Below are 115343 nucleotides of genomic sequence, written 5' to 3'. Positions count from 1 at the left end.
GCGGTGCAGATCGAGACCAGCGCGCGGCCACCGCCGCGTTCGGCCAGCTGCTTGGCCGCCGTGGCGATCACGCGGGCGCCGGTGGCGGCGAACGGATGGCCAGTGGCCAGCGAGGAACCCAGCGGATTGATCTTGGCCGGGTCGATCCTGCCCAGCGGCGCATCCAGGCCGAGGCGGTTGCGGCAGTAGTCTTCGCTTTCCCACGCGCGCAGCGTGCACAGCACCTGGGCGGCGAACGCTTCGTGGATCTCGTAGATGTCGAAATCCTGCAGGGTCAGGCCGTTGCGCTTGAGCATCTCCGGCACGGCGATGGTCGGTGCCATCAGCAGGCCTTCGCCGTGCACGAAATCGACCGCCGCTACCTGCGAATCACGCAGGTAGGCCAGCGGCTCATGGCCATGCGCGCGCGCCCATTCTTCGCTGGCCAGCAGCACCGCCGAGGCACCATCGGTGAGCGGGGTGGAGTTGGCGGCGGTCAGCGTGCCGCGGCCGGAGACCTTGTCGAAGGCCGGCTTCAGCGTGGCCAGTTTTTCCAGCGAAGTGTCGGCGCGCAGGATGTTGTCGCGCTCCACGCCACGGAACGGCGCGATCAGATCGGTGAAGAAGCCGCGCTCATAGGCGGCGGCCAGCTTCTTGTGCGAGGACACTGCCCACTCGTCCTGCGAGTCGCGGGAGATGTTCCACTCCTTGGCCATGTCTTCGCAGTGGTCGCCCATGCTCTTGCCGGTACGCGGCTCGGCCACGCCCGGGAACTCCGGCTTGAGTTCGCTCAGCTTGAAGCCGCGGGTCAGTGCCTTGAGCTTGTCGCCGGTGCTCTTGGCCCGGTTGGCCGCGAGCAGGCGTGCACGCAGCTTCTTGCCGTACACGATCGGCACATCGGAGGTGGTATCCGAGCCGCCGCCGATGCCCGAGTCGATCTGGCCCAGCGCGATCTTGTTGGCCACCGCGATGATCGTGTCCAGCGAGGTGCCGCAGGCGCGCTGCATGGTGATGCCCGGGGTCAGCGGGGACAGGCCCGAGGACAGCGTGGCTTCGCGGCCGAGGTTCCAGTCGCTGGAGTGCTTGATCACTGCGCCCATCGCCACTTCGCCCAACTGCTGGCCGTGCAGGCCGAAGCGTTCGACCAGCGCACCGAGTGTGCGCACCGACATACCGAGGTTGCCGACGTCCGAATAAGCCGTGTTCTGGCGACAGAACGGAATGCGGACGCCGCCGAGGATGGCGACGGGACGGGCGTTGGGCATGGAGATACCTGGCATGGGAGGGGTGTCTGCAACATGGCCTGCACGAAGGAGCAGGCATAATGGGGCCAAGTGTAGCTGCCGCCCTGTGATGGGCCAACCGTGAAACCATGAGCAAACCCGACCACGGCATGAATGCCATTGGCGTACTGGCATTGGAACTGGCCGGCGGCGACGCCCCGCGCCATGCCGCGCTGTCCTCCGAACAGGCTGGTGAACTGGCCGAGCGCGTCGGCCGCGATCTGGCCAAGCTGGTGCCCGGCGTCAGCGGGCTGGACTTCGTGTTCGCCGGCGCCCATTTCGATCCGGCTGAAATCCTGCGCCCAGGCTGGCCGGTGCACCGGCGCCTGGAAGAACTGCAGATGCGCGCCCCGGGCCGTAACCAGGGCCCGCGCGTGCTGGCCTTCGGTGCCGGCGCCGACGGCGATGTCCCGCTGCCGTTCCAGGCCGATGCCAGCCTGACCGGCGGCGGCCTGCGAGTCGTCCCGTTCCTGCTGACCGGCACGGAAGTCGTCCAGACCCAGGCCGTGGCCGAAGCACTGGAAGAGGTGCTGCTGGCCCAGGGCATGGCGCAGGCCGATACCGCGCTGCAGGCGCAGAACGCCTTCGGCGCGCAGATCGAGCACGCCCGCTATTTCACGGTGAATGACCTCGCCGCGATGATGTCGATGCAGTACGACAACCAGGGCCTGGCGATTCTGTGGCCGCTGATCGAAACCGCGCTGATGGCACCGCACGTGGAAGAGTGGCTGGATGCCGCGCCGGAGCCGCTGCTTCGATACGCTGATGGCGAAGTGCGTATGGCGCTGTTCGACCCCGCCGGCTGGTGTGCGTACTACAACCACGGCACCGGCGACTGCGATCGCCTGCAGGGCATCTACGATCAGTACCTGATCCGCCAGCGGCAGATGGCCGCCGTGCTGGAAGCGCACGGCCTGCCGGTGCTGTTCGTGCATTGCGAGGCCGGACAGGACGCGCGCGCGCTGCTGGCGCGTTAAGGCATTAACGGGGACGGAGGTAGTTAAGTCTGCGGCTTAACTACCTCCGTCCCCGTTATCTATATTTCATGGAAGACACATGCAGACGAACGCTTACACACTCAACGCTGCATCCCGCATCGCTCTAGCGTGCATCCTGTTGCTCTTCGCCGCCGCGACCGCCCGCAGCCGCGAGATACAGCACAACGAAGCCGACAGCGAGCCGATGGAATACACCACGGTCGCTGCCTTCGTTGAAGGCCTGCCCATGCGCAAAGACGTGGAGGCCATGCGCGGGCTGCCACTGGAGCCAGGCATGCTCGCCTACCAGACAACCGCGGCGGCCGTGATCGAAGATCCCGCCTTTTCCGCCAGAACCTGGCTGATCTTCACCCCACCGCATCCGATGGCACCGTCCGTTGCCCGGTTGCGCACGTATCTGCCGGAGCATGAACTCCACCGTCGCCGCCAGGCATGGGCCACCTTGTGCGAAAGCACCACCGAAGGCTGCGCCCGGATGAATGCCTATCTGAGACGCGTTCTGGGAGGCGTTAAGAGGGACGGAGGTAGTTAAAAAAACGCCGGCTTTCGCCGGCGTTTTTTCGTCAAACACGGCCCGGATTACGGGGCCGCTTTGATCACCGCGCACGCCAGGCGTGCACCGGCATTGCCGGTCGGCTGGGTCTTGTAGTCATCCGCGTCGGCATGGACGATCAGGCCGCGGCCGATGATGTCGAAGCCATCGCCCTTGCCGATGTTGACGTTGGTCGAGACCGGGGCGTCGACCACGGCGTTGCCCTGGGCATCAGCCTTGATGTTGGGCATGTCGCCGCCGTGATGCGGTTCGCTGGCCACGTTGCCGTGGTCCTGCTGGCCCGGATTGAAGTGGCCGCCAGCGCTGGCGCCGTCCGGCGCACTGCAGTCGCCCTTCTCATGAATGTGGAAGCCGTGCTCGCTGTTCGGCTTGAGGCCGCTGACCTGGCCTTTTACGTGGACCTTGCCGTCAACGACGCTGAAGGTCACGTTGCCCTTGACGTCGTTGCCCTGGGTGGCAGCGAGATCGGCAATGGCAGTGTGGTTGGCATGGGCTTCGCTGGTCATTGCCGGCGGAGCCTCAGGGGTCGTTTCAGCCGTCGGCTGGGACGCCGTGGCTTCGGCAGCCGGAGTGGCTTCCGGGGTGGTGTCGGCCGGCTTGTTGCAGGCGGTCAGGCCGAGCGCGGCGATGGCAGCGAACAGCGTGGTGTGGATCAGGCGCATGTGGATCTCCTTGCGGGTAGCGTTGGAAGAAACGACGTCGAAGGAGGGCGCGATCAGCGCACGACCCGGATGACGCCGCAGGCAATTCGGGCGCCGGCGTTGCCGGCCGGCTGGCTGCGGTAATCGTCGGCGTTGGCGTGCACGATCAGGGCACGTCCGGCGATATCGATGGCTGCGCCGCCGCCAAGGGTAACCGCTGGCAGGCGGATGTCGACGTTGACGCGGCCCTGCGCATCGGCGCGCAGGTTGTCCATGTCACCGGCGTGATGCGTACCGACACTGTTGCGGCCATGCGGCTGGCCGGCAGGATTGAAATGCGCACCGGCGCTGCTGGCATCGACCGCACTGCAGTCGCCGCGCTCATGCACATGGAACCCGGCCACCTGCAGCGGCTGCAGGCCACCGATGACACCGGTGATGTGCACGCCACGGGCGTCCGGCACCAGCGCCAGGCGTCCACTGACCAGACTGGCCGAGGCCGGCGACAGATTGGATTCGGCCATCTGCGCGGTGCTGACCACCGGTACGACGGGGGCGACGGTGCGCGGCGGCGGTGTGGTGCCGCAGGCGGCCAGACCGACCGCGATCACCGCAGCGAGGACGACTTGGGAACTGCGCATGGGAAGACTCCTTGGTTGCAAACTAACCGTGTGCTCGTCCACGGGCCATGAAAGCGGCCCGGACATCGCGCACACGCGGTGTGGACATGCGGTTCATCCGCCGCGACGGCGGCCGGCGCCGAGCTTGCGGGTGAGGGTGTTGCGGCCCATGCCCAGCCGCGCGGCGGCCTCGGCACGGCGGCCATGGGTGATCTGCAGGGCCGCTTCGAGCAGCGCCTGGTCGACCCGGTCGCGCACCTGCGCGTGCAGACCTTCAGCCCCTTCGGCCAGACGCTGGCGCGCCCATGCCGAAAGCAACGTTTCCCACTGCCCCGGATCGCCGGCACTGCGCGAGCGCGGTGCGCCGGCACCGCGGTGCAGTGCGCTGTCCACGTCGGCCACGCCGATGCTGTCAGCCGCGGCCAGCGCCGCCATTCGCCAGCACACGTTCTCCAGCTCACGTACGTTGCCGGGCCAATCGTGTTCGCGCAGCGCCTGCAGTGCTGCTGCGGTCAGGCGCTTGGGCGGTGTATCGAGTTTGTGCGCGGCCGCAACAAGGAAGGTTTCGGCCAGCTGCGCGACATCGTCACGACGCTCACGCAGCGGTGGCAGGCGCAGCCGCACGACATCCAACCGATGCAGCAGATCGGCGCGGAAACGCCCCTGCGCGACCAGCGTTTCCAGATCCTGGTGGGTCGCGGCGATCACGCGCACATCGACGCGGATCAGCTCGCGCCCGCCCACCCGGAAGAACTCGCCCTCGGCCAGCACGCGCAGCAGGCGCGTCTGCAGCGGTAACGGCATGTCGCCGATTTCATCGAGGAACAAGGTGCCGCCGTTGGCCTGCTCGAAGCGGCCGATGTGGCGACGCTGCGCGCCGGTGAACGCGCCCGCCTCGTGGCCGAACAACTCGCTCTCCAGCAGTTCGGACGGAATCGCCGCGGTATTGAGGGCGACGAACGGCCCCTGCACGCGCGGCGATTCATGGTGCAGCGCATGCGCGACCAGCTCCTTGCCGGTGCCGGTCTCGCCATTGATCAGCACCGACAGCGGCGCCTGCGCCAAGCGGCCGATCGCGCGGAACAACGCGCGCATCGCCGGGGTATCGCCGACCAGCTGCGGACGCTGATCGGGCGGGGTCGTGCTGGCGGTCTCGCTCGGCTCGGCCAGGGTGACATCCGGCGCCGGCAGCACGCGCTGCGCCAGCGCGACCGCATCATCCAGATCGAACGGCTTGGACAGGAACTCCTGTGCACCGCCGCGGAAGGCACCGGCCGTGCTCGCCACATCGGTATAGGCCGACATCACGATCACCGGCAGCTGCGGATGCGCCGCCTTCAGCTTGTCCAGCAGGACCAGCCCATCATCACCAGGCATGCGGACATCGGTGAACAGCAGATCCGGCGGCGGCTGCTCGGCCAGCATCGCCAGCGCGGCAGCCGCACCGTCGAAGCCTTCGACGCGGTAGCCGGCCTCGCGCAGCGCGGTGCACAGCACGAAGCGCACCGCGCGGTCATCGTCGACCACCCAGACGCGCTGAGCGGTGGTGTCGACCTGGTCAGCCATGGGCGGCAGTGTCCTCGGCGGGGGTGCCCTGCCCGATTGGCAGCAGCACGGTGAATACGGTATGGCCGGGGCGCGAGCGGTAGGTCAGCGTGCCGCGGTGCTCGCGCGCGACCTGCTGGGCCAGCGCCAGACCCAGCCCGGTGCCCTCGGCACGCCCACTGACCAGCGGCAGGAACAGATGCTCGGCCAGGTCTTCGGGCACGCCACGGCCGTCATCGGCGATTTCCAGCCGCAGCGCCAGCGGGTGCAGCTGATCGGAGATGCGCACGCCATGCTCCACGCGCGTGCGCAGGGTGACGGTGCCCGCACCGGCCTGGATCGCATTGCGGACCAGGTTCCACACGGCTTGAGTGAGGCGGTCCGCATCGCCATCGAACTCGGGAATGCTGGGGTCGTAATCGCGCTGGATCCGGACCGCCCAACCACCCTCGCTCTCGGCCAGGCGCAGCACGCGCTCCAGTGACGCATGAATGTTGAGCGGCGCATGCGGCGCGGCCGGTGCGGGCGACAGCAGTTGCTCGAGCAGGCCGTTGAGGCGCTCGATTTCCGAGCCGATCAGCTCGATCAGCTCACGCTCGTCCGGATCGCGCTGTGCGTTGCGGCGTGCCAGCAGCTGGGCCGCGCCCTTCAATCCCGCCAGCGGGTTGCGCAGCTCATGCGCCAGGCCCTTGAGCGCGGCACTGAGCGCGCTGGGCAGCGCCTGGGTGGGGTCCAACCCCGGGAATTCATCGACCGGATGCGCCTCCAGCAGCCAGCCGCCCTCGTCCCAGCGGCTCAGCCAGCCCTCGGCAAAACGCGGTGCATCGCCTGGCAGCGCCAGGGCCAGCCTGTGCAGGCGCAGGGTGTCGCGCTCATCGCGGGCCAAGAAGTGGGCCAAGGCATCGCCCTGGGCCTCCAGCGAGGCCAGCGGCTGGCCCAGCAGGCGGCGTACGCTCACGCCCAGCCAGCGGGCGAAGGCCGGATTGCAGCCCACCACACGGCCGCTGGCGTCGGCCCAGGCGACCGGAGTGCCGAGGGCGTCGAGGGCGGGGGGCAGGAGCGTGGTGGTCATTGCACCAATGTAGTGCAAAACGGGGTGGGTTGAGCGTGGGGAGATGGTGAACGGATGGACGGATGACAGAGAGAGCCACGGCTCGCCATTGAACTGTGAGCTCCGCCACATAATGGGCTCGATGCATTGACACGGATGTAACCCATCGCTAGAAAACAGATATCTATTCCGGAACCTTTCGTTGCAGCAACATCTGCGGATCAAGGAGCGAGATCGGCACGTGAGAATGATGACGGATTCATCTGCATTCCTCTGTAACGAGGCAGCGCCGGAGCAAGCTCCGGAAGATTGGCCCAGCGTGGATGATTGCTTGATATCAGATAGCGCACCGCGCACGGCAGATCTTTGTGCGGAGCATTTCAGTTGAACAGCTGCCCAGCCACGCGTGCGGAGGGACCAATGCGCTGCACGCTGCTGGCTGCGCTCACCATCTGCTTGATCCTCTCAAGCGCATGTTCCAGATTTGATCGCAACGAAAGCGGCACGGCCTGTGAGAGTGTGCCGTCAGGCAGGTCCGATCTCCCGCGAATCCTGGTTTTTGGCGAGATACATGGCACGGCCGAGGCTCCCCGCTTTGTCGCGGACTGGATCTGCAACCTGGCGCGTAGCAGTCCCGTCATCGTCGGCATTGAACACCCATCCAGCGAGCAGGCCGCTCTAGATAGCTTCATGAGCACGAAGGCATTGGAGCCGGCACGCGGGATATTGGTGGAATCCAGTTTCTGGACGCGGGATTCGCAGGACGGGAGAACCAGCATTGCGATGTACGCGATGTTGGATCGTCTTCGAGAGCTACGCCAGAGTGGTGCAGACGTCACGGTGGTTGCCGTCGGATCTTCTGGCTTTGGTGGCGGAGATGAGATCACCGACAACCTGCAGGCGCTTTCGCGTTACTCGAACGCCAAGATCGTCACCTTGCTGGGCAACGCTCATGCTCGAAAGGCAGGCGCGGAAGGAAGGGATGGGGTATCCCGCCAGATGTTTGACGAGCCCTATCGAGCGCTTGCTTTTACTCACTCAGGGGGGACGGCATGGGCCTGCGCTCCTGTCTGCGAAGTGCAGGATCTTGGGCTTGCCAGGCAGGGCCCGCATAGGATCGGGGAGATCGTCATCGATGACACATCGATCATGTATGACGGATTCGTGCACCTTGGCGTCGTCCACGCATCGACTCCCGCCCGTGATCGTTGGGCGTCTTGCAGCATGTCCACCGATAATCGCGAGTGCTAAGCCTCGGCCCAGCTGAGAAATATGCCCAGCAGCTCAGTCAAGTTGCCAGCGCCGCCGCTAGCAACGAACTGTGATTTCTCAATCTTGCAGATGATCCAGCTCGCATCATCTTCCGAATCCCCGCGGCTGATTGATGCAAAGGGCTTTTGCTCAAGCTCCGTCTCGATGAGATCAATGCAGACGTGCCAGCCGGGGTTATCAAGGGTGTCGATAGTGACCCCGAACGTATGCTCCCAGTCCTCGTTGCACTGCCTTCGATACCAGTGCTGGAGTCGCTGCAGTTCATCCATCGGTGTCACTCGCTCTTGTCAGGCGCCTTCGGCAACGCCACACCCTTCGGCCACAGCATCCAGATCGTACCCTTCTGCTTCATGTGCCCGGCCAGCTCGCCAGCCGCATCGCCAGTGCCCCAGAACAGGTCCGCGCGCACTTCGCCGGTGATGGCACCGCCGGTGTCCTGCGCGGCGACCGGGCGCACCAGCGCGGTGCCGTCCGGGCGCGTGGTGGACAGCCACAGCAGGCTGCCCAGTGGCACGACGTTGCGGTCCACCGCGACGCTGTAGCCGGCGGTCAGCGGCACGTTCAACGAGCCGCGCGGGCCTTCGTCGCTGTCCGGGCCGCGGGTGAAGAACACATAGCTCGGGTTGCTGGCCAGCAGTTCGGGCACGCGGGTCGGGTGGGCATCGGCCCAGGCGCGGATGGCGGCCATGCTCACATCGGCCTGCTTCAACTCACCCTGCTCCACCAGCCAGCGACCGATGGGGCGATAGGGATGGCCATTCTGGTCGGCGTAGGCGATGCGCAGCTGGCGTCCGTCGCCCAGCTGCACGCGACCGGAGCCCTGGATCTGCAGGAACTGCAGGTCCATCGGGCTGGTGAGCCAGGCCAGCACCGGTGCTTTGACGCCGTTCGCGGCGATCCGCGCGGCATCGTCATACGGCTTGAGCACGCGCCCCTCGACGCGGCCGCGCAGCCGCTTGCCCTTGAGTTCGGGGTAGAGGCTGTCGAGCTGGACGCTGACCATGTCGTCCGGCACGCCGTACACCGGCACCGATGCCTTGACGGTACGGGTGACGCTGCCGGCATAGATCGGCTCGTAGTAGCCGGTGATCAGGCCGTCGGCCCGGCTGCCACCGGCGCGCAGGGCATAGACGTCGAGATTCGCCTGCAGGAACTGGCGGATGGCGGCCGGCGTGGTGGCGACATTGGCCGCTGCGGCGCAGGTGGTTGCCCAGTTGGCCTCCGTCTTCAGGCGTGGGCAGGCACTGCGCCAGGCCGCAAAGCCAGCCTGCAGATCGGCGTCCGCGACGGCAGGCAATGCGTTCCAATTTGCCTTCGCGTAAGTGCTGGTTTGCACAGGCGCTGGTGATGCCGAGCGCTGCGGCGCGACCGCGCAGGCACTCAACAGCGCCAACCCCACCCCCATCAGCGCGGCGTGCTTGAGTGCGGGGAGGACGGGCGTGAACTTCATGGGCGGCGTTCCTGTTGCAGCAGCAGCGAGTGCAGGATGCGGGCGTCTTCGGCATCGAGATCTGCGGGGAGATCGTCGCGACCGCGGAAGCGGCGGTGGAAGGCGCCGACGGCGGCCGCCCGGTCGTCCATCGGGTAACCGAAGGCCTGAAGGGCCATCCAGGGATCGAAGCCCATCGGCGCCGGGCCATCGGTCGCGCGCGGCCACACGCCGAAACCGGCTTCGGCCAGCTGCTGCCACGGGAAGAAACGGCTGGGATCCTGCTTCCGCGACGGCGCCAGATCGGCGTGCGCGATGATCTGGCTGGGCGGGATGCGCAGGCGCGTGCACAGGTCATCCAGCAGGCGGATCAAGGCCGCGATCTGTGCCGGTGCGAACGGCGTGTCGCCATCGTTGTCGATCTCGACGCCGATCGAGGCCGAGTTGAGATCGGTGATGGTGCCCCAGCGCCCGGGACCGGCATGCCATGCGCGGCGGTCATCGCCCACCAGTTGGTAGATGTGGCCATCGGCCCCGACCAGATAGTGCGAGCTGACCTTGCCGCCACTGTTGGCGCTGCGCAGCGTATCCAGGCTCTCTTGCACGGAGTGCTGATCGGTATGGTGCAGCACGATCACCACTGGCGCGCGCGCGTTGTGGTTCGGCGACGGCACCCAGGTGGCGAGCGGGCTGCGCTGCTCGAGCGGGGTGGTGCTGCAGGCAGCCAGGGACAGCGCCAGCAGGGCGGGTAGCAACAGGCGATAGCGGGTCATGGGGGCATTCTACCCGGCGAGAGGAAAGGCTTTGATGAGTACCTTTACGTCGCTCTGGAACGGATGAGATGCATTAGGGACGTCGGCTACCCCCACCCGGCACTTCGCCAACGTTCGATCCCTTCGGATCGGTCCACTGCCCTCTCCCATCAGCCTTGTAGCGATACGATGGCGTGCTACCTGAACGCATGATCTGGAGACCGCTGGCGCGCAGACACCGTTGATTGGCTGCTCACCTATGAAGATGGAAAGAATGTTGCACTTGCCGCGAACAGGAGCAGCGATCCCGTAGCAAGAAGCGTCTCCCACCGACGGAACCGACGGGACATAGCGACACGCACAATCAGGGCGAGAGTCAGTGCAGGCAGCGATACAAACGCAATGACAAGAAAAGCACCCATGCAAGGTCGCAAAAACTGACATAGCGAGAGCGAAAACGAACCTCTGCCGTCGCAGCCCAGGAAGCTGTAGCTCATTACGTAGTTGGTCAGCACTGCCGCCCAGCTGGTCAAGCACACTACCCAGGAAAAAATGTAAGAACGTTGCATCATGTACGACATCCTCATTGAACTGACCACGGGCCGCAAGCCCGGTATCTACCTGGTCCAGTCGCTCGGAACATTCGGCTTCGACCAACCAATCTGAGATGCCAGCGGGGAAGGGCATACTCGCCCAATCCGGCAACGCGATGCTCTAGGTCCGCGGGCAGTTCCGACTCATTGCAAAACTCGAAGGTGCAATTTGTCATCGATCCTCGCCCATGCGACTTTTTTGCGCCTTACTCAGCGCTCTTCGAGAGCGCTAGTTTCCATTTTTAGAATCCTGGAAAGCCAGCTCTTTCCCTGCGCGGCATCATCAGCTTCGACCGCCTGTTCAAATGCGTTGGTGCTGGCAATCGCCCCGCCGACCAAGTTCACGTAGCCGGCATCAACTTGGTACCCGCCGTCCCCGGCGCACAGGCCGTACTTCCGGCCAACGCGGCTATCGCGGTGGCACCGCGCAGGGTGGTGTCACCCTCGGCCTTGAGCGAGATGTTCTGGCCGGTGAGCGTGGTGTTCTGCCAGGTGGTGCTGTCCGCGTTGGACTTGCTGCTGCCCACGCTGGCTTCGGCGTACACGTACACGCCGGTCTGCGCGCCTACCGCGACACCGACGCCCACTTCCGCACCCGCATTGCTGCTCTTGCTGCTATGAAATGACAAATACAACGAATATTCCAATCTGGAACGGCAAGAGCAGGCTCAGCACTGCCATCATCAGCCCCACCTCGGAACGGGACGGGCGGAGCCCACAACCAACTTGGCCAATGAACGCCACGACCATGAGAGGAATGAGGACAAGGTTGAACAGCGAGAAGGAAGCCGGGTAGTGCTGGACACCCCACTGCAGTGCTTCGCCAAATCGTGCCCGAGACCCGCTCCCATCGGCCAACCAGGATTCAGGCAGCAAAATAGCAGGCACAAGGAGCAACTGAATCACGCAAAACAGTAAGCACTCCACCCAGAGAGCTAGATATATCTTCTTCAACACGTCGCCCATCTTCTCACTACTCATCATATTCATAGCAGACCCTCTACCATCTCAACCGATCCTGCCGTGATCACAAGACGTATCGTTTCATTACCGACTGCGTAAGGGATCGGCTCCCAGTCCCACCCCATCAGATGACGATCTCACGAAGTCGGCATCCTCAGTACCAATAGAACCGCACTCAACAGCAGTGAGATCCAAGCAATCGCCGCAACGCTCACTTCGATACGACTAGGGATCGCATTTCTCCGCGCCCTGACCGCTAACGACCACGTGGCGAAGTACGCAACGATCATCGCAGCGGCGAGCCACTGAAACATCAACTTATGATCGAAAAGTACGCGTACGGGAACGGCGATTGCCAGAACGATCACAGCCAACCATAGAAATACGAATTTACGGTTACTCATGGTCTCGATAGTCTCTCGCGCTTCTTAGTAGAAATTGTGCGGCTATTGCTTGCCTTTGGGCGCGTCACCATTTGGGGCGGCGGGCTTCTTAACCTGATAAATCTCAGAGATTATAGGATTCAAAAGGTGGGTGGCATTGGCACTAGCGATCGCACTGCCCACCAAGTTCACGTGGCCGGCACCGACGGGGGGCCCACCGTCACCGGCAAACAGGCCGGACTGCTGGCCAACGCCCTGATAGCTGCCGTTGGATTTGCCTGCGCTGGCGTAGCCGTCGGCGCTCCACGCGGTGCCGAACGATACATGCGCCGGTCGCCTACTTGGTAGTAGGTCGCTGTGCTGGTATCGCTTGGCGACATAAATCCTTCACCGCAAGCCCGGCATCGCCCTACTTGAGGATCGTGATGATCTGCGTTTCGACGAATCCGTTGTGCGCATGAAACTTCCCGGCTGGTTAAAGATCCCGGAACGATGTATCTATCGGGTGTCTGGCTGCCGGGGGGAGCTTACGACTGCTTCCGGTTCCCCACCCTTTGGGTGGATACGGAGAAGCCACCATATCCATCAGGCACCACTTGGCGGATTACAAATCCGGGATCAAGGGCGTGTGCACCTGGAACCGTGATGTTGATTAGGCCATTTGCACTCGGATCGCTCAGATACTCTCCACTAGCTCGTAGCAACCGGCACTTCAGTACCATTGGTTCGCCGGAGCGGCTTGTTCGCTATGTTTTGGGGCGACCGAAATCTGCAAACGTCACGGTCTAGTCAATGATCAAGAGACCGGAAGCGCGGCCAGCTCCTCGCCTATCCCCTGAGGAACGAGAGATTGTAAAGGAGCATGCACCAAGCCGCAGCCGTTACAAGTGTCTCCGCGTAGAAGATCTTTGAGGTACGAGCTATGTGGACGGCGACTACCGCAGTAAGGACTGGCACTCCAAACAGCGTCATCCAGAACGCCATGTAGAAGTGGCCGGAGTACGGGCCCAGGAAAAGCGGACGAAGATCCGGTCCATCTACCGATAAGCGCCCATAGGTCGACAAGGACAGGTAACTAAGGAAGAAGGCCCATACGAGCAGGTGTGCCAGATCAGCAGCCTTGCGTAGTACCTGCCCTGCCGAAAAACCTGACGTGCCCATAGATCGCCTCACCAGCCGATGTTATTCATTTTTGCCCAGTCAACCACTGGGGGAAAGGTCGGAACGGGCAACTCAGAAAGATATACCCTTTCAATCTCGGGATTGATCCTTCCACCAACGCTTATGAACTTACAAAACAGGAACATGCACTCCTTCACTGGCGATTCGACAAGTCCAGAAGTCCGTCCGGACATGAAAAACGCCGCTGATGCATCCAGAATCTGCATTTGCGTTTCCTCTTTTTTTGCACCAGACACCGTCTTCGCGAGCAGCGCTATATAGTCTGCGCTTTGAAGGGCTCCTTCTTTGGACGCAGTAGTTGCCGCACTGTAGATGGCGAGACTGTAATCCAAATACGCACCTTGGTGCGTGTAGGGGCTATCGGGATCTTCGATTCCGCTGTTGGCGACCGACTCGCGTCCATGGCCAATTTGCGGGTCGAAATGAGTACCATCTGCCTTAACGTGCGCGAAAGAGTCACCAAAAGCGTGCAATGCCCTCTGCGTCTTCGGGTCACGCAGGATTTTCTTCTTCATCTCGGGGTCGTCTTCATACTTCTTGATGTCAGACAGTACAGCAGTCACTTGGTCTTTCCAGTATTCCTGAGCTTCCCTGACTTTTGCTGGGTCCTGCTCACCGGTGAGCAGGTGATCGGCGATCTGCGGGGCGTTTGGATCCTTGCCATTAAGAATGTTGGGCTCGCTCAAGGCATTTCTGGAATCCGTATCTGGTGACCACGCAGCCAGGGCAATTGCTTTTGCATCGGTCTCTTTGAAGCCGGCCAAATAGAGGATGGTCGCCATCGTGGAGTAGTGCCCCACCTCGCCCCAATTGTTGTCGACGGCATTCTTTGCTGCATTGCTACCTAGTGCTGCGCTGAGCAGTCCGTCCCGGAACGACCCCAGCAGCGCGCCTCCCATGCCGGCGATGGAGCTTACCGTTTCCTGCTCGCTGGCCGTCAGGTTTTTGCCCTCTTTGCCAAAGAGGAACTTGGCGATGGAGGGTGCAGCTGCCTCGGCACCGCCGGCAGCCAACGCGCCAAGCAGGGCGTCGTCAGCGCCTGCCGAGGCCACCGCTGCGCCCAGCAGGGCATGCGCGAGCAGATGCGTGGCGCTTCCCTCTTCGCCACGCTTGCCGTTGTCCATCTCGTTCCTGGCCGCATTCTCCTTGAAATACTGGCCAATCTGGTACGAGATCACCGGTGCAAGAGTACCCGCCACGATCTGCCCCGTGCTGCCGGAGGACGCCGCGATGCCGCCCGTGATCGCACCTACCAGAACGCCAACCTTCTGCAGGCGTTCGATTTCACGGTCGGCCTCGACGGCCGTCGCTATGAGTTGAGCTTTCTGCTCTTGACTCATTGAATCGCGAAGCGCGGGGTCGGCGAGCTGTTTCTTGGCATCTTCCTTGCGCGCATTTTCCTCATCAATCGATGCATTGATGCCCGCACGAATACGCATACCCGCATCTACAACGGTGCCCGTAGCCTGCGCCATGGCGCGCTGCTCCTGCAGCATTTTTTGCAGGTCTGGCAACCCTTCAAGCGCTTGGTGCGCAGCACTGGCGTCTGTGTTCACCCCAAGGTCGGCGGCGTCGACCTTCCTGCCGCCGATGGTGATGTTGCCACCGGTCAAGGTTGCGTAGGTGGTGGAGCTGTCGTGCCCGCTGTCGGACATCGGAATGCCCGGGCTGAAGGACGTACTATTCGCCGCGCCGTACTCTCCGTTACGGATCGTGCTACCGATGTCCTTGAACTGTCCGGCCGCGCCCGGTGCAGGCACGGGGTCGCCATTGGCGTCGGTGGCTGCATTGCCAGTCGACCCAAAGCCACCGCTGATGCCCGCCGAGCTGGCCCGGTAGTCCATCTCGTTCTTGAGGTCGGTAAAGGTAAACGTCTCAGCGCTCAGTTCGCTATTGGCCGCGTTGGTACTGGCAATCGCACCGCCCACCAGGTTCACGTGGCCGGCGTCCACGTGATAACCACCATCGCCTGCGAACAAGCCTGATTGCTCACCCACACCCTTGTAGCTTCCATTGGCCTTGCCCACGCTGGCATACCCACTGGCGTCCCACGCGGTGCCGAACGAGACCTGCACCCGGCCGCCCACTTGGTTCTCCTTCGACATGCTTTCGGCGATGTCCTGCATGGATTGGATGGTCAGCGTGCCACCGGTCTTGACGTCGATCCGGTCAGCAGTGGCCGTGGCGCCACGCAGGGTGGTGTCACCGTCCGCCTTCAGCGAGATGTTGCTGCCGATCAGGGTGGTGTTCTGCCAGGTGCTGCTTTCGGCGCTGGACTTGCTGCTGCCTACGCTGGCCTCTGCATACACGTACACGCCGGTCTGCGCGCCCACCGACACGCCTACGCCGACTTCAGCGCCAGCATTGTTGCTTTTGCTCTTGTTCTGCAGGTTGGCCTGGCCGGCTTCCAGCAGAATGTCGCGCGCCGAGTCCAGCGACAGTGTGTTGCCAGCGCTGAGGTTGCCCTGCACCACATGGATATCGCCACTGGTGCTCGTCAGGTTGACGTTGCCGCCGCCCTGGATGGTGGAGCCGCGCGAGACGGTGCTGCTGCCGTCCGCGCTGCTGCTCGCGGACTTGAAACCGATGCCGGCTTCAGCACTGAGCAGCGACGCGCCGCCTCCCTTGGCCGCACTGGCGATCGCACTGCCCGCTTGATACGCATTGGCACCGGCCGCCATGCCCTGCATCGCCTGCAGGCGCCCGTCCGACTGCCGCGCCGAATCCACGTTGTTGATCAGGTCGATGAACGGCGACTTGATCCGCGCAAACACGCCGATCTTGAGGTCCTTGTCGCTCTGCGAGTTATAGCCGGTCTCGTTGGCAGTGAGCAACTCGATCTCCGCCGCTGTGATGTTGACATCCTGCGCGGCTACCACGTTGCTGGCGATCTGGGTGTACTTGCCGCCCGCGCCAAGGTTGACGTTGCCGCCCAGGCTGCCGATGGTGCTGGCCACCTGCGAGACCATGCCGCTGTCGTCGTCGTGCTGCTGGCGGTGCCAGCCGGCGAACTTCTCGGTGTCGGAGATCTGCACCGTGCCGATGGCCTTGCTGTCGGCGGTGTTGGCGTTGCTCACTGTGTCCTGGCCGCTCTGCACGGTGAGGTTGCCGGCGGCGCGGATGGTCACGTCCTTTTCGGCGGCGATGTTCGCGGCGGTGAGGGTGATGTCGCCTTCGGTGGTGGCCATGCGCACGCCACCGCCCACGGACAGCTGGGTGCCGGTGATGGTGTCGCTCTGGCCGCTGCCGTCACTGCGGGAGTTGTTGGTGCCGAACGGCAAGCCGCTGGTGTTGTTGGCGAAGCCCCAGCCCTTGCCGCTGCTCTGGCTGGTGCTGGATTCGGTGTTGTGGGCGACATCGAACACGATGTCCTTGGTGGCCAGCAGCAGGGCATCGCCCTCGGCCGCCATCTGCGCGCCCTGGCTGTAGATCGAGCCGCCGTTGGCGATCACGGTGAGGTCGCCGCCCGCGCTCAGCTGGGCGACGCGGGCGTCGCTGGTGGAGTGGGCCTGGTTGCCGCTGGAGCGTTGGCTGCCGCCGGTGACCACCACCGACGTGGTGGCCGCACGCACGCCGGAGGCGGTGCCTTCGGCGTTGCGGGTGATGTCGCCCATGATCGAGCCACTGTCGGCCATCCCGTCGGTGGTGGAATCGCGGGCGCTGCGGTAAGCCTTGGTGGGATCGTAGGTGACGCCCATAGAGAAGCCGCTGGACTTGCTGGACTGGCTGATCTGGCTGTCCACCGTGTCCTGGCGCGCCAGCAGGTTGATGTCCTTGCCGATCAGGGTCAGGTCCTGCCCAGCCGCCACGTCGGAGGCCGCGATCGTGAGCTGGTTACCGGCGTTGAGCTGCACATTGCCGTTCATCGAGCCCACCGCCGATCCCACCTGGGTGGTGGACTGGCTGGCGCTCTGGTTGTCCGACTTGGCGCTGCTGTACCCCACCGACGCCACGCCATTGCCGAAGCCGCCGGTGATGCCGGATTTCTTCTGACTGAAGCTGCTGGCCTCGCTGTAGGTGTCCTGCGCCGATTCGATGGTGATGTTGTTGGCCGCGGCGATGCGCAGGTCGTTGTCGGCCAGCACGGTGGAGCCGGTGATGGTCACATCGTTGCCGGCGATCATGTCCACCGTCTTGCCACCGATGGTGCTGCCCACCGCATAGCTGGCCGAGCTCTGGTCATGGGTAGTGGTGGTGGTGCTGGACAGCGTCTTCTTCTTGCGGGTGGTTTCGTCCACCACCAGATCGTGGGTTTCCTGCGCGGTGGTCAGCGCCAGGTTGCGCCCGGCCGAGAGCAGCACGCCGCCGTCGCTGCTGTCCACCGTGGTGGCCTGCAGGGTGAGGTCGCGGCCGGCCTGCAGGGCAACGCCTTCGCCACCGGTGAGCTGGTTGCCCAGCACCCAGCCATCGGCGGCACTGACCTCGCGCGAGCCGTTCTTGCTCTTGGCACCGCTGTCGAACGTGCGCGTGTCCACCACGGCAACGCTGTTGATGTCGCGCCCTGCCTGGGCCACGAGTGCGTTGGCGGCCGAGACGTTGGCGGCGGTCAGGTTCAGGTCGTTGCCGGCCTTGAGCACCACATCGCCGGCACCGCTGATGGTGGTGCCGATGTTGATCGACTGGCTCTGGCTGTTGAAGTTGCGGGCGTCATGGGTGAGCGAAACGCTGCTCTGCTCGGCCACCGAGGTGAGGCTGAGGTCGCCACCGGCCACGATGGCGGTCAGGCCGTCGGTCCCGGCGTTGGCCAGCTGCGCGGCCCGCAGCTCCACGTTACCGCCCGCATTGACGCTGAGCACGCCGGCGCCGTCCTTGTTGGTCACGTACAGCCCGGCCACGCGATCCAGCGTGGTGGTCTGCTGCACCAGCAGGTCGCCGTTGTCGCGCCACTCGCGCGTGGTCGAGGCGACGGTGATGTTGCCACCGGCCTTGAGCCCGAGTGCATCGGTGGCGGTGACCGTGCTGCCGATGATGTCGATGTCGTGGGTGGCCTGCAGGCCGACCTGCTGGCCGCTGATCTGCCCGCCGCTGACGTTGCGGATGTTGCCGGCATCGATGCTCACCAGCTGGCGCCCTGCGATGGCGCCGTTGTTGACCAGGTCGCCGCGCAGCTTGATGTCGATGTCGGCACCGGCCAGCAGCGCACCGTTGGTATCCAGATCGCCCGGCATCACCCGCAGGTACACCTGCGGCACCAGCGCGCGCACGGTGGTGCCGTCGGCCAGGGTGACGTCCTGCTCCACCAGCCAGACGATGTCGCTGGTGAGACGGGCCATCTGCTCGGCGGTCAGCGCCACACCCGGGCGCAGGCCCCACGCACTGGCGACGGTGGCACCGGCCTCCAGCAGTGCGCGGTACTGGTCTTCATCGCTGGCATGGCCATCGAGGAAGCGGCGGCCGGTGAGCTCGCCGATCTGTTCGCGCACCAGCTTCTGTTCGTAGAAACCGTCACCCAGGCGCTTCTGCGTCTGCGACGGCTCATAGCCGGCGCGCTGCAGCAGGTAGTCCGAGCTGAGCCAGCTGCGGTAGCTGGCAAAGCGCGGGTCGGTTTCCACCAGGTAGCTGCCGCGGTTGGCATCGACGTTGAACAGGCTGGCGCTGGGTGCACTGGCGTTGGGCGTGGTGGTGACCACCACGTGCGGGTCATTGCCGGCGGCGGCGACGGCCTGCTTGTTGGCCAGTGCGGCACTGCCACCGCTGCCGGCGTGGCCACCGGCCTGCACGGCCCCCGGGCCGGTGGCCGTGGCCTGTGCTGCCTGCCCGGCCACGATGTCCTGCACGGTGCCCGTGCCCGGGCCCGCCGAGCCGACCTGGCTTGGCCCCTGGGCGTTGGCGGCATCGGCCAGCTGGCCGCTGGTGCGGTCGGCACCCTGCAGGCCCTGGCCTGCCGCGCCCTGTGCGGCACCGGCCGCAGACGGTCCCTGGCCGTGCGCGCCATCAGCGATGTGGCCACCGGCGTGCCCCGGCCCCTGTACCGCACTGCCGGTTTGACCGTGTGCTGCGCCGGCCGCCGTCGGCCCCTGTGCGTTCACCGGGCCGGCGCCCTGGCCGCTGCTCTGCCCCGGTCCCTGCACCGCGCCTGCGCCCGCGCCGACCGAGCCTGCGCCCGGCCCACCGGTGTTGAGGTTGGCCATGCTGTCGCCATCGCGCACGTTCGGCGCGTCGCGGCCGGTGTTCTCGTTGCGCAGGTTGCCGACATCGATGCTCAACTTGCCGCCGGCGGTGATGCCCGCACCCAGCACGCCGATCTGCTCGGAGATCGGCGCGGCGCTCCACTGGCTGCGCGAGCCGCCATAGGTGATGGAGACATTGCTGAAGCTATGTGTGCGGAACAGCGTCTTGGCGGTGTTGATGATCGAGGATTCACCCACGTTCAACCCGACCACGGCCAGGTTGCCACCGGCGGCGATGCTGGCGTACTCGTTGCGCAATGCATCCGTGGCGATGCGCATGTGGCCACCGGCATTGATCACGGCATCGGCACCGGCCGACACCAGCACGTCTTCGGTGGTGGTACGGGTGGCGACGCGGGTTTTCTCATTGCCACTGGTGTTGCTGGTGTGGCGCTGCATGTTGATCAGCATCGCCTCCGGATTGTCGTAGTCCGGGTAGGTGATCAACCGCACGCAGGTGGTGGTGCAGGTGCCGTAGGCGTTGTTGTAGGCCAGGGTGTCCGAGTCGTAGCGGAACTGCCGGTTTCCCGGCGGCATCATCGAGAGATCGCGGAACGGATCTTCGGCCCCGGCGCCCAGCTGGTCCGGATTGTTGCGGCTGTCTGCACGGCCCACGTAGTAGATGACCACCGTGCCGTCCTGCGCGGGCAGTCGCGAGCGCTCGCCGCGCTCGCCGTCCAGGCCACCGCGTGCGAAGTAGTAGGCGCTGGTGTTGGCGGTCAGCCGGACCACCGCCCGGCGGATCTGCTGGCCGTCGGGCGTGATGTACGCGGTGTCTTCCAGGATGTCATCCGGATTGAGGTAATAGACCTCGTAGGGCTGGAAGTTGGAGGTGTCGCGCAGATTCCGGGCGGTGTTGTTGCCGTTCTTGAACCAGCCCGGCTGGTTGAGCGTGACCGGCCCATGCTGGATGGTCTGCTGCTGCACCACTACGTTTTCGCGGATGTTGTTCACCGCCAGCGCGGACATGTCCAGGTTGCCGGCGATCTCGATGGTGGAGCTGAGGTTGTCGATGCGCTGTGCGCTGCCCACGGCCGTCAGCCCGTTGAGCGCCCCGCCGATGGCCGCATCGCCATCGCTGAAGATGAGGCTTTGGCCGCGGTTGTTCAGGACGCCCACGCCGAGGTCCAGACGCTGGCGTGCGGCGATGGTGGCCGAGCGCTGGGCGCCGCCCACGTTTTCGGCCAGGTTGTTGAGGGTGCCGGCCTGGATGGCGATGTGGTCGCCGTAGATGCGGCCGGTGCCGATGTTGTTCAGCGTGCCGGCGTCGATATGGGTAATGCGGCCGTCCAACAGGCCGCGGTTGAGCAGCTCACCGCTGGCCACCAGCCGGGTCAGGCCGACGCTGCTGATCTCGCCGGAAGCGGCGTTGTGGATGTTGCCGGCGCTGATGTTCACCCCGGCGCCCTGCAGCTTGCCCAGGTTGTCCAGGTTGCCCTGGATGGCCAGGGTGAGCGTGCCGTTGGCGGCGAGCTCGCCGGTGTTGGTGTGGCTCTGGCCCAGCTCCAGGGTCATGTCGCCCTGCGAGAGCAGCTTGCCGTCACCGGTGATCTCACGCGTGCGCACGATCTGGTTGCTGCCGGCCACCAGTGAACCGCCGGCGTTGGCGATGCTGTCGGCGCGGATATCGGACGTCTCGGCGGCGGATATCTGGCCGCCGCTGTTGTTCAGCAGCCCGCCCACCTGCACCACCATGGTGTCGGCCAGGATCTGGCCCTGCTGGTTGTCCAGGCTGCCGGTGCCCAGCTGCAGGTGCTTGCCCTGCAGGCCCAGTGCCGGGCCAGTGGGCGCGCTCAGGGTGTATCGGTTATCGATGTTGCCCGCCTGCAGGGCGAGCGTGCCACCGGCGGCCACCAGGCCCCCGCGGTTGTCCAGCGCGCCGGGCAGGACGATGTCCGCATTGCGGCCCACCGTGATCTTGCCGCCGGCGTTGGCCACCGATTGCGCACGCAGGGTCAGGTCGCCTGCGCCCACCAGCGCGCCGCCGGCGGTGTTGTCGACGCTGCTGGCAGTGACGGTGATCGCGCCCTGGCCAAAGACCGAACCGGCACGGTTGTCGAACGCACCGCTGTGGATCTCCAGCGTACCGCTGCTGTTGATGCCGTTGCCGTTGGCATTCGTGTTGATCAGGGCCTGGCCGGCCGTGTCGATACGCAGGTTGCCGGCGGACTGCAGCAGCCCACCGCTGTTGTCCAGCTGGCCGGTGCGCAGCGCGGCGCCCCCGGTCAGGCTGGCCACGGTGCCTGCGCGGTTGTCCAGGGTGTAGCCGCGGGTATCCAGATCCACCGTGCCGGCGATGATCCGGCCGCTGTGGTTGTCGATGCCGCTGCTGGTCACGCGCAGATCGGTACCGGCCTGGATCAAGCCGTTGGTATTGCGTACCTGCGTGGCCGTGTCGAGCTGCAATGCGGCCCCGGCGGCCAGGGTGCCCGCTTCATTGTTCAGGGATTGCGTGGTGATGTGCGCGTTGCCACCCGACGACACCGTGCCCTGCGCGCTGTTGTCGAGCAGGCCATCGACGGTCACCGTCAAGCGGGAGCTGCCGTCGCTGTGCAGGGTGCCACCGCGGTTGTCCACGCCGGTGGCGGTGACCGTGGCATTGCCGGTGGTCAGGATGCGACCGCCGCGGTTCTCCAGTGCACCGCCGATGGCCAGCTGATTGCTCCCCGCCCCGGCCGCCTGCACGGTGCCCTGGTTGTTGAGCAGCTGCGCGGCGCGCAGATCCAGCGTGCCATTGCTGGCCAGGGTGCCGGCGGTGTTGTCCAGTCGGCCGCGCACGTTCAGCGCCAGCACGTCGGTGCCGGTGGCGGTGAGTGTGCCGCCTGCAGTGACCAGTTCCCCGGTCTCGATACGGATGCGCTGCGCGGCGGTAGTGCCATCGCGCAGGTCGGTGTTCTCGCCGATCAGCGCCAGGCTGCCATTGCTGAGCAGCTTGCCGCCCTGGCCGTTGAGGGTGTGAGCGTTGATCGCCAGCGTACCGGTGCCCGCCTGCTGCACGGTTCCACCGGCATTGCCGAGGGTGGCCGCGGTGATCTGCAGGTCGCCATTGCTGGCCAGCGTGCCGCCGTTGCCATTGTCCAGCACGCCACTGACGGTCAGGCTGCTGGCCTGCGCGCCCGTAGCCAGCACGGTGCCGCCCTGGTTGTTGAAGGACTCGGCCTGGACGGTCAGCTGGGTTGCGTTGAGGGTGGCACCGCGGTGGTCCACCGCACCGGCCTGCAGCGCCAGTGCGCCTGCACTGACGATGGTGCCCTTCGCACCATCGAGCTGGCCGACCGTCAGGCTCAGCGACTGGGTGCCGCCATGGCTGAGGGTACCTTCCTCATTGATCAGGCGAGCCGCATCGATCTGCAGCTGGCGGCCATTGCTGGCCACATCGCCGCGGGTGTTGTCGAACGTGCCGAGCACGTTGATGCGGGTATCACCGGTGCCGGCTGCGCTCAGCGTGCCGTCGATGTTGGAGAGCGCGCCGGCCGTGATCTGCTGGGCGCCATTGGCGGCGATGGTGCCGCCGTTGTTGGTCAGCGCCCTGTCCACCTGCAGGGTCATGGCCTGCGTGCCGGTGGAGGTGAGCGTGCCCTTGCTGGTGTCCAGGCTGCCGGCAGTCACCGTGACCTGGCGTGCGCCGGTGGTGGCGCCACTGAGATCGAGCGTATCGCCCTTCAGTTGCAGCGCACCGTTGCCGACGATGCGGCCACCCGCACCGTGCAGGTCGGTCACCTCGATGGCGAGCGTGCCTTCACCGGCGTGCTCGATGCTGCCGGTCTGGTTGTCCAGGGTGGCGGCGGTGAGGTGCGCGTCGCCGCCGCTGGCGATGACACCCTGGCCGCTGTTGTCCAGCCTCCCATCCACGCCGAGGGTCAACGCCCCGCCGGTCTGCAGGGTGCCGCCGTGGTTGTCCACGCTGGCCGCACCGATGACGGTCGCGCCGGTGGCGAGAATGCGCCCGCCGCGGTTCTCCAGCGCCTGGCCCACCTGCAGCTGGTTGCTGCCCGCGCCAGCCGCCTGCAGCGTGCCCTGGTTGTTGATGAGGGTGGCCGCGTGCAGCTCCACCGTGCCATTGCTGGCCAGGGTGCCGCCGGTGTTGTCCAGGCGGTTGCGCACGTTCAGCGCCAGCGGCCCCGTGCCGGTGGCGACAAGGTTGCCGCCGGCGGTGGTCAGGTCACCGGTGTCGATGCGGATCTGCTGCGCCGAGGTGGTGCCGTTGCGCAGGTCGGTGGTGTCGCCGCTGAGCGCCAGCGCACCATTGCTGACCAGCGTACCGCCCTGACCATTGAGGGTCGCGGCGGTGATGCTCAGCGTGCCGGTGCCGGCCTGCTGCACGGTGCCGCCGGCGTTGCCGAGGGTGGCCGCGGTGATCTGCAGGTCGCCGTTGCTGGCCAGGGTACCGTCGTCGCCGTTGTCCAGGGTGCCATCCACCCGCACCGTGTTGGCCTGGGTGCCGGTGGAGAGCACGGTGCCACCACGGTTGTCGAGTGCGGTCGCGACGATGTTCAGCTGGCCGGCGCTGAGGGTGGCGTCGCGGTGATCGATCGCGTCCGCACGCAGGGTCAGCGTGCCGGCGGTGGCGATGCTGCCTTTCTGGCCCTGCAGGCTGCCGGTCTGCAGGGTGAGGCCGTTCTGGCCGGCGTGGTGGATCCGGCCGGTGTCATTGACCAGGCTGCCGGTCTGCACCGTCAGGGCGCCGCCGTTGCTGGCCAGGGTGCCGAGGGTGTTGTCGAACTGGCCAGCGACTTCAATGCGGGTGTCTGCAGTTCCTGCCGAACTCAGCGTACCGGCAACGTTGGACAGCGTACCGGCGCTGATCTGCTGCGCGCCATTGGCAGCAATGGTGCCGCCATCGTTGCCCAGCGCATCGCGCACCTGCAGCACCATGGTCTGCTCACCGGTGCTGCTGAGCGTGCCACCGGCGTTGTCCAGGCTGCCGGCGGTCACCGTGACCTCGCGCGCGGCGGTGGTGCCCCCGCGGATATCCAGTGCGTCGCCCTGCAGGGTCAACGCGCCGTTGCTGATGATGCGGCCGCCAGCGCCCTGCAGTGTGCCGGTATCGATCTGCAGCTGGCCCTCGCCGGCCTGTTCGATGCTGCCGCTGCGGTTGTCCAGCGTGGCCGCGCGCAACTGTGCATCGCCGCCACTGGCGATCAGGCCGGTGTTGCTGTTGTCCAACAGGCCATCCACGCCCACGCTCAGGTCGGTGGCGCTGTGGACCGTGCCGCCCTGGTTGTCCAGGCTGGCCGCGGTGACGTTGAGATCACCGCTGGTGAGGATCTTGCCGCTGCGGTTCTGCAGCGCCTGGTCGATGCTCAGCTGGCTCGCGGCGGTCCCTGCGGCCTGCAGGTTGCCATCGTTGTTGAGCAGCGTGGCGGCGCGCAGATCCAGCGCACCATTGGTCGCCACGGTGCCGCCGGTGTTGTCCAGGCGGCCGCGGACCTGCAGCGCCAGTGCGTCGGTGCTGGTGGCCGTGAGCGTGCCGCCGGCGGTGGTGAGATCGCCGGTCTCGATGCGGATGCGCTGGGCCGAGGTGGTGCCAGCGCGCAGATCGGTGGTATCGCCCTGCACGTGCAGCGTGCCGTTGCTGAGCAGGGTGCCGCCGGCACCGTTGAGGATGGCGGCGTTGATCGCCAACAGACCACTACCGGCCTGCTGCACGGTACCGCCGGCATTGCCGAGCAGCGCTGCGTTGAGGGTCAGGTCGCCATTGCTGGCGATGAGGCCATCGTTACCATTGTCCAGGGCGCCGGCCACGTCGATGTGGTTGGCTTGGGTACCCGTGGCCACGAGTTGCCCGCCGCGATTGTCGAACGCCTGTGCCGCCAGCGCGATCTGCGTGGCCTGCAGGGTCGCGCCGCGGTGGTCCACCTCGCCCGCGGTGAGCGTGAGGGCGCCGGCGGTGACGATGTGGCCATCCTGGCCCAGCAACTGCCCGGTGCTCAGGGTCAGGCCCTGGGTGCCGGCATGGCTGAGGGTGCCGTCGATGTTGTGCAGGCTGCCCGTTGCCACTTCCAGTGCAGCGGCATTGCTGGCGATCACGCCCTTGCTGTTGTCCAGCTGACCCGCTACGTGGATCTGGCTGTTGCCGGTGCCGGCCGAACTCAGCGTGCCACCCCGGTTGGACAGCGCGCCGGCCTCGATGTGCTGGGCACCGTTGGCAGCGATCGTGCCGGTATCGTTGGTCAGCTGCTCGCGCACCTGCAGGCGCATGTCCGCTGTGCCGGTGGCGCTGAGCGTGCCACCGCTGTTGTCCAGGCTGCCGGCCTGCACGGTGATCTGCGTGGCACCCACCGCACCATCACGCAAGTCCAGCGTCTCGCCCTGCAGGTGCAGCGCATCGGCCGCGACCAGGGTGCCATCGGCATTGCGCAGCACCTCGGCCTCGATCCGCAGATCGCCATTGCCGGAGATCGCGCCGCCGGTGTTGTCCAGCAGCTGCGTCACGCGCACCTGCGAGGCGGCCTCGCCAGCGGCGATGAGCTTGCCGTGGTCATTGACGAAGCGGCCGGCGTTGATGTCCACGGCACCGTTGCTGCCGAGGGTGCCGCCACTGTTGTCCAGCAGGGCGCGTGCCTGCACCTGCAGTGCCTGGGTGCCCAGCGCGCTGAGCTGACCACCGGCGGTGATCAGGCGCTCGCTGTCGATGCGGATCTGCTGTGCCGAGGTGGTGCCATTGCGCAGATCCAGCGTGTCGCCCTGCAGGTCGAGCGCGCCGTTGCTGAGCAGCGTGCCGGCGTGGCCGTTGAGCGTGTCCACCTTGATGGCCAGCGTGCCGGTGCCGGCCTGCTGGATGGTGCCGCCGGCGTTGCCGAGGGTGCTGGCGCTGATGGATAGATCGCCATTGCTGGCCAGGGTGCCGCCATCGCCGTTGTCCAGCGTGTCGGTGACCTGCAGCGTGTTGGCGGCAGTGCCTGTGGCGATGATGCTGCCACCGCGGTTGTCCAGCGACTGCGCGGTGATGTCCAGCTGCTCGGCGGCCACGGACGCGCCGCGATGGTCGACAGCTCCGGCGCTGAGCTCGAGCGCGCCAGCCGTGCCGATGCGACCACGCTGACCGTCCAGCCGGCCGGTGGTGATGGACAGTCCGTTCTGACCGGCATGGCTGATCGTGCCATCGGCATTGACCATTGCACCTGCCTGCAGCTGCAATGCGCCTGCATTGCTGGCCACGGTGCCACCGGTGTTGTCCAGCATGCCGGCCACGATCAGGCGGGTATCGGCGGTGCCGGCCGAGTTCAACGCGCCGCCCCGGTTGGTCAGCGCGCCTGCCTCGATCTGCTGCGCGCCGTTGGCGGTGAGCGTGCCCCCGTCATTGACCAGGCTGCCGCTGATGCGCAGCTGCATGGCCTGCTCGCCGAGCGAGAGCAGGGTGCCGCCGGTGTTGTCCAGCGACCCGGCACGAATGTCGACCTCGCGGCCGCGGGTCGTGGCCTTGTGCAGGTCCACTGTCTGCGCCTGCAACTGCAGCAGGCCGTTGCTGGCGATGTTGCCTTCGCCGCCGCTCAGGCTGGCGGTGGTGATCTGCAGCGTGCCGTTGCCGGCATGATCGATGCTGCCGCCGCCATTGAGCAGACGCTCGGCATCGATGCGCAGGTCGCCATTGCTGGAAAGCGTGCCGCCCTGGTTGTGTAGGGCTTCGCTGGCGTGCAGCGTGGTCTGCCCGGTGCCGGCGGCGATCAGCTTGCCGCCGTTGTTGATCAAGGTGGTGCTGTCGATGGCCAGCGCGCCGTTGCTGCCCAGCGTGCCCCCGGTGTTGTCCAGGGTGCGGGCCACCTGCAGGTCCAGTACCTCGGTGCCGGCCGAGGTGAGCGTGCCACCGGCAGTGATCAGATCGCCGGTGGTGATCGCGATGCGCTGCGCGGAGGTGGTGCCATCGCGCAGGTTGGTGGTATCGCCCTGTACCACCAGGCTGCCATTACTGAGCACGGTGCCGCCCTGGCCCTGCAGGTTGACCGCATCGATATGCAGACTGCCGGTGCCGGCCTGCTGCACGGTGCCACCGGCATTGCCCAGCTGCGCTGCGGTGATCTGCAGGTCGCCGTTGCTGGCCAGGGTGCCGCCGTCGCCGTTGTCCAGCGTGCCCTGCACACTGAGCGCGCTGACCTGCTGCCCGGTGGACAGCACCCGCCCGCCGCGGTTGTCGAAGTCGCCGGCGGCAAGGCTCACCTGGTTGGCGATCAACTGCGCCTTGCGGTGGTCGGCACTGCCCAGCTGCAGGGCGATGTCGCCGGCGGTGGCGATGGTGCCCTGCACACCGTCCAGGCGATCAGCGCGCAGCTGCAGCCCGTTGCTGCCCGCATGGCTGAGGCTGCCGCGGGTGTTGATCAGATGGCCCAGGTCCAGGCCGAAGGTCGTGGCGTTGCTGGCCAGGCTGCCGTCGCTGTTGTCCAGCGTGCCGATGGACCAGGCGGTGGCCGCGCTGCCACCGTGCGCGAGGGTACCGCCGCGGTTGAACAGCGACTGTGCCTGCAGCTGGACGGTCTGCGCCAGCGCCATGTGGCCGCCGCTGTTGTCCAGCGTCTGCACCTGGGCCGAGGCCGCTCCCTGCACCTCCAGCCGGCCGCCGACATTGCGCAGCGCTTCGCCCTGCACCTGCAGGGTCTGTACCCCCAGCGTGCCGCGGCTGTTGTCCAGGCTGTTGCGGGCGCTCAGCTGCAGGATGCCGGTGGCATCGATGGCACCGCCGTCGTTGTCCAGCGAGGTGGCGATGTTGAGCGTGCCGGCCGCCAGCGGGGCGGTGGGCGTGGGCGGTGTGGTACCGCCGGTGCCGCCCTGGCCCGGCGTGGGCGTGCCGGTGCCGGGAGTGCCGCCGCTGCCCGGCTGTCCGGTAGTGCCGCCGGTGGTGCCGCCGCCGGTTTCCTGCCCCGGCGAGGTGCTGGCCACCGTGCCGATCCGGCCCTGCTCGTTGCTGATGTCCGCGCCGCTCAGTTGCAGCGTCTGGGCACCCACCTGTTCGATACTGCCACCGCGGTTGCGCAGCGCATCGGCGTTCACCTCGATGCGGCGGGCATTGAGCGTGCCGCCGCTGTTGTCCAGATCGGCGGGCGTGTCCACGCGCAGCTCGCGCTCGGCGCTGAGCGTGCCCGCATTGGCCACGCCGCCGGCGGCGGTGATCCGGGTGTCCTGCTGCGCGTGCAGCGCGCCGGTGTTCTCCAGCCGGCCATCGGCGGTGACCACCAGTTCGCCGGCCTGCGCACCGATCTTGCCGGCGTTGCTCATGCCGACGCCATGCTCGTTGCCGACCAGCCAGATGCGGTTGGCATACATGCCACCGAGCGCGCCGACGTCCAGCGCGAAGGCCGGTGTGCCACCGGCCGGAGCCTGTGCGGTCACGCTGCTGTGGTCGGCACTGACCACGTTGGTGCCCAGGCTGGCCTGCAGCTGGTTGGCCCAGATACCGGCGTTGACCTGCAGCGAGCGGGTGATGATGTCGGTGTAGTCGGTCAGGCTGGCATCCAGGCCCGCACCGGACACGCGGATCGCGCCGCCCTGGACACGGTAGCCATCCAGCGCGCCGTTGTTGAGGATGGGCGTGCCGGTGGTCAGGGTGACCCGGCTCGCGTTGAGGAAGCCGGCACCGTCGATCTGGATGCCGGCCGGGTTGGCGATGACCACCTGGGCACGGGCGCCGGCCACTTCGACATAGCCGTTGAGGTGGCTGGGGTTGCTGCCGTTGACCTCATTGAGGATGACCCGCGCGGTGCCGGTGGCCAGCCAGGGATTGCCCTGCACCCAGCCACCGATCTGCGTCTGCACGTCCGTGCGCGAATTGTTGAGGATGACGCCTTGGCGGCCGACATCGAGCTGTTGGTACTGGTTGCGCGAGACACCGGCCGCGCTGGGCGTGGTGATGTTGACCTGCGGTGTGCCGTTGGCCGAGGTGATCACGGTGGGCCGCTGCTGGGCCGGTGCGCCGGGGTCGGCGATGATGCGGCCGGCATCGGGCACCTGCTGCGCGGACAGCGGCTGTACCAGCCCTACCCAACCGAGCACCAGCCACAGCGCAAAGCTCATCGGCCGCAGCGTGGCCATCGTGTTGCCGCCGCGCGCATCGCAGCCCCCGCGGGGTGCGGTCACCAGTTCGGAGGCGACCTGCATGACACCCAGGGTACGGTTGAAAACCAGGCGATAGACTCGATTCACGGCGTTGCTTCCTTTCAATGCGGTGTGGGGTCGCGCGCCGCAGCGGCGCGCAGGGCCGTACAGCTGGCGTCAGAACGAGACGCCGAGGTTCATGCCAAAGGTGGTGTAGGCGGTCTGGAAGCCATCGGGCTTGTGCAGCGGGCTGCCGACGAAGCCTTCCCATTGCACGTGACGCGAGCCGCCACGCAGGCCCAGCGCCATGCCGGTGAGGCGGTCGCCGAGCAGCCACTCGGTCGAGGGTCCGCCCACCTGGCCATGGTCCACGGCCACGAAGCTCTCGACACCGCCGCCCATGGCAAAGGCCAGTTCATTGCGCAGCAGCCAGCCGCGCTCGCCGGTGAGCGAGAGTTCCCCGTCGAAGCCGCGTACGGTGTAGCGGCCGCCGATGGAGAAGCGGTCCTGCGGCACCAGCCGCGAACGGTTCCACTGCGCGCGCCAGCTGCCGGTATAGCGCAGTGCCTGCCGGCCCCATTGCATCGGCACGGTGAGCTGCGCATCGGCGGTCACCACCTTGCCGCGCGCGGTGCCTTCGCCAAAGCCCTCTTCCGGTGCCTGCAGCGCGTTGAACGCGCCGGTACCGCGGCGGTAGGCCAGGTTCGCATCCAGCGTGGCCTTGCCGATGAAGTGGCGGTGCGCGATCCCCAGCTCCCACCCGGCCATGCGCCGGCGCTGCACGAGGATCTCGGTGTCGTCGATGAAGTTGTCCGATTCACGGTACCAGCCGCGCGCGTGCATGCTGGTCTTGGCATGCGCATTGCGGAACAGCATGCGGGTCAGGCGCAGCTCGGCATTGCGGCTGGAGCCGCTGTACTCATAGCTCTCGTAGGCGCCGGCCACGGTCTGCCGGTAGTCGTATTCGCTGGCGTTGGCCCCCAGCAGCCACCAGCCCAGCGGCACGCTGTAGTGGGTGGACCAGCTGTCGGTGCCGCGGTCGCTGCCGTTGAACACGGACTTGCCCGCATTGACGTAGAACAGGTCGCTCAGCCCGGCCAGGTTGTCCAGCGACAGCGTGGCGCCGGCCTGCAGCTTGCCGGTGGACTGGCTGCCGGCGTCATCCAGGGTCAGGCTCACGCGCACCGGTGCGCGCTGCGCCCAGCTGATGACCAGATCGCTTTCACCGGGTTTGTCCTGTGCGCCCTCCTTCGGCGGGGCGATCTGGATGTCGACCGTGGCAGTGGGGACGCGCTGCAGGTTTTCCAGCGCCTGTTCGATATCGCGCAGGTTGAGCAGATCGCCGGGGCCCACCGCCAGCGCATTCCACAACGCGGGCATACGCCCTTCCTCGCTGGAGAAGCGGACCGCATTGATGCGGCCGGGCACTACGGTGAGTGTCAACGTGCCGGTCTTCAGGTCCTGCGGGGCGGCCAGGATGCGGGTGGTCACGTAGCCGCGCGCGATGATCGCGTTCTGCATGCGCTTGATCACGATGTCCACGCCGCCGGTGCCCAGGCAACGGCCGGTGGCCGGATCGTCGCTCGGATCGGCCGCGCGCAGTGACCAGCGGAAATGATCGGCCAGTTCGCCCTCCAGCGCGATGCGCTGGATCGGGAAACAGGGCGATTCGTCAGCCGGTAGGCGACCCACCGCTTCTTCCGGCGTGGCTTGCAGGCGCACGTCGGGCGTGGCTTCCTGTTGCTCGCGCAAGGCGCGCTCGCGCTCCTGCTGGCGCAGCAGTTCCTGATCCGGGGGGGCGACCTGCGCGCACACGGTGGCCTGCATGCAGGCCACGACCAATGCGACACCCACAGCCAACCGCCACCGCAGCGCGCGGCTGCGTTCCATACGTCCTTGTTGCACGTTCACGCTCTTCCTTGGCAAGAATCCGTGCCGGCCGGCAGGTTAGCGGCGGGCGGGCCCGGAACTTTAAAGGAATCGGGGCACCGGAAACAGGGCCTTGAACGACCGCCTGTCGGCTGAAGTGTGAAGACGGCACTGTGAAAAGGTGATGCTGGTCCGGGCGATGGCCGGGCGCGGATGCGCCCTGCGCGCAGCAGGGTCGCGCGTAAAACAGGCAGTCCCGTGGACCGACGGCTCCGGGCGCGGCGTGCCGGAAACTGTGACCCTTGTCCGACGCCGGGCACCGGAACACCCTGACCAGGCGCCCACAAAAAACCGGCGACCCGAAGGCCGCCGGCAAAGGTAAAACATCTCTCTCTCGTTTCTAATGCGGTATTGCGCGCGGATCAGGCCTCGTAGGCCGACTCGCCGTGCGAGGTGACGTCCAGGCCGGTGCGCTCGGCTTCTTCGGTGACGCGCAGGCCAAACACCATGCGCACCACCAGCAGGATCAGCACGGTGGCCACGGCACACCAGACGATGGTGAAGCCGACGCTGACCAGCTGCACCCAGACCTGATGACCGATGTCCAGGTCGGCCTTGGTGCCGCCCAGCGATTGCGCGCTGAACACACCGGTAAGCAGCGCACCGACGATGCCGCCGATGCCGTGCACGCCGAACACATCGGCGGTGTCATCGACCTTGAGCAGGCGCTTGAGACCGGTGACGCCCCAGACGCAGACCACGCCGGCGACCAGGCCGATCACGATCGCGCCCAGCGGGCCGACGGTGCCGCAGGCCGGGGTGATGCCGACCAGGCCGGCGACGGCGCCGGAGGCAGCGCCCAGCGCGGACGGCTTGCCCTTGCTGACTGCTTCGACCAGCGTCCAACCCAGCACCGCGGCGGCGGTGGCCAGGATGGTATTGATGAAGGCCAGCGAGGCGACGGTATCGGCTGCGGCAGCCGAGCCGGCGTTGAAGCCGAACCAGCCCACCCACAGCAGCATCGCGCCGATATAGGTGAACGGCACGTTGTGCGGCTTCAGTGCCGTCTGGCCGTAGCCGATGCGCTTGCCGACGAAGTACGCGCCCACCAGGCCGGCCACGCCGGCATTGATGTGGACCACGGTGCCACCGGCGAAGTCGATCGCGCCCATCTCACCCAGATAGCCGCCGCCCCACACGATGTGCGCCATCGGGATGTAGCTCAGGGTGAACCACAGGGCCGAGAACAGCAGCACGGCCTTGAACTTGATGCGCTCGGCGAACGCACCGACGATCAGGGCGGTGGTGATGCCGGCGAAGGTCGACTGGAAGGCGACGAACAGGTAATCCGGCAGGCCGGCGATCGGCGTGTTGCCGACGGTATCCGGGCCGAAGCCCTTGAGGAAGGCGAACTCGGTGAACGAGCCGAAGAAGGCGTTGCCTTCGCTGAACACCGCGCTGTAGCCGTAGGCCACCCACAGCATCAGTACCAGCGAGAACACCACCAGGATCTGGCTGAGAATGGACAGCACGTTCTTGGAGCGGACCAGGCCGCCGTAGAACAGGGCCAGGCCCGGCACCACCATCAGCAGCACCAGCAAGGTGGAGGTGAGCATCCAGGCCACATCGCCGTGATCGAACGTGGCCGCAGCGGCGGCTTCGGCGACCGGGGCAGCAGTGGCCTCCGGCGCAGTCGGCAACGGCTCGACCGCGACCGTCTCCGACGGTGCCGGGGTGACCTGCGCCTGGGCGTGCGCACTGCTGGAGAACGCACCAACGGCCAGCGCGCTGATCAGCATCATCAGGCACACCGCATGGAACCGGGCTTGCCACCCGGTGAACAAAGAGGTCTTCATTGTGGGCTCCGAGTGGGGTTAGAGCGCGTCAGCGCCGATTTCGCCGGTGCGGATGCGGACGACCTGTTCGACCGCGGTGACAAAGATCTTGCCGTCGCCGATCTTGCCGGTGCCGGCCGCGGTCTGGATGGCCTCGACCACGGCCTCCAGGCGATCGTCGGTCACGACGGTCTCGATCTTGATCTTCGGCAGAAAATCCACGACGTACTCCGCGCCGCGATACAACTCGGTGTGGCCCTTCTGGCGCCCGAAGCCTTTGACTTCGGTCACGGTGATGCCCGACACGCCAGCGTCGGAGAGGGCCTCGCGGACCTCGTCGAGCTTGAACGGCCGGATGATGGCGGAGATCAGTTTCATGCGCATATCCCGATGGTGGATGGAACCGGCCCGCGTGGGGCCGATGTCAGGTCAACCGGCGGCCACTTGCACATGGCCGCCGGTCGTTGCGCCGAACGTTGCATGGGCCACGCCGATGCCGACGCCCGAAGGGCGACGCCAGCGGTGACGCGGGAGGGAGGAAGGGCCCATGACGCGTCCGGTCTCTCTTGCCCCTGGTGGTACGTGTTGCCTGCGCTGCGGCTCCCCAGCTGCAGCACATGTCCTGCGGACCCGTTGCTGCCCGGATGCGAGGGCTGCAAAAGGCGGCGACGATGACGAAGGGTGGGAGGGATATCCTTCGTCATCGTCACCTGTTGCTCAGTTCGCGTAGTACATCTGGTATTCGAGCGGGTGGGTCGCCGCGCGGAAGCGGGTGACTTCCTGCATCTTCAGCGCGATGTAGCCGTCGATGAAGTCGTCGCTCATCACGCCACCGGCCTTGAGGAACTCGCGGTCCTTGTCCAGCGCTTCCAGGGCCTGGTCCAGCGAGGAGCAGACCTGCGGGATCAGCTTCTCTTCTTCCGGCGGCAGGTCGTACAGATCCTTGTCGCTCGGTGCGCCCGGGTCGATCTGGTTCTTGATGCCGTCCAGGCCGGCCATCATCAGCACGGTGAAGGTCAGGTAGCCGGACTGGATCGGATCGGGGAAGCGCATTTCGATGCGGCGCGCCTTCGGGTTGGACACCCACGGAATGCGGCACGAGGCGGAACGGTTGCGGGCCGAGTAGGCCAGCATCACCGGGGCTTCAAAGCCCGGGACCAGGCGCTTGTAGCTGTTGGTGCCCGAGTTGGCGAAGGCGTTGATGGCCTTGGCGTGCTTGAAGATGCCGCCGATGTACCACAGCGCCAGCTGGCTCAGGCCGCCGTAGCCGTCACCGGAGAACAGGTTGGTGCCGCCCTTGGACAGCGACTGGTGCACGTGCATGCCGCTGCCGTTGTCACCGACGATCGGCTTGGGCATGAAGGTGGCGGTCTTGCCGTTGCGGTGGGCGACGTTCTTGATGACGTGCTTCATGCGCAGCAGTTCATCGGCCTTCTGCACCAGGGTGCTGAACTTGGTGCCGATCTCGCACTGGCCGGCGGTGGCCACTTCGTGGTGCTGTACTTCCACTTCGATGCCGACCTGTTCCAGCGTCTTGCACATTTCCGCACGTAGGTCGTGCAGCGAATCGGTCGGCGGGACGGGGAAGTAGCCGCCCTTCACGGCGGGACGGTAGCCGCTGTTGGCGCCGTCGTACTTGTCACCGGTGCTCCAGGCCGCTTCTTCGGAATCGATCTTGAAGAAGGTGTGGCCCATGTCATTGGCGAAGCGGACCGAATCGAAGATGAAGAACTCCGGCTCCGGGCCGAAGAAGGCCTGCTCGGCGATGCCGGAGGACTTCAGATAGGCCTCGGCGCGCTTGGCGATGCCGCGCGGGCAACGGCCGTACGGCTGCATGGTGGCCGGATCGAGGATGTCGCAGCTGATGACCAGGGTCGGGTCGGCGTAGAACGGGTCGATGTAGGCGCTGGACGGATCCGGCAGCAGGACCATGTCCGATTCGTTGATGCCCTTCCAGCCGGCGATCGAGCTGCCATCGAACATCTTGCCTTCTTCAAACAGCGACGGCTCCACGATGCTGACCGGGAAGGTGACGTGCTGCTCGATACCACGCATATCGACGAAACGCAGGTCGATGAACTCGATCTGGTTGTCCTTGATCAGCTTCTCAACATTTTCCACGGACATCGGTGAAACCTCAGATGGGTGATTGCCTGTGTGGATAGAGCAATCCCCGTGCCAACTCTTCAGACTTCACAAACCCTTGATTTCACTGGGCTGTCAACCAACGCGACACGTGCCAGTGCGCACCAAAGTAGTGCACACCGTGCACCACGCACACATTTGGTGCGCGGCCTGGATGTTTTATGCTGCCTCCCGATGTCACCCCTTCCGAGCCCCAGCACTCCCGATGTCCGATCTGCTCTCCGCCCTCCTTCTGGGCATTCTTGAAGGCCTCACCGAATTCCTGCCGATCTCCAGCACCGGCCACCTGCTGATCGCCCAGCACTGGCTGGGCGCACGCTCGGACTTCTTCAACATCATCATCCAGGCCGGCGCGATCCTGGCGATCACACTGGTGTTCCGGCAGCGGCTGTGGTCCTTGGCGACCGGCCTGCATGAGCGCGCCAACCGCGATTACGTGCTCAAGCTCGGCACCGCGTTCCTGGTCACCGCCGTGGTCGGCCTGCCGGTCCGACTGGCCGGCTGGGAGCTGCCCGAGACGGTCACCCCGGTGGCCTGGGCGCTGATCATCGGCGGCCTCTGGATGCTCCTGGTGGAGGCCTACACCGCGCGCCTGCCCGAGCGCGATGAGGTGACCTGGAAGGTCGCCATCCTGGTCGGTGTGGCGCAGGTGGTGGCCGGTGTGTTCCCGGGCACCTCGCGTTCGGCGGCGGCGATCTTCATCGCGATGCTGTTCGGCCTGAGCCGCCGCGCGAAGGCCACCGAGTTCGTGTTCCTGGTGGGGATCCCGACCATGTTCGCCGCCAGCGGCTATGCCTTCCTGGAACTGGCCAAGGACGGCAAGCTGGCCAGCGAGAACTGGACCGATGTGGGCGTGGCCTTCCTTGCCGCGGTCGTCACCGGCTTCATCGTAGTGAAGTGGTTGCTGGGCTACATCAAGTCGCACCGATTCACTGCGTTTGCGTTCTACCGCATCGCGCTGGGCGCGGCCTTGCTGCTCTGGTTGCCGGCTGGCAACTGAACGGCCCGGCGCCGGCACAACCCCGTTGTGGATGCGCCGGCGTTTTTCCCCAGGTTCCCAAGGAGATGTACATGAAACGCACCCTGATGCTGATCCTGCCGCTGGCCCTGATGGCCGCCTGCAGCAACCCCTCCACCGCTCCGGCCGGCCGCGATGACCTCGCCCCAGCACCGACCGCCGCCGCCGACCAGGCCGCCGTGGCCCGTCTGGACGTGCAGCGCCTGCAGGGCAGCCATTGGCGCCTGGATTCGGCCACCGATGCCAGCGGCAAGCGCATCGATGCGCTGTTCGCCCGTGCCGACAAGCCGGTCACGCTGGACTTCAAGGATGACCGCATCGCGATCAGCAACACCTGCAACCGCATGGGCGGCGGCTACACATTGGCCGATGGTTCGCTGACCATTTCGCCGATGGCCTCGACCATGATGGCCTGCACGGACAAGAACCTGATGGCGCTGGACCAGGCCGTCGGCAGCCGCCTGGAAGGCGAGCTCAAGACCGAACTGGGCGATGCCGGCCAGCTGACCCTGCGTACCGCCAACGGTGATGTGCTGGTGTTCACCCCGGAACCGACCGCTGAAACCCGCTACGGCGGCGAAGGCGAAACGGTGTTCCTGGAAGTGGCCGCGCAGACCAAGCCGTGTCCGCACCCGATGATCCGCGACAAGCAGTGCCTGCAGACCCGCGAGATCCGCTATGACGCCAACGGCGTCAAGCAGGGCGAGCCGGGCGAGTGGCAGAACTTCTACGACGTCATCGAGGGCTACACCCACGAAGACGGCGTGCGCAACGTGGTGCGCGTGAAGCGTTACACGATCGCCAACCCGCCGGCCGATGCCTCGTCCAACGCCTACGTGCTGGACATGGTGGTCGAGTCCGCGAACGAGAAGAAATAAGAAAGCAGAAGGGCGGCCACGGGCCGCCCTTCTTCATCCTGTAGTGTCGGCCGCTGGCCGGCTCCCGATCTGTAGTGCCGGCCGCTGGCCGGCTCCCGATAGCGCGGTACCGACCAACGGTCGGTACCTACCGGCGCGCGCGCCGACCAACGGTCGGCCTCACCTCAGGCCAGCGCCGGATTCAACGTGTAGGTGCCATGCAGCGAGGCTTCGGCCAGCACGTGCCCGTGCATCGCGCGCAGCACGTCCGCTGCAGTGAACGGATCGGGCAGCGCCAGCTGCGCCACGTCCAGCGCGAACACGCGGAAGAAATAGCGATGCACGCGTTCGTCGTTGAACGGCGGGTACGGGCCGTCATAGCCCAGGTACTGGCCGGCCATGTCCGGATTGCCGGCAAACCAGCCGGTGAAATCGTTCAGGCCCTGGCGGCAGCCCGCAGGGCCCGCCGGCTGGGTCTTGCCGCGTACGGTGAAGCCGTCGCTGCAGCTGCCTGCGGCGAGCTCGCGCACGTCGGCCGGGATATCGGCCATCGCCCAGTGCGCGAAGTGCGCACGCGGCTGATCGCGTGGCACCGTGCAATCCTGGCGGCCCACCGTCTCCGGCACGGTCGGCACATCCGGGTCGATACACAACAACGCGAACGAACGGGTACCGGCCGGCACGTCGTGCCAGGCCAGCTGCGGGTTGCGGTTGGGCGCGAAGCCCTCGGCGTTGCCGGCCGCGAACGTGGCCGCGATCGGCTGCCCGTTGGTGATGCTGTCACTGCTCAGCTGCATGTGCGTCTCCTCACTCTTCCGGGTAGCCCAGGCGCACCGCGACCGAGGTCAGCAGCGCGAAGGCCGGGCCCATCTCATCGCGGTAGTCGCGCCAATGGCCGGGGGCCATGCGGGCCGGGCCGAGCGTGGGCGCGGGCGGGAAATGCATGCCGAACAGGTTGCCCAGATGATGTGCCATGGCCTGCGCGTCGTGGCCGATGTCATCGATGCGCACCAGCGCATTCGGGTACAGGTCCTGCTCGTGCAGGGTGGCGATCTGGGCGAGCGAGCGCGCCAGCCATTCGGCAGCTTCGTGCACCGAGTTCAACGCGAACGGTGCCGGTGCACCGAAGGCGATCCACTCCAGCAGCATGTCGCGCGGATCGCGCAGCGCGATGATCAGGCGGCCCTCCGGCAGCTGCGGGCGCAACGCCCACAGCAAGGCGTTGTCCCACCACAGCAGCCAGTCGATCACCGCACCTTCGGGAACGCCGCGGGCCGGCAGCTGGCTGCGCCATTGTTCTACAAGCGCCTCGGCAGTGAGCTTGCCGGTCGAGAGGTCCTGCAGCGTGTGATAGCTCTGGAAGGCATCGTTGGGCGGGGTCGCACCAAACCGATCCCCGCGCACCACCGGGCTGGCGGCGGCCATGGCCGCGACCACGCGCTCCACGCCCGAGCCCGGGGCACCCCAGACGAAGATCGGTGCAACAGCGTTGCCTTCGGGCACCGGTGCCAGGTCCGGCCAGCTCAGCGGCGCCTTGGCCTGGGGCGGCAGCGGCAGACGCTGCGGTGCTTCGGCGGCGTGCAGTTCGACCCACGTCCGGATCGCCTCACGGTACTGGCCAGCACGGTCCTGGACCGAGCCCAGCCACGCGCGCAGCGATGGCTTGGCCGCGTCCGGCGCGCCATCGTGCAGCGCCTGCACGCGGGCGATGGCGGCCGGGGGATCCCGCTTGAGCAGGCCGTCGACCAGCCGCATTTCGCCACTGGCACGGCCCGGTTCGAGGGTCACGATCCGCTCGGCCACGGCTTCGGCCGCGTCGTCTTCATTGTTCATGTCGTGCAGGCGCAGGCGGGTTTCCAGCGCCGGCAGGTGCTCGGGCATGGCCTCCAGCCAACGCTCGCCCACGGCAACCGCTTCCGGCCCACCGACCGGCTCCACGGTCAGGCGCGCCATCCACAGGTCATGCACCTGGGGGTGATCGGCCAGGGTCGCATCCAGCGTTTCGCGGGCCTGCTGTTCGCGGCCCAGGCGTTGCCAGGCCATCAGCAGCAGTTGCAGGGTGTGGCGATCGGCAGGCCACTGCGCCAGCACCGGCAGCAGCTGCTCCAGCGCCTGCAGCGGTTGCCCGGCCTGCAGTTCCAGCTCGCCGGCCAGACGGCGCATCGCCGGGGTATCACCGGCCGGGGTGGCCAGCACGTGGCGCATCATCTCGGCGGCCACATCCACGTGGCCCTGGCGAAGCGCCAGCTGCACGATCAGGCCCTGCAGCGAGGTGACGCTCGGGTTCAACTCGAGCACGCGGCGGAACGCCTGCTCGGCGAAGGCGAGCATGTCCTTGCCCAGATAGGCAAAGCCGAGGGCGTACAACACCCGCGAATCACCCGGCAGGGCTTCGCTGGCGGCCGACAGCAGCGACAGCGCGCGATCCACCTCGCCCCGGCGCAGCGCGACCATGCCTGACAGTGCGGCCAGTTCCGGGTGGTCTTCGTCCACGCGCGTGGCCAGGCGGGTCAGCCGCTCGGCTTCGTCCACATCGTTGCGGGCCAGCGCCAGGTGCGCCTGCATCACATAGGCGGAGAGCTCATTGGGATTGAGTTCGGCGGTGCGGTCCAGCGCCGAACCGGCGGCGTCGAACTGGCGCAGGGCCAACAGCAGGCCAGCCTGCTGCAGGTGCAGATCGGCGTTCTCCGGGGCGAGCGTCAGTGCCTGCTGCAGGCTGGTCAGCGCGTCGTCGAACTGGCCCTGCTGCTGCAGCGACAGCGACAGCCAGCGGTGCGCCTGCGGCTGCTCCGGCTCGGCCGTGGTCCATTCGCGCGCCAGTTGCACGGCGTCGTCCACCGCATTGCGGCGCAGGGCTTGAAGAATCTGGTCTTGCATGACGGTCCGAACTCGAGGGTCAAACCCCGATTGTAGCGGGGCCGGCCCGCCAGAACGGCCGATCAGGCGGGCGTGTTCGCCTCGATCCCCAGCCGCTGGGCCACCCAGCGCTCGGAGAAGCCATCGCCGCGCCAGTTCTCCAGGAAGCCGCAATGGCCGCCCCACGGGGCGATTTCCAGGTGGGCATGGGCCGGCAGGCGCCAGCCGTTGAAGGTGGTGAACGGGATCACCGGGTCGTCCTGGGCCATCAGGATGTCGGCCGGCACCTGCAGCCCGGCCAACCGGTCGCCGGCGATCGAGTAGCCATCGAAGTACGCCTGCAGGGAGCCGAAATCGGTGTGGTGCTCGACCAGCCAGGCGGTCAGTGCGCGGATGTCCAGCTTGAGCACGCGGTCGTCCCAGTCGCTCAGCTCGGGGAACAGGTCGCGCTTGCGGCGCAGCGAACCGGCCCACTTGCGCCGGAAGTACCAGTCGTACATCGCCGGGCCGTTCTCGATGCTCTCCATCGTGATGGCCGGGTCCAGCACCGGGCAGACCGAGGCGACCCGGCGCAACGGTACCCCGGCCGACGGTGCACGCAGGGCCAGGCGCAGCACGAAGTTGCCGCCCAGCGAATAGCCGGCGGCGACCAGCGGCAGCTCGGGCCAGCGCCGGGCGATGTCGCCGGCCGCCTGCACCACTTCATCGATGCGGTTGGAGTGGAAGATGCCGGGGTTGAGGTGATGGGTGTTGCCATGGTCGCGGAAGTTCAACCGCACCACGTCATAGCCTTCTTCAAGCAGCCGCGCGGCGGTCATCCGCATGTAGCTGGATTCGGCGCTGCCTTCCCAGCCGTGCAGCAGCAGCGCCATGCCGATTGGCTGACGGCCCTGGATATAGCTGTGCCAGCCCTGCAGGCGCACGCCTTCGCCACCATCCAGGATCAGCTCGTTGGACAGCGCGCCGGTGGCCGCAAGCAACACCAGGCCGCGCTGCATGCGCATGCGGCTGGAGCTGAGCATCGACTGCAGATGCGGATTGCGCAGCCAACGCGGCGGTTGATAGTCGGCAGCGGTCAACATGGGCGCGAGCCTGCTCCCGGCTGCGACGCTGGCGCGTGAAGGAACAGCACCGGGTTACTCGGCGGACATGGCCGCCAGGATGCGCGCGCGCGAGGTTTCCGCGATGCGCCGACGGCCTTCCAGATCGTGAGTACCAATAGGCGCGAGGAAGTGCACCTCGGCCCGCCGCGCCGGCTCGCCCAGCAGCCGCAGGAAGTTGGCGAAGAAGCTCTCTTTCGGGCCGAACGCGACGATGGTCTGTGCGTCACCGCGCACGCCATAGCGCAGTGCCACCGGCTGGATCGGCACCTGGGTCTCGACTGCGGCCTGGAAGATGCGCGCGTGGAACGGGCCCACTTCGTGCCCACCGCGGGTACGCCCTTCCGGGAACACGCCAACGGCTTTGCCCTCGCGCAGGCGCACCACCATTTCCTGCATCACGCCCCCCAGCGATTCCGTGCTGCCACGCTGATGGAAGATCGTCTGCCCGCGGGCCGCCAGCCAACCGACCACCGGCCACCCGGCGATCTCCTGCTTGGCCACGAAGCCCATCATCCGCTGGCTGTGCAGCATCGAGATGTCGACCCAGCTGACGTGGTTGGCCACGAACAGCACCGCGCCCGGCAGCGGTGTGCCGATCCGGTGCAGGCGGAAGCCGAAGATCCACATCAGGCCGGCCGACCAGGCGTTGACCGCGGCATGCTCGAACGTACGCTCGCCCACACGCACACGCCCCCACGGCGGCAGCATGGCGATCAGCAGCATCGGCAGGAACAGCAACAGGTGGACCAGCAGCAGCGGTACGCGGTACAGGTAACGGCACACACGCGCCACGCCGCCACGTGAGGCCGGAGTGGGGGAATTCATCCGCGAACGATACCCGAGCGCCGCAGGCTCTGCCAGCGGAATCCGGACAATTCCATGACAGCGGCACGCCACTCGCCGCACGCGGTCAAGCCGGTGCCCCTGCACGGCACAGCCACCGGGGCGACATGCGCCGGCGCACTGTCATGGCCGGTGCAACACAGCGTCCATGCCATGCCGCCGATCAGCCCGGCCGGACCGCCGGAACAACCGCCAGCGTCAACCGCGAGGTGCAGACCAGCTTGCCGGCCTCATCTTCGATACGGATGTCCCAGACCTGGGTGCTGCGGCCGACGTGCACCGCACGCGCGGTACCGGTGACGGTGCCGGCGCGCACGGCGCGGATATGGTTGGCGTTGATCTCCAGCCCGACGCAGACCTGCGCGCTGGTATCCACACACAGGTTGCCGGCACTGCTGCCGAGCGTCTCGGCCAGCACCACCGACGCACCGCCATGCAGGATGCCGTACGGCTGGCGGGTACGTTCGTCGACCGGCATGGTCGCGCTGATCCAGTCCTCGCCCACCGCGGTGAACGTGATGCCCAGGTGCTCGATGAGTGTGTTGCGACCAAGGTCGTTGAGTGTCTCGAGGGACACCGCGTCGCGGAATACCTGGGGCATGCAGCTTCTCCGTGGAGGATTACAGAATCGGAACCAGCCCGGCGCCGAAGGCGGTCAGCATGCGCACCAGCAACCACTTCGGCCCGACATTCACCTCGGGGAAGTCACCGACGGCGACATAGCAGGTATGGAACGCCGGGTCCTGCCGCCGCAGCGGCTCGGGGCACGCCGGGCCCGGCTGGAATTCGTAATCGGTGGCGTAGCGCCATGGCCAGAAATCGAGCACGGGCAATGCTTCGGAGGCCTTGCCGACGCTGTAGTTCAATCCGGACAGCACCGGCGGCTTGGCACGCGGCGCCACCACCCAGGAGTTCTGCGGGTGGATGTCGCGCAGGATGCTCTGTGCCAGCGCCTCGGCGAACACCGGGTCATCGATGATCACCGCGCCTTCGGTGTTGTAGTTCTCGCTGCGCGGGTCGAAGTTGTGCGTGCCGATCACGCCGATGCGACGGTCCACCACCAGCGACTTGGCATGCAGCCCCATGCGGGCGCCCGTGCGGGTGACCGGCAACGGCTTGTTGACCGCCTTGGTACCGAGGAAGGACGGCCGGGTTTCAGCACGCAGCACGCGGCGCTCGACCACGCTGCCATCCATGCGCCGCCGCGCGGAGGGGCCCGGCGTGGGCTGGCGGGTGACCCGGGGAACAGCATCGGCATCACTGCCGGTATCACTGCTGCGACGGCTGTCGGCACTGCCACTGCTGCGCGCATTGCTGCCGGCCGCACTGCCGCCAAGCAGGCTGCTGCGCCGGCCCGGCGAAGACGATGCTTCGGTGCCCAGCGGCGCCGGCAGCAGGTTGCGGTAGTCCACCGGGGCATCCAGCGGGAACGGCTTGAACTCGTAGACGTTGAAGCCCAGCTCGCGCAGGTTGCGGCGTTTGTACTTGTAGGACAGCGCATAGACGATCGGGTTGTCGGTGGCGGCCAGGCTGTTGGTGGACACCACCACGCGCGGTGCATGCTCGCGCTTGCGCAGATCGCGGAACAGGCGCTGGGCCGGCTTGGACAGCACCAGGTACGGGGTCTGCAGCAGCACCTCGGTCTGTGCGCTGGCAATCAGCGAATCCAGCTGCGGCTCGGTCACGTGCTGGCCGTTGGCCGGTTGGCTGGCCCGTTCGCGGCGGTGCTTGCGCGGCAGATCCGCTACGTACTGCACCGAGGCCACCGGCAGGGCGGTATCGACGAAGGTGCGGCGAACGTAGTCGGGGTCGTTGGCCTCTTCGCTGACCCGTTCGAGTCGCTCCGGTCGCCGCACATCGGCCGGCGGCATGGCCGGGACACCCTGGCGCAGCAGCGTGCGCCCAACATCATTGAGGCGTTCGGCCGGCACGCTGCGCGGCGCGCGCCAGAACGCATCGAAGTTGGCGGCCATCTCGCGCACTTCCGGGCCGGCCACGATCACGTCGCGGTCGCGGAAGTTGTATTCGCTGTCCCAGTCGTAATAGTCGTCCTGGTAGTTGCGCCCGCCGACCACGCCGAGTGCATCGTCGACCACCAGCAGCTTGTTGTGCATGCGCTGGTTGAAGCGGCGGAAGCAGCACACCACGCTGGCCGCGTAGTCGAAGTAGTTCAGGCGCGCCTTGCCGAAGGTCGGGTTGTAGACCCGCAGCTCGAAGTTCGCATGGCTGCCGGACAGGGCCCCCAGGATTTCCAGATCGGAGATCGCCGAGAGCTGATCGATCAACAACCGGACCTTGACCCCGCGGCGCGCGGCCGCCTGCAGCTCGTCCAGCACCAGCCGGGCGCTGTCGTCCTTGTCGAAGATGTAGGTCTGCAGGTCGATGCTGCGCGTGGCACTGCGAATCAGGTTCAAACGCGCGACGAGGGCGACTTCGCCTTCGTCCAGGATGGTGGCGTAGTGGCGCGGCTGGCCGGCGTGGGATTCGGCGAACGCGCGGCCCCCGAGGGCGCGCAGCGGTGAATCCAGCGCGCAGCGGTCCGCCTGGGTGCAGTCAACCACGGTCGAGCGCGCCTGCACGGCGATGCCGGCCGCGCGGTCGCGCTCGGCGTTGGACAGCGAGGCACAGCCGCTGCCCAGCAACAGCGTTGCCAGCACCAACAGACGCAGCAATGGATTCACGGTTTCGGCGCCTCGCTCAGACGCGCACGCAATACAAAGGTCACTCGATCACTCAAGGCAAGCTGCCAGCTGTCCATTCCATACCGGCCACGTTGGACGGTACCGCGGCTGACGACGTCGCAATCATACCCGGCCCGGGCACACTCGGGCGCTTCCACCCGCAGGGTCTCCGGGTGGCTGACCCCGCGCAGGATCAGGCGGCCTTCAATGGCACCGCCCTTCTCCACCACCTCCGGCCAGTAGGGCAGCGAGTCGAACTCGACCACCGGATAGCGGGCCGAGTCGAAAAACTCCTCGCCCCGCATCCAGCCGGTGTAGCGGGGTTTGCCGGGAATCTCGACATAGCGGGTGAACATCCGCAGGTGCACCTGGTGGCGACCGTCGGAGAGCACCTCGATGTTGCCTTCGAAGCGGGGGAATACCCCCTCCATGCGTTGCCCCAGCCGGGTCCGGATCTCAAACCCGAAGCGCGACTTGGCCGTGTCGAAGGCCAGCGCATGGCTGGTCGGTGCCGGTACGGACGACGGCGGGGCGGCATGCACCGCCCCTGCCATCAGCAGTAGCCCGACCCACGCCGCGCGGACTGCCCACACGGGTTATGGCCACCAGAACGCGGTCAAGCTGGCGACACCCGGCTCGATGGCAGCATCACGGTCGAACGCCAGCACCGCGATCCCGCCCGGCGGCATGCCGCGGTAGTCGCTGCTGGTGCCTTCACTCATCAAGGCGACCAGCTGCTCCAGGCCGGGGTTGTGGCCGACCACCAGCAGGCGGTCGACATCACGACGGGCATCGATCAACCCCATCAGGGTGCCCGGGGTGGCATCGTAGACGGCATCTTCCAGCCGCTTCTCGACGAACCCGGTGATGCCCAGCACGGCTTCGAGGGTTTCGCGGGTCCGCCGCGACGGCGAGCACAACACGCAGTCGGGCAGCAGGTTGTTTTCCTTGAGCCAGCGGCCGGCGGCCTCGGCTTCGGCCAGACCGACCGGCGACAGCGGGCGGTCCAGATCGGCCTGGCCGGTGCTGGCGGCTTCGGCATGGGCGTGACGCAGCAGTATCAGTTCTCGCATGGGATCTCTCGTGTCAGGCGTTCTTCAGCCACTTCAACAGCGGCTCCCAGTCACTCTGGTGCTCGCGCACCTGGGCCGAGCGGTAGTCGAACAGACTCCGGCCCAGCCCGACCATCACCACATAGCTTTGGCTGTCGCGCAACTGTGCGACGACCTCGTACGGCCATTCGGCCAACATCTGTATCGCCTGCTGCGAGGTCTGCGTCCAGGGCTTGGTGCGGTTGAGCACCAGGCCGACCGGCAGGCGGCGGTTATGTACGCGGGGAACTTTGGACAGGCTGTTGAGGAAGCCGACGATGGCTTCGATGTCCAGCGCGGATGGCAGCACCGGCACCACGACGGCATCGGCCGCGTCCAGGAAATGGGGAATATCGTCGGCCATCGCACCGGCCGGGGCATCGATGATGACCTCGTCGGTGCCCTCGGGAACCAGTCGTTCCCAGCTCTTTTTGCGGTACACGTCGATCGGCAGCACGGCACTTTCCAGGACCGAGCGGCGTTGCGCCCAGCGGGTGCTGGAGCCTTGTGGATCGGCATCGGCCAGGACGGTCCGTTTGCCTGCCAATGCCGAATGCGCCGCCAGGTGGGTGGCGACGGTGGTCTTGCCCACCCCGCCCTTGGAACCGGCCACCAGGATCGTCTTCATGCAAGCCTCGCTTCCGGGAAACGTTCCGGCAGCCTACACCGGCGCCTGTGACGGAGATAGTCGCAGCGCTGAACCAGAACGGGCGGCCGCGGCTTTGCTATCGTGGATGGTTCCAATGGATTGACCGCCGGCATGAGCGAACTACAGGACCTGAGCGCGTTGATCCGCGCCAACACCCCGCTGATCATCATCGAGACCCAGGATGAAGGCCGCGTGGTGGAGCTGTTCCGGCAGACCCTGATGCATGTCTGGCGTGCCCTGCACCGCTGGTCGATCACCGAAGGCCTGCGCCGGATCGACATGGACCGCGAGGACGACCCGGTCGGTCCGCCCGATGCCAGCGCGGCCCTGCAGATGATCCGCCAGGCCGAGCAGCGCGGCATCTACCTGCTGCTCGATTTCCATCCGTACCTGGGCTATGCCAGCCACCAGCGCGCGCTGCGCGACCTGATCCAGCGGCGGCATTGCGAGGCCCACGTGCTGGTACTGATCGGGGCCAAGGTCGAGCTGCCGGCCGAGCTGGAAGCGCTGGCCACCCGCTTCAACCCGCGCCTGCCCGACCTCAATGCCCTGTTGAAGATGCTGCGCGAGGAAGCCGAAGCCTATGCCCGCGAGAACGGCGGGCGGCGCGTGGAAGTGGACAACGAGGCCGTGCAGAAGATCCTGCACAACCTGCGCGGGCTGAGCCTGGTCGACGCGCGGCGGATCGCCCGGCAGCTGATCTTCGCCGATGGCGCCCTCAGCCAGGATGACCTGCCGCAGCTGGCCCGGCTCAAGTTCGAGCTGCTCAACCGCGCCGGGCACCTGCACTTCGAGTACGACACCACGCGGTTTGCCGATGTGGCCGGCGCCAATCGGCTCAAGCGCTGGGTCAACCAGCGTCGCCCGGTGTTCCTGGGCGGTGCCGGCCCGGCCGGCCTGGACCCGCCCAAGGGCATGCTGCTGCTCGGCGTGCAGGGCTGCGGCAAATCGATGCTGGCCAAGGCGACCGCCGCCGGGTTTGGCGTACCGCTGCTGCGGCTGGATTTCGGCAGCCTGTACGACAAGTACCACGGTGAGACCGAGAAGAACCTGCGCGACGCACTCGCCTCTGCCGAGCAGCTGGCGCCCTGCGTGCTGTGGATCGACGAGATCGAAAAAGGCCTGGCCAGTGGCGGCGAAGACGGCGGTGTGTCGCGCCGCGTGCTCGGCCACCTGTTGACCTGGCTGGCCGAGCGCAAGAGCACCGTGTTCATCGTTGCCACCGCCAACCAGGTGCATGAACTGCCGGCCGAGCTGCTGCGCAAGGGCCGCTTCGACGAGATCTTCTTCGTGGATCTGCCCGATGCCAACACCCGGGTGGAGCTGCTGCGGCTGCACCTGGGCAAGCGTCAGCTCAACGCCGACGACTTCGCGCTGCCCGCCCTGGCGGCGGCAGCGGACGGCTTCTCGGGCGCGGAGATCGAACAGGCCGTGGTATCGGGCCTGTATGCCGCGCATGCCGAGTCACGCGTGCTGGATACCGAGCTGTTGATGCAGGAAGTCCGCGGCAGCCGGCCGTTGTCGGTGCTGATGGCAGAACAGGTCACCGCGCTGCGCGAGTGGGCGCGCGGGCGCACCGTCAGCGCGGACGAATGATCCGCGCGCGTCATCCCGCCAGGCGGTGCAACACCCACACCCACGCCGGCAGCGTCACCAGCGACAGCAGGATGCCGTAGCCAACCAGCGCGGCCGCCAGGCGCGGGGCGAGGCGATGTGACATCGCCAGCGCGGCGGCGGTGATCATGGTCGGCATCGCCGACTCCAGCACATTGGCCTGCAGCATCGCGCCCTGCAACCCGAACGCCCAAGAGATGGGCAGCGCCAGCGCCGGCATCACCAGCAGCTTCAGCAGCAACCCGATGCCCAGCGGCTTGAGCTCGTCCAGTGGCAGGCGCAGCTGGATGGAAAAACCGACTGCCAGCATCACCAGCGGCAGCATCGCATCGGCGAGCTGCTTCAGCCCGGTGCCGATCCAGCCCGGCGGCTGCTCAGGCATCAGGGTCAGCGCGAACAGCAACGCCCACAACGGCGGGAACTTCGCGATCCGCAGCAGGATCTGCGCGGCGGTCGGCGGGGTGTCGCCGCTGTAGCGCGCGATCACATACAGGCCGAACGTGGACAGCAGCACGAAGGTGCCGAACTGGTCGTAGACCACCGCATAGGGCAGCGCATGATCACCGATCAGCGCGCGCACCATCGGGTAACCGATGAAACTGGAATTGGCCAGCGCCACGCAGATCAGCAGCACCGCATGCACATCGCGGGCGAAGCCGAAGGCGCGCGTGGCCAGGCTCACTGCCGCGAGTGTGCACAGCATCAACAGCCACGGCGTGGCGACCAGCCCGATCAGGCTGGTATCCAGATGCAGGCGGGGGACGTAGATCAGCACCGCCGCGGGCAGGCAGACGTACAGCACGATGCGGTTCAGCACATCGGCGGTGTTCTCCGGCAGCGCGCGCAGGCGCGAGAAGACCATGCCCAGGCCGAGCATGGTCAGGATCAGCGCGAATGCATCGAAGGCCATCGCGACAGCCTAGCCCACTCGGCCGCCACCGCCGCCCCGACGATGGTCGAAGCGTGATCCTCCCACGGTATGCGCCGGGCCTGCCCGCTTGCCCGGGCAGGCCCGCGCGATCACGGCCAGGCCGGCGGCTTTTCCGCCCATGCCTGCTGGATCTCGGCGAGCGTGGCGCGTTCGCTGTCGCGCCAGCCCGGCAACAGGGCGGCGTAGCGATCCGTTCCGCTCCATTGTTGCGGCTCGGTGCGCACCGCAGCGGCATACCACTGCACCGCATCGCTCTTGCGGCCCAGGGTCCACAGGGCCAGCGCGAAGGTGGGCGGTACCCATGACGGGTTGCCACGCAGGCCCGCCTGGGCGGCCGACCAGTGCGCCAGCGCCGCCTCGGGCTCGCCCAGCCGGAACAGATCCCAGCCATAGTTCCAGCGGACCGAACGGCCCTGCACCGAGGTGGCCGTCGCCGCCGTCGTCGCCTGCTCGTACAGGCTTCGCCCCAGTTCCGGCCGCCCCTGCGCGATCGCCACACCGGCCAACTGCACGGTCGCCTCCAGCGATTTGCGGCCGCGCTCGCGGTGTTTCATCAATTGGTCGACGAGATCCCCACCCTCGCCCTGCACCACCACCATCGGGGTGGCGGCCACGTCGTTGTCGAAGTAGAACTCCTGCACCGCCGGCAGCGATTGCGCCGACGCGTTGAACACACAGGCCCCTACGGCCAGCGCCAGGCTGGCCAGCATCTGTCTTGCAACTGCCATGCAAACTCCCCCAGGTTGTCACAACAACCTCCCCTCCTGATCCTAACCGCAGCGCGCGCCCGGAACCAAGCGCCGCCGACCAACGGTCGGATCTAGCGGGTGCGCCGCCAGACCCGCAGCCGGTTGTTGGCCGGCATCGCGGCATCCTCGATCAGCACCAGGCCCACTCCGGCCGCCAGCGCATCCACCGCCTCGGCATCGCGGATGCCCGAGGCCGGATCGCGCGCCTTCAGCCAGCCATCGAACTGGCGATTGCTCTCGCTGCTGAAGGTCCCCTGCTCGTTGAAGGGGCCGTAGACACACAGCAGCGCATCATCGGCCATGACTGTCGGCAACCCGGCGAACAGGGCCTGGACGTGCGCCCAGCTCATGATGTGCAGCGTGTTGGCACTGAACACCGCATCGAACGCCAGCGGCGCGGCGGGCAGCGGCCCCAGCCCCGGCACCGGCGACAGTACCGCCTGCAAGGGCCACGGTGCCGGTGTGTTGGGCAGGCCGGCGGCCTGCAGCCGCTCGGCGATCCCGGGCAGATGATCCGGATGGTCGCTCGCCTGCCAGTGCAGATGCGGTAGTGCACCTGCGAAGTGCTCCGCGTGCTGGCCGGTACCGCTGCCGATCTCCAGCACCCGCTGGCGCGTGGCAAGGTGGCGCTGCAGTACCGCCAGGATGGGCGCGCGATTGCGCTCACAGGCCTCGGACCAGCGCATCTTACTCATGGGAATGTCACATCGGCAGGGAATCGATGTCCATCCAACCATGACCGCAGTCACTTGTGCCACCCTGTCATGGCGTTGAAAGTCGAAGGCTTGTCCAACGCCGCCGGCCCTCGTGCCGTCGGCCGTCCTTGGGGGATGTGAGCTGTGCAACGTCGTGAGTTCCTAGCGCTGTCTGGAATGGGCCTGGCTGGCCTGGTACTGCCGCACGGTCGGCTGATCGCCGCCGAGCAACTGCTCGAACCGGGCGATGTGGGCCGCCAGAAGGCGCTGGCCGAGGCTGCGCTCGCCGCCGCCAAGCGCGCCGGTGCCAGTTACTGCGACGTGCGCATCGGCCGCTACCTCAACCAGGCGGTGATCACCCGCGAGGCCAACGTCCAGAACGTCACCAACAGCGAATCCTCGGGCATCGGCATCCGGGTGATCGTCAACGGCGCCTGGGGCTTTGCCGCAACCCATCTGCAGACGCCGGCCGCGGTGCTGGCCACCGTCGAACAGGCCGCGGCAATCGCCCGCGCCAACGCCGGCATCCAGACCCGTCCCGTGCAGCTGGCCCCGGTCACCGGGGTGGGCGATGTGAGCTGGAAGACCCCGATCCGCAAGAACGCGATGGCGGTGCCGATCAAGGACAAGGTCGACATGCTGCTGTCGCTGAACGCAGCCGCGCTCAATGCCGGCGCCGACTTCATCAACTCCACGCTGTTCCTGGTCAACGAGCAGAAGTTCTTCGCCTCCAGCGATGGTTCCTTCATCGACCAGGACGTGCACCGCATCTGGCTGCCCTTCACCGCCACCGCGATCGACAAGGCCAGCGGCAAGTTCCGCACCCGCGCCGGGCTGTCCTCGCCGATGGGCATGGGCTACGAGTTCCTGGATGGCGAGGCGCGCGGCAAGATCGCGCTGCCCGGCGGGGTGGTCGCCTACCGTGACTCCTACGATCCGGTGGAGGACGCGATCGCCGCGGCCCGCCAGGCGCGGGAGAAGCTCAAGGCGCCGTCGGTCAAGCCGGGCAAGTACGACCTGGTGCTGGACCCGTCCAACCTGTTCCTCACGATCCACGAGAACGTCGGCCACCCGCTGGAGCTGGACCGCGTGCTCGGTTACGAGGCCAACTACGCCGGCACCAGTTTCGCCACGCTGGACAAGCGCGATGCGGGCTTCCGCTGGGGCAGCGACATCGTCAACTTCTTCGCCGACAAGACCGCCCCGGGCAGCCTGGGCGCGGTGGGCTACGACGATGAAGGCGTGAAGACCAAGCGCTGGGACCTGGTCAAGGACGGCATCCTGGTCAACTACCAGGCCACCCGCGACGAGGTGCATATCCTTGGCGAGAAGGAGAGCCACGGCTGCAGCTACGCCGATTCGTGGTCCAGCGTGCAGTTCCAGCGCATGGCCAACGTGTCGCTGGCGCCGGGCAGGACCCCGCTGAGCGTGGCCGACATGATCAAGAACGTGGAGAACGGCATCTACATCCACGGCCGTGGCTCCTACTCGATCGACCAGCAGCGCTTCAACGCGCAGTTCGGCGGCCAGCTGTACTACCAGATCAAGAACGGTGAGATCACCGGCATGGTCGAGGACGCCGCCTACCAGATCCGCACGCCGGAGTTCTGGAATGCCTGCAGCGCAATCTGCGACGAGCGCGACTTCCGCTTCGGCGGTTCGTTCTTCGATGGCAAGGGCCAGCCGGGCCAGGTCTCGGCGGTCTCGCACGGCTCGTCGACCACGCGCTTCGATGGCATCAACATCATCAACACCGCGCGCAGCCTGGGATGAGCCTGTCCCTGCTCCGTGCCGAATGTCACTACCGCGGCGCCCGCATGGCCGCAAGAATCGGCTGTGCCGCCGCGGCGGTCGCCCTGATGTCGCTGTTTCCCTGCCACCCCCACACCGACGTGGAGAGCTGCCTTGCAAAGACGTGACTTTCTCGCCCTGACCGGGCTTACCGCTGGCGGACTGATCGTGCCGTCGTTCTTCGGCAAGGTCATTGCCGCCGAACAACTGCAGAGCGCACTCGATCCGGCGCTCAAGAAGCGCTTGGCCGATGCCGCCCTGGCCGCCGCGCGCCAGGCCGGCGCGACCTACTGCGACGTGCGTATCGGCCGCTACCTGCGCCAGTACGTGATCACCCGCGAGGACAAGGTCCAGAACGTGGTGAACACCGAATCGACCGGTGTGGGCATCCGCGTGATCGTCAACGGCGCCTGGGGCTTTGCCGCCACCAACCAGCTCGGCACCACCGATGTGGCGCGTGCCGCGCAGCAGGCCGCCGCGATCGCCAAGGCCAACGCCGGCGTGCAGACCGCCCCGGTGCAGCTGGCCGCCGCACCCGGCGTGGGTGAGGTGTCCTGGCGCACGCCGATCCGCAAGAACGCGATGGACGTGCCGATCAAGGAGAAGGTCGAGCTGCTGCTGGACGTCAATGCAGGTGCGATGGGCGCCGGCGCCAGCTTCGTCAACTCGATGCTGTTCCTGGTCAACGAGCAGAAGTACTTCGCCTCCACCGACGGCTCCTACATCGACCAGGACGTGCACCGCATCTGGGCACCGATGACGGTCACCGCGATCGACAAGAGCACCGGCAAGTTCCGCACCCGCTCGGGGCTGTCCTCGCCGATGGGCCTGGGCTACGAGTACCTTGATGGCGTCGGCACCGGCAAGGCGGTCTCGCCCAACGGCGTGGTCAACTACCGCAACTCCTACGACATGAAGGCCGATGCGATCGCCGCGGCCAAGCAGGCGCAGGAAAAGCTCAAGGCACCGTCGGTGAAGCCAGGCAAGTACGACCTGATCCTGGATCCGTCGCACACCTGGCTGACCATCCACGAGTCGGTCGGCCACCCGCTGGAACTGGACCGCGTGCTCGGCTACGAAGCCAACTACGCCGGCACCAGCTTCGCCACGCTGGACAAGCGCGAGCAGCATTTCCAGTACGGCAGCGACAAGGTCAACATCTTCGCCGACAAGACCCAGCCGGGCAGCCTCGGTGCGGTCGGCTACGACGATGAAGGCGTCAAGACCAAGCGCTGGGACCTGATCAGCGAAGGCAAGCTGGTGGATTACCAGACCATCCGCGACCAGGCCCATATCCTGGGCAAGACCGAGTCCGACGGCTGCTGCTATGCCGATTCCTGGTCCAGCGTGCAGTTCCAGCGCATGGCCAATGTCTCGATGGCGCCGGGCAAGACCAAGCTGAGCGTGGCCGACATGGTCAAGGACGTCGAGAACGGCATCTACATCATCGGCGACGGTTCGTTCTCCATCGATCAGCAGCGCTACAACGCGCAGTTCGGTGGCCAGCTGTTCTATGAGATCAAGAACGGCCAGATCACCCGCATGCTCGAGGACGTGGCCTACCAGATCCGCACGCCGGAGTTCTGGAACGCCTGCACTGCCGTGGCCGATGAAAGCGACTACCGCCTGGGCGGTTCGTTCTTCGATGGCAAGGGCCAGCCCGGCCAGGTCTCGGCGGTCTCGCACGGTTCGTCCACCGCGCGCTTCAACGGCATCAACGTCATCAACACCGCGCGCAGCCTCGGCTGACCGGTCAGGAGCCCCAATCCATGAGTATCTTCACCGAAGCCCAGGCCAAGGCCATCCTCGACAAGGTCATCGCGCTCTCCAAGGCCGATGAGTGCACCGCCGTGCTGGCCGGCTCGATCGACGGCAACATCCGTTTCGCACTGAACAACGTCTCCACCAGCGGGATCGTCGACAACACCGAACTGGCCGTGACGGTCGCCTTCGGCAAGCGCGTCGGCACCGCCTCGATCAACGAGTTCGACGACGCCGCGCTGGAACGCGTGGTGCGCCGTGCCGAAGATCTGGCCCGCCTGGCCCCGGAGAACCCGGAGTTCCTGCCGGCGATCGGCAAGCAGACCTACCGGTCCAGCCCGACCTTCAGCGAATCCACCGCGGCCATCGACCCGGCCTTCCGCGCCAAGGTTGCCGCCGATTCGATCGCGCCGTGCCGTGGCAACGGCCTGATCGCCGCCGGCTTCCTGGAAGACGGCCAGAGCTTCCAGGCCACCGCCAACAGCAACGGCAACTTCGGTTACCAGCGCGGCACCAACTTCGATTACACCTGCACCGTGCGCACCGAAGACGGCCGCGGCTCGGGCTGGGTCGGCCGCAACCTCAAGGATGCTGCCGATTTCAAGGCCGACCAGGACATCCGCATCGCCATGCGCAAGGCCACCGAATCGGCCGAAGCCAAGGCGTTGGAGCCGGGCAAGTACACGGTGATACTGGAGCCGGCGGCCGCGGCCGGCCTGATCAGCTTCATGATGAACTTCTTCGATGCGCGCTCGGCCGATGAAGGCCGCAGCTTCCTCTCCAGGAAGGGCGGCGGCAACAAGCTCGGCGAACAGGTCTACGACCCGCGCGTGAACATGGTGGCCGACCCGTGGCACCCGGACGCGGCCGTGCTGCCGTGGGACAACGAAGGTCAGCCACGCGAGAAGCTGGACATCATCAAGGATGGCAAGATCGCCAACCTCAACTACTCGCGTTTCTGGGCGCAGAAGCAGGGCAAGACCGCCAACGCGCGGCCGGGCAACCTGCTGATGGCCGGTGGCGACAAGAGCACCGCCGAGCTGGTCCGTGGCACCCAGAAGGGCATCCTGGTCACGCGTACCTGGTACATCCGCATGGTCGATCCGCAGACCGTGCTGCTGACCGGCCTGACCCGCGATGGCACCTTCTACATCGAGAACGGCCAGATCAAGCACCCGGTGAAGAACTTCCGCTTCAACGAGTCGCCGGTGATCATGCTCAACAACATCGAAGAACTGGGCAAGCCGGTGCGTGTGGCCGGTGACGAGTCCAGCCTGGTGATGATGATCCCGCCGATGAAGCTGCGCGATTTCACCTTCACCTCGTTGTCCGACGCGGTCTGATGAACGGTCGTGACGGCCACTGGCCGTCTCTTCGTCTGACCGGTGACACCCGGGAACGTGCGTGGCGATGAACCGCGCACAGTTCCTGCGCCTGATGCTGGGCAGTGCCGCGTTCGCGGCATTGCCCGCGCCGGCACGCGCCCAGGCCGGGCGTTATGACTTCTGGTTTACCCGCCTCAAGTACGACTCCGGGGACTGGGACGTGGATGCGCGCATGCCATCCAACGTGATCACCTCGCTGATCGATTACACCTCCCTGCGCGTGGACCCGACCGAACATGTGATCGCACTGTCCGATCCGCGCATGCTGGAGGCGCCGTTCTGCTACCTGGCCGGGCACAAGCTGGTCGAGTTCAACGCGGCCGAGCGGCAGAACTTCGTGCGCTATGTGCGCAATGGCGGCTTCGTGTTCGTCGATGACTGCAACCACGACATCGACGGCCTGTTCGCGACCTCCTTCGAAGCGCAGATGGCCAAACTGTTCGGGCCCAAGGCACTGACCAAGCTGCCCAACAACCACGCGCTGTACCGCAGTTTCTTCCGCTTTCCCGAGGGCCCGCCGGCCACCGGGTTCGAGCTCAATGGCTGGGGCGATGATCTGGTCCACGATTACCTCAAGGGCATCCAGATCGATGGCCGCCTCGGCGTGCTCTACAGCAACAAGGATTACGGGTGCGAGTGGGACTACGACTGGCGCAACAAGCGCTTCCTGGCCGAAGACAACACCCGTTTCGCGGTCAACATCGTGATGTATGCGTTGAACAGTTAGGTTCCTTCCTGCATTTTCAGCCACGCATGGCGTGGCTCTACACCGATTTTCTGCGAGTGCCTTATGACGACCGACCGCCTTGATGCCCTTCTTCCCAAACTGCAGCAGCTGCGCGGCGCGCTGGCCCAGGCCGTGGTCGGCCAGCACGCGGTGGTCGAGCAGCTGCTGATCGGCCTGCTGGCCGGCGGCCACTGCCTGCTCGAAGGCGCGCCCGGGCTGGGCAAGACCCTGCTGGTGCGCTCGCTCGGACAGGCGCTGGAGCTGCAGTTCCGGCGTGTGCAGTTCACCCCCGATCTGATGCCCAGCGACATCCTCGGCACCGAGCTGCTGGAAGAGGACCACGGCACCGGCCACCGTCACTTCCGCTTCCAGAAAGGCCCGATCTTCACCCACCTGCTGCTGGCCGACGAACTCAACCGCACCCCGCCCAAGACCCAGGCCGCGCTGCTGGAGGCAATGCAGGAGCGCACCGTCAGCTACGCCGGCACCACCTATACGCTGCCCGCACCGTTCTTCGTGCTGGCCACGCAGAACCCGATCGAGCAGGCGGGCACCTACCCGCTGCCCGAAGCGCAGCTCGACCGCTTCCTGCTGCACGTACGGGTGGACTACCCCACCGAGCAGGAAGAGCGCGACATCCTGCTGCAGACCACCGGCAACGCCAGTGGCAGCGTGCCCAAGGTGATGGACGCCGACGAGGTACTGGCGCTGCAGGCCGCGGTGCGCCAGGTTCACATCAGCGAAGACGTCCTCACCTGGATCACGCGCCTGGTGCGTGCCAGCCGCCCTGGCAGCGATGCGCCGGCCGCGGTGAACCAGTGGATCAAGTGGGGCGCCGGCCCGCGCGCCGGGCAGTCGCTGGTACTGGCGGCCAAGGCGCGCGCGCTGTTGCAGGGCCGTTTCGCCGCCACGCGCGAGGATGTGCAGGCACTGGCGGCACCGGTGATGCGTCACCGGCTGCTGCTGTCGTTTGCCGCCGAAGCCGAGCAGAAGAGCGCTGACGATGTGGTCGCCGCGCTGCTGCAGGCCGTGCCGTTCCCGGGGTGATCCACACGCCGTGAGCCGCAACGCACCGATCGCGATCCCCGCCGATGTCCGCAGCCGCCTCAAGGTGCTGCGGCTGCTGCCACGTCGTGCGCGCGGTGCGCACGGGATCGGCCAGCACGCCAGCCGCAGCCGTGGCGCCGGGCTGGAATTCGCGCAGTACCGTGCCTACGAACCCGGTGATGAGCTGCGCCAGATCGACTGGAAGCTCTACGCGCGCTCGGACCGGTTCTTCGTGCGCGAATCCGAGCGCGAGAGCCCGATCACGGCGTGGGTGCTGATCGATGCGACCGCCTCGGCGGGCCAGCGCGACCGTGCGCGACCGGACTGGTCGCGGCTGGACCACGCCTGCGCCACCGCCGCCTGTCTGGTGGAATTGGCCCTGCAGCAGGGCGACCGCTTCGGCGTGATCGCCATCAGCGGCGAGGGCGTGCAATTGGTCCCCGCTGGGCACGGCCCGCGCCATCGCGACCGCGTGCACCTGCTGCTACGCCAGCTGCAGGCCAGTGGCACGTGGCCGCCGGTCACTTCGCTGGCCCCAGTCTGGGAGCGCGTGCAGGCCGGCGACCTGCTGGTCGCACTGGGCGACGGTTTTGACGAGGCCGGCATCGTGCTGCTGGAACGGCTGGCAGCCGCCCGCCGCGAGGTGCTGCACCTGCAGCTGCTGACCGCCGAAGAGCGCGATTTCCCGTTCACCGACGGCCACCGCTTCCGCGATCCGGAGACCGGTGAAGAACTCCTGGGCGATGGCCGTGCGATCCGTGCCGAATACCTGGCCCGTTTCGATACCGCGCAGCGTGCGTTGCAGGCGCGACTGCAGAGCAGCGGCATCGTGCATGCGACCAGCTATCTCGACCAGCCGCTGGATCAGCCATTGCGGGTGCTGCTTGGTGCGGGAGGCGGCGCGTGAGCCTGCTGTTCCCGCTCGGCCTGCTCGCACTGGCGGCCTGGCTGGTGCCGCTGTTGATCCACCTGGCGCGGCGCCACCAATATGCGCCGCTGGATTTCGCTGCGCTGCAGTGGTTGCGTGCACGGATCCGGCCGCGCCAGCGCGTGCGTTTCGACGAATGGCCGCTGCTGCTGGTACGGCTGCTGCTGCTCGCCGCGCTGGCCTTGCTGCTGGCGCGCCCGGTGCTGCGCGGGGGCGCGGCCGACACGCATGCGGTCACCGTGGTCGCCCCCGGTCTGGATGGCACCGCCCTGCGTGGTCAGGACACCAAGGGCGACTGGCGCTGGCTTTCACCAGGCTTCCCCACGCTGGCCGACGCCGCCCCGCCGTTCCCGCAACCCTTGGCCAGCCTGCTGCGTGAGCTGGACCAGCGCCTGCCGGCCGGCTCCCCGCTGACGGTGTACGTGCCCGACCCGATGTCCGGTCTGGATGGAGAGCGCCCGCGATTGTCGCGCCCCGTGACCTGGCGGCCGGTGCCCATGGCGCCTCCCGCCACACGCGTCGCCGCCGTGCCCCTGCTGCAGATCGGTGGCGGCATCGCCGAGCGCGAGCAGCGCGTACTGGCGGCGATCCAGCGCGCGTGGTCGAACCAACCCCTGTCACCCGCGCGCGCAGCGACCACCGCCCCGGATGATGGGCAGCTCGGCGTGTGGCTCGCCGCCGAGCCGTTGCCGACCGTCTGGCAGGCATGGGTGCAACAGGGCGGCAGCGTGCTGGTCGCATCGGATCCGGCGGGGACCGGTTGGATGCCGGTCCTGCGCGATGCGCAGGGTGCGTCCGTGCTGGAGTACCGCCCGGAAGGGCGCGGTCGTCTGCTGCGCTTCACCGCAGCGCTGTCGCCGCCGGAACTGCCGGCATTGCGCGATCCCGACCTCCCGCGCCAGTTGCTGGGGGTGATCGCGGCGCCGGCCGCCCCCACCCTCGCCCCTGCGGCCACACAGCTGCCGTTGCGTGGCGCCTCCGCACCGCTCCCGGCACCGCGTGAGCTGGCCCCCTGGCTGCTGGCGCTGATCGTGCTGCTGTTCGCGGTGGAGCGCGCGATGGCGACGTCGCCGCGCCGCGGAGCAGGCGCATGAGTCCCACCCTCCAGCGCGGCTGGCAACGTGCACGCCGGCGGCAGTGGTGGATCACCACCGCGCTTGGCGTACCGCTCGCGTTGGCGCTCAGTGCGGTGGCGTGGCGGATCGCAGGGTTCAACGCCTTCACCGTGGTCCTGCTGATGGCATTGCTGATCAGCGTCGGGTTGGCGACCTGGCGCGCACGCCGGCTGGATCGCCAGTGGCTCATTCGGCGCCTGGATGAGCACCCGGTCGCGCAGGACAGTGCCGATCTGCTGTTTGCCGCACCGCAGGCGTTGAATCCGCTGCAGCAACGCCAGCGCGCGCATGTCGACGCGGCACTGCAGTCGCGCCTGCCCGAGTTGCGCCCCCACTGGCCCGGCCGCTGGGTGCTGGCGTCGGCGTTGATGTCGGTGGTGGTGATGGCACTGGCCTTCGGCTGGCCGCGCGGCCAGAACGCGGCGCCGCTGTTCCCCGGGATTGCAGCACCGCCCGCCACACCGGCGCAGCCGCCGCAGCTGCGCTCGACGCGGCTGGAGATCACCGCCCCGGCCTACACCGGCCAGGCCGCGCGCGTGCAGAACGCGCTGGACGGCAAGGTGGCACAGGACAGCCGTCTGCGCTGGTCGCTGCGCTTCACCGCGCAGCCGCAGACGGCTGCTCTGCAGTTCCACGATGGCCAGCGCATCGCCTTGCAACGCGATGGCGACCAGTGGACCGCGCAGTGGACCGCAACACGTCCGGCGCTGTACCGCGTGGTCACCGAACCCACCCTGCGCGACACCCGTCTGTACCGGCTCGATGTGGTGCCCGATCGCCCCCCGGTGGTGCGTGTGATCGCACCGGACCGCAGCCTCGTGCTGGGCACGCCCGGCCAGCGCCAATGGCCGCTCCAGTTCGAGTCCACCGATGACTACGGTGTGGTCGCCACCGCACAGTTGAAGGTCACCCTGGCCCAGGGCAGCGGTGAGAACATCACCTTCCGCGAACAGACCTTCAGCTTGGCCGGCACCGGCCCGGCAACGCAGCGGCGCTTTGCCCGCACGCTGGATCTCGCCGCGCTGGGCGCCACCGAAGGCAACGACGTGATCGCACAGTTGACCGTACGGGATACCCACACGCCCACCGCACAGAGCGCCCAGAGCAGCAGCGTGATCCTGCGCCTGCCCAGTGCCGCGGAAATCCAGGGCACCGACATGGAGGGCATGGTCAAGAAAACCCTGCCGGCGTACTTCCGCAGCCAGCGCCAGATCATCATCGACGCCGAAGCGCTGATCAAACTGCGCGGCAAGCTGCCGGCCGAGGAATTCGTCAAACGCGCCGATGCGATCGGCGTGGACCAGCGCATCCTGCGCCTGCGCTATGGCCAGTTCCTTGGCGAGGAAAGCGAAGGCGGGGCCAAGCCGCCGCCGACCAGCGATACCCTGCCCACCAGTGATGTCCCGGCCAGCACGCACGACGATCATGATCACGATGGCGAGCCTGCGCAGGCCCAGGCCGGTCACGACGATCACGACCATGGGGCGCCGACCGACGGCACAGCCATTGTGTTCGGCAGCGCCACGGATGTGCTGTCCGAGTATGGCCATACCCATGATCACGCCGAGGCCGCCACCCTGCTGGATCCCAAGACGCGCGCCACGCTGAAGGCGGCGCTCGATCAGATGTGGTCGTCGGAGGGCGAACTGCGCCAGGGCCAGCCCGAGCGTGCCCTGCCCTACGCCTACAAGGCACTGGGCTTCATCAAGGAAGTGCAGCAGGCCGAGCGCATCTACCTGGCACGGGTCGGCCCGGAGCTGCCGCCGATCGATGAGAGCCGGCGCATGACCGGCGATCGCGCCGAGCTGGCCAGCCGCACATTGCCGCTGCGGGCACTGGACGCTCCGGACCAGGCGATCGTGGAGGTCTGGCAGCAGCTCGCCGATCCGGCCAGCGCGCCCGATCTGGACGCACTGACCCAGTGGCTGCGGCGCAATGAAGCGCGCCTGCCGGACCCGCTGAGCCTGGCTGCCGCCATCGAGGAGCTCCGCATCGCACCGGACTGCACCGACTGCCATCAGGCCCTGCGCGCGCAGCTGTGGCGTGCCCTGCTGCGGCCGTTGCCGCAGGTCCCTCGTCGCATCGCGCCCGATGCCATGGGTCAGCGCTACCTGGATGCACTGGAGGCCACGCCATGAGCGAACCGCGCTGGATCCTGATCGCTCTGCTTGCCGTGCTGCTGCTGAGCAGCGCGCGTCTGTGCTGGCAGCAGTGGCGTGGACCGGCGCGCACGCACGGCGCGTTCGCCAGCCTGCTGCTGTTGCAGGCGGCGGTGACGACGCTGCTCTACCTGACGCTGGTGCCACCAATGCAGCGCGCCGCCGGGGGTCAACTCACCGTACTGACGGCGGCGGCCGATCAGGTGCGCTGGCCGGCCGAGCCGGGTGAGACCCTGATCGCACTGCCGGAGGCGCCGAACGCCACCGACGCCGACCGCGCTCCCGATCTCGCCACTGCGCTGCGACAGCATCCGGGCAGCACCTCGCTTCGGCTGATCGGTGATGGTTTGCCCGCGCGTGATCGCGACACCGCGCTGCCGGATGACGTCCGCGTTGCGTCGCCTGCCCCACCGCAGGGCTGGATCGCGTTGCAGCCGCCACCGGTCACGGCGCCCGGTGCGGTGTTTACCGTCACCGCGCGTGCCCAGGGGGTCCCGGATGCACGTGCCGAGTTGCTGGATCCGGCGGGTGTGGTGGTTGACCGTGCCACGCCCGGCGAGGATGGCAACGTGCAGCTCGGCGGTGTGGCGCGCGTCCCCGGGCAGAGCACGTTCCGCCTGCGGCTGCTGGATGGCGGGCAGCATGTGGTCGACACACTACCCGTGCCGGTGGACACCGCCGCTGCGACGGCCCCGCGCCTGTTGATCGTCGCCGGCGCGCCGGGCCCGGAACTGAAGTACCTGCGCCGCTGGGCCACCGATGCCGGGCTGCGGGTACAGGCGCAGGCCAACGCGGGCGGTGGCGTATCACTCGGCGATGCACCGATCGCGCTCACCGCTGCCACCTTGGCACAGACCGATGTCGTGGTACTGGATGAGCGCAGTCTGGCCGGGCTGTCGGCCGCGCAACGCAGCGCGCTGCAGCAGGCGATCCGCGGCGGGCTGGGCGTGCTCGTCCGCACCAGCGGCCCGCTCGGCGATGGCGCCCGCCAGGTGCTGCGCAGCTGGGGACTCTCCGTCACCGGCGGCAACCAGGCCGCGCCCCTGTCACTGACGGCCGATGCCGACGCCGCGTTGCTGCAGGCACGTCGTGGCCCACAACGACCCGCATCGGACACCACCGCCTACATCGAGGACGCCGACACCGCCTCGCACCAGGCTGCGCTGCCGGTGTTGGAGCAGCTGCGCCTCAAGGCCACCGATGCCACCGCCCTGCTGCACGATGACAAGGGCGCTGCCGTCGGCGGCTATCGTCCGCTCGGACGCGGCCGCGTTGCACTCCTGCCCGTCACCGACAGCTATCGGCTGGTGCTGGCCGGCCGCGACGATCGCCACGCCGAACTGTGGAGCGGCGTGCTGGCCAGCGTGGCGCGCCCGCTTCCTGCCGCGGATGCGCCACGCATCGGCACCCACACGCCGTGGACCGGCGAGCGCATGGCGCTGTGCCAGCTGGAGGCGACTGCACAGGTGCGTGCACCGGATGGCGCGCTCATCCCGCTGCGGCTTGATCCGGCGAGCGGTACCGAGCGCTGCGCTGGCTACTGGCCGAACCAGCCGGGCTGGCATCAGCTGCAGCAAGGCGAAGGCCGTATCGCGTTCTACGTGTTCGATCCCGCCACCGCGCTGCCGCTGCATCGGCAGCAACTGCGCGATGCGACTTCCCAGCGCCTGGCCACCGGCGCCGCTGCAGCATCGGCTGGCGTGGTCGAGACGCCGGGTGCACGCTGGCCGTGGCTGCTCGCCTTCGTGCTGGCGGCCGGGCTGCTGTGGTGGCTGGAGCGGCGACGGGCGCCGGCAGCGGCGAGCTGACGCGTTCAACTCGGACCGACTACAGGCGATGGGCTATCTGCCCGGCAGCGCCGGGCACCCACCCTGCTGCATACACACCTCCTGCGCACGGCGCCGTTCTTCGTCGGTCAGTTCCGGTGGTGGGCGCGCGGTCGCGGACTGGATCTGATCCGGTCCGCCGGTAAGTTTGTTCACGCCCTGCGCGGCGGCGGCCAGCCCCTTGTTGATACCCATCATCAGATAGCCACCACTCATGCTGACCTGCTCGGGCGAGGGTGGCTCGCTCCAGGTGCGGCTGAAACGGTTCGGCTGCACCTGCACCGGATTCTTGAAGCGGTACAGATCCAGCGGTTCGTCGTCGGGCTTGAGGGCGCGCACCTCGCCCAGCGTGGTGACATCCCCCTGCGTTGTCGCGGGCGGCGGTTCCACCGGGTCTGCTACGGCGCCGGCCTGCTGGGACTGCGCGGCGGCGGCCAGCAGCAGGCCGGTCAGCAGGGCTGCACCTTGATATCCACGTAATGCCACAGCGACTCCGTCCGTGTTGGTTGCGGGCTGGCCTCAAGGATACGGAGGCCGGCGTCAGATTTCGTTGCTGGCAGCTGTCCAGCAGACGCCGGGGGGCACTGAACGATTCACCCCGGCGCAGCGCAATGTCTCAGACATTGAGACGCGGTCATGTTTCCATAGCGTCCTTTGCAGACCGTTGTGACCATGGCTTACGAACTCGCCAAGCGCACCGAGGACGCCGAGCGCCGCCTCGCCACGACCGAAGGGCTGCCCTCGCGCGATGGTGCGCTGCTGACCGCGCGCCTGCAGCGCCGCTATAACGACCGCATCACCGGCAGCTTCACGATTCCCGCCCGCGAGGGCCAGTACGCGCCGATCCCGGCCGATGTGCCCGATGCGCTGGTCAATGCACTGAAGGCGCGCGGCATCGAGCAGCTGTACAGCCACCAGGCCGAGGCCTGGGAGGCCAGCCAGCGGGGCGAGCACGTGGCCATCGTGACCCCGACCGCCAGCGGGAAATCGCTGTGCTACACCCTGCCGGTGGTCAGCGCCGCCATGCAGGGCAAGGCCAAGGCGCTGTACCTGTTCCCGACCAAGGCGTTGGCCCAGGACCAGGTGGCCGAGCTGCTGGAGCTCAACCGCGCCGGCGACCTGGGGGTGAAAGCCTTCACCTTCGATGGCGATACGCCGGGCGATGCGCGCCAGGCGATCCGCCTGCACGGCGACATCGTGGTCTCCAACCCGGACATGCTGCACCAGGCGATCCTGCCGCATCACACCAAGTGGGCGCAGTTCTTCGAGAACCTGCGCTACGTGGTGATCGATGAGGTGCACACCTATCGCGGCGTGTTCGGCAGCCACGTCACCAACGTGCTGCGCCGGCTCAAGCGGATCTGCGCTTTCTACGGCGTGGAGCCGCAGTTCATTCTGTGCTCGGCCACCATCGGCAACCCGCAGGCGCATGCCGAGGCGCTGATCGAAGCGCCGGTCACCGCGATCACTGAATCCGGCGCGCCGACCGGGCCCAAGCACGTGCTGCTGTGGAACCCGCCGGTGGTCAATGCCGATCTCGGCCTGCGGGCCTCGGCGCGCTCGCAGAGCAACCGCATCGCCCGCATCGCGATCAAATCCGGGCTGAAGACCCTGATCTTCGCGCAGAGCCGGTTGATGGTCGAAGTACTGACCAAGTACCTCAAGGACATCTTCGACCACGACCCGCGCAAGCCGGCCCGTATCCGCGCCTACCGCGGCGGTTACCTGCCCACCGAACGGCGCGAGACCGAGCGGGCGATGCGCGCCGGGCAGATCGACGGCATCGTCAGTACCTCGGCGCTGGAGCTGGGCGTGGATATCGGCAGCCTGGACGTGGTCATCCTCAACGGCTATCCGGGCAGCGTCGCCGCGACCTGGCAGCGTTTCGGCCGCGCCGGCCGCCGCCAGCAACCCGCACTGGGCGTGATGGTGGCCAGCTCGCAGCCGCTGGACCAGTACGTGGTGCGGCATCCGGACTTCTTCGCCGAGGCCTCGCCCGAGCATGCGCGCATCGCGCCGGACCAGCCGCTGATCCTGTTCGATCACATCCGCTGCGCCGCCTTCGAGCTGCCGTTCCTGGCCGGCGATCCGTTCGGTCCGATCGATCCGCTGGTGTTTCTCGAAGCCCTGGCCGAGACCGAGGTGGTGCATCGCGAAGGCGACCGCTGGGAGTGGATCGCCGACAGCTACCCGGCCAACGCGGTCAGCCTGCGCTCGGTCGCCGATGGCAACTTCGTGGTGGTGGACCGCAGCGACGGCAAGCAGCAGATCATCGCCGAGGTGGATTACTCCGCCGCCGCGCTGACGCTGTATGAAGGCGCCATCCACATGGTGCAGTCCACCCCCTACCAGGTGGAGCGGCTGGATTGGGAAGGTCGCAAGGCCTACGTCACCCGCACCCATGTGGACTACTACACCGACAGCATCGACTTCACCAAACTCAAGGTGCTGGACCGTTTCGACGGCTGCATCGCCGGGCGCGGCGACTCGCACCACGGCGAAGTGCACGTGGTGCGCCGCGTGGCCGGCTACAAGAAGATCCGCTATTACACGCACGAGAACATCGGCTACGGCCCGGTCAACCTGCCCGACCAGGAGCTGCACACCACTGCGGTGTGGTGGCAGTTGCCGCAGGCGCTGCTGCTGACCGCGTTCGACAGCAAGCAGGAAGCGCTGGACGGCTTCCTCGGCGCCGCCTACGCGCTGCACATCGTCGCCACGGTGGCGGTGATGGCCGATGCGCGCGACCTGCAGAAGGCCGTCGGCAATGGCGATGGTGCGTGGTTCGCAGTGGCCGACCAGAGCGGACGCGGGCAGCTGCGCGGTGCCGAGTTCGATGCCAGCGCGATCGAGCTGCAGCAGCAGTTCGTGCCGACGGTGTATCTGTACGACAACTTCCCCGGCGGTGTGGGCCTGAGCGAGCCGCTGTGGCTGCGCCAGGCCGAGCTGCTGCTGCGCGCGCGCGAGCTGGTGCAGGGCTGTGACTGCAAGGCCGGCTGCCCGGCCTGCGTGGGCCCGGTGCTGGCCGGCCAGGAGGACGATGCCACCACGCCCAAGGCGCTGGCGTTGAAGGTGCTGGATCTGTTCGACAGCGCCGCGCTGCCGTCTGCTGAAGAGCCGGAGCGCCAGAGCGCCGAGGTGGTGACCCCGTGAGCCTGAGCCTGGACAAGCTGCGCCTGCTGCGCCGGCAGGCCGGTGATGCGACGGCGGCGCCTGCCTCTGGTCCGGCCATCGCCCCTGGGCGCGGATCCGCTGCCGCTGACACGGGCGCTCCCGGCGACACGGGCAACGCTCCGCTTCCGGCCGCCGCCAACGATGCACGTGCGCGTACGCCCGCACCGGCCTCCGTCTTCGGCTGGGTCGAGCAGGAGATCCGCCACAAGCCAACCGGCGCGGCCGCACGCGAGACCGCACCGGCAGTTCCCGCTGTTCCTGTTCCCGCGCCCGCGCTGCGCAAACCCGAGATCGGTGGCCTGCGCCGTCTGCTCGGCCTGCGCGATCGCGGGCTCGGCACGGCCACCCCGCGCGAGAACGCCAAGGATCGCCATGTGCCTGGTGAGGAGATTGCGCCGGGCCTGTTCCTGATCGAATCGTTCGTTACCCAAGCCATTCCGACCGAACCGTTGTCGCTGGCCTTCGCCAAGCGCGACGGCGAGCAGGTGCAGCCGCAGGACCTGCTGTTCTTCGATACCGAAACCACCGGCCTGGCCGGCGGCACCGGCACCCGCGCCTTCATGATCGGTGCCGCGGACTGGCATACCCATCCCGAACGTGGCGACGGCCTGCGCATCCGCCAGTTGCTGATGACGACGATGGCCGCGGAAACCGCGATGCTGCGCGAGTTCGCCGGCTGGCTGCAGCCGAGCACGGTGTTTTCCAGTTACAACGGGCGCTGCTACGACGCCCCGTTGCTCAAGACGCGCTATCGGCTGGCCCGGCAGCGCTGCCCGATCACGCCACTGGATCACGTCGATCTGCTGTTCCCGACACGCCGCCGCTATCGCGGCACCTGGGAGAACTGCCGGCTGGCCACGATCGAACGCCAGCTGCTGCAGATCGTGCGCGAAGACGATCTGCCCGGCTCGGAAGCGCCGGCTGCGTGGCTCAACTACCTGCGCGGCGGCAGTGCGGTGAACCTGCGCCGGGTGGCCGAGCACAACCACCAGGACGTGGTGACCCTGGCGCTGCTGATGCGGCGACTGGTGGCCGAGGAACAGCGCGACCGGGAGACCCTGGCGCTGCAGGCCATTGACGCGGTGTAAAGGCCGGCCCACGGACACTGCGGGTACTTCCCGTGGGAGGACCACCACATGCGTCTGAACCTTCTGTTCGCCCTGGGCTGCGCCCTGCCGCTGGCCTCCTGCAGTCCGCCGGCCAAGACCGCCTCGACGCCGCCTGACAGCCCGACCTCGACCGCCCCACCCGCGGTGGCTGGCAGTGGCGGTCAGTGCGACCCAGAAAAACTCACCGGCCTGACCGGGCAGACCGCCACCGAGGCGGTGATCCAGAAGGCGGTGAAGGACAGCGGTGCCCGCAATGCCCGCGTGCTCAAGCCGGGCATGGCGATGACCATGGATTACCGCGAAGACCGCCTCAGCATCGAAGTGGACGCGCAGAACAGGATCGTGCGCGCCAACTGCGGGTGAGTTGATCAGTTGCGCACGCGCTGTGCCTTGCCGCTGGCCAGGGCCTGATCGATCGCGGTGCGCACGTCGCGCACCGCACGTGCCGAGGCCACACTCTGCTGCTGTGCCAGACGCGCCTGTTCCTTGCCCAGTTCGGCCTGCTCACGCGCCACCAGCGCGATCTGCCGGGCATCCACCGCCCTGGCTGAGGCGGTACGTGCTTCGCGTGCGGCCTGGCTGGCAGCCGACGCCGCTGCACGTGACTGGCGAGCCCCCTGGCGGGCCGCCCGGTCAGCCTCGACAGCGGCATCCAGACCGGCATCGCGGATCGCGCTGTTGACCACCGCGCTGACATCCACCGCGGCCATTGCATCGGCCGTGATCTGCAACGATGCCGCCGCGATCTGTTGACCGATCGCCGCTTGGCGGTTGCCCAGTTCGGCCTGCGCGGTTCCCAGCGCGGCCACTTCCGTCTGGGCGTGTCCCAGCGCCTTGAGCACGGCGGGATCGCGGATCAGATAGCGGTCCTGGCCGCGACGCACCCACAGCGCCGGTTGGTTGTTGCCGGCGTCGCGTCGGGCCTGTTTGAGATCGGCGACGGAGGCATCGACGAAATTGCTCTCGCCGCCGATCAGCACGAAGGCCTGCGCGGGTTGACGCGTGATGTTGAGTTGACCGTGGGTCACAAAGCTCACGTCGTCATCCAGGGCCTCGGGCGGTGCCGGTGCGCGCGGTGCAGCAGGGGGCTGCGGGGCGGATACCGGCGGTGGCGCCGGCAGCGGCTCGGGTAGCGAGGCCGGTGGCGTGGGTGGGGTGGGCGCGGTCAGCGCGACCGGTGCCTGGGGTGCGGCCGGCGGCGGCGGCGCAGCCACCAGACGCAACGGCGCAACGCCAATCACCACGAACAGCGCGGTGATCGCCAACGAGGCCACACGCGGCACGCTGCGGGTCTGCTGCAGCGTCAGCAGGCGACGCTTGAGGCTGCGCAGGTTCGGCGAGGCGCTGGCCACGCCGACGGCGGGACGAGGCGCCACACCCAACTGCACCAGCAGGCGACCGTAGTCATGGCGGCAGTGATCATGCCCGGCCACCACCGCACCATCGCAGGCCTCTTCGCGCGCCAACGCATATTCGCGGGCCGCCACGTGGACCAGCGGATGGAAGAAGAACAGATGCTGCGACAGCGCTGGCAGCAACCCCCACCACAGGTCACGGCGCTGCAGATGGATCAGTTCGTGGGTCAGCGCCATGTCCAGATCGTCCGCCGACATCATCGGCAGCTCGCGGGCCGGCAGCAGCAGCACCGGCCGCCACGGGCCGATCAACTGCGGCGACCGGATCTGCGCGGAGAGCTTCAGCTGCGGTGAGCGCCGCAGGCCATGCGCTTCGGCGGCCAACTGCAGCGCCTGCTGCAGGCCGGCGTTGGTGCACTCGGTGGCGCTGCGCACCAGCGCGCGGCTGGCGCGGTAACCGCGCAGGCTGTGCACCAGCATCAGCAGCACACCGGCAGCCCACACGGCCAGCAGCAGCAAGGGCCAGGAGGCTGTGATCGTCGCCGTCTCGACCGCATTGGCGGCGTACGTGACTGGCGCGGCCTGCACGGCAGCGTCGAACGCGGGCAGCGCCATCGCCGGTGCCGTCACTGCCGCCGGGGCCGGCAACACCGCCAGTTCCAGCGGGCTGCTCCAGAGCAGGCCCAGCACGGCCTGCGCGGCCACCAGCCACCACAGCCGGCAACGGGTGGCGGACGGCAGCTGCGGCAGCAGCCGGCACACGCCCCACACCAGCGCCACCAGCACCGCACTCTGCAGGCTGGTCCAGCCCAGCCGCATCACCACTTCACTCATCATCATGTCCATCACTCAGCCCTCCCGCTTGCGTGACTGCAACTGTGCGACCAGCGCTTCCAGCTCGGCCAGTTCCTGATCGCTGACGTCCACCTTGTGCGACATGAACGCCACGAACGGCGAGACCGAGCCCTGCAGTGTCTTCTCCACGAAGCTGGCCACGGCGCCCTGCACCACGCTGTCCTGACCGCTGGTGGTGGCGTAGCGGTAGACGCCGTCCACCTGCTTGCGGCTCAGATAGGACTTGGCGCGCAGGCGCTCCATCATGGTCAGCACGGTCGAGCGTGCCAGCCCGCGCGGCTCCCCGAAGCCGATGGCGACTTCCCCGACACTGGGGCGGTCCCGTTCCGCGATGTACTGCAGCAGGGCCAGTTCCTGGTCCCCGATGGTCTTGCCGCGCATGGCGCACTCCCTATGACTACACGTGTCGCTACCGTGCCAGTGACTACAGGTGTCGTCAAGTGCCGGAGGATCCATGCCGACGAACGGTAGGCGGGACGCGCCGGCCACGTCGTGCATCTTGAACCTGTGCCTTAAACCTTTTCGCCCCGGCACGCATCCAAGCCTTTGACCTGCGGCATTCCGCCCTGGCATCGCGCCCTCTTCGCAAAGGACCCGCCGCATGCGTCCCACCCATCGCGTGATCATGATCGTTGCCCTGTTGTTTCCTCTGGGCGTGCACGCGCGAGCCGGCAACGTGGAGACCGCCAACCAGCAGACCCGGCAGTTGATCGGCCAGACCATGGAGGCCCTGCGCATTCCCGGCCTGCAGATCGCCGTGGTCAAGGACGGGAAGGTGGTGCTGTCCGAAAGCCGTGGGCTGGCCAATGTCGAGAACCAGTTGCCGGCCACGCGCACGACGCGGTTCCCGCTCAACTCGGCGACGAAGTCCTTTACCGCAGTGGCAATGATGCAACTGGCCGAGGAGGGCAAGATGGATCTTGATGCACCCATGTCGACCTACCTGGCTGATCTGCCCGAGGCATGGCGCAGCGTGCGTGTCCGTCAGTTGCTGGCGCATACGTCGGGGCTGCCTGACATACTGGATGCGCAGGGCCTGCTCGGCGGCGGGACCGAGGCGGCCGCCTGGACCGCCGTGACGCAACGCCCCGTAGACGCTGCTCCCGGCGCGCGCTTTACCTACAACCAGACCAACTACCTGCTGCTGGCACGAATCATCGCCGCACAGTCCGCGATGCCGTACGACCGGTACGTGGCCACGCGCCAGTTCGATGTGGCCGGGATGCCGTCATCCACGTTCGGCGACAGCTACGATCTGATCGCCAACAGCGCCACCATCTACAGCTGGTTCCCGCGCCGCACCGATGCGCCGGACGCCCCGCCACGGCTCTCGCACTGGTTCTACGACATGCCCCCCGGGCTGTGGGCTGGCGGCGGCATGCTGACCACTGCCGACGACGTCGCCAAGTGGCTGGTCGCGTTGACCGGCAACCGCTTGGTCAACGCCGCCAGCACCCACCGGATGTGGACCCCGGAACGACTCAATGACGGCAGCGACGGCGCATGGGGGGCCGGCTGGGCGTTGCTGCAACGTGCACCGCAGCGCCAGGTGGCCGGCATGGGCGGTGCACGCTCAGCGTTCATCGTGTACCCCGACGAGGGACTGGCCATCGTGGTGCTGACCAACCTGGTCGGGGCCAATCCGCAGACCTTCATTCCGCAGATCGCCGCGTTCTATGGTGCCGGCACGCCGGCGCCGTCTGTCAGCCGCGCGGGCCGCCCATCACCGGCAGGATCACGCCACTGATGTAACTGGCGGTGATCGGGGAAGCGAGGAAGACGTAGGCCGGCGACACTTCTTCCGGCTGGGCCGGACGGCCCATGTCGCTGTCCTGGCCGAACTCGGCTACATCCGGCGCCTTCTTGTCGGCCGGATTGAGCGGGGTCCAGACCGGGCCCGGGGCGACCGCGTTGACCCGGATGCCGCGTGGCAGCAGCTGGCTGGCCAGCGCCTTGGTGAAGGCATGGATCGCACCCTTGGTCGCCGAGTAGTCCACCAGCGATTTGCTGCCGAACAGGCCGGTTTCCGACCCCGTGTTGATGATGCTGGCACCTTCGCCCAGGTGTGGCAGCACCGCGCGCGCCATCTGGATGTAGCCGCCGATGTTGGTCTGCAGGGTTTCCTGCAGGTGCTCGTCCTCGAGGTCTTCCAAGCGGTCGCAATGCAGCTGGAAGGCCGCGTTGTTGACCAGGATGTCGACACCACCGAATGCTTTGACGACCTGTTTGACGGCTTTGTTGCAGAACGCCGGGTCGCGCACGTCGCCCGCGATCACTACGCAGCGGCCGCCTTCCTTCTCGACGTGCTCGCGGGTGATCTTCGCGTCCTTCTTTTCATCCAGATGCAGGACGGCGACATCCGCCCCTTCGCGGGCGAACAGCACGGCCACCGCGCGGCCGATGCCCGAATCCGCACCGGTGATGATGGCGCGCTTGCCCTTGAGTTTGCCGCTGCCCTGGTAGTCCGGCGCGAGGAAGCGCGGGGCCAGCTGCATCTCGTGTTCGTTGCCGGGTTTGGCCAGCTGCTCGGCCGGCATTTTCTCAGGCTGGCGACGCGTGCCGGCCTGGGTGGCCTTCTTGGTCTTGGACGTGGCGGCCTTTTTCGCCGCACGTGCGTCCTTGGCCTTTTCCTGGTCCTGCAGACGGCGCTGGCGGGCCGCCACGCGCGCAGCGCGCGGATCGGCGGCGGCGGCCTTGCGGGTCGCGGTTTTGACGACCGGGGTACGGGTGCGCGGTTCGGCCGCCGCAGCAGCCGCCTCCGCCGGACGCGGACGCTTGCGGGAGGTGGGGGTCTTGGTGGTCTTACGGGTTTTGGCCGTGGCCATGTTCGACTCCTGTTGCCGGATCAGATGCGTGGATCTCACGCGGGCGCATGTTCGTCTGTTCGTCGCGGCGATGGCCGCCGTGGAAATGCGCAGCCCCACTATGGTCAACCCGGCGGCCAGGGACGGTGAATGGAGCGTGCCCACACCGTGTAGAGATTCATGCGCCGCATACGGCCACCGATGCACCCTGAGCGTAATTCCCATGGAGTGCGTCGCATGCTTCGTTACCTGTCCGCGGCTGTGGCCGTCCTTGCTTTGTCCGCCTGCAGCAGCACCCCCATCGCGCAGGTCCAGCCGATCGACGGCGTCATTTCCGGCCAGTGCCACGTGGACAAGGTCCGCGGCGCCGTAGGCCTGGCAGCATCGCAAGCCACGGTCGAGCGTGCCCGCGTGGACAGCGACAGCTTGCAGGTCATCGTCGTGCGCAGCGAGCGTGCCGCAAGTGGCGCCACTGCCAGTGGCGCGGCCAATCCCACCCCGGGGGCAGAGCAGGGCGGCGAACGGCTGACCATCGAAACCGGTCGTACCAACAACATCACCGCCCTCTACTGCGGCTGACCGCTGCGCTTATCCCGCGCGGGCACGCCGGACGGTGCGCCGCGCGGCTTTGAGTACTTTCAGCGTGGCCAGTTCCCACTGGCGCTCGCCGCGCAGGCCGGCGAGGGCCTTCAATGAGCCGGACCGCCAGCCATCGAAAACGCAAGGATCGATGTAGGCCTTGCGGCACACCGACGGTGTGTTGCCCAGCAGGTTGGCGACTTCGCATACCACCTGTTTCTGCAATGCCGCCAGCGCGCGCTCACTGGAGGGCTCGGGCAATTCGGTCGCGGCAAGCTGACGGATCGCCTCCAGCGTACCGCCCCAGGTGCGGAAGTCCTTGGCGCTGAAGTCCTCGCCCATCGCATCGTGCAGATAGTCGTTGACCATGCCCGAGTCCACCGGTTGCACCGCGCCATCGTCATCGCGGTACTGGAACAGCGCCTGGCCGGGCAGCTGCTGGCAGCCCCGGATCAGCTTGACCAGTTCGCGGTCATCCACATCCACCTCATGCGCCTGCCCGGACTTGCCCCGGAAGCGCATCTGCGCCCGGCCGCCCTTGACCAGCGCGAGGTGTCGGTTGCGTAGCGTGGTCAGCCCGTAAGAGCGGTTGTCACGTGCATAGACTTCATTGCCAACGCGCACCAGCGTCTGTGCCAGCAGCGCCACCACGATCGCCAGCACCTTGTCGCGCGGGAAGCCGGGCAGCTTCAGATCGCGGCGCAGGCGTCGGCGCAGCGTGGGCAGGGCGGTACCAAAGGCAATGATGCGATCGAACTTGCCATCGCCCCTCACCCGCGCCCAATCAGCGTGGTAGCGGTACTGCTTGCGCCCGCGCGCATCCCGGCCAGTGGCCTGCAGATGGCCGTTGGGCAGTGCGCAGATCCACACATCGGTGTACGCCGGGGGGATCGCCAGCGCGCGGATCCGGGCCAGGGTGGCGGCATCGCGGACCGCCGCACCATCGGCATCCCGGTAGGCAAAGCCCTTGCCGGCCTTGCGGCGGGCAATGCCCGGCAGTTCATCGCTGACATAGCGCAGGCCGGCCTGGCGGGCGGCGGCGACTTCGGGGGTGGCGGTGCGGCTCGGGCTCATGAAGGCGGCGCGTATCAGGGGAACGCAGTGTCGCCGGTGCCGGTGCGGCACCGCGTCAATAACGCAACACAAACACCTCACACCGCGCTTGGCGATATCCTCCAACGTTTACTGGCTCGCTTTTCAGGAGTATCGATGTCGCCTCTGTCGTCCCGCCGCCTGCGGCGCTCTTTCGGGCTGATCGCCCTGTTCCCCGCCCTGCTGGTCCTAGGTGCGTGCAGCGCCCCGCCCATGGACGAGCAGGAAGCGGTCGCCACCAACGCACAGAAGGCGGCCGAAGCCGCCGCCGCGCCCACCGATGAAGCTGGCAAGGCGCTGGAAGCGCCACCGGTCGGCAACTGCGATGCCACCCAGGTGCAGAGCCTGGTCGGCCAGCCCTACACCGAGCAGATCGGCAGCCAGGCCCAGCAGGATGCCGGCGCCACCACCTTGCGCGTGCTCAAGCCGAATGACATGACCACGATGGATTTCGTGGGTGAGCGGTTGAACATCGAAGTGGACGGCAAGAACGTGGTCGCCAGCGTCCGCTGCGGCTGAACAGGGGGCGGGAAAACACTGGAAACATAGGGGTTTGGTTGCGCCTGCAACCGTGTATTGCGGCGTTGCAACAACTGTGATCTAGTCGGGTCATCCGGTGCCTCGACCCGCGCTGCAAGGACTGAGCGGGGACGAGTGTCGCCGCTCACCTGACATCGCATCGAGGCACAGATGGCCCCCCGCAACCGCCAAGGGCTTTACGACCCGCAAGATGAGCGAGATGCCTGTGGTTTCGGCATGGTCGCCCAGCTCGACGACCAGCCGTCACGGCTGCTGGTCGACACGGCTATCGCCGCACTCTCGCGCATGACCCACCGCGGTGGCGTCGCCGCCGACGGCGTTACCGGCGACGGCTGCGGCCTGTTGCTGCGCCGCCCCGACGTGTTCCTCAAGGCGCTTGCCGCCGAGGCGGGCCTCACGCTTGGCGCGCGCTTTGCCGCCGGCGTGGTGTTCCTGCCGCACGACACCGCTGCCGCACAGGCCTGCCGCGACACGCTGGAACAACAGCTGCGCGACGCCGGCTGCCAGCCGATCGGCTGGCGCGTGGTGCCGACCGATCCCAGCGTGTGCGGCCAGCTCGCACGCGACACCCTGCCGCACATCGAGCAGGTGTTCGTCGACGCCGGCGCCGCGCAGGACGAGGCCGCCTTCACCCTGGCCCTGTTCCTGGCCCGCCGCCGCAGCGAACAGCAGCTGCGCGAGCACGCCGATTACTACGTCACCACGCTCAGCCCGAATGCGATCAGCTACAAGGGCATGGTGCTGCCGGACAAGCTGAGCCGCTTCTACGTGGATCTGCAGCGCAACGACCTGGCCTCCAGCGCGATCGTGTTCCATCAGCGCTTCTCCACCAACACGCTGCCGCGCTGGCCGCTGGCGCATCCGTTCCGGATGCTCGCCCACAACGGCGAGATCAACACCATCGAGGGCAACCGCCGCTGGGCGCAGGCGCGCAGCAAGGTGTGGAAGACCCCGCGCTTCGACATCGGCGAGTTCAACCCGGTGATCTCCATGCATGGCTCGGACTCGCAGAGCCTGGACAACATGCTCGAGCTGATGGTCAGCGCCGGCATGGACCTGATCCAGGCGCTGCGCATCCTGGTACCGCCGGCGACCCAGTCGCTGGAGTTCAAGGATCCGGACCTGGCCGCGTTCTACGAGTTCTACGGCCTCAACAGCGAGCCGTGGGACGGCCCGGCCGGGATCGTGGCCTGCGATGGGCGCTATGCCGCCTGCACGCTGGACCGCAACGGCCTGCGCCCGGCGCGTTGGATGCTGACCTCCGACCGCCACTTCCTGGTCGCCTCCGAAGCCGGTGTGTGGGAAGTGCCGGCCGAGCGCGTGGTGCGCAAGGGCAAGCTCGGCCCAGGCGAGATGATGGCCATCGACCTCAAGCGTGGCGACCTGCTCGATTCGGACGCCATCGACCGCATCAACCGCGGCCGCGCGCCGTACAAGCAGTGGCTGCAGCAGGGTGTGACCTACCTGCAGACCGAGCTGATCGATCCGTCGCTGGTGGAAGAACCGTTCGACGAGCGCACCCTGCGCAGCTATCACAAGCTGTTCCAGCTCAGCACCGAGGAAGTGGAGCAGATCCTGCGCCCGCTGGCCGAGACCGAGCAGGAAGCCACCGGTTCGATGGGCGATGACACCCCGATGGCGGTGCTGAGCCAGCACAGCCGGCCGCTCTACGATTACTTCCGCCAGGCGTTCGCGCAGGTCACCAACCCGCCGATCGATCCGCTGCGCGAAGACTGCGTCATGTCGCTGTCCACCCAGCTCGGCAAGGAGACCAACATCTTCCATGCCGGTGCGGAGACGGTGAACCACGTCATCCTCAACTCGCCGGTGCTCAGCCAGCGCAAGCTGCGCCAGCTGATCAAGATGGAGCAGTACGCCGACAAGAACCGGCTGATCGATCTGTCCTACAGCCTGGACGAAGGCCTGAAGGCCGGCATCGAGCGCATCTGCGCCGAGGCCGAAGCCGCTGCACGCGAAGGCATCGTCATGCTGCTGCTGAGCGACCGTTACCCGGTGGCCGACCGGCCGATGGTGCATGCGCTGCTGGCCACCAGTGCGGTGCATCACCACCTCTCCAACGCGGGGCTGCGCTGCGACGTCAACCTGATCCTGGAAACCGGCACCGCGCGCGATCCGCACCACATGGCCTGCCTGCTCGGATTCGGTGCCACCGCGGTGTACCCGTACCTGGCCTACCAGACCCTGTTCGACCTAGGCCGGCGCGGCATCCTGCAGCTGAGCAAGGGCGGCGAGCAGTCGCAGATCGGCCGCCGCTACCGCAAGGGCATCTACAAGGGCCTGTCCAAGATCATCTCCAAGATGGGCATCTGTACCGTGGCCAGTTACCGCGGCGCGCAGCTGTTCGAGATCGTCGGGCTGGATGACGAGGTGGTCGACCTGTGCTTCCCCGACACCGCCTCGCGCGTGGCCGGCGTCGGCTTCGCGCGTCTGGACGACGAGGCGCGCGAGCTCACCGTGCGCGCCTGGAACGACCTGCTGCGGCCGGATGTGGGCGGCGTGCTGAAGTACGTGCACGGCGGCGAGTACCACATGTACAACCCGGACGTGGTCATGACCCTGCAGCGCGCCGCGCGCAGTGGTGATGCCGCGGACTGGCAGCGCTACTGCGAGGCCGTGCACGGCCGCCCGGTCTCGGCGCTGCGCGATCTGCTGCAGCTCAAGGCTGCGCCCACGCCGACCCCGTTGGACGAGGTGGCCCCGGCCGAAGACCTGTTCCGCCGCTTCGATACGGCGGCGATCAGCCTCGGTGCGCTGTCGCCCGAAGCGCACGAAGCGCTGGCCATCGCGATGAACCGGCTTGGCGGCCGCAGCAACTCCGGCGAAGGCGGCGAAGACCCGGTGCGCTATGGCACCGAGAAGCGCAGCAAGATCAAGCAGGTGGCCTCGGGCCGCTTCGGTGTCACCGCCGAGTACCTGGTCAATGCCGAAGTGCTGCAGATCAAGGTCGCGCAGGGCGCCAAGCCCGGCGAAGGCGGCCAGCTGCCCGGGCACAAGGTCAACGAACTGATCGCGCGGCTGCGCTATGCCAAGCCGGGCATCGGCCTCATCTCGCCGCCGCCGCACCATGACATCTACTCCATCGAAGATCTGGCCCAGCTGATCTACGACCTCAAGCAGGTCAACCCGACCGCGCTGGTCTCGGTGAAGCTGGTCAGCCATGCCGGTGTCGGCACCATCGCCGCGGGCGTGGTGAAGGCCGGTGCCGATCTGATCACCGTGTCCGGCCATGACGGCGGCACCGGTGCCAGCCCGGTCAGCTCGATCCGCTATGCGGGCGTGCCGTGGGAGCTGGGCGTGGCCGAATCGCACCAGGCACTGGTGGCCAACGACCTGCGCGGGCGCACCCTGCTGCAGACCGATGGCGGCCTGAAGACCGGCCTGGATGTGATCAAGGCCGCACTGCTGGGTGCGGACAGTTTCGGCTTCGGCACCGCGCCGATGATCGTGCTGGGCTGCAAGTACCTGCGCATCTGCCACCTCAACAACTGTGCCACCGGCGTAGCCACCCAGGATGAGCGCCTGCGCGCGCAGTACTTCACCGGCCTGCCCGAGCGCGTGGAGAATTTCTTCCGGCTGCTGGCCGAGGAAGTGCGTGGCTGGCTGTCCTACCTGGGCGTGCGCTCGCTGGACGAGATCGTCGGCCGCACCGACCTGCTGCAGCAGCTGGAGGTCTCCCCGCGCCCGGGCGTCAAGGTGAATCTGTCGCGCCTGCTCAACCCTGCCGGGTACGCCGGCAGCCACTGCGCCGCGCAGCGTCTGTATGAATCGCCGGACAGCCTGGCCACGCAGATGGACGGCCTGCTGGCCCCGGCGATCGCCGGCAAGCTCGGCGGCGAACACCGCTTCCTGATCCACAACACCGACCGCTCGATCGGTACCCGCCTGTCCGGCGAGATCGCGCGCACGCACGGCAACCAGGGCATGGCCGATGCACCGCTGACCCTGCGCTTCCGTGGCACGGCCGGGCAGAGCTTCGGCGCGTTCAACGTGGGCGGCCTGCAGCTGGAGGTCGAGGGCGAGGCCAACGACTACGTCGGCAAGGGCATGGCCGGCGGCCGGCTGGTCGTGCGCCCGCCGCGTGGCGCGCGCTTCGAGGCGCGCAACACTGCCATCATCGGCAACACCTGCCTGTACGGCGCCACCGGTGGCGAACTGTTCGCCGCGGGGCGTGCCGGCGAGCGCTTCGGCGTGCGCAACTCCGGCGCGCTGGCGGTGATCGAAGGTGCCGGTGATCACTGCTGCGAATACATGACCGATGGCATCGTGCTGGTGCTGGGCAAGGTCGGGCTCAACTTCGGCGCCGGGTTCACCGGCGGCCTGGCCTACGTGCTGGATATCGACCGTGATTTCGTGGACCGCTACAACCACGAACTGATCGACATCCACCGCATCTCGGCCGAAGGCTTCGAGAACCATCGCCAGCACCTGCATACGCTGATCAGCCGCCACCGCGAACTGACCGGCAGCATCTGGGCGCAGCAGATCCTCGATGAGTTCCGCGATTACGTCGGCAAGTTCTGGCTGGTCAAACCCAAGGCCGCCAGCATCGAATCGCTGACCGACTCACTGCGCCGCGCCGCGTAAGCGCGGAGAAGCGCCGGTAACGACCGGCGCCTCGTGTTCCCACCGTTGTAGTGCCGGCCGCTGGCCGGCAACCTCACATTGTAGTGCCGGCCGTTGGCCGGCAACTCACCACCGCAGGGCCCACCCATGAGCCGCAAGCAAGCTTTCCAGTTCCTCGATCTGCCCCGGACGATGCCGCAGCGCATCCCGGTCGAACTGCGCACCTCCGGCGACTGGGGCGAGCTGTACGGCAAGTTCGGCAAGGAAGACGCGCAGTTCCAGGCCGGGCGCTGCCTGGACTGCGGCAATCCGTACTGCAGCTGGAAGTGCCCGGTGCACAACGCGATCCCGCAGTGGCTGCAGCTGGTGCAGGAAAACCGCATCCACGAAGCGGCCACGCTGTGCCACTCGACCAACCCGCTGCCGGAGGTGTGCGGCCGGGTGTGCCCGCAGGACCGGCTGTGCGAAGGCAGCTGCACGCTGGAGGAGTTCGGGGCGGTCACCATCGGCGCCGTGGAGAAGTACATCGTCGACACCGCGCTGGCCACCGGCTGGCGCCCGGATATGAGTGCAGTGGAAGCCACCGGCAAGCGCGTGGCGGTGATCGGCGCCGGCCCGGCCGGGCTGTCTTGCGCCGACAAGCTGGCGCATGCCGGCATCCAGGCCGTGGTGTATGACCGTTACGAACAGATCGGCGGGCTGCTGCAGTTCGGCATCCCCAGTTTCAAGCTGGACAAATCGGTGATCAGCCGCCGCCGCAACGTGCTTGAAGGCATGGGCGTGCAGTTCCGCCTCGGCGTGGAGATCGGCCGCGATGTGAGCATCGATGACCTGCTGGCCGAGTACGACGCGGTGTTCGTCGGCACCGGCGCGTACCGCTACACCGATGGTGGCCTGCTTGGCCAGGACCTCAAGGGCGTGCTGCCGGCACTGCCGTTCCTGGTGCAGAACAGTCGCATCGTCAGTGGCAGCGATGCCCACGGCCGGCCGATCGCCGGCTGGGAAGACCAGATCGCCCTGCCCGACCTGGAGGGCAAGCGCGTGGTGGTGCTGGGCGGTGGCGATACCGGCATGGACTGCGTGCGCAGCGCGATCCGGCTCGGCGCGGCCAAGGTGACCTGCGCCTACCGCCGTGACGAAGCCAACATGCCGGGCTCGGCGCGCGAAGTGGCCAACGCCCGCGAGGAAGGCGTGCGCTTCCTGTTCAACCGCCAGCCTTTGTCGATCGAAGCCGGCGCGGATGATGAAGTGATCGGGGTGATGGTGGTCGAGACGACCCTGTCCGATCCGGATGCCCAGGGCCGCCGGAACGCGGTAGCGATCGAAGGCAGTGAGTCGCTGCTGGAAGCGGACGTGGTGATCATCGCCTTCGGCTTCTCGCCGACGGCGCCGGCCTGGCTGACCGAACAGGGCGTGGAGGCCGGCAACAACGGCCGCATCGTGGCCGGTGGCAGTGGCCGCCTGCCGTTCCAGACCGCCCACCCACGCCTGTTTGCCGGTGGCGATGCGGTGCGCGGTGCCGATCTGGTGGTGACCGCCGTGGCCGAGGGCCGCGATGCGGCCGGCAGCATCGTGCAGCTGCTTTCGGCGTAACGGCGTGCCCTACCGAAGCGCGCCTCTCACGCGGCGCGCGCTACCGCAGGTACCGGCGTGTGACGCACGCCGGCCCGCTCGATCTCCAGCGCCATCAGCAGCTCGATGTTGTCGAGCTGGTCGCGGATGCGGCGGTTGCTGACCACATCATCGTGGCCGCGCCCGATATGCGCATCCAGCATGCGCGCGAGCCCGGCCAGCAGGACCTCGGCATCGGCCTGCGGGGCATCACGGAGCACAGCGGCCAGCGCGCGGATGCGCGTTCCCTGATCCACGGCAGCGGATGGGGAGGATGCGACAACGGAAGAAAGGGAGAGGGTCATGGCAGGGGTTTCCTGATTGACGGACGACCACCACTGTCGGATATGGCCCCTGCCGACACCATGCAACAAGTACGAAAATGCGTGAAGGCGCGTGAGCCGCATCACGTTTCGCAGCTTGCATCGGTGCAACCTGAACGGCTTACACTGGCGACGACTCCTTTTGGACTGCCCCCATGCGCATCGGCCTGGCCGCGAACCGCCTGCATCACCACGACAAGCACGCCGCGCTGTTCCGTTGGCTGCGCGCCAGCGACACCGGCCTGCGCGAACTGGGCGTCGAACTGCATGCAGTCGGGCGCACCTTCGATGCGATCCAGCGGCTGGGCTTCCTTCAGGATTTCGCGCCGCTGCGGCGCTACCCGAACGGCCGCGAGGGCGGCCTGATGAAGCTGGTGGCCGAGGTGGTCGGGATGGGCACGCCGGAGCGCACGCTGGACGGCGCGATCTACCTGATGGACCCGGTCGATCCTTCCTCGGTCTTTCCGGAAGCGACCGCGCTCAAGCGCCAGTGCGTGATCCACGGCAAGCCTTTCATCTCCACCGTCGCCACCGCGCGCGACTGGGTCGAGGTGGAGCGCCTGCACGCCGGCCTGGCACCGGACCCGGGTGCCGATGACCTGCACGCCTTCGAGCAGCACACGCTGGCCCTGATCGCGCATGACGCGATGAAGCCGGCGATGCTGGCCTTCGCCGATGAACACTTCGCGGTGCTGTCGCGCTTCCGCAGCCGGGTCGGCACCGGCACCACCGGCCAGCGCCTCAACGAACTGGCCTGGAGCCGCGGCTGGCCGCAGGGCGAGGAATGGGTGACGCGCTACCAGAGCGGCCCGATGGGCGGCGATGCGCAGATCGCCGACCGCGTGCTGGAAGGCCATTGCCAGCGCGCGATCTTCTTCGAAGACCCGCACGTCGCCCGCCAGCACGAAGCCGACATCCAGCTGCTGGAGCGCGCGGTCACCACCGTGACCGATCAGGCCGTGTGCATCACCGCGCCGCGAGTGGCGGCGCGCTGGGCGCAGGCGGCCGCGGTGCGGGTGTGCAACTGAGAAACACCGCATCGGTAGTGCCGGCCGCTGGCCGGCAATCGCGCGCGGGTGGGGTTCATGGGGAGCCGGCCAACGGCCGGCACTACCGGTGGCGGGCGTGGCAGCAGCCGGCGTTACCCCGCCGGGGTCAGCAGCTGCCGCAGCATCGCCTTGAGCCGCCGCCCCTCGAGCTGGAAATAGTCCCGCTCGGCATGCCACGCCGGGAAGCGCTTTTCCACCTCCGCCCAGAACGCCGGCGAGTGATTGGCCTGGATCAGATGGCAGAGCTCGTGCACCAGCACGTACTCGAACGCCGAAGGCCGCCCCAACACCAGGGCCAGATCCAGCGCCATGCTGCCATCGGGGGCCAGCGAGCCCCATTGCGAGGACATCACCTTCAGCCGCAGCCGCGCCGGTGCACGCGGCAGGCCGGGCAGGTAACGCGGAAGCCACTGGCCGACATCGGCACGGGTCTGTGCTTCGTAGAATTCGCGAAGGGTGCGGCGCAGCGTGGCATCGGTCCCGCGCGTGGGCCAGTGCAGGCAGGCGCCCTGCTCGTCCACGTGCATGTGCGCGTAGCGACCGGTTTCCCAGCGCAGCGGCAGCAGCTCACCGCGCAGCGGGAGCACGCCCGGCTCGCCGATCACCAGCGGTGGCGGCAGGTTGGTGGCCTGGTAGCTGCGCAGTTGCTCGGACAACCAGCCGCGATGCTGGTCGAGAAATCGCTCGCCCATCACCAGGCTGGCGCGCGGTGGCAGGGTCAGGCGTACGCCGCGCTCATCGACGCTGAGCTTGATCCGGCGCGCACGCGGATCGCGCACGCGCAGGACATCGATCTCGGCATCCTCCAGGCGCAGCCGTACCGTATCGCGCTGCAGCGTGCTGACAGCCGGCGAAATCAGGCGGCGGAGGAATCCGGACATGGGTACAGCATAGCGCCGGCCGTGACCGGCGCATGACTGGGGACTGATCGGAACCGATCAGTCCGCCTTGCTCAGCTTGAAGGCCTCTTCCAGCAGCAGGAACAGGCGGCGCACTTCGCCGCTCTGCAGGGCGAAACGGGCGTCCAGTTCGGCGCGGCGGCCGTCATCGTCGGCGTGCTCGAGCTGGTCCAGTGCGCCATCCAGGAACTTCAGCTTGCGCACGATCAGGTCGTCGCCCAGCACGAAGGACAGGTTGTCCTCGAAGACCAGGGCCAGCTTGGTCACCTGCTTGCCGGCGTCCAGGTGCTTGTCGATCTCGTCGCAGCGCAGTTCCTGGTGCTGGCACTTGACCACCGCACCGCCCTCGGCCGGGTCCTTCATCTCGCACTCTTCGCCCAGGCTCAGCCCGGTCGGCAGGGTTTCGCCGGCGATCCAGCCGGTGAGGATCGAGCGCGGCGCCACTTCGGCGTTCAGCGGCATCGCCGGGAAGCTGCCGAGCAGGCCGCGGATGTCGGACATCATGTTCTCGCCCTTCTTGCTGCTCGAGCAGTCCACGGCGACGTACCCGTGGGTCAGGTCGATCAGCGCGTCGGTACGCGAGCTCTTCACGAAGGCACGCGGCATCAGCTCGTGCAGCAGGTCGTCCTTCATGCGCTTGCGCTCGCGGCCGCCGGGCTTGCGGCCTTCCTTCTCCTCGATTTCCTCGAGCTTGCGCGCGAGCAGATCGTTGACCACCGCGCCCGGCAGGATCTTGTCCTCACCGCCGACGGTCAGCCACAGCGCATCGCCGACGCGGTGCGAGAACACGGCCTTTTCTTCACGGCCGAACGGCGAGATGAAGCCGCGCGAATTCATTTCAAGCGGACCGACCGGCTTGAGCAGCACCTGCGGCAGCAGAGTGTCTACGTCGGAGAAATCGGTGGCGGTCGGGAAGCGGAACAGCGTCAGGTTGCGAAAGAACATGGACGTCCAGAGTAAGAGCGTGAAAGGGAGGGCGGGCGCACCAGCGTGGCTCAGGCCGGGCCGGGGGCGTCACCGGGGTCGTGGGCAGTGCCGGCCCAGGCCGGCGGGTCGGGCAGCGGGGGTGCTGCGGCGCGCCCCAGTGCCATGAAATCAAACAGGGCCGGATCGGCCAGCTGCGAGGGATGGATGTTGCCCAGCGCGCGGGCGATCTGGTCGATGCGGCCGGGCTGGTCGCATTCCCACTGCTGCAGCATCTGCTCCACCTGGCGGCGCTGCAGGGTGTCCTGGCTGCCACACAGCGTGCAGGGAATGATCGGGAACGCACGCGCCTGCGCGTAGGCGCTGATGTCCGCTTCACTCACATACGCCAGCGGGCGGATCACGATGTGCTGGCCGTCGTCGCTGCGCAGCTTGGGCGGCATCGCCGAGAGCTTGGCGTGGTGGAACAGGTTGAGGAAGAACGTGGCCACACTGTCGTCGCGGTGGTGGCCCAGCGCGATCTTGGTGAAGCCGTGTTCGGCCGCATGCCGGTACAGCGCGCCACGGCGCAGACGCGAGCACAGCGAACACATCGTGCGGCCTTCCGGAATCACCCGGCTGACCACCGAATAGGTGTCCTGCTCGATGATCTGGAACGGCACACCGATCGAGGCCAGGTACGTCGGCAGCACGTGCTCGGGAAAGCCCGGCTGCTTCTGGTCCAGGTTCACCGCGACCAGCTCGAACGGTACCGGCGCTTTTTTCTGCAGCTGCAACAGGATGTCGAGCAGGGTGTAGCTGTCCTTGCCACCGGACAGGCACACCATCACTTTGTCGCCGGCCTCGATCATGCCGAAGTCGGCGATGGCCTGGCCGACCTGGCGGCGCAGCTGCCGCGCCAGCCGGTCCTGCACACCGCCGGGCGCGCGCGGATCGCGGGCGCGCGGGACGGGATCGGGCAGGCGGATGACAGCGCTCATGGCGGTCATTCTACCGGCTCGCACCGGCGACCACGGCCCCCGGGAAGTGACTGCGTTCACTCCCGGCGGTCATCGGGGATGTGTATGCTCGGAGCTTGTGGAAACCATGACACCCACCGATATCAGTGCCCGCCTTGCCGTCCTTCGGCAGGAGCATCGTGCGCTGGATGATCAGATCCTGCGCATGGCCGCCAACGGCGACGATGAGCTGGAAGCCAAGCGCCTGAAGCGGCGCAAGCTGCAGTTGAAGGACTGCATCGCCAAGCTGGAAGACATGCTGATTCCGGACGAGCCGGCCTGAGCCAGCCACGCATGGCGTGGCTCTACGCGTAGCGAGGGACGGTGCGTTGGGATTGACGACGTGCCGTCGTCAATCCGTGCTGACCGGCTCTTCCGGCTTCGCCGCTTCCGGGCTGACACGCTCGATGGTGTGGCGCAGTTCGCGGCCGAGGATGAATTTCGCATCCTTCGCCCACGCGTCCAGGCGCGCATCGAACAGCAACTTGCTGTTTTCATCCGGCCACACCAGGCGCAGTTCGCGCAGCTTCTGGATGAAGCCGCGGAACAGGGTGCGGTCGAAGAACTCCGGCGCGGCCGGCGCATAGAGCAGGCTCAGTCGCTGCGCAGCCTGCTGGCACAGGCTTTCCAGCTCGGCCGCACCCAATGTGCCGGGGCCGTTCTTCACCAGCACCGAGATGGCGATGTAATAGCGCTCGAACGCCTGCTGCAGCGAATGGCCGATCGCGCGCAGGCGGAAGACTTCGTCGGTCTGCCCGGTGTTGCGCGCCAGGATGCCGCCGTCGTCATCGTTGATGTTCTGCAGCAGCCCTTCGCGCACGAACACGTTGATGGTCTGCTCGATGCGCTGGGCAAACTCGTCTTCGGTCCACGGCAGGAACAGCTCGGCCTGCAGGAACGGATACACCGTGCGGCCCAGCTGGACCAGCCCGGTGCGGCTCATGCGGCGGTTGTTCTGGAAGCAGCAGGCCACCCACGACGAGGCCGTGAACAGGTGGATGACGTTGTTGCGGAAGTAGCTCAGCAGCACCGCGGTGTCGCCACTGACGCTGAGCACGTCACCCAGCGGGTGCTTGATGCGGGTGAGGACGTTGATTTCCTCGGCGTGGGCGATGATCCGCTCCGGCGAGTGCGGGGTCACCGTCACCCGGTCCGAGTACGGCATCTCGACCAGCAGGGTCTTGCACAGTTCGATCTGCGCGATCAGGTCCGCCTCGCCCATCGCATGCTTGGGCGTGGACAGCAGCGCCAGCGCGAGCAGGTTGATCGGATTGACGTCGGCCGCACCGTTGATATGCACCTGGATGCGTTCGGCCAGGTGATCCACCGTGCCGGACAACCACGAGGGCTTCTCGTCTTCGCCGACCGGTTGGCCGTTCCAGTCCGGCGCACGCTGGGCGAGCACGTCGTTGAGCGCGATCGGCTCGCCGAAGTTCACCACGACCTGGCCGTAGTTCTGCTTGAGCACCTTCGGGATCGACCACAACAGCGACCAGATCGATTCCTTTTCCTTCGGCCGGCCGGACAGTTCGTCCAGGTAGCTGCCGCCTTCCATCAGCTTTTCATAGCCGATGTAGACCGGCTGGAACAGCACCGGCTTGCGCGGCTGGCGCAGGAAGGCGCGCAGGGTCATCGAGATCATGCCGCCCTTGGGCTGCAGCAGCCGGCCGGTGCGCGAGCGGCCGCCTTCGACGAAATACTCGATCGAGTAACCGCCGGCGACCAGCTGCGCCACGTATTCGCTGAGCACCGCCGAGTACAGCGCGTTGCCACGGATCGAGCGGCGGATGAAGAACGCACCGCCCTTGCGCAGCAGCGTGCCGACCACCGGCAGGTTGAGATTGATGCCGGCCACGATGTGCGGCGGCACGATGCCGCGGTCGTACAGCAGGTAGGACAGCAGCAGGTAATCCATGTGGCTGCGGTGGCTGGGCACGTAGACCACTTCATGCCCGGGCGCGGCCGCCTTGAACTTGTCCAGGTGGTGGACCAGCACGCCGGCGTAGATGCGGTTCCAGACATGGCTGAGCATGAAGCTGGCCGAGCGCACCACGGGACTGGAGTAGTCCGCGGCAATTTCCCACGCGTAGGCGTGGGCTTTTTTCCAGGCATCGGCCGGCTTGGAGTTGTCGCGCTTGGCCTGTGAGGCGATCGCTTCGCGCACGGTGTCCGCGTCGAGCACCTTGTCCACCAGCAGGCGGCGGGTCGACAGATCCGGCCCGATCACCGATTCGCGGATACGGCGGAAATGGGTGCGCAGCACGCGCTGCAGCTTGCGCACGGTGCGCTCGGGGTCCAGCCCCTCATCGACCGTGGTGCGCAGCGAGATCGGCGGGGCGAAGCGCACGATCGTGCTGCGGCCGTTGAGCAGCACCGCCAGCAGGCGACGGAAACGACCCACCAGGGCCCAGTTTTCCGAGAACAGCACCGCGAACCAGCCGCTCTGCTTGTCCGGCGCGCGGCCGACGAAGATCGACACGGGCACCAGGTGCACGTCCAGCTCGCCGCGGGCGCGATGCGCCTGCAGGACCTTGGCCAGCGAGTCCGAGTGGGTCTTGGCGCCACGCTGCTCGGGGATCAGCGAGTTGCTGCTGCTCCGGCGCGACAGGGCCAGGTAGGCGCGCTTGCGCCCGGTCGGATCGCCGGCGATCGGCACCAGCGGCGAGGGCAGGCCGGCTTCGCGGCAGGCCTTGTCCAGGATCAGCGCGTTGGACAGACCGTAGTCCTCCAGCACGTAGACCACCGGGCGGCCATCGTTGTACTGGCCGGGGTGTTCCGGTTCGATCTTCAGCGACAGCCACGGCTCGACCAGGCGGCCGAGCAGGCGCGCCCACCACGGCGGGCGGCCACTGGGCGGACGGGTGCCGGGCACGATCGCGGACGGCACGACGGTGGCAGGCTCCGCATCGACGGCAACGGCCTCCACGGGCGCGCCAGCGGCCGGCGGAACCGGGGCGGCAGCACCGTCGGACGGCACGGTAGCGGGCGACGAGGACATGGCGTCCGGCGTCTTGGGCGGCTCTTCGCCGGGGAAAGGCAGGGGATTCTGGTTCGGCATCGGCTTCATTATGGCTTAGGCGGTGCAGAAGCACCGTCCTTGACCGTCGCAGCCGCCTCGGTTTCGGCGGCCTGGCGAGCGTCATGTTCAGCTTGCGCGGCGTCGGCGGCCTGCAGCAGCGCATCGGTGTCTTCCAGCGTGCGGGTCACGTACCAGTGACCGTCGCGCCGTGTCATCCGCACCTGCGCTTCGATCTGCTCGCCGGCCAGCGTGTACTGGATGCGCACGACCGCGTCGTCGCCCAGTTCGGAGGTCAGCTCGCCGCGCAGCTCGGTCAAGGCGCCGTCCAGCGACAGCCCGTAACTGGCCAAGGCCGTCTTGAAGGCTTTGATGAAGGGCCCGAGCCGGCGCAGACTCTCTTCCATGCCCGCGGCCTGCAGTTCGGCATCCGTGGACAGCCCCGCAGTGCGTGCGGTCGCGGTGAGCAGGGTGATGGTCGTCTTCGCCCGCTGCTTGTCCGTCAGTGGCGCCGCGGCGGCCCAGCGGCTGAGCGCGTTCACCACCTGGGTGTAGTGGGCGCGCTCGCTGTCGCTGTACTCGCTCTGGTTGCGCAGGTACTGCTCGCCGAACAACCCCATCGAGTGGGCCGCCTGGCGGACCTGGGTGGCCTGACCGGCGATCTGGGTATCGAACGAACGCTGCAGCCGCTGTGGCGCATCCGGCCGCGACAGTGCGGCCAGCATCGGCAGCAACTGCCCATCCAGCGGCAGCTCGGTCAGCGGCCAACGGCTGTGGCCCTGGCTCCAGGCGCCCTGCAGACGGGCGTACTGGGCCGGCGGCACCGCTGCCTTCGCATAGCCGACCAGATCATTGTCGGCGACCCGCTGGGCCAGCTGCTGCAGGGCCGCGACCGGCTCGGACGCCGGTGCATCCGGATCGATCTGCTTGTCTTTGCAGGCGCTGAGCAGCACCAACCCGCACAGGGCCAGCGCCAACGCCTGCCCTCGGTACTGCCACGGCTTCAACGACATGGACATGAATTCGGACTCCCCGGACCGGTCCGCATCTTGCGGCCTGTTCGGTGACAGCGGCAAGCCGGCAGACCTGCCGACCCTGCGCTCGGTGCGCAAGCCCTTGAATGTACAGAAAATCCGCGTGTGACAGAGCATCCCGCCCCGTCGCCGCCTCAGCGCGCGGCGAGCGCCTGGGCGATCTCGGCCTGGATGGCGCGCGCAGCGGCCTGCGGATCGCTGGCCAAGCGGATCGGACGGCCGACCACGATCGCATCGGCGCCGTCGGCAAAGGCCTGGGCCACGCCCACGGTGCGCTTCTGATCATCCCCGACCGGCCCGCCGGGGCGGATGCCCGGGCAGACGATCGAGAAGCCGGCGCCGGTGGCGGCGCGGATCGGCCCAGCCTCCTGGCCGGAGGCAATGACGCCATCGATGCCGGCGGCCTGGGCGGCCAGCGCGCGTTCGACCACCACCTCGACCGGCTCGCGGTCGATGCCCATCTGGGCCAGGTCGCTGCGCCCCATCGAGGTCAGCACGGTCACCGCCAGCAGGCGCATGTCGCTGCCGTTGGCGGCCGCGCAGGCCTCCATCATCGCCGGGTGCCAGCCATGGATGGTGGCGTAGCTCACCGGCCACTGCGACAGCCGCTTGATCACCGCCGCGGCGGTGGCCGGGATGTCGAAGAACTTGAGATCGACGAACACCCGCTTGTCGCGTGCGGCCAGCGCCTCGAGCACCTCGAAGTACTCGCCGGAGGCCAGCAGTTCCATGCCGATCTTGTAGAACGACACGGCATCGCCGAGGCGATCGACCCAAGCCAGCGCGTCGGCGCGGCCCGGCACGTCGAGCGCGAAGATCAGGCGCTCCTCGTCCCGCAGCGGCAGCGGCGCGCGGCTCACGGCGCGTAGTCCAGCGCGGCACGCTTGGCATCGTGGCGGGCTTGGCGCGACTGGCTGTAATCGTTGTTGAACTGCGCCGGTTCGAAGCCGCCGTAGGTCGGGTTGGGCAGCATCCACCAGCGTTCACCGAACCAGTCGTGGTACTGCTGCAGCAGCGCGTCACGGCCCTCATTGGTGTTGGCGGTGACTTCCACGAAGTCGCCCAGCTGGTCGCCGAACTGCATCAGCACGCGGTATTGCTGGCCGGCCAGGCGGCGGCGGCAGTTCTTCTCGCTGCCCGCCTGCTCGCAGCCTTCCACCACGGTGCCCAGGCCGAGGAACACGCTGTCATCGGCCACCGGCAGGCCCTGCTCGCGCAGGTTGGCCAGGGTGGCGTCCTTGAGATGCACGGCGCGGTTGGAGATGTACAGCAGGGTCACACCCTTGGCATTGGCGGCCTTGGCGAAATCGACCACGCCCGGAATCGCCTTGGCCTTCTTTTCGGCCACCCACTGGTCCCAGCTCAGCTCGTCATATTCCTTGCCATCGCGCACCAGGCGCGCCTGGTAGGGCGAGTTGTCCAGCACAGTCTCGTCGACGTCCAGCACCACGGCCGGCTTCAGGCCCTTGGCGGCATTGCCGCGCTCCTCAGGCACCAGCGCGTCCCAGTTGGCTTCCTTCAGCGCCTTGTCCAGGTGATCGGCGGCCGCGCGATAGGTCTGCTCGGTGATCGCCCGGTATTCCTGCGAGCGCTGGATCCACAGCACGGCATTGAGGTTGTCGTTGGCGGCCACGGCGGCATCGCCGGTGGCAGTCGGCGCGCTCGCCGCGGCAGCGGTGGCCGGCGGGGCGGCATCGGCCGGGGTTTCAGTGCGCTTGCAGGCACTGAGCGCCAGCACGGCGCAGGCAAGCACGGACAGGGAAACAGCACTACGACGCATGGCATTCACCGGCAACAGATTCGCGCCAGTTTACCGGCTTGTCCCGCGGCATTCATGCCGCAGGCAGGGCTCGGCTATGCTGCACGCCCCTGAAACACCCCGGAGCGCCCCATGACCGACGACACCCAGACCCCTGCCCTGCCCGTGCTCAGCGCGGCCCAGGCCCGCGCGTTGGGCTGCCTGATCGAGAAGGAGGCGACCACCCCGGACGCCTACCCGCTGACGGTCAACGCCGCCCAGGTGGCCGCCAACCAGAAGACCGCCCGCGAGCCGGTCATGGCCTTGTCGGCCGGCGATGTGCACCACGCGCTGCGCCAGCTGGAGACCCTGGGCCTGGCGCGCCAGCAGTACTCCTCGCGCGCGGAGCGCTACGAGCACCGCGCCGGTGCCGCGCTGGACCTGACCCGCCAGCAGCTGGCGATCCTGGGCCTGTTGCTGCTGCGCGGCCCGCAGACCCTCAATGAGCTGCTGACCCGCAGCGAGCGCCTGGTCCGCTTCCAGGACGTGGACGAACTGCGCCACCACCTGGAGCGCATGATCCAGCGCGAGATGGCGGTCCAGCTGCCACGCGCCAGCGGCCAGCGCGAAGACCGCTACATGCACCTGCTGGGTGGCCCGGTGGACGTGCAGGCATTTGCCGAGCAGTACAGGTCTGCACCGAGCGGCGCTGGCGGCGGCGGTGCCAATCCGGTACTGGAGTCCCGCGTGCAGCAGCTGGAGGCGACGGTGGCCGAGCTGCAGGAACAGCTGGCGGCGTTGCGCGCGCAGTTGGGGGGCTGAACAGCAGCCACGCATGGCGTGGCTCTACCGGGTGGAATGGCGTGGTTCCACCGGGTCGGATGGCGTTGTTCCACCGGGTCGGATGGCCGGGCGCTACCGGGTCAGACGGCTGGCGCGCCCGGGGTGGCGAACAGCAGCACGACATCGCCGCCATGCGGTGGTGGCAGCAGCAGATCGCCGCGATCCTCCATGCCCAGTTTGCGCAGCAGCGCGGCGGAGCGCACGTTGTCCGGCGAGATGATGCCGTACAGATCGGCATGGCCGAGCACATCGCGCGCGTAGTGCATCACCCCGCGCGCGGCCTCGAACGCGTAGCCGTGGCCTTCGTACTGCGACAGCAGTGCATAGCCGATATCCGGTGCCGGCAACCCGGCGCGGCGCACCAGGCCGGCGTTGCCCAGCCATGCACCATCTTCGCGACGGATGACGGCGTACATGCCGAAGCCGTTGAGCGTGTAGCTACCCAGCACGCGCTCGGCGGTGTAGTCGCGCGCCTGCACCAGGGTGCGTACGCCGCGGTCGGCGATGTTGCGGATGAAGCCCGGCTCGTTGAGCAGGGCCAGCATGTCGGCGGCGTCATGGTCGGGATCGATCAGGCGCAGGTGCAGGCGGTCGGTCTGGATCACGGCGGACATGCGGGTACCGGTGAAGGGTGATAGGCCGATTGTGCCGTAGAGCCACCCATGGGGTGGCTCTACCCGGCGATGCTCAGTCGAACAGTGCCTGGATCGCGGCCAGACCCGCGCTGGCACGCTCTTTCTTGCGCGCGGCATCGGCGACGGGATCGGCACCATCGCGCTGCATTTCCTCGGCGGGTATCTCATCGAAGAAACGGCTGGGCTTGAGCCGCACGTGCTCGCCGAACTTGCGGGTGAGCTTGCTGTAGCTCATCCACAGCTGCACCTTGGCGCGGGTGATGCCCACGTACAGCAGGCGCCGCTCTTCCTGCAGGTTGCCTTCGTCGAGACTGACCTGGTGCGGCAGCACGCCGTCCTCGCAGCCGATGATGAACACGTACGGGAATTCCAGACCCTTGGAGGCGTGCATGGTCATCATCCGCACCTGGTTGCCGCCGTCGTCCTTGTCATTGCGCGAGAGCAACGCCAGCTGCGCGGCCAGATCCGCCGTGGAGGCGCCCCGCGGGCCGCCTTCGAACCACTGCGCCAGTTCTTCCAGGTTGCCCAGGCGGCGCTGGTAGACGGACTCTTCCTTGCACGCGCTGCGCAGGTCCGAGACCAGCCCGGAGTCCTTCACCAGCTTGCGCACCAGATCGCCGGAGCTGAGCTTGGGCATCTCCGCGCGCAGGTCGCGCAGGATGTCGGTGAAGCGGCTCAGCCCATTGGCCGCGCGCGGCGGCAGCTGCGAGAGCGCGCCGATCGCCTCGGCGGCATGCGCCATCGGCAGGTCTTTTTCAGACGCCAGCTCGGCCAGCTTGGCCAGCGTGCCGGCGCCCACTTCGCGCTTGGGCGACTGCACCGCGCGCATGAAGGCCGTATCGTCGTCCGGGTTCACCAGCAGACGCAGCCAGGACAGCGTGTCCTTGACCTCCTGCCGTTCCAGGAACGCGGTGCCGCCGGTGATGTGATACGGCGCGCGCACCAGCTGCAGCGCTTTTTCCAGCGGCCGCGACTGGAAATTGCCGCGGAACAGGATGCAGAAATCGCTCCACGGAATCTTCTTGGAGGTCGCCAGGTAGGAGATTTCCGCCGCGACCTTTTCCGCTTCGTGCTCGCTGTTGCGGCACTCCCACACCCGGATGCGCTCGCCGTCGGCCTGGTCGCTCCACAGCTTCTTCAGGTGCTCGTGCGGGTTGTTGGCGATCAGCGCATTGGCCGCGCGCAGCACGCGGTTGGAGCAGCGGTAGTTCTGCTCCAGTTTGATGATTTCCAGCGCGGGGTAATCGCGCGCCATCTGCTGCAGGTTTTCCGGGTTCGCACCGCGCCAGGCGTAGATCGACTGATCGTCATCGCCCACGCAGGTGAAGTTGCCCTTGCTGCCGGCCAGCTGCTTGAGCAGGCGGTACTGCGCATCGTTGGTGTCCTGGCATTCGTCGACCAGCAGGTAGCCGATGCGCTCGCGCCAGGCGATGGCGATCTCCGGATTCTCTTCCAGCACCTGCACCGGCAGCCGGATCAGATCATCGAAATCCACCGCGTTGAACGCGGTCAGGCGCAGCTGGTAGCGCTCGTAGACGCTGGCCGCTTCCTTCTCGCGGGTGCTGCGCGCCGCGGCCATCGCCTGCTCGGGCGACAGGCCGGCATTCTTCGCACGCGAGATCAGGTTCTTCACGTCCTCGATGTCGTCCGGCTTGGCCCCGTACATCAGGTCCTTGACCTGCGCGGTCGAATCGTCGGCATCAAAGATCGAGAAGCCGCGCTTGAGCCCGACAGCGGCATGTTCGATCTGCAGGAACTTCAGCCCCAGGGCGTGGAAGGTACAGATGGTCACTTCATCGGCATCGTCGCCGCGCAGGCGCTTGGCCACGCGCTCGCGCATTTCCTTGGCCGATTTGTTGGTGAAGGTGATGGCCGCAATCCGCCGCGCCGGGTAGCGCTTGCTGGCGATCAACTGACCGATCTTCTCCACGATCACGCGCGTCTTGCCGCTGCCTGCGCCCGCAAGCACCAGCAGTGGACCTTCGCAGTGCATCACTGCCGCATGTTGGGGAGGATTGAGACCGTGCATGCCATCTCCAGGGGAGGGGCATTGTACCGGCCTTGATCGGGCTGCATCGACGCGCGGCCGCGTGGATTGACGCCTTCACACGGGTGGGTTATCCAGAGGACCTGCCCACGCAAAGGACGCGAAGGATGACCCGATTCAGCAACGGCAGGTGGGCATGGGCGGTGATCACCAGCCTGGCGGCGCTGCCCGTATCGGCCCAGCCGGCCGACGTCATGGACGTGCGCGCACAGGAGATCGTGCATACCTCGGCCTTCCTGGCCAGCCACCCGGATCTGCGCTACCGCGCGCTCGCACAGGAGGCGGTGTCACGCGGCCGCCTGGAGGAAGCGCGCACCTACTTCCGCCGCAGCGCCCGTTATGCCGACAAACTCTCCCAGGCCGCGCTCGCGGAGATGTGGTGGGGGGGCCAGGGTGGCGAGCAGGATCGGGCGCTGGGCTATGCCTGGATGGACCTGGCCGCTGAGCGCGGGACGGCCTTCCTGCTGGCACTGCGCGAACGCTACTGGGCCGCGCTGGATCCGGCCGAGCAACGACGTGCCCAGCGTGAAGGTCCGGCACTGTACGCCGAGTATGGGGATCCCGCGGCCCAGCCACGGCTGGAACGTGAACTGCGCACCGCGCTGCGCCAGGTCACCGGCAGCCGCACCGGCCGGGTGGGCGGCGGGATGGAGATGGAGGTCCGCGTGGCGGGAGGGATGCGCCGGAAAGTAGATCCGGATGTCTTCTATCGGGATGAATTCTGGACGCCCGCCGCGTACTGGCAGCGACAGGCGCGCGAACTGGACCAGGCCGGGCGCAGCGAGGGGAAAATCGACGTCGGCCTGCCGACCACTGTGCCGACCAACGATTGACCGCCATGCCCGGGCTGCTGAGCGGATAAAATCCCGACATGGCCAAGCTCTATTTCTACTATTCGGCGATGAACGCCGGCAAGACCACGACCCTGCTGCAGTCGGCGCACAACTACCGCGAGCGGGGCATGCGCGTGGCCATCCTGACCCCACGGCTGGACGATCGCGCCGGGCGCGGCGTGGTCGCCTCGCGGATCGGCCTGAAGGCCGACGGGATCGCGTTCCAGCAGGACACCGACCTGCAGCAGCTGATCGCCGACGACATCGACACGCACGGTCCATTGGGCTGCGTGCTGGTCGATGAAGCGCAGTTCCTGACCCGCAGCCAGGTCTGGCAGCTCAGCGAGGTGGTCGATCAGATGCGCATTCCGGTGCTCTGCTACGGCCTGCGCACGGATTTCCGCGGCGAGCTGTTTGAAGGCAGCCAGTACCTGCTGGCCTGGGCCGACGAGATGCAGGAGATCAAGACGATCTGCCACAGCGGCAAGAAAGCCACGATGACCGTGCGCGTGGACGAGCACGGCCACGCGGTGCAGGACGGCCCGCAGGTGGAGATCGGCGGCAACGAGCGCTACGTGTCGGTGAGCCGCGCGGAGTTCAAGAAGATCACGCGCGGTGAGGGCCGCATCGACCCGATGCAGGCCCCATTGCCGCTGTGATCAGTACAACGTGCGCTCCGGCGCGCCCTTCGGCGGCGGGCTGTACTGGTACAGCCAGGTTTCGGTGAGGGTCTTGCCACCGCTGCGCAGGTACAGGCGGATGTCGATCTGCTCGGTGGCGTCATCCGGCGGCACCAGATCGAACATGGCCCGGTAGCCCTTGATCTCGCGCAGCGGACGCGCCGACACGATCTCGGTACGGCCACGGCTGACCTGGACCACGGCCTCCACCTCGCCCTTGTCGATCAGCGCGGCCAGTTCGCCGCCTTCGAAATCGACCGCGAAGCGCCAGGAGAAATACTCGCGCTTCTTGCCGATCACCCCGCCCAGGCCGGTACGGCTGGCCACGCAGTGCGCCAGCGGCGTACGCGCCGGCGGCTCGGCGCCCCAGTACAGGCGGTAGCCGAGCAGCAGCTCCTGGCCGGGCTGCGGCTTGGCCTCCGGATTCCAGAACGCCACGATGTTGTCGAAGGTTTCGTCCACGGTGGGGATTTCGACCAGCTGTACCGAACCCTTGCCCCACTGCCCCTTCGGTTCCACCCACAGGCACGGGCGCTTCTCGTAGAAAACGCCGTCGTCCTGGTAGTGATCGAAGTTGCGGTCGCGCTGGAGCAGGCCGAAGCCGCGCGGGTTGTTGTCCACGAACATGTTGAAGCGCAGGTTGTGCGGGTTGCACAGCGGGCGCCAGATCCATTCACCGGCACCGGTCCACATCGACAGGCCATCGGTATCGTGGATCTCCGGGCGCCAGTCCCAGGCCATGCGACGGTCGTTCTCGCCCACCTGGTACATGCTGGTGCACGGGGCGATGCCGAGCCGCTCGATCGCCTTGCGCGGGTACAGCGCGCAGTCGATGTCCATCAGCAGCACGTCACCGTTGGTGATCGCGAAGCGGTAGGCGCCGGTGGTGCTGGGCGAATCCAGCAGGGCGTACACCACCAGCGTGTTGGAGTCGGCCGCCGGCCGCTCCAGGTAATAGGCGATGAAATCCGGGAATTCTTCGGGCTTGCCCATGCCGGTATCGATCGCCAGGCCGCGCGCGGATTGGCCGTACTGGCCTTCCTTGCCGACCGCGCGGAAATAGCTGGCACCCAGGAAGGCGGCGAAGTCGCGATCGGTGTCCTTGCGCGTGTTGAGCCGGAAGCCGGCGAAGCCCAGATCGGCCGGCAGATGACTGCCCTTCAGGCCGCTCTTGCCGTAGTCGAACGCCGCGCCGTCGTAGGCCAGTTCCTGCGCCTTGCCATCGGTCACGTCGAACATCCGCACCGGTGAGTGGAAGTACAGGCCAAGGTGGAAGAACTTGGCCTGGTAGCGGCCGGGCTGGTCCGCCCACAGCGCGTGATCCTGGCGGTACTGGATCGACTGGTACTGGTCCCAGCTCAGCGCTTCGACCGGGCCAGGCAAGGTCCGCTTGTGGCTCTGGTAAGCGGCCTGGGACAGCGCGCGGGCCTGCCCTTTCAGCGAGGCGAAATCGAACGGCTGCGGCGCGCCCAGCCGGCGCAGGCCGACCTGGTTGCCCTGCGCGGCGCAGGCCGGCAGTGCGGGCAGGCCGAAGGCGGCCAGGGCCACGGAAGCATTGCGGAGGAAGTCGCGTCGTTGCATGCAGGCAGCGATGGCAAAGGGAGGGCCGGCCATCATAGGCACGCTGACGTTAATTCGCCGAGGTGAATACGGGGCGGCGTTCAGCCAGCGCGCTCAGGGCACTGCGGCCACCTGCGCCGAGCCACAGCTCTCACGCGCCTGCCCGATCTCCTGTCGCAGCCTCCCGCCCTGCGGCCACTGCGCCTGCAGTTCCTGCTGGAGCTGGCCCAGCGCGGCGCGCGCCCGCGCTGGCGCAGTGCCGCAGTCCAGTTCCGCCATGGCCGCACGCGCGCGCCAGCGCAGCACCCGGCTGTCCAGATCGGCCGCATCGCCTACCAGCAGCGGCGCCAGCGCCTGCCGCGCCTCCACGGTCTGGCCCATGCGGCCCAGGTTTCGGGCCCAGGCCAGCTGCAGCGCGCGGTGCAGACCCGCACTGGCAGGCCCGGCCCGGTCCACCCGCCGCATCAGCGCAGCCAGTTGCTCCCCGGCCTGATGGGGGTCGCCGTGGGCACTGACCAGCTCGGCCATGCGCCGATCGGCCTGCTGCACGGCCGCATCGTCATCACCACGCTGCGCGGCCTGCCATTGCCGCCCCTCATGCAACGCACCCAGCGCCGCCTGCCAGCGGCCCGCGTGTGCCAACGCTTCGCCCTGGTCGTACAGCCCCTGCGGCAGCAGCCCCACGCAATCGGGCTGGCGCCAGATCGCCACGGCCCGGGCAAAGTCATCGATCGCCGTTGCGCTGTCGCCCTGCTCCAGCGCCAGCCGCCCCAACGCATGCCAGGTCAATCCGGTATCACGGTGCTGCTCGCCCAAGGCCTGCCGGGTCAGCTGATGGACCTGCTGGAGTTGGACCTGCGCCTGCGCCAGTTCGCCGCGCTGCATCGCCAGCAGCGCGCGCAGGCGGCGGATCGACAGGGTTTCCGGGTGATCGGGCCCATACAGCCCCACGGCATCATGGGCGGCAAGCTGAAGAGCCTGCTCGGCCGCCTCCAGATCGCCCTGCGCAGCCAGGGTCTCGCCCATGTGCCGACGCAGCGCGATCAACTGGGGATACCGCACGGTGTCACCGGCCTGCAGCAGCTGCAGCGCTTGCCGGTAGCCGGTCAGTGCCGCCGGGGCGCGGCCATCGTCGCTGTCCAGTGCGGCCAGGTCGGCCAGGCTCTCGGAGGTGCCGGGGGTATCGCGCAGTACATCGCGCCGCAGTACCAGCGCCTGTTCGAAGGCGGCGCGGGCGTTGTCGCGGTAACCCAGAAGTTGTTGGCAGCGCCCGAGCTGGGTGTGGTACTCGGCCACGGCCGCCGGCAGCCGCAGGCGGTACTCGGCGGCCAGCGCCTGCATCGGGGTGAGGTGGGTCACGCACTCGCGCGAGCGGCCCAGCATGCGCAGCGCACGGCCGCGCTGGGTCACCGCTTCCAGCTGCAGGGTGGGCGGCACCTCGCCGGCCTCCTCCAGCAGCGCGCGCTGGCGGTCCAGCGTCTGCAGGGCCAGCTGGTAGTCGCCCATACCGATCCGCAACCGGCCGATCACTCCTTCCAGCTCGGCCAACGCCAGCGGTTGATCGCGCAGTTCCGCCTCACCGCGTTGCTGACCGGTGGCCAGCAACTGGCGCAGATCGAAGCTGCCGTGGCGCACGCCGGCGGCGCGGTCGAACAGGCCCACGGTGAAATCCTGCATGGCCTGCGCACGCGCGACCTCGCGCCGGGCCTGCTGCATCTGCCACAGCGCAGTGAGCGCCAGCGCGAGCAGGGCCAGCACGGCCACGCTGCCCAGCGCCACGCCCCAGCGATGCCGGCCCAGGTATTTGCGCAGCCGGTAGCCCACGTGCTGCGGGCGGGCATGGATCGGGCGGCCTTCGAGGAAGCGGCGCAGGTCCTGGGCCAAGGCTTCCACCGAGGCGTAGCGCTGCGCAGGTTCCTTCTGCAGGGCCTTGAGCAGGATGGTGTCCAGATCGCCGCGCAGGCGACGCGACAGGCGCCTCGCCGCCCCGGCCTGCTCCCCACCGGCAGCGGCCATGCGCGCCATGACGGCCGAGGCGCGCGGCGCCTGCACCTCCAGGATCGAGCGCTCCCACTCGGCATCGCTATGCCGGCGCAGGCGATAGGGCTTCTGCCCGGTGATCACCTCGAACAGCACCACCCCCAGCGAATACACATCGGTCAGCGTGGAGACCGGCTCGCCGCGCACCTGCTCCGGCGCCGCGTAGTGCAGGGTGAACGCGCGTGCTTCCGTGGGCGGGTGCGCGGGCGGCTTGCCGTGGTCATCGTCGAGCAGCTTGGCGATGCCGAAATCCAGCAGCTTCACCTCGCCCTCCGCCGTCACCAGGATGTTGGACGGCTTCAGATCGCGGTGCACGATCAGGTTGGCGTGGGCGTGGCTGACCACCGCGCAGACCTGCAGCATCAGTTGCAGGCGGCGCTCCAGCGGGAGTGCCAAGCGCTGGCAGTGCTCGGTGATCGGCTCGCCTTCGACATACGCCAGCGCCAGGTAGGGCTGGCCGTCCAGGTCCACGCCGGCGTCCAGCAACTGGGCCAGGTTCGGGTGCTGCAGCCGCGCCAGAATTTCGCGTTCGCGGCTGAAGCGCTGGCGCAGGCCGGGATCGGCGTAGCCACTGCGCAACAGCTTCAGGGCGACCTGGCGTTCGTACAGGCCATCGGCCCGCTCGGCCAGCCACACCTCACCCATCCCGCCTTCGCCGAGCGCCCGCAACAGCCGGTAGGGACCGACCCGGGTGCCTGCCCGGCTGTCTTCCGGCGGCGCGGTCCACAGGGGCTGCGCCAGGAATTCATGGCTGTCCCGCTCATGGGCGAGCAGGCGCTCCACATCCTCGGCCAGCCCCGGATCGTCGGCGCGCAGGCGCAGCAGCCGCTGCTCTCGCGCCGGTTCGGGCAGTTCCAGCAATTGATCCAGCAGGCAGGACAACTGCCGCCAGCGTGACGCCTCCATCGGTCCTCTCCCCGGACGATGCGTGGCTTTTCAGGGCTCCCCGACCGAAGCCAGCAGGAACATGCGCGCCTTCTGCCAGTCGCGGCGGATGCTGCGCTCCGAGCGTTGGCATAGATCGGCGATCTCCTGCTCGGACAGCCCGGCGAAGTAACGCAGTTCCACCACCTTGGCCAGGTGTGCATCCACCGCATGCAGCCGGGCCAGCGCCACATCCAGCGCCAGCAGGTCTTCATCCAGGCGCACGCCGCTGCTGCTGTTTTCGGGCAGCTCCACCCGCTTGAGATCACCGCCGCGTTTGCGCGCCAGCCGGTTGCGTGCGTAATCGACCACCACGCTGCGCATCGCCGAGGCGGCGTAGGCGAAGAAGTGGGCGCGATCCTCGAAGCGGGCCGCGCCCCGAGAGCCGAGCAGCTTCAAATAGGACTCGTGCACCAGCGAGGTGGCATCCAGGGTGCGCCCCTGCTGCCCGGCCAGCTGCCGACGGGCCATGCTGTGCAGCTCGTGATAGAGCAGGGTCAGGACCCGGTCGAGCGCGGCGCGGTCGCCCGCCCGGGCCGAATCGAGCCATACGGTGATATCCGGTCCCTGGTCCATCGCACACCCCCGCCGGTGACGTTGGGCGGACTATACCGCCCGGTGGGCGACAGGCGCGCGACGATTCAGCGCTGGCAGTGCCCGCACCAGACGCTGGCGCGCTGGCCGATGGTGGCGTGGCGGAGCAGCCGACCACACTGGCGGCAGGGCTCGCCTTCACGCCCGTAGACCAGCAGCTCCTGCTCGAAGTATCCCGGCGCCCCGTCCGGGTTGATGAAATCGCGCAGGGTGGTGCCGCCGCGGGTGATGGCGTAGGCCAGGATCTGTTTCACCGCATCGGCCAGGCGCTGGTAGCGCGCGCGGGAGATCTTGCCGGCCTCGCGCAGCGGGTTGATCCCGGCCATGAACAGGCTTTCGGCGGCGTAGATGTTGCCCACGCCCACCACGATGCCCTGGTCCATCAGGAAGGTCTTCACCGAGGCACTGCGGCCACGGCTGCGGGCGAACAGGTAGTCGCCATCGAAGGCCTCATCCAGCGGCTCGGGCCCCAGCGCGGCCAGCAGCTCATGGGTTTCCCCGGCCGGCTGCCAGAGCAGGCTGCCGAAGCGGCGCGGGTCGTTGAAGCGCAGCAGGCGGCCGTTGTCCAGGCTGATGTCCACGTGGTCGTGCGCACGTACCGGGGTGTCGCCGGGCAGCACCCGCAGGCTGCCGGACATGCCCAGGTGCAGCAGTGCGCTGCCGATGGCGGTATCAAGCAGCAGGTACTTGGCGCGGCGGCGCACGCCCTGGATGGCCTGCCCGGGGAGCAGCGTGCTGATCTCCGGCGGAATCGGCCAGCGCAGGTCGGGGCGACGCAGGATCACGCCGTGGATGCTGCGGCCTTCCAGGTGCGGGGAAAGGCCGCGACGGGTGGTTTCTACTTCGGGGAGCTCGGGCATGGGGGGATTCTAGCGCCGGGCTGCGGCGGGCCGACTGCGACCCACCGCAACACGGTGCGCTTCCCTTCAGGCCTGCGCGTCCTCCTGCGCCGCGGCGTTGCCAGCTTCAGCCGGTACAGCGATATCCGTCGGCGCGTCCACCGTCACCGGGTGCTTGTCCGGGAACAACGTGGGCAGTGTGGCGACAAACTGGACCAGGCAATCGTCGGCATAGCGTTGGACAGTCTGCTTCACCATTGCGTAGTCATCAGCCTGCCAGGCCTCCAGCGGGGCGGCGACCGGCTCGGCAATGTTGCACTGGGCACCTTCGCCGCCGGTAAGGCGCATGGTGGGCAGCTTGCGCCGGTACGGGAAGCCCAGGCTCAGCGATTGACGCAGTTCATACAGGGTCTGCGAATCATCCAGTTCCTGGTAGACCAGGATGAAGTCGCCCAGCGTGGCCTGCACCGGCTTCTCCTCGGTAGGCACAGCGCCAGGGTGTGCTTTGAAGTAGTCGTCCAGGCGGGTGCGCACCTGCGCCTGCATCGGGCCGAACGCGGGGTGCGGGACGCTCTCGATGCGCGTGCCTTTCAACTGTCCTTTGCCGAAGGAGCTGCCGGCGATCCTGCCGGACAGCAGCGACAGCGCGACCTGCGCGCCGGCCACCTTGGCCGTGGTGGAGCGCTGCACCAGACGAAGGGATTTGGCGCCGACGGGTTGACCGCCGGAGTCGGTCTGCAGCTGCGCGGTGATGGGGATCAGATGCTCCCATGCCGGTGCTGCAGGGGCGACAGCGGCATCGTCTGTGGCGCTTGCATCGGCGGCCACGGCAATGGCATTGGCGGGAAGTTCGCTGTCGTCCACGGCAAGCTCGGGGGGATCGACGGATACCGGCTCGCTGGCCATGGTCTGCGTGCTGACGACGATGCCGCCGAGCAGCATCGCGGTGAGGAGGGTGTACTGGGTTTTCATGGGGCTTCCTGGGTCGTCCTTGGCGATACCCGTGGACGCCCATCGGTGCAACGGCCCGGCATCCACGTCCATGTTTTTCCTGCTGCGATCCATCGCAGTCAACATGCCGAGCCTGCAGAACACGCTGATCGACCGGCGTGCCGGGATCATCCTGTCTTCTGCCTGTTGTCAGGCAGTCGTGCGCGTACCGGCATGTTCGCCGGCGGGCGATCTTATATCAGCGGCAGCACGCCTTGAAAATTGAGCATCTGCTGCAGGCGCACGCGCATGGCAAATTCACATGCGTGGCAGCCGTTATCGCGGCGGCGCAGCCAGCTCGCGCGCACTCAAATAGCCGTCGCGATTGGCATCCTGCTTGTGGAACCGCTGGATCAGCGTCTGCCGCTGCTGCTCGCGCGTGATGGGCGGGCCTTTGCCGCCGGGCAGCTCATCGGCGCTGAGCACGCCATCGCCGTTGCGGTCCATGCGATCGAAGGCGTACAGCAGCCACTGCACGTACTCCTCCACGCTGACCCGGCCGTCGCCGTCGGTGTCCATGCGCTGCAGGTAGCTGCCCGTATCAGTGACCTGGGCCTGTGCCGTCGCGCCCAGCACGCCAACGGCCAGGCCCAGACACGCAAAACGCCGCACAAGGCGGCGTTTCGCGGAGACGTTCCCGATCGGGAAGCGCATCGATCAGTGCGCCGTCAGTGCGTAGCCCTTCAGGCGCGCGGCGTAGTTCTGCAGCGCGGCGATGCCACTGGCTTCGGCTTCGTGGCACCAGGCCTGCAGCAGCTTCAAGCGCTCGGCGGCGTCATTGCCGCGCGCTTCCAGCAGGGCCGCCAGACGGGCGCGGTGTTCCACCAGCACGCGGATCCGCGGGCGCTGCTCGACCCACGTGCTGAGCTGGGCGCGGCAATCCGGCTTGAGCCAGCGGCCGTCGTTGACCAGGCCACGGCGCATGCGGCGCGGCAACAGCTTGCGCAGTTTGGCGCCCGCCATCGCGGCCTCTTCGCGCAGGGCCGGCACGAATACGTTGCGCTGGTAGTCGGTCATCGCCTGGAACCGGTGCGACAGCAGGGCCTTGAGGGTTTCCGCATCCGGCACGGCAATGTTCGGGCGCACGTCCATGCTCGGCGCCACGCGCAGCACCTTGGCCAGACGCACCGCCTGCAGGCCGCGGATCACCGCCCAGCCGATATCGAACTCCCAGCGGCGCATGGAGAAGCGCGCCGAGCTCGGGAAGGCATGGTGGTTGTTGTGCAGCTCTTCACCGCCCACCCAGAACGCCCACGGCGTCAGATTGGTGGAGGTGTCAGCCGATTCGAAGTTGCGGTAGCCCCACCAGTGGCCCAGGCCATTGATGACGCCGGCCGCCCAGAACGGGATCCAGGCCATCTGGATCGCCCACAGGGCCACGCCGGGCAGGCCGAACAGCACGCTGTTGATGACCAGCAGCGCGACCGGGCCGAGATTGGCGTGCGGGGTGTACAGGTGGCGCTCGATCCAGTCATCCGGAGCGCCGCGGCCGTACTGCTCGATATCCGCGCGCATCGCGCGGGCCTCGCGGTACAGCTCCACGCCCCGCCAGAACACCATGCCGATGCCCTTGGTCACCGGGCTGTGCGGGTCTTCATCGGTTTCCACCTTGGCGTGGTGCTTGCGATGGATCGCCACCCACTCCTTGGTGATCATGGAGGTGGTCAGCCAGGTCCAGAACCGGAAGAAATGCGCGATCACCGGGTGGAAATCCACGCCGCGGTGCGCCTGGCTGCGGTGCAGATACAGGGTCACGGCGAAGATGGTCAGCTGGGTGAACACCAGCAGCACCAGGCCCATGCCCCACCAGCCGAGGCCGACGACACCGCCGGTCAGGAAGTTGAGGAGCGTATCGAACATCGCAGGACTCCGGGCCGCAGTCGGCCGTCAAGGAAACAGGGATACCTCCAGACATGATGGGGCCAGACGTTGCAAACTTCATCCCTTCGATGCCATTTTTGCGCAGTCATTCAGTTCTCCCCTTACCTTCGTGAGCATGCCCCCGCATTCATGACAGTCGCAGCCTCGCCGGCGGTGCCGGCCTCCCCCGTCCCCCTGATCGAGCTCGACCGCGCCTGCGTCATCCGCGGCCAGGTCCGGGTCCTGCACGATCTCAGCCTGCGCATCGAACAGGGCCAGCACACCGCCCTGCTCGGCCCCAATGGCTGCGGCAAGTCGTCCTTCATCAAGCTGATCACCCGCGAGCTGTACCCGCTGGCGCACGGTGATGGCACGGTGGCGGTGCGCGTGCTCGGCCAGAACCGCTGGCAGGTGGACCGGCTGCGCTCGCAGCTGGGCATCGTCACGGGGGACCTGAGCAGCAACCTCTCGGACATGCCCGGGCTGACCGTGGAAGAGGCCGTGCTGACCGGCTTCTTCGCCAGCTTCGTGGTGCCGGCCTTCCGCGAGGTGAGCCCGGAGATGCGCGAACGCGCGCGTGAAACCCTGGCGATGACCGGTGCCCTGCCCCTGCTGCAGCGCGGCTATGCCGAACTCTCGGCCGGCGAAACCCGGCGCGTGCTGATCGCCCGGGCGCTGGTGAACCGGCCGCAGGCCCTGCTGCTGGATGAACCCTCCACCGGGCTGGACCTGATCGCCCGCGAGCAGCTGATCGCCACCATGCGCGAGCTCGCCCGCCAGGGCATCACCCTGGTGCTGGTGACCCACCACATCGAGGAGATCATTCCCGAAATCGAGCGGGTGGTGATGCTGCGCGGCGGCAAGATCCTCGCCGATGGCCCGCGTGCGGAGCTGCTGCGCGATGCACCGTTGTCCGAGCTGTTCGGCGGCCCGATCCACGTGGTGGATCAGGCCGGCCGGTTGAGTGCGTTCGCGGGTTAGGTCACGCGCCCTAGAACCGCACCGCCACCGCACGTGATTCGATCGGTGCCATCCGGCTCTGGTCCTGCAACTGCAGGTCACGCACTTCGAACGGAGCGGCATAGCCACGCGGCAGCGCCACGCTGGCGAACGGCAGGCGCAGCTCACCCGCCCCTGCCGTCGCGAACCACGCCGCACTGTGTGCCTGCGCTACTGGCCGCAGCGTCCCGTCGGGGCCGGTGGCATACAGCGTGCCGCGCGCCTCGTAGCGGCCGGGCGCACCGATCTGCAACGGCAGGCGTATCTCGCGGCGGCCGGCATCTGCCTCGACCTGGCCTTGGAAGCGTGCCGTCGGCTGCGCCACCGCGAACGCCACCTTGGCATCGCGTTGCACCCCGTCGGCACTGACGAAGGCCTGCAGTTCCCACAGCCCCTGCGCCGTGCCGATGTCCTGCGGCACGGTCACCTGTGCACGCAGACCGTCTTTGCCAGCGACCAGCGGCACCGGCCAGCTGCGGCCATCGGGCGCGACCAGCAGGGCCTCGCCCATGGCCGGCAGCGGCCGCGCGCTGGCACGGCCAAGCTGCGCCGCTGTAGCGCCGCCGTCGTTGACCAGGCGCGCGCTCAGCGTGAGCGTGCCACCGGCGAGCACCCGTTCGCTGCTCGCCTGCAGCTGCAGCGCGATCGGGCTGTTGGGTTCGAGCACCTGCACCACATAGCGGCCCTGGGCCTGTGTGCTCTGCAGGCGGTAATTTCCCACCGCCGACGTGGTGCCCGTGCGGACCATGGCCGTGCCCGGGCCAACCGCCATGCCGGCCGCGCGCAGTTGCTGGTCATCGACCCCCTTGGCCACCGCCAGCGCGCCGGCCGGGTCACGCACCTGCCATTGGGTGGTATCCAGCGCACGCGCGCCCTGCACGGGGCTGAGCTGGATCACCGCGTCGGGTGCGGTCAGCGGCAACACCAGGCCCTGCTGCAGTGCCGGTCCGTCCACCATCTCCCAGTAGCTGCGGCTGCTGGCCATGAAGGCCGGCGTAAGGGTCAGCGCCTGGGTCGGATCCAGCGCCCAGGCAAAGCTCAGCGGTGCCTGCTCCACCGGTCCGGCCGGCAAGGGCGCACGCTCCACCGCGCGTGGCACCTGGTCGCTGGCGCGGGGGGCCAGCAGCGGCTGTGCCGCCTGCAGTGGCAGGGCTGCCAGGGCGGCGAACAGGGCCACCACGATCGTCGTGTGTCGCATCATCGGGGGGCTCCTCACAGGGTCAGGTCGTTGCGCAGGATCGTGCCCAGGCCGAAGCACTCGCGTCGGCTCTGGTTGTGGCTGAGCGGCTCGGCGCCCTGGGTGCGCTGCGTGTCGGTGAACCAGGTGGTGCCGGCGGCCTTCTGGCTGCTGCACTCCAGGAAGCCGTCCGAGCAGCTGTTCAACCAGTTCTGGGTGAACTCCAGGCCCACGTTCTGCGCATAGCCACCGCAGTAGCTGTTGCTGTCCCACACCGCCGATTCCACATCCGAGCCGACCACTGCGCGGAACGGCCTGGGCAATGCAGGCCGGCCGGCCGTGCCGTACAGGTTCTGCGCGTTGTAGGTGGCCATGTGGCCCACCTGCTGCTGGCGCACGGCGTCGCTCTTGTAGCCCAGCAGCCAGCCCACCGAGGTTTCGAACACGTTGCCGTTGAGCACCGCATCGGCCAGCGGCGTGCCGGCCGAGGACGGCGCCAGTGCGGTGACCTTGCTGACCGTCTGGATGATCTTCGGATAGCGGCTGTCATAGGTGGGGTTGGAGAGGATCCAGCGCACCACGTTGCCGCCGTTGGAATGGGTGATCACCACCAGCTTGGTGATGCCACGGGTGTTGATGAAGCTGGTCAGCTGCCCCGCCAGGCAGCCGGCCGCTTCGGGCTTCCACATGTACTGCTCGAAATCGCAGTTGATGACGGTGTAGTTGCTGCTGTTGGGCAAGCCCTGGCGCACCGTATCGATGATGCCCGGCTGCCAGTAGTCCGCGCGCGCATCGGTCTGTTTGCCGGTGCCATGCACGAACGCCACCCCCACTACATCGGCCGCGTGCACACTCGCGCACGCCAGCATCAGACCCAGGGCGAGACCACCACCCCACCTTCCCGCGTTGCTTCGCATCCGCTGTCTCCTTGCAGGTGATCCCCCTGATGACCGGCGCTGCCGCGTTGCCATGGGGTCCATCTATCCATGGAGATATGACGAACGATGGCGCCTACGATGACGCTATGTCGTGCGACCCACGAAATCCGTGAACCAGTCGCGGGTTTCCGTCATCCGGGGCACGGCCATGCCGGATCTGGCCGGATGACGAGCGGCCGCTGTCGTTGCCGGAGGAAGCTGCGATCATGCGGCTCTCCCTCTTCGAGACCTGCCGATGTCGTCGTTCCTGCGCTCCGCTGCCGTTCGCCCGATGCTGGTGACCGCTCTGCTCGCCGCCCTCGCCGGCTGTTCGTCAACGACCGCACCGCGCACCACGGCGGTGGAAGCCTCGGTCACCACCAAGGCGGTCGGCTACCTGCAGAGCACGGCCGTGCCGGACAGCCTGGCACTGGTACCGGCGCCGCCGGCCGCCGGCTCGGCCGGCGTCGCGCTGGACGAACAGGTCAGCCGTGAAGCCCGTGCCCTGCGCGGCAGCCCCCGCTTCGAGCAGGCCCACCGCGACGCCGAACTCGCCTTCCCGGCCGGCGCCAACCAGTTCTCGTGCGCGATCGATGTCGAGGTGGATGCGGTGAAGACGCCGGCCCTGTACCGCCTGCTCGAACGCAGCCGGATCGATGCCAGCGCGGCCACCCGCACGGCGAAGAAGCACTACCAGCGCGCGCGGCCGTTCATGGTGAATGGTGAGCCCACCTGCTCGCCGGAAGACGAGCAGGACCTGCGCGGCAACGGCTCATATCCGTCCGGCCACACCTCGATCGGTTGGGCCTGGGCCCTGATCCTCTCGGAGATCGCCCCGGACCGCGCCGATGCGATCCAGGCACGCGGCCGCAACTACGGCGAGAGCCGCCTGGTCTGCAACGTGCATTGGCAGAGCGACATCCTGGAAGGCCGCTTCATGGGCGCTGCCGCCGTGGCACGCCTGCATGACAACGCCGCGTTCAACAGTGACCTGCTGGCGGCGCGCAAGGAGATCGCGGCGGCGCGCAGGGCGGGGCTGCATTCGGCACGGGATTGCGCGGCTGAAGAAGCGGTGTTGAAGGTGCGGCCGGCGAGCGCGTTGTAAGACAGCGCGTGTCGGTGGAGTTGCGTTGCTGGTAGTGCCGGCCGCTGGCCGGCTCTTCGCGATCTCGATCAGGACGGTGCAGAGCCGGCCAGCGGCCGGCACTACCCTGCAGCGGCAACGTTGGATGACTTGAACAGAAAACGGCGCGGATTTCTCCGCGCCGTTTTCGTTTTCCAAGATACCCACGCACGGTGGGCACCTACCGCATGACGTGCATCAGAACTTCGCGGTGAACTCCAGACCGAACGTGCGCGGCTCGTTGAGGAAGCCGGTCAGGTTGTTGAAGTCGATCGCGCCGACCACGCGGACCTGGTCGGTCAGGTTGCGGCCGTACACGGCCACGTCGTACTGGCCGTAATCCCAGTTGTAGCCCAGGCGCAGGCCACCTTCCAGCGAGGAGCGGCTGCGGAACTCCGGCGACTCGTACAGGAAGAAGTTCACTTCGCTGCGGTAGGCCCAGTCGGTGTAGACGTAGAACTCGCTGGCATCGTTGACCGGGAAGCCGGCGCGCAACGTCAGGTTGTGGATCCACTTCGGCGCCTGCGGCAGCGGGTTGCCGTTGACCAGCGCGTAGGTACCGCCATCGATGACCGTGGTCGGGTCGGTGATGGTGCAGCCGCCGCCACAGATCGCCACCGCCAGATCCTTGTCCTTGATCTCGGTGTCGTTGTAACTGCTGCCCAGGGTCAGCAGGACGTGGTCGGTCAGGTAGGCTTCGAAGTCGAGCTCGGCACCTTGGCCAAGGGTCTTGTCGGCATTGAGCAGGGTCGCGGTGTTGTTGCTGCCGCCCACGGCGATCAGCTGCTGGCCGTCGACGTTGTAACGGAACACGTTGAAGCCCAGGCGTGCGCGGCGGTCAAACAGGTCGGCCTTGATGCCGGCCTCGTAGGAGATCACCTTCTCCGAATCCGCCTGCGAGACGCCACCGAAGGCCAAGCGGCCCTGGATCGACGGCGCGCGGAAGCCCTTGGCCACGCGGGCATACGCGTTGAGGTTGTCGGTGATCTGGTAGACGCCGCTCAGGTCCCAGCTGACGTCGTTGACGTCGGTCTTGGCGATGTACGGGCCGCTGACCGGGGTGCCGAACGGCACGGCCTGCAGCACGCTGGCGCTGAAGTCCTTCTTGTCCTGCGTGTAGCGCACGCCACCGCGCAGCTTGAAGCGCTCGGTCACGTCGAAATCGCCGGAGGCGAACGCGGCCCACGCCTTGTTGCGCTGCTGCTGCACGGCGTGACCGGTCTGCGGATTGCCCGGGGTCAGCGAGTCGTAGTTGAAGCTGTCGATGGTGACGTCTTCATCGAAGTAGAACACGCCGGCCTGCCAGTCGAAGCGGCCCCACTCATTGGATTCCACGCGGAATTCCTGGGTCCACTGGCGATGGTGCGGCAGGCCGTCGGCCGATTCGGACGCGAACGGGATGTTGCCCGGACCGTAGTTGCCGGCGCCCAGGAAGCTGGCACCGTAGCCACCGTCGATGTCGCCATGGTTCAGCGATTCGGCGGTCTCGTAACCGGTGATCGAGTGCAGGGTCACGCGGCCCAGATCCCACTTCAGGCGCGCGCTGCCGCCCCAGGTTTCCAGGTCGGAGAAGTTCTGGCCATCGGTGGAGACTTCATCGCGGTCGAAGTTCTCGACCAGCTGGTTGGTGCCCGGCTTGATGATGTTGGCGCGGAACAGGCGCGCGGTGCCGTTGAGCTTGCGCTTGTGCAGGTTGAACAGCGCTTCGACGTCATCGCCTTCGTACAGGAACTGCACGCGGGCGGCGGCTTCGTCATACCCCTCGAAGCCCTGCGCCGGGGCGCCCTGGCGGGTGTTGGTGACCCAGTCGTCGCGGCGCTGGTACAGCGCGGAGACGCGCGCCGACCAGCGGTCGGTCAGCGGGCCGCCGTAGGCGCCCTGCGTGTTCCAGGTGTTGTAGCTGCCGTAGGCGACCTTGATGTAGCCGTCGGCATCCTGCGAGGGACGCGCCGAATCGAATTTCACCACGCCCGCCGGGGTATTGCGGCCGAACAGCGTGCCCTGCGGGCCACGCAGCACTTCCACACCGGCCAGGTCGAACAGCGGGAAGCCCTTCAGCAGCGGGCTTTCCTGCACCACATCGTCATACACCAGCGAGACCGGCTGCGAGGCATTGAGGTCGAAATCGGTGTTGCCAAGGCCGCGGATATAGAAACGCGGGAAGGCACGACCGTAGGACGATTCAATGTTCAGGCTCGGCACACGCGCCGACAGGAAGCGGATGTCATCGCCAGCCGAACCCAGTACGTCGAGCTTTTCACCCTGGATGGCCGAGATCGACACCGGCACGTCCTTGGCGTTTTCGACGCGGCGTTGCGCCGTGACCTGCAGCGTATCGAGGGCCACCGGATCCTTGGTGGCGGGGGCGTCCTGGGCTGCGGCCGTCAATGGCAGCAGGGCGGCGAGGGCGACAACGAGCGGGTGCACGGACGGGAAACGGCCGTGGGCAGTGCGGTTCGGGAACATGGCGTTTAGGCTGTGTTGGGAGGGGTGGTGGACCGGCGCTACCAGACAATTGTTGCAGTACAGCAACAGAGCCGCAAACAACCGCTATTCATTACGCCTGCCGGCCTGCCCCCGCTTCGGTATGCTGGCGGCCCTCGATGCCCATTCAGTTGCCACGCCGATGACTTCACTGCGCCGTACCCGCCTGACGCTGTCCGTTGCCCTGCTCGGCCTGCTGGCCGGCTGCGGCGGTGATCCCGTGCGCCCGACCCCGCCGCCGGCGGCGATCCCGGTGACCCCGGCCAAGCCGGTCAAGATCGGCATCGCGCTCGGCGGCGGCGCGGCCAAGGGCTTCGCCCATATCGGTGTGATCAAGATGCTGGAGGCCAACGGCTTCGAGCCCGTGGTGGTGTCCGGCACCAGCGCCGGCAGTGTGGTCGGCGCGCTGTATGCCAGCGGCATGGACGCGTTCCAGATGCAGTCCAAGGCGGTGGCCCTGGATGAAGCCAGCATCCGCGACGTGCGTCTGTTCTCCGGCGGTCTGGTCCAGGGCCAGAAGCTGCAGGACTACGTCAACGCACAGGTCGACAACCGCCCGGCCGAGAAGCTGAGCAAGCCCTTCGCTGCGGTCGCCACCCAGCTGGAAACCGGCGAGCGCACCGTGTTCGTGCGCGGCAATGTCGGCCAGGCGGTGCGCGCCTCCAGCAGCATCCCCGGTGTGTTCGAGCCGGTGAAGATCGGCAAGTACAACTACATCGACGGCGGCGTGGTCAGCCCGGTGCCGGTGGATGCGGCGCGCCAGCTCGGCGCGGACATCGTGATCGCCGTGGACATCTCCAGCAAGGCCAGCGGCAAGGCGCCGACCGGCATGCTCGGCATCGTCAACCAGTCGATCTCGATCATGGGCCAGCGCCTGGGCGAGCAGGAACTGGCGCGCGCGGACGTCATTATCCGGCCGAAGGTGCTGGACATCGGCGCCGCCGATTTCGGCCAGCGTAACAATGCGATCCTGGAAGGCGAGAAGGCCGCGATGGCGGCGATGCCTCAGATCCGCGCCAAGGTCCAGCAGCTGCAGAAGGCGCGTGCCGCCGCGCTGGCCCCGCCGCCGCCCACGCCCAAGTGCGATGAGCCTTCGCGCGTGGGCAAGCTGATGGGGCGCAAGGAAAAGTGCGAGGGCTGAAGCCCCGCCACCGGTAGAGCCGACCGTTGGTCGGCTGCTCCTGGCTCTGGTCTCCAAGAAGCCGACCAACGGTCGGCTCTACCGCGCGATCGCGAATGCGATCCGCGTCATTCCAGCTGCGACAGCGGCAGCGCGCGGAAGTCCTTCACCGTGCGCAGCACGAAGCTGGAATTGACGTCGGCCACGCCGGCGGCATTGAGCAGCTTGTCGAGCAGGAAGCTGGAGAAGTGCTCCAGGTCGCGCACGTAGATGTGCAGCAGGTAATCCATGTCGCCGGTGAGCGCATGGCAGGCCACCACCTCATCCCAGATCAGCACGCTGTCGGCGAACACGCCGATGGCGTGCTGGTCATGCTTCTCCAGCTGCACCCGGACGAAGGCCTGCAGGCCCAGGCCGATCTGGCGCGGCTCCAGGCGGGCACCATAGCCGGCGATCACGCCCTCGCTTTCCAGCCGCTGCACGCGCCGCAGGCAGGCCGACGGGGACAGATTCACCCGTGCAGCCAATTCGGCGTTGGTCGCACGGCCGTGTTGCTGGATTTCGGCCAGCAAGCGCAGATCCGTGCGGTCGAACTGGGCAATTCCGGTCATTGCTGCCCCGCAACATGAGGTGGACGCAATGATCTTGCGCCAGAAGGCCGTATCCGCGCAACTTTGCAAACCTCTTGCGCGCGCCCTGCCCTAGCATCGACGGATGACTTCCCAGGAGACCACCACGATGGAAACCGCCACCGCCCCCCGCCGCGTCGAACACCAGCAGACCGACAAGGGATACGTGCCGGTCTATACCACCGCCATCGTGGAACAGCCCTGGGACAGCTACAGCGCCGACGACCACGCCACCTGGAGCACGTTGTACCAGCGCCAGCGCGCACTGCTGGAAGGCCGCGCCAGCAAGGAGTTCCTGCACGCGCAGGACGAGATGGGCATGAGCGCGCACATGATCCCGCGCTTCGACCAGCTCAACGAGGTGCTGGGCGCCGCGACCGGCTGGACCCTGGTCGGGGTGGAAGGCCTGCTCCCGGAACTGGATTTCTTCGATCACCTGGCCAACCGGCGCTTCCCGGTGACGTGGTGGATCCGCCGCCCGGACCAGATCGACTACATCGCCGAACCGGACATGTTCCATGACCTGTTCGGGCACGTGCCATTGCTCATGAACCCGGTGTTCGCCGACTACATGGCCGCCTACGGCCGCGGCGGCGTCAAGGCGCATGCGATCGGCCCGGAAGCGCTGCAGCACCTGACCCGCCTGTACTGGTACACGGTGGAGTTCGGCCTGATCAACACCGATGAAGGCCTGCGCATCTACGGTGCCGGCATCGTCTCCTCCAAGGGCGAATCGCTGTACTCGCTGGAGTCGGCGGCGCCGAACCGGATCGGCTTCGATCTGGAGCGGATCATGCGTACCCGCTACCGGATCGACACCTTCCAGAAGACCTACTTCGTCATCGACAGCTTCGAGCAGTTGATGGAGGCGACCGCACCGGACTTCACTCCGATCTATGCCGCGCTGGAGGCCAGGGACCCTCTGCCGGCGGGTGACGTGCAGGACGGTGACCGCGTGTTCCAGAAGGGCACGGGCGAAGGCTGGGAAGACGGCGGCGACGTGTAACGTCGTGACGCAATTCACCGGGGCTGTTGAAGTTTAGACACCTATCCTTCAACAGCCTCGGGAGCTTTTGAAGGTTGGCAATGGGTGGAGCCGGGTCATGCGCTGCTGCCTTTCATCGCGGATACGCCAGCAGCACGACCAGATCCATCTCCCCCACCTGCTGCAGCGCATGCGAGCTGCCCGTTCGCGTCAGCAGCGCATCCCCCGCCGCCACGTCGTACTGCTTCCCATCCAGCACGTAGCTGCCCTGCCCGCTGACGATGTAGTAGATCTCGTCTTTGTGCTGGGGGTGCAGGCCGATGCCGGCCCCCTTGTGCAGCACGCGCTTGCGAAGCACGAACGGCAGGTCGGTGTCTTCGGCGAAAAACGGATACGCCGTGGTCGGCCCCGCTCCACCATGCGGGCCGGGCTGGGTCACCGCGATGTCGCGCTCGTGCGCCACGCGCGAGGGCCTGGCGGCATCGCCGCCCTGCCCTGCACTGCGCACCTCGCAGTCGATATCGCGCTTCAGCGCCGACGTGAGTCCGGGCTGCAACGCCACCCAGTCGCGCATCACCAGGCACGCCACCGCCGTCGCACCGGCCACGCTGAAGTGCGTGCCATCGGCCTTGTTCTGCTCGGGCACGAACATGAAATACGGCTTGGCGCCCTGTTCGCCCAGCCCGCGGATCCAGCGCGTGGAACTGTCGTTGAGATCGATCAGCGCGACCTGCTCGCGCGTGGCCAGCGCTTTCACCGCCTGGGTGTACACACCGTGCGTATCCAGCAGCGAACCGAAGTCATACAGCAGCCGCGCCACCGGGGTGATCAGCACCGGCGTGGCGCCCTTGTCGCGGGCCAGCTGCACGTAGCGCATCAGGAACTGCGGGTACACCGTGGCGGGATCGGTATAGCGGGTGGGATCTTCGAACTTGGCGTCGTTGTGGCCGAACTGGATCAGCAGCACGTCCCCGCGCTGGAGCTCGGCGGCGATCGCATCCAGGCGCTTCTCATCGATGAAGCTGCGCGTGCTGCGGCCGCCCTTGGCGTGGTTGCGGACCTCCCACACAGCGGGATCGAGATAGCTCTGCAGGGCCTGGCCCCAGCCGGCCTGTGGCGCGCGCTCCGGGCCGTACTCGGCGGCGGTGGAATCCCCGGCAATGAAGATGCGGTGCGGGGCGCACAGCGCGCTGGGGGCCGCGAGCAGCAGCGACAGGTACAGCAGCAAACGCAGCATGGTCATGCTCCTGGGTGGAGAGCTGCCG

The 115343-nt window shown here is 67.5% G+C and carries 89 protein-coding genes (1 of these 89 only partly in view); 35 read left to right on the top strand and 54 right to left on the bottom strand.

The window, feature by feature from the left end; translation table 11 throughout:
• Nucleotides 1-1259 carry the 5' portion of an acetyl-CoA C-acetyltransferase gene (locus EDF74_RS16070; RefSeq protein ID WP_123731054.1) on the bottom strand. It extends 37 nt beyond the left edge of the window, so the window shows 1259 of its 1296 coding nt (coding positions 1-1259); its start codon is at nt 1257-1259; the stop codon falls past the left edge of the window.
• A gap of 92 nt (nt 1260-1351) precedes the next feature.
• Between EDF74_RS16070 and EDF74_RS16065 the strand changes: the two genes are divergently transcribed.
• The gene (locus EDF74_RS16065; protein WP_123731053.1) at nt 1352-2239 is read left to right on the top strand and encodes a hypothetical protein; all 888 of its coding nucleotides are present in this window, start codon (nt 1352-1354) and stop codon (nt 2237-2239) included.
• A gap of 79 nt (nt 2240-2318) precedes the next feature.
• The gene (locus EDF74_RS16060; RefSeq protein WP_123731052.1) at nt 2319-2792 is read left to right on the top strand and encodes a hypothetical protein; all 474 of its coding nucleotides are present in this window, start codon (nt 2319-2321) and stop codon (nt 2790-2792) included.
• Nucleotides 2793-2839: 47 nt separating this feature from the next.
• On the opposite strand, the gene EDF74_RS16055 is transcribed toward EDF74_RS16060, so the two are convergent.
• From EDF74_RS16055 to EDF74_RS16040, 4 genes are all read right to left on the bottom strand, one after another.
• Nucleotides 2840-3475, bottom strand: coding sequence for a superoxide dismutase family protein (locus EDF74_RS16055; protein ID WP_123731051.1), 636 nt, complete (start codon nt 3473-3475; stop codon nt 2840-2842).
• A gap of 53 nt (nt 3476-3528) precedes the next feature.
• Entirely contained in the window at nt 3529-4095 is a 567-nt protein-coding gene (locus EDF74_RS16050) for a superoxide dismutase family protein (RefSeq protein WP_123731050.1), read from the bottom strand.
• Between the two features lie 93 nt (nt 4096-4188).
• Nucleotides 4189-5640 (bottom strand): nitrogen regulation protein NR(I), encoded by a 1452-nt coding sequence (gene ntrC, locus EDF74_RS16045; RefSeq protein ID WP_123731049.1) that lies wholly within the window; start codon nt 5638-5640, stop codon nt 4189-4191.
• The gene (locus EDF74_RS16040) at nt 5633-6691 is read right to left on the bottom strand and encodes a two-component system sensor histidine kinase NtrB (RefSeq protein ID WP_123731048.1); all 1059 of its coding nucleotides are present in this window, start codon (nt 6689-6691) and stop codon (nt 5633-5635) included. Before EDF74_RS16040 ends, ntrC begins: the two co-directional genes overlap by 8 nt.
• A 399-nt stretch (nt 6692-7090) precedes the next feature.
• Here EDF74_RS16040 and EDF74_RS16035 point away from each other — a divergent pair, with 399 nt between their 5' ends.
• Nucleotides 7091-7921 carry a hypothetical protein gene (locus EDF74_RS16035; protein WP_123731047.1) on the top strand — a complete coding sequence of 277 codons (831 nt, stop codon included), beginning with the start codon at nt 7091-7093 and terminating at the stop codon, nt 7919-7921.
• On the opposite strand, the gene EDF74_RS16030 is transcribed toward EDF74_RS16035, so the two are convergent.
• The 10 genes from EDF74_RS16030 to glnA all read right to left on the bottom strand — a co-directional run bounded on the left by EDF74_RS16030 (nt 7918) and on the right by glnA (nt 35271).
• A complete protein-coding gene (locus EDF74_RS16030) occupies nt 7918-8211 on the bottom strand; it encodes an immunity 53 family protein (RefSeq protein ID WP_123731046.1) in 294 nt (97 codons plus the stop codon). The two genes, EDF74_RS16035 and EDF74_RS16030, sit on opposite strands and share 4 nt — an antisense overlap.
• Nucleotides 8212-8216: 5 nt before the next feature.
• Nucleotides 8217-9392 carry a murein transglycosylase A gene (gene mltA, locus EDF74_RS16025; RefSeq protein WP_123731045.1) on the bottom strand — a complete coding sequence of 392 codons (1176 nt, stop codon included), beginning with the start codon at nt 9390-9392 and terminating at the stop codon, nt 8217-8219.
• Nucleotides 9389-10144, bottom strand: a complete 756-nt coding sequence (locus EDF74_RS16020) for an N-acetylmuramoyl-L-alanine amidase (protein WP_123731044.1) — start codon at nt 10142-10144, stop codon at nt 9389-9391. The genes mltA and EDF74_RS16020 overlap by 4 nt, the downstream gene beginning before the upstream one ends.
• Nucleotides 10145-11057: 913 nt before the next feature.
• Nucleotides 11058-11345 carry a hemagglutinin repeat-containing protein gene (locus EDF74_RS16015; RefSeq protein WP_184997335.1) on the bottom strand — a complete coding sequence of 96 codons (288 nt, stop codon included), beginning with the start codon at nt 11343-11345 and terminating at the stop codon, nt 11058-11060.
• Nucleotides 11332-11706 (bottom strand): hypothetical protein, encoded by a 375-nt coding sequence (locus tag EDF74_RS16010; RefSeq protein ID WP_123731042.1) that lies wholly within the window; start codon nt 11704-11706, stop codon nt 11332-11334. Before EDF74_RS16010 ends, EDF74_RS16015 begins: the two co-directional genes overlap by 14 nt.
• Before the next feature lie 1525 nt (nt 11707-13231).
• Complete coding sequence (locus EDF74_RS15995) at nt 13232-29548, bottom strand: hemagglutinin repeat-containing protein (RefSeq protein WP_148045965.1); 16317 nt, start codon at nt 29546-29548, stop codon at nt 13232-13234.
• A 69-nt stretch (nt 29549-29617) separates the two neighbouring features.
• Nucleotides 29618-31330 (bottom strand): ShlB/FhaC/HecB family hemolysin secretion/activation protein, encoded by a 1713-nt coding sequence (locus EDF74_RS15990; RefSeq protein ID WP_184997350.1) that lies wholly within the window; start codon nt 31328-31330, stop codon nt 29618-29620.
• Nucleotides 31331-31731: 401 nt separating this feature from the next.
• Nucleotides 31732-33165: an ammonium transporter gene (locus tag EDF74_RS15985; protein ID WP_123731038.1), complete on the bottom strand. Its 1434-nt coding sequence runs from the start codon at nt 33163-33165 to the stop codon at nt 31732-31734.
• A gap of 18 nt (nt 33166-33183) precedes the next feature.
• Nucleotides 33184-33522: a P-II family nitrogen regulator gene (locus EDF74_RS15980; RefSeq protein ID WP_019184907.1), complete on the bottom strand. Its 339-nt coding sequence runs from the start codon at nt 33520-33522 to the stop codon at nt 33184-33186.
• A 339-nt stretch (nt 33523-33861) separates the two neighbouring features.
• A complete protein-coding gene (gene glnA / locus EDF74_RS15975; RefSeq protein ID WP_123731037.1) occupies nt 33862-35271 on the bottom strand; it encodes a type I glutamate--ammonia ligase in 1410 nt (469 codons plus the stop codon).
• Between the two features lie 223 nt (nt 35272-35494).
• Between glnA and EDF74_RS15970 the strand changes: the two genes are divergently transcribed.
• Together EDF74_RS15970 and EDF74_RS15965 are read left to right on the top strand one after the other, a co-directional pair.
• Complete coding sequence (locus tag EDF74_RS15970; protein ID WP_123731036.1) at nt 35495-36289, top strand: undecaprenyl-diphosphate phosphatase; 795 nt, start codon at nt 35495-35497, stop codon at nt 36287-36289.
• Nucleotides 36290-36360: 71 nt separating this feature from the next.
• Nucleotides 36361-37185: an META and DUF4377 domain-containing protein gene (locus EDF74_RS15965; protein WP_123731035.1), complete on the top strand. Its 825-nt coding sequence runs from the start codon at nt 36361-36363 to the stop codon at nt 37183-37185.
• Between the two features lie 164 nt (nt 37186-37349).
• On the opposite strand, the gene EDF74_RS15960 is transcribed toward EDF74_RS15965, so the two are convergent.
• The 9 genes from EDF74_RS15960 to EDF74_RS15920 form a co-directional block, all read right to left on the bottom strand.
• A complete protein-coding gene (locus EDF74_RS15960; protein ID WP_123731034.1) occupies nt 37350-37961 on the bottom strand; it encodes a YbhB/YbcL family Raf kinase inhibitor-like protein in 612 nt (203 codons plus the stop codon).
• Nucleotides 37962-37971: 10 nt separating this feature from the next.
• The gene (locus EDF74_RS15955) at nt 37972-40041 is read right to left on the bottom strand and encodes a tetratricopeptide repeat protein (RefSeq protein WP_123731033.1); all 2070 of its coding nucleotides are present in this window, start codon (nt 40039-40041) and stop codon (nt 37972-37974) included.
• A 62-nt stretch (nt 40042-40103) separates the two neighbouring features.
• Entirely contained in the window at nt 40104-41099 is a 996-nt protein-coding gene (locus tag EDF74_RS15950) for a YheT family hydrolase (RefSeq protein ID WP_184997348.1), read from the bottom strand.
• A gap of 57 nt (nt 41100-41156) precedes the next feature.
• Nucleotides 41157-41948: a lysophospholipid acyltransferase family protein gene (locus EDF74_RS15945; RefSeq protein ID WP_123731031.1), complete on the bottom strand. Its 792-nt coding sequence runs from the start codon at nt 41946-41948 to the stop codon at nt 41157-41159.
• Nucleotides 41949-42129: 181 nt separating this feature from the next.
• Nucleotides 42130-42567: a hotdog fold thioesterase gene (locus tag EDF74_RS15940; RefSeq protein WP_123731030.1), complete on the bottom strand. Its 438-nt coding sequence runs from the start codon at nt 42565-42567 to the stop codon at nt 42130-42132.
• Between the two features lie 19 nt (nt 42568-42586).
• On the bottom strand, nt 42587-44647 hold the full coding sequence (locus EDF74_RS15935) for a phospholipase D-like domain-containing protein (protein ID WP_123731029.1): 2061 nt from the start codon (nt 44645-44647) through the stop codon (nt 42587-42589).
• Nucleotides 44644-45201, bottom strand: a complete 558-nt coding sequence (locus EDF74_RS15930) for a YceI family protein (RefSeq protein WP_260232303.1) — start codon at nt 45199-45201, stop codon at nt 44644-44646. Before EDF74_RS15930 ends, EDF74_RS15935 begins: the two co-directional genes overlap by 4 nt.
• Before the next feature lie 42 nt (nt 45202-45243).
• Nucleotides 45244-45720 carry a SixA phosphatase family protein gene (locus EDF74_RS15925; RefSeq protein WP_123731027.1) on the bottom strand — a complete coding sequence of 159 codons (477 nt, stop codon included), beginning with the start codon at nt 45718-45720 and terminating at the stop codon, nt 45244-45246.
• 13 nt (nt 45721-45733) lie between these two features.
• Nucleotides 45734-46366: a ParA family protein gene (locus EDF74_RS15920; protein ID WP_123731026.1), complete on the bottom strand. Its 633-nt coding sequence runs from the start codon at nt 46364-46366 to the stop codon at nt 45734-45736.
• Nucleotides 46367-46498: 132 nt separating this feature from the next.
• Here EDF74_RS15920 and EDF74_RS15915 point away from each other — a divergent pair, with 132 nt between their 5' ends.
• Nucleotides 46499-47983, top strand: a complete 1485-nt coding sequence (locus EDF74_RS15915; protein WP_123731025.1) for an AAA family ATPase — start codon at nt 46499-46501, stop codon at nt 47981-47983.
• Nucleotides 47984-47993: 10 nt separating this feature from the next.
• Here EDF74_RS15915 and EDF74_RS15910 read toward each other — a convergent pair whose 3' ends face one another.
• The 3 genes from EDF74_RS15910 to EDF74_RS15900 form a co-directional block, all read right to left on the bottom strand.
• Nucleotides 47994-48911, bottom strand: a complete 918-nt coding sequence (locus tag EDF74_RS15910) for an AEC family transporter (RefSeq protein WP_123731024.1) — start codon at nt 48909-48911, stop codon at nt 47994-47996.
• 110 nt (nt 48912-49021) lie between these two features.
• Nucleotides 49022-49660: a tetratricopeptide repeat protein gene (locus tag EDF74_RS15905; RefSeq protein WP_123731023.1), complete on the bottom strand. Its 639-nt coding sequence runs from the start codon at nt 49658-49660 to the stop codon at nt 49022-49024.
• A gap of 92 nt (nt 49661-49752) precedes the next feature.
• Entirely contained in the window at nt 49753-50376 is a 624-nt protein-coding gene (locus tag EDF74_RS15900; RefSeq protein ID WP_123731022.1) for a DUF938 domain-containing protein, read from the bottom strand.
• 144 nt (nt 50377-50520) lie between these two features.
• Between EDF74_RS15900 and EDF74_RS15895 the strand changes: the two genes are divergently transcribed.
• The 10 genes from EDF74_RS15895 (at nt 50521) to EDF74_RS15855 (ending at nt 63097) form a co-directional block, all read left to right on the top strand.
• A complete protein-coding gene (locus EDF74_RS15895; protein ID WP_184997333.1) occupies nt 50521-52149 on the top strand; it encodes a TldD/PmbA family protein in 1629 nt (542 codons plus the stop codon).
• Nucleotides 52146-52295: a hypothetical protein gene (locus tag EDF74_RS18295; protein WP_221180355.1), complete on the top strand. Its 150-nt coding sequence runs from the start codon at nt 52146-52148 to the stop codon at nt 52293-52295. The genes EDF74_RS15895 and EDF74_RS18295 overlap by 4 nt, the downstream gene beginning before the upstream one ends.
• Nucleotides 52282-53916 carry a TldD/PmbA family protein gene (locus EDF74_RS15890; protein WP_123731021.1) on the top strand — a complete coding sequence of 545 codons (1635 nt, stop codon included), beginning with the start codon at nt 52282-52284 and terminating at the stop codon, nt 53914-53916. The genes EDF74_RS18295 and EDF74_RS15890 overlap by 14 nt, the downstream gene beginning before the upstream one ends.
• Before the next feature lie 20 nt (nt 53917-53936).
• Nucleotides 53937-55271 carry a TldD/PmbA family protein gene (locus tag EDF74_RS15885; protein ID WP_123731020.1) on the top strand — a complete coding sequence of 445 codons (1335 nt, stop codon included), beginning with the start codon at nt 53937-53939 and terminating at the stop codon, nt 55269-55271.
• A 67-nt stretch (nt 55272-55338) separates the two neighbouring features.
• A complete protein-coding gene (locus tag EDF74_RS15880; RefSeq protein WP_123731019.1) occupies nt 55339-56040 on the top strand; it encodes a DUF4159 domain-containing protein in 702 nt (233 codons plus the stop codon).
• A 63-nt stretch (nt 56041-56103) separates the two neighbouring features.
• Nucleotides 56104-57087, top strand: a complete 984-nt coding sequence (locus EDF74_RS15875; protein ID WP_123731018.1) for an AAA family ATPase — start codon at nt 56104-56106, stop codon at nt 57085-57087.
• 10 nt (nt 57088-57097) lie between these two features.
• Nucleotides 57098-57994: a DUF58 domain-containing protein gene (locus EDF74_RS15870; protein WP_123731017.1), complete on the top strand. Its 897-nt coding sequence runs from the start codon at nt 57098-57100 to the stop codon at nt 57992-57994.
• Nucleotides 57991-59109, top strand: coding sequence for a BatA domain-containing protein (locus EDF74_RS15865; protein ID WP_123731016.1), 1119 nt, complete (start codon nt 57991-57993; stop codon nt 59107-59109). Before EDF74_RS15870 ends, EDF74_RS15865 begins: the two co-directional genes overlap by 4 nt.
• Complete coding sequence (locus EDF74_RS15860) at nt 59106-61268, top strand: hypothetical protein (protein ID WP_123731015.1); 2163 nt, start codon at nt 59106-59108, stop codon at nt 61266-61268. The genes EDF74_RS15865 and EDF74_RS15860 overlap by 4 nt, the downstream gene beginning before the upstream one ends.
• A complete protein-coding gene (locus EDF74_RS15855; RefSeq protein WP_123731014.1) occupies nt 61265-63097 on the top strand; it encodes a hypothetical protein in 1833 nt (610 codons plus the stop codon). The genes EDF74_RS15860 and EDF74_RS15855 overlap by 4 nt, the downstream gene beginning before the upstream one ends.
• 33 nt (nt 63098-63130) lie before the next feature.
• Here the strand turns inward: EDF74_RS15855 and EDF74_RS15850 are convergent, their stop codons facing one another.
• Entirely contained in the window at nt 63131-63601 is a 471-nt protein-coding gene (locus tag EDF74_RS15850; RefSeq protein WP_260232292.1) for a hypothetical protein, read from the bottom strand.
• Between the two features lie 186 nt (nt 63602-63787).
• On the opposite strand from EDF74_RS15850, the gene EDF74_RS15845 reads away from it, so the two are divergent.
• The 3 genes from EDF74_RS15845 to EDF74_RS15835 are packed head-to-tail and all read left to right on the top strand — an operon-like array spanning nt 63788 to nt 67761.
• Complete coding sequence (locus tag EDF74_RS15845) at nt 63788-66268, top strand: DEAD/DEAH box helicase (protein ID WP_123731202.1); 2481 nt, start codon at nt 63788-63790, stop codon at nt 66266-66268.
• Nucleotides 66265-67377, top strand: coding sequence for a ribonuclease H-like domain-containing protein (locus EDF74_RS15840; protein WP_123731013.1), 1113 nt, complete (start codon nt 66265-66267; stop codon nt 67375-67377). Before EDF74_RS15845 ends, EDF74_RS15840 begins: the two co-directional genes overlap by 4 nt.
• A 48-nt stretch (nt 67378-67425) precedes the next feature.
• On the top strand, nt 67426-67761 hold the full coding sequence (locus EDF74_RS15835; RefSeq protein ID WP_123731012.1) for an I78 family peptidase inhibitor: 336 nt from the start codon (nt 67426-67428) through the stop codon (nt 67759-67761).
• A gap of 5 nt (nt 67762-67766) precedes the next feature.
• Here the strand turns inward: EDF74_RS15835 and EDF74_RS15830 are convergent, their stop codons facing one another.
• Nucleotides 67767-69587 carry a M56 family metallopeptidase gene (locus EDF74_RS15830; RefSeq protein ID WP_311316919.1) on the bottom strand — a complete coding sequence of 607 codons (1821 nt, stop codon included), beginning with the start codon at nt 69585-69587 and terminating at the stop codon, nt 67767-67769.
• 15 nt (nt 69588-69602) lie between these two features.
• Nucleotides 69603-69989 (bottom strand): BlaI/MecI/CopY family transcriptional regulator, encoded by a 387-nt coding sequence (locus EDF74_RS15825; protein ID WP_123731010.1) that lies wholly within the window; start codon nt 69987-69989, stop codon nt 69603-69605.
• A 244-nt stretch (nt 69990-70233) separates the two neighbouring features.
• On the opposite strand from EDF74_RS15825, the gene EDF74_RS15820 reads away from it, so the two are divergent.
• The gene (locus EDF74_RS15820) at nt 70234-71355 is read left to right on the top strand and encodes a serine hydrolase domain-containing protein (protein ID WP_123731201.1); all 1122 of its coding nucleotides are present in this window, start codon (nt 70234-70236) and stop codon (nt 71353-71355) included.
• On the opposite strand, the gene EDF74_RS15815 is transcribed toward EDF74_RS15820, so the two are convergent.
• The gene (locus EDF74_RS15815) at nt 71312-72433 is read right to left on the bottom strand and encodes an SDR family oxidoreductase (RefSeq protein WP_184997331.1); all 1122 of its coding nucleotides are present in this window, start codon (nt 72431-72433) and stop codon (nt 71312-71314) included. The two genes, EDF74_RS15820 and EDF74_RS15815, sit on opposite strands and share 44 nt — an antisense overlap.
• A 216-nt stretch (nt 72434-72649) precedes the next feature.
• On the opposite strand from EDF74_RS15815, the gene EDF74_RS15810 reads away from it, so the two are divergent.
• Nucleotides 72650-72991: a hypothetical protein gene (locus tag EDF74_RS15810; RefSeq protein WP_123731009.1), complete on the top strand. Its 342-nt coding sequence runs from the start codon at nt 72650-72652 to the stop codon at nt 72989-72991.
• A gap of 9 nt (nt 72992-73000) precedes the next feature.
• On the opposite strand, the gene EDF74_RS15805 is transcribed toward EDF74_RS15810, so the two are convergent.
• A complete protein-coding gene (locus EDF74_RS15805; RefSeq protein WP_123731008.1) occupies nt 73001-74065 on the bottom strand; it encodes a DNA topoisomerase IB in 1065 nt (354 codons plus the stop codon).
• Between the two features lie 135 nt (nt 74066-74200).
• Between EDF74_RS15805 and EDF74_RS15800 the strand changes: the two genes are divergently transcribed.
• From EDF74_RS15800 to EDF74_RS15790, 3 genes are all read left to right on the top strand, one after another.
• Nucleotides 74201-74602 (top strand): I78 family peptidase inhibitor, encoded by a 402-nt coding sequence (locus EDF74_RS15800; RefSeq protein WP_123731007.1) that lies wholly within the window; start codon nt 74201-74203, stop codon nt 74600-74602.
• Between the two features lie 171 nt (nt 74603-74773).
• Nucleotides 74774-79228, top strand: a complete 4455-nt coding sequence (gene gltB / locus EDF74_RS15795) for a glutamate synthase large subunit (protein ID WP_123731006.1) — start codon at nt 74774-74776, stop codon at nt 79226-79228.
• Between the two features lie 126 nt (nt 79229-79354).
• The gene (locus EDF74_RS15790; RefSeq protein WP_123731005.1) at nt 79355-80800 is read left to right on the top strand and encodes an FAD-dependent oxidoreductase; all 1446 of its coding nucleotides are present in this window, start codon (nt 79355-79357) and stop codon (nt 80798-80800) included.
• 26 nt (nt 80801-80826) lie between these two features.
• Here the strand turns inward: EDF74_RS15790 and EDF74_RS15785 are convergent, their stop codons facing one another.
• Complete coding sequence (locus EDF74_RS15785; protein ID WP_123731004.1) at nt 80827-81123, bottom strand: hypothetical protein; 297 nt, start codon at nt 81121-81123, stop codon at nt 80827-80829.
• Between the two features lie 173 nt (nt 81124-81296).
• On the opposite strand from EDF74_RS15785, the gene EDF74_RS15780 reads away from it, so the two are divergent.
• On the top strand, nt 81297-82169 hold the full coding sequence (locus EDF74_RS15780; protein WP_123731003.1) for a methylglyoxal synthase: 873 nt from the start codon (nt 81297-81299) through the stop codon (nt 82167-82169).
• 113 nt (nt 82170-82282) lie between these two features.
• Here the strand turns inward: EDF74_RS15780 and EDF74_RS15775 are convergent, their stop codons facing one another.
• The 3 genes from EDF74_RS15775 to ttcA are packed head-to-tail and all read right to left on the bottom strand — an operon-like array spanning nt 82283 to nt 85002.
• Nucleotides 82283-83071, bottom strand: a complete 789-nt coding sequence (locus EDF74_RS15775) for a M48 family metallopeptidase (protein ID WP_123731002.1) — start codon at nt 83069-83071, stop codon at nt 82283-82285.
• A 57-nt stretch (nt 83072-83128) separates the two neighbouring features.
• The gene (locus EDF74_RS15770; RefSeq protein WP_121043899.1) at nt 83129-84034 is read right to left on the bottom strand and encodes a recombination-associated protein RdgC; all 906 of its coding nucleotides are present in this window, start codon (nt 84032-84034) and stop codon (nt 83129-83131) included.
• Nucleotides 84035-84084: 50 nt separating this feature from the next.
• Nucleotides 84085-85002, bottom strand: a complete 918-nt coding sequence (gene ttcA, locus EDF74_RS15765; RefSeq protein WP_123731001.1) for a tRNA 2-thiocytidine(32) synthetase TtcA — start codon at nt 85000-85002, stop codon at nt 84085-84087.
• A 97-nt stretch (nt 85003-85099) separates the two neighbouring features.
• Between ttcA and EDF74_RS15760 the strand changes: the two genes are divergently transcribed.
• Nucleotides 85100-85294: a YdcH family protein gene (locus tag EDF74_RS15760; RefSeq protein ID WP_088435334.1), complete on the top strand. Its 195-nt coding sequence runs from the start codon at nt 85100-85102 to the stop codon at nt 85292-85294.
• A 69-nt stretch (nt 85295-85363) separates the two neighbouring features.
• On the opposite strand, the gene plsB is transcribed toward EDF74_RS15760, so the two are convergent.
• Both plsB and EDF74_RS15750 read right to left on the bottom strand, forming a co-directional pair.
• Complete coding sequence (plsB, locus tag EDF74_RS15755; RefSeq protein WP_123731000.1) at nt 85364-88078, bottom strand: glycerol-3-phosphate 1-O-acyltransferase PlsB; 2715 nt, start codon at nt 88076-88078, stop codon at nt 85364-85366.
• Nucleotides 88078-89046: a hypothetical protein gene (locus EDF74_RS15750; protein WP_123730999.1), complete on the bottom strand. Its 969-nt coding sequence runs from the start codon at nt 89044-89046 to the stop codon at nt 88078-88080. The genes plsB and EDF74_RS15750 overlap by 1 nt, the downstream gene beginning before the upstream one ends.
• Here EDF74_RS15750 and EDF74_RS18365 point away from each other — a divergent pair.
• Nucleotides 89045-89170, top strand: coding sequence for a hypothetical protein (locus EDF74_RS18365; RefSeq protein ID WP_260232289.1), 126 nt, complete (start codon nt 89045-89047; stop codon nt 89168-89170). The two genes, EDF74_RS15750 and EDF74_RS18365, sit on opposite strands and share 2 nt — an antisense overlap.
• 25 nt (nt 89171-89195) lie before the next feature.
• On the opposite strand, the gene pyrF is transcribed toward EDF74_RS18365, so the two are convergent.
• Together pyrF and EDF74_RS15740 are read right to left on the bottom strand one after the other, a co-directional pair.
• Nucleotides 89196-89921 (bottom strand): orotidine-5'-phosphate decarboxylase, encoded by a 726-nt coding sequence (pyrF, locus tag EDF74_RS15745; RefSeq protein WP_123730998.1) that lies wholly within the window; start codon nt 89919-89921, stop codon nt 89196-89198.
• Nucleotides 89918-90841 (bottom strand): 5'-nucleotidase, lipoprotein e(P4) family, encoded by a 924-nt coding sequence (locus tag EDF74_RS15740; RefSeq protein ID WP_184997327.1) that lies wholly within the window; start codon nt 90839-90841, stop codon nt 89918-89920. The genes pyrF and EDF74_RS15740 overlap by 4 nt, the downstream gene beginning before the upstream one ends.
• 111 nt (nt 90842-90952) lie before the next feature.
• Between EDF74_RS15740 and EDF74_RS15735 the strand changes: the two genes are divergently transcribed.
• Nucleotides 90953-91621, top strand: a complete 669-nt coding sequence (locus EDF74_RS15735) for a YceH family protein (protein WP_123730997.1) — start codon at nt 90953-90955, stop codon at nt 91619-91621.
• A gap of 101 nt (nt 91622-91722) precedes the next feature.
• Here the strand turns inward: EDF74_RS15735 and EDF74_RS15730 are convergent, their stop codons facing one another.
• Together EDF74_RS15730 and EDF74_RS15725 are read right to left on the bottom strand one after the other, a co-directional pair.
• Nucleotides 91723-92256 carry a GNAT family N-acetyltransferase gene (locus tag EDF74_RS15730; protein WP_123730996.1) on the bottom strand — a complete coding sequence of 178 codons (534 nt, stop codon included), beginning with the start codon at nt 92254-92256 and terminating at the stop codon, nt 91723-91725.
• A gap of 73 nt (nt 92257-92329) precedes the next feature.
• The gene (locus EDF74_RS15725) at nt 92330-94306 is read right to left on the bottom strand and encodes a UvrD-helicase domain-containing protein (RefSeq protein ID WP_123730995.1); all 1977 of its coding nucleotides are present in this window, start codon (nt 94304-94306) and stop codon (nt 92330-92332) included.
• Between the two features lie 125 nt (nt 94307-94431).
• On the opposite strand from EDF74_RS15725, the gene EDF74_RS15720 reads away from it, so the two are divergent.
• Together EDF74_RS15720 and EDF74_RS15715 are read left to right on the top strand one after the other, a co-directional pair.
• On the top strand, nt 94432-95157 hold the full coding sequence (locus EDF74_RS15720) for a sel1 repeat family protein (protein WP_123730994.1): 726 nt from the start codon (nt 94432-94434) through the stop codon (nt 95155-95157).
• Between the two features lie 38 nt (nt 95158-95195).
• Nucleotides 95196-95816: a thymidine kinase gene (locus EDF74_RS15715; RefSeq protein ID WP_123730993.1), complete on the top strand. Its 621-nt coding sequence runs from the start codon at nt 95196-95198 to the stop codon at nt 95814-95816.
• Here the strand turns inward: EDF74_RS15715 and EDF74_RS15710 are convergent, their stop codons facing one another.
• The 5 genes from EDF74_RS15710 to EDF74_RS15690 form a co-directional block, all read right to left on the bottom strand.
• Nucleotides 95817-97418, bottom strand: coding sequence for a glucan biosynthesis protein (locus EDF74_RS15710; protein ID WP_123730992.1), 1602 nt, complete (start codon nt 97416-97418; stop codon nt 95817-95819).
• 93 nt (nt 97419-97511) lie between these two features.
• Complete coding sequence (locus tag EDF74_RS15705) at nt 97512-100343, bottom strand: serine/threonine-protein kinase (protein ID WP_123730991.1); 2832 nt, start codon at nt 100341-100343, stop codon at nt 97512-97514.
• Nucleotides 100344-100373: 30 nt separating this feature from the next.
• On the bottom strand, nt 100374-100937 hold the full coding sequence (locus EDF74_RS15700; RefSeq protein WP_123730990.1) for an ECF-type sigma factor: 564 nt from the start codon (nt 100935-100937) through the stop codon (nt 100374-100376).
• 65 nt (nt 100938-101002) lie between these two features.
• A complete protein-coding gene (mutM, locus tag EDF74_RS15695; protein WP_123730989.1) occupies nt 101003-101815 on the bottom strand; it encodes a bifunctional DNA-formamidopyrimidine glycosylase/DNA-(apurinic or apyrimidinic site) lyase in 813 nt (270 codons plus the stop codon).
• Between the two features lie 66 nt (nt 101816-101881).
• On the bottom strand, nt 101882-102766 hold the full coding sequence (locus tag EDF74_RS15690; protein WP_123730988.1) for a hypothetical protein: 885 nt from the start codon (nt 102764-102766) through the stop codon (nt 101882-101884).
• Nucleotides 102767-102836: 70 nt separating this feature from the next.
• Here EDF74_RS15690 and EDF74_RS18270 point away from each other — a divergent pair, with 70 nt between their 5' ends.
• Nucleotides 102837-103010, top strand: a complete 174-nt coding sequence (locus EDF74_RS18270; RefSeq protein ID WP_184997325.1) for a hypothetical protein — start codon at nt 102837-102839, stop codon at nt 103008-103010.
• Between the two features lie 50 nt (nt 103011-103060).
• Here the strand turns inward: EDF74_RS18270 and EDF74_RS15685 are convergent, their stop codons facing one another.
• Both EDF74_RS15685 and EDF74_RS15680 read right to left on the bottom strand, forming a co-directional pair.
• Nucleotides 103061-103438 (bottom strand): EF-hand domain-containing protein, encoded by a 378-nt coding sequence (locus EDF74_RS15685; protein ID WP_123730987.1) that lies wholly within the window; start codon nt 103436-103438, stop codon nt 103061-103063.
• Between the two features lie 3 nt (nt 103439-103441).
• Nucleotides 103442-104644, bottom strand: coding sequence for a DesA family fatty acid desaturase (locus tag EDF74_RS15680; protein ID WP_123730986.1), 1203 nt, complete (start codon nt 104642-104644; stop codon nt 103442-103444).
• A 150-nt stretch (nt 104645-104794) separates the two neighbouring features.
• On the opposite strand from EDF74_RS15680, the gene EDF74_RS15675 reads away from it, so the two are divergent.
• On the top strand, nt 104795-105625 hold the full coding sequence (locus EDF74_RS15675) for an ABC transporter ATP-binding protein (protein WP_123730985.1): 831 nt from the start codon (nt 104795-104797) through the stop codon (nt 105623-105625).
• 10 nt (nt 105626-105635) lie between these two features.
• On the opposite strand, the gene EDF74_RS15670 is transcribed toward EDF74_RS15675, so the two are convergent.
• Both EDF74_RS15670 and EDF74_RS15665 read right to left on the bottom strand, forming a co-directional pair.
• Entirely contained in the window at nt 105636-106844 is a 1209-nt protein-coding gene (locus tag EDF74_RS15670; protein WP_123730984.1) for a DUF4785 domain-containing protein, read from the bottom strand.
• An 11-nt stretch (nt 106845-106855) separates the two neighbouring features.
• Nucleotides 106856-107737: a hypothetical protein gene (locus EDF74_RS15665; protein ID WP_123730983.1), complete on the bottom strand. Its 882-nt coding sequence runs from the start codon at nt 107735-107737 to the stop codon at nt 106856-106858.
• 256 nt (nt 107738-107993) lie between these two features.
• On the opposite strand from EDF74_RS15665, the gene EDF74_RS15660 reads away from it, so the two are divergent.
• Nucleotides 107994-108842 carry an acid phosphatase gene (locus EDF74_RS15660; RefSeq protein ID WP_123730982.1) on the top strand — a complete coding sequence of 283 codons (849 nt, stop codon included), beginning with the start codon at nt 107994-107996 and terminating at the stop codon, nt 108840-108842.
• Between the two features lie 216 nt (nt 108843-109058).
• On the opposite strand, the gene EDF74_RS15655 is transcribed toward EDF74_RS15660, so the two are convergent.
• Nucleotides 109059-111326 carry a TonB-dependent receptor gene (locus EDF74_RS15655; RefSeq protein WP_123730981.1) on the bottom strand — a complete coding sequence of 756 codons (2268 nt, stop codon included), beginning with the start codon at nt 111324-111326 and terminating at the stop codon, nt 109059-109061.
• 160 nt (nt 111327-111486) lie between these two features.
• Between EDF74_RS15655 and EDF74_RS15650 the strand changes: the two genes are divergently transcribed.
• Nucleotides 111487-112485 (top strand): patatin-like phospholipase family protein, encoded by a 999-nt coding sequence (locus tag EDF74_RS15650; protein WP_123731198.1) that lies wholly within the window; start codon nt 111487-111489, stop codon nt 112483-112485.
• A 107-nt stretch (nt 112486-112592) separates the two neighbouring features.
• On the opposite strand, the gene EDF74_RS15645 is transcribed toward EDF74_RS15650, so the two are convergent.
• Nucleotides 112593-113075, bottom strand: coding sequence for an Lrp/AsnC family transcriptional regulator (locus tag EDF74_RS15645; RefSeq protein ID WP_123730980.1), 483 nt, complete (start codon nt 113073-113075; stop codon nt 112593-112595).
• 127 nt (nt 113076-113202) lie between these two features.
• On the opposite strand from EDF74_RS15645, the gene phhA reads away from it, so the two are divergent.
• Nucleotides 113203-114099: a phenylalanine 4-monooxygenase gene (phhA, locus tag EDF74_RS15640; protein WP_123730979.1), complete on the top strand. Its 897-nt coding sequence runs from the start codon at nt 113203-113205 to the stop codon at nt 114097-114099.
• 112 nt (nt 114100-114211) lie between these two features.
• Here the strand turns inward: phhA and EDF74_RS15635 are convergent, their stop codons facing one another.
• Nucleotides 114212-115321 (bottom strand): GDSL-type esterase/lipase family protein, encoded by a 1110-nt coding sequence (locus EDF74_RS15635; protein ID WP_428999176.1) that lies wholly within the window; start codon nt 115319-115321, stop codon nt 114212-114214.
• Nucleotides 115322-115343: the final 22 nt, after the last annotated feature.

It is taken from the genome of Stenotrophomonas rhizophila, from assembly GCF_003751305.1.
GTDB classification, from domain to species: Bacteria; Pseudomonadota; Gammaproteobacteria; order Xanthomonadales; family Xanthomonadaceae; genus Stenotrophomonas; species Stenotrophomonas rhizophila_B.
This window is presented reverse-complemented; position numbering and strand designations above follow the sequence as displayed.

Coding starts and splice junctions, on each gene's coding strand:
- EDF74_RS16065 (WP_123731053.1), top strand. CDS start 1,352: ATGAGCAAACCCGACCACGGCATGAATGCCATTGGCGTACTGGCATTG.
- EDF74_RS16060 (WP_123731052.1), top strand. CDS start 2,319: ATGCAGACGAACGCTTACACACTCAACGCTGCATCCCGCATCGCTCTA.
- EDF74_RS16055 (WP_123731051.1), bottom strand. CDS start 3,475: ATGCGCCTGATCCACACCACGCTGTTCGCTGCCATCGCCGCGCTCGGC.
- EDF74_RS16050 (WP_123731050.1), bottom strand. CDS start 4,095: ATGCGCAGTTCCCAAGTCGTCCTCGCTGCGGTGATCGCGGTCGGTCTG.
- ntrC (WP_123731049.1), bottom strand. CDS start 5,640: ATGGCTGACCAGGTCGACACCACCGCTCAGCGCGTCTGGGTGGTCGAC.
- EDF74_RS16040 (WP_123731048.1), bottom strand. CDS start 6,691: ATGACCACCACGCTCCTGCCCCCCGCCCTCGACGCCCTCGGCACTCCG.
- EDF74_RS16035 (WP_123731047.1), top strand. CDS start 7,091: ATGCGCTGCACGCTGCTGGCTGCGCTCACCATCTGCTTGATCCTCTCA.
- EDF74_RS16030 (WP_123731046.1), bottom strand. CDS start 8,211: ATGGATGAACTGCAGCGACTCCAGCACTGGTATCGAAGGCAGTGCAAC.
- mltA (WP_123731045.1), bottom strand. CDS start 9,392: ATGAAGTTCACGCCCGTCCTCCCCGCACTCAAGCACGCCGCGCTGATG.
- EDF74_RS16020 (WP_123731044.1), bottom strand. CDS start 10,144: ATGACCCGCTATCGCCTGTTGCTACCCGCCCTGCTGGCGCTGTCCCTG.
- EDF74_RS16010 (WP_123731042.1), bottom strand. CDS start 11,706: ATGAATATGATGAGTAGTGAGAAGATGGGCGACGTGTTGAAGAAGATA.
- EDF74_RS15990 (WP_184997350.1), bottom strand. CDS start 31,330: ATGGAACGCAGCCGCGCGCTGCGGTGGCGGTTGGCTGTGGGTGTCGCA.
- EDF74_RS15985 (WP_123731038.1), bottom strand. CDS start 33,165: ATGAAGACCTCTTTGTTCACCGGGTGGCAAGCCCGGTTCCATGCGGTG.
- EDF74_RS15980 (WP_019184907.1), bottom strand. CDS start 33,522: ATGAAACTGATCTCCGCCATCATCCGGCCGTTCAAGCTCGACGAGGTC.
- glnA (WP_123731037.1), bottom strand. CDS start 35,271: ATGTCCGTGGAAAATGTTGAGAAGCTGATCAAGGACAACCAGATCGAG.
- EDF74_RS15970 (WP_123731036.1), top strand. CDS start 35,495: ATGTCCGATCTGCTCTCCGCCCTCCTTCTGGGCATTCTTGAAGGCCTC.
- EDF74_RS15965 (WP_123731035.1), top strand. CDS start 36,361: ATGAAACGCACCCTGATGCTGATCCTGCCGCTGGCCCTGATGGCCGCC.
- EDF74_RS15960 (WP_123731034.1), bottom strand. CDS start 37,961: ATGCAGCTGAGCAGTGACAGCATCACCAACGGGCAGCCGATCGCGGCC.
- EDF74_RS15955 (WP_123731033.1), bottom strand. CDS start 40,041: ATGCAAGACCAGATTCTTCAAGCCCTGCGCCGCAATGCGGTGGACGAC.
- EDF74_RS15945 (WP_123731031.1), bottom strand. CDS start 41,948: ATGAATTCCCCCACTCCGGCCTCACGTGGCGGCGTGGCGCGTGTGTGC.
- EDF74_RS15940 (WP_123731030.1), bottom strand. CDS start 42,567: ATGCCCCAGGTATTCCGCGACGCGGTGTCCCTCGAGACACTCAACGAC.
- EDF74_RS15930 (WP_260232303.1), bottom strand. CDS start 45,201: ATGGCAGGGGCGGTGCATGCCGCCCCGCCGTCGTCCGTACCGGCACCG.
- EDF74_RS15925 (WP_123731027.1), bottom strand. CDS start 45,720: ATGCGAGAACTGATACTGCTGCGTCACGCCCATGCCGAAGCCGCCAGC.
- EDF74_RS15920 (WP_123731026.1), bottom strand. CDS start 46,366: ATGAAGACGATCCTGGTGGCCGGTTCCAAGGGCGGGGTGGGCAAGACC.
- EDF74_RS15915 (WP_123731025.1), top strand. CDS start 46,499: ATGAGCGAACTACAGGACCTGAGCGCGTTGATCCGCGCCAACACCCCG.
- EDF74_RS15910 (WP_123731024.1), bottom strand. CDS start 48,911: ATGGCCTTCGATGCATTCGCGCTGATCCTGACCATGCTCGGCCTGGGC.
- EDF74_RS15905 (WP_123731023.1), bottom strand. CDS start 49,660: ATGGCAGTTGCAAGACAGATGCTGGCCAGCCTGGCGCTGGCCGTAGGG.
- EDF74_RS15900 (WP_123731022.1), bottom strand. CDS start 50,376: ATGAGTAAGATGCGCTGGTCCGAGGCCTGTGAGCGCAATCGCGCGCCC.
- EDF74_RS18295 (WP_221180355.1), top strand. CDS start 52,146: ATGAGCCTGTCCCTGCTCCGTGCCGAATGTCACTACCGCGGCGCCCGC.
- EDF74_RS15885 (WP_123731020.1), top strand. CDS start 53,937: ATGAGTATCTTCACCGAAGCCCAGGCCAAGGCCATCCTCGACAAGGTC.
- EDF74_RS15880 (WP_123731019.1), top strand. CDS start 55,339: ATGAACCGCGCACAGTTCCTGCGCCTGATGCTGGGCAGTGCCGCGTTC.
- EDF74_RS15875 (WP_123731018.1), top strand. CDS start 56,104: ATGACGACCGACCGCCTTGATGCCCTTCTTCCCAAACTGCAGCAGCTG.
- EDF74_RS15860 (WP_123731015.1), top strand. CDS start 59,106: ATGAGTCCCACCCTCCAGCGCGGCTGGCAACGTGCACGCCGGCGGCAG.
- EDF74_RS15855 (WP_123731014.1), top strand. CDS start 61,265: ATGAGCGAACCGCGCTGGATCCTGATCGCTCTGCTTGCCGTGCTGCTG.
- EDF74_RS15845 (WP_123731202.1), top strand. CDS start 63,788: ATGGCTTACGAACTCGCCAAGCGCACCGAGGACGCCGAGCGCCGCCTC.
- EDF74_RS15835 (WP_123731012.1), top strand. CDS start 67,426: ATGCGTCTGAACCTTCTGTTCGCCCTGGGCTGCGCCCTGCCGCTGGCC.
- EDF74_RS15830 (WP_311316919.1), bottom strand. CDS start 69,587: ATGAGTGAAGTGGTGATGCGGCTGGGCTGGACCAGCCTGCAGAGTGCG.
- EDF74_RS15825 (WP_123731010.1), bottom strand. CDS start 69,989: ATGCGCGGCAAGACCATCGGGGACCAGGAACTGGCCCTGCTGCAGTAC.
- EDF74_RS15820 (WP_123731201.1), top strand. CDS start 70,234: ATGATCGTTGCCCTGTTGTTTCCTCTGGGCGTGCACGCGCGAGCCGGC.
- EDF74_RS15815 (WP_184997331.1), bottom strand. CDS start 72,433: ATGGCCACGGCCAAAACCCGTAAGACCACCAAGACCCCCACCTCCCGC.
- EDF74_RS15810 (WP_123731009.1), top strand. CDS start 72,650: ATGCTTCGTTACCTGTCCGCGGCTGTGGCCGTCCTTGCTTTGTCCGCC.
- EDF74_RS15805 (WP_123731008.1), bottom strand. CDS start 74,065: ATGAGCCCGAGCCGCACCGCCACCCCCGAAGTCGCCGCCGCCCGCCAG.
- EDF74_RS15800 (WP_123731007.1), top strand. CDS start 74,201: ATGTCGCCTCTGTCGTCCCGCCGCCTGCGGCGCTCTTTCGGGCTGATC.
- gltB (WP_123731006.1), top strand. CDS start 74,774: ATGGCCCCCCGCAACCGCCAAGGGCTTTACGACCCGCAAGATGAGCGA.
- EDF74_RS15790 (WP_123731005.1), top strand. CDS start 79,355: ATGAGCCGCAAGCAAGCTTTCCAGTTCCTCGATCTGCCCCGGACGATG.
- EDF74_RS15785 (WP_123731004.1), bottom strand. CDS start 81,123: ATGACCCTCTCCCTTTCTTCCGTTGTCGCATCCTCCCCATCCGCTGCC.
- EDF74_RS15780 (WP_123731003.1), top strand. CDS start 81,297: ATGCGCATCGGCCTGGCCGCGAACCGCCTGCATCACCACGACAAGCAC.
- EDF74_RS15775 (WP_123731002.1), bottom strand. CDS start 83,071: ATGTCCGGATTCCTCCGCCGCCTGATTTCGCCGGCTGTCAGCACGCTG.
- EDF74_RS15770 (WP_121043899.1), bottom strand. CDS start 84,034: ATGTTCTTTCGCAACCTGACGCTGTTCCGCTTCCCGACCGCCACCGAT.
- ttcA (WP_123731001.1), bottom strand. CDS start 85,002: ATGACCGCCATGAGCGCTGTCATCCGCCTGCCCGATCCCGTCCCGCGC.
- EDF74_RS15760 (WP_088435334.1), top strand. CDS start 85,100: ATGACACCCACCGATATCAGTGCCCGCCTTGCCGTCCTTCGGCAGGAG.
- plsB (WP_123731000.1), bottom strand. CDS start 88,078: ATGAAGCCGATGCCGAACCAGAATCCCCTGCCTTTCCCCGGCGAAGAG.
- EDF74_RS18365 (WP_260232289.1), top strand. CDS start 89,045: ATGAATTCGGACTCCCCGGACCGGTCCGCATCTTGCGGCCTGTTCGGT.
- EDF74_RS15750 (WP_123730999.1), bottom strand. CDS start 89,046: ATGTCCATGTCGTTGAAGCCGTGGCAGTACCGAGGGCAGGCGTTGGCG.
- EDF74_RS15740 (WP_184997327.1), bottom strand. CDS start 90,841: ATGCGTCGTAGTGCTGTTTCCCTGTCCGTGCTTGCCTGCGCCGTGCTG.
- EDF74_RS15735 (WP_123730997.1), top strand. CDS start 90,953: ATGACCGACGACACCCAGACCCCTGCCCTGCCCGTGCTCAGCGCGGCC.
- EDF74_RS15730 (WP_123730996.1), bottom strand. CDS start 92,256: ATGTCCGCCGTGATCCAGACCGACCGCCTGCACCTGCGCCTGATCGAT.
- EDF74_RS15725 (WP_123730995.1), bottom strand. CDS start 94,306: ATGCACGGTCTCAATCCTCCCCAACATGCGGCAGTGATGCACTGCGAA.
- EDF74_RS15720 (WP_123730994.1), top strand. CDS start 94,432: ATGACCCGATTCAGCAACGGCAGGTGGGCATGGGCGGTGATCACCAGC.
- EDF74_RS15715 (WP_123730993.1), top strand. CDS start 95,196: ATGGCCAAGCTCTATTTCTACTATTCGGCGATGAACGCCGGCAAGACC.
- EDF74_RS15710 (WP_123730992.1), bottom strand. CDS start 97,418: ATGCAACGACGCGACTTCCTCCGCAATGCTTCCGTGGCCCTGGCCGCC.
- EDF74_RS15705 (WP_123730991.1), bottom strand. CDS start 100,343: ATGGAGGCGTCACGCTGGCGGCAGTTGTCCTGCCTGCTGGATCAATTG.
- EDF74_RS15700 (WP_123730990.1), bottom strand. CDS start 100,937: ATGGACCAGGGACCGGATATCACCGTATGGCTCGATTCGGCCCGGGCG.
- mutM (WP_123730989.1), bottom strand. CDS start 101,815: ATGCCCGAGCTCCCCGAAGTAGAAACCACCCGTCGCGGCCTTTCCCCG.
- EDF74_RS15690 (WP_123730988.1), bottom strand. CDS start 102,766: ATGAAAACCCAGTACACCCTCCTCACCGCGATGCTGCTCGGCGGCATC.
- EDF74_RS18270 (WP_184997325.1), top strand. CDS start 102,837: ATGTTTTTCCTGCTGCGATCCATCGCAGTCAACATGCCGAGCCTGCAG.
- EDF74_RS15685 (WP_123730987.1), bottom strand. CDS start 103,438: ATGCGCTTCCCGATCGGGAACGTCTCCGCGAAACGCCGCCTTGTGCGG.
- EDF74_RS15680 (WP_123730986.1), bottom strand. CDS start 104,644: ATGTTCGATACGCTCCTCAACTTCCTGACCGGCGGTGTCGTCGGCCTC.
- EDF74_RS15675 (WP_123730985.1), top strand. CDS start 104,795: ATGACAGTCGCAGCCTCGCCGGCGGTGCCGGCCTCCCCCGTCCCCCTG.
- EDF74_RS15670 (WP_123730984.1), bottom strand. CDS start 106,844: ATGATGCGACACACGACGATCGTGGTGGCCCTGTTCGCCGCCCTGGCA.
- EDF74_RS15665 (WP_123730983.1), bottom strand. CDS start 107,737: ATGCGAAGCAACGCGGGAAGGTGGGGTGGTGGTCTCGCCCTGGGTCTG.
- EDF74_RS15660 (WP_123730982.1), top strand. CDS start 107,994: ATGTCGTCGTTCCTGCGCTCCGCTGCCGTTCGCCCGATGCTGGTGACC.
- EDF74_RS15655 (WP_123730981.1), bottom strand. CDS start 111,326: ATGTTCCCGAACCGCACTGCCCACGGCCGTTTCCCGTCCGTGCACCCG.
- EDF74_RS15650 (WP_123731198.1), top strand. CDS start 111,487: ATGACTTCACTGCGCCGTACCCGCCTGACGCTGTCCGTTGCCCTGCTC.
- EDF74_RS15645 (WP_123730980.1), bottom strand. CDS start 113,075: ATGACCGGAATTGCCCAGTTCGACCGCACGGATCTGCGCTTGCTGGCC.
- phhA (WP_123730979.1), top strand. CDS start 113,203: ATGGAAACCGCCACCGCCCCCCGCCGCGTCGAACACCAGCAGACCGAC.
- EDF74_RS15635 (WP_428999176.1), bottom strand. CDS start 115,321: ATGACCATGCTGCGTTTGCTGCTGTACCTGTCGCTGCTGCTCGCGGCC.